General features: G+C 44.3%; 97 protein-coding genes and 4 tRNA genes (2 of these 101 only partly in view). 50 read left to right on the top strand and 51 right to left on the bottom strand.

Annotation, left to right across the window (positions count from 1 at the left end; translation table 11 throughout):
* Window positions 1-3564, bottom strand: partial view of a phosphoribosylformylglycinamidine synthase gene (gene purL, locus AAJP47_RS05385; RefSeq protein WP_346716874.1) — the 5' portion only. The gene continues 453 nt to the left of window position 1, outside the view; only the first 3564 of its 4017 coding nucleotides appear in the window; the start codon lies at window positions 3562-3564; its stop codon lies beyond the left edge, outside the window.
* Window positions 3565-3924: 360 nt separating this feature from the next.
* On the opposite strand from purL, the gene AAJP47_RS05380 reads away from it, so the two are divergent.
* Window positions 3925-4419, top strand: a complete 495-nt coding sequence (locus tag AAJP47_RS05380; protein ID WP_346716873.1) for a pyridoxamine 5'-phosphate oxidase family protein — start codon at window positions 3925-3927, stop codon at window positions 4417-4419.
* A 517-nt stretch (window positions 4420-4936) separates the two neighbouring features.
* Complete coding sequence (locus tag AAJP47_RS05375; RefSeq protein WP_346716872.1) at window positions 4937-5431, top strand: pyridoxamine 5'-phosphate oxidase family protein; 495 nt, start codon at window positions 4937-4939, stop codon at window positions 5429-5431.
* Between the two features lie 156 nt (window positions 5432-5587).
* On the opposite strand, the gene AAJP47_RS05370 is transcribed toward AAJP47_RS05375, so the two are convergent.
* The 4 genes from AAJP47_RS05370 to acs form a co-directional block, all read right to left on the bottom strand.
* On the bottom strand, window positions 5588-6334 hold the full coding sequence (locus AAJP47_RS05370) for a hypothetical protein (RefSeq protein WP_346716871.1): 747 nt from the start codon (window positions 6332-6334) through the stop codon (window positions 5588-5590).
* A 223-nt stretch (window positions 6335-6557) separates the two neighbouring features.
* Window positions 6558-7244, bottom strand: a complete 687-nt coding sequence (gene pgsA, locus AAJP47_RS05365) for a CDP-diacylglycerol--glycerol-3-phosphate 3-phosphatidyltransferase (RefSeq protein WP_346716870.1) — start codon at window positions 7242-7244, stop codon at window positions 6558-6560.
* Between the two features lie 505 nt (window positions 7245-7749).
* Window positions 7750-8940 (bottom strand): NAD(P)/FAD-dependent oxidoreductase, encoded by a 1191-nt coding sequence (locus AAJP47_RS05360; protein WP_346716869.1) that lies wholly within the window; start codon window positions 8938-8940, stop codon window positions 7750-7752.
* A gap of 388 nt (window positions 8941-9328) precedes the next feature.
* On the bottom strand, window positions 9329-11290 hold the full coding sequence (gene acs / locus AAJP47_RS05355; RefSeq protein ID WP_346716868.1) for an acetate--CoA ligase: 1962 nt from the start codon (window positions 11288-11290) through the stop codon (window positions 9329-9331).
* Window positions 11291-11764: 474 nt separating this feature from the next.
* Between acs and AAJP47_RS05350 the strand changes: the two genes are divergently transcribed.
* Together AAJP47_RS05350 and AAJP47_RS05345 are read left to right on the top strand one after the other, a co-directional pair.
* On the top strand, window positions 11765-13066 hold the full coding sequence (locus tag AAJP47_RS05350; RefSeq protein ID WP_346716867.1) for a BaiN/RdsA family NAD(P)/FAD-dependent oxidoreductase: 1302 nt from the start codon (window positions 11765-11767) through the stop codon (window positions 13064-13066).
* Between the two features lie 107 nt (window positions 13067-13173).
* Complete coding sequence (locus tag AAJP47_RS05345) at window positions 13174-14163, top strand: pirin family protein (protein WP_346716866.1); 990 nt, start codon at window positions 13174-13176, stop codon at window positions 14161-14163.
* 152 nt (window positions 14164-14315) lie between these two features.
* Here AAJP47_RS05345 and AAJP47_RS05340 read toward each other — a convergent pair whose 3' ends face one another.
* On the bottom strand, window positions 14316-15419 hold the full coding sequence (locus AAJP47_RS05340) for an alkene reductase (RefSeq protein ID WP_346716865.1): 1104 nt from the start codon (window positions 15417-15419) through the stop codon (window positions 14316-14318).
* 363 nt (window positions 15420-15782) lie between these two features.
* The gene (locus AAJP47_RS05335) at window positions 15783-16679 is read right to left on the bottom strand and encodes a DMT family transporter (RefSeq protein WP_346716864.1); all 897 of its coding nucleotides are present in this window, start codon (window positions 16677-16679) and stop codon (window positions 15783-15785) included.
* A 254-nt stretch (window positions 16680-16933) separates the two neighbouring features.
* Between AAJP47_RS05335 and lplA the strand changes: the two genes are divergently transcribed.
* The 8 genes from lplA (at window position 16934) to AAJP47_RS05295 (ending at window position 24034) form a co-directional block, all read left to right on the top strand.
* Window positions 16934-17938: a lipoate--protein ligase gene (gene lplA / locus AAJP47_RS05330; protein WP_346716863.1), complete on the top strand. Its 1005-nt coding sequence runs from the start codon at window positions 16934-16936 to the stop codon at window positions 17936-17938.
* Window positions 17939-18155: 217 nt separating this feature from the next.
* Window positions 18156-18701, top strand: coding sequence for a PAAR domain-containing protein (locus tag AAJP47_RS05325; RefSeq protein ID WP_346716862.1), 546 nt, complete (start codon window positions 18156-18158; stop codon window positions 18699-18701).
* Window positions 18698-19531 carry a hypothetical protein gene (locus AAJP47_RS05320; RefSeq protein ID WP_346716861.1) on the top strand — a complete coding sequence of 278 codons (834 nt, stop codon included), beginning with the start codon at window positions 18698-18700 and terminating at the stop codon, window positions 19529-19531. Before AAJP47_RS05325 ends, AAJP47_RS05320 begins: the two co-directional genes overlap by 4 nt.
* Before the next feature lie 4 nt (window positions 19532-19535).
* Entirely contained in the window at window positions 19536-19898 is a 363-nt protein-coding gene (locus AAJP47_RS05315; RefSeq protein WP_346716860.1) for a hypothetical protein, read from the top strand.
* Window positions 19899-20169: 271 nt separating this feature from the next.
* Entirely contained in the window at window positions 20170-20700 is a 531-nt protein-coding gene (locus AAJP47_RS05310) for a hypothetical protein (protein ID WP_346716859.1), read from the top strand.
* A 102-nt stretch (window positions 20701-20802) separates the two neighbouring features.
* Window positions 20803-21708 (top strand): tetratricopeptide repeat protein, encoded by a 906-nt coding sequence (locus AAJP47_RS05305; protein WP_346716858.1) that lies wholly within the window; start codon window positions 20803-20805, stop codon window positions 21706-21708.
* A gap of 165 nt (window positions 21709-21873) precedes the next feature.
* Window positions 21874-22290: a VOC family protein gene (locus tag AAJP47_RS05300; RefSeq protein WP_346716857.1), complete on the top strand. Its 417-nt coding sequence runs from the start codon at window positions 21874-21876 to the stop codon at window positions 22288-22290.
* A gap of 391 nt (window positions 22291-22681) precedes the next feature.
* A complete protein-coding gene (locus AAJP47_RS05295) occupies window positions 22682-24034 on the top strand; it encodes a hypothetical protein (protein WP_346716856.1) in 1353 nt (450 codons plus the stop codon).
* 83 nt (window positions 24035-24117) lie between these two features.
* On the opposite strand, the gene AAJP47_RS05290 is transcribed toward AAJP47_RS05295, so the two are convergent.
* From AAJP47_RS05290 to hemA, 3 genes are all read right to left on the bottom strand, one after another.
* Window positions 24118-26262, bottom strand: a complete 2145-nt coding sequence (locus AAJP47_RS05290; RefSeq protein ID WP_346716855.1) for an FAD-dependent oxidoreductase — start codon at window positions 26260-26262, stop codon at window positions 24118-24120.
* Between the two features lie 355 nt (window positions 26263-26617).
* A complete protein-coding gene (locus AAJP47_RS05285; RefSeq protein WP_346716854.1) occupies window positions 26618-27754 on the bottom strand; it encodes an aminotransferase class V-fold PLP-dependent enzyme in 1137 nt (378 codons plus the stop codon).
* Window positions 27755-28257: 503 nt separating this feature from the next.
* Window positions 28258-29652: a glutamyl-tRNA reductase gene (gene hemA / locus AAJP47_RS05280; protein WP_346716853.1), complete on the bottom strand. Its 1395-nt coding sequence runs from the start codon at window positions 29650-29652 to the stop codon at window positions 28258-28260.
* A 603-nt stretch (window positions 29653-30255) separates the two neighbouring features.
* Here hemA and AAJP47_RS05275 point away from each other — a divergent pair.
* The 10 genes from AAJP47_RS05275 to AAJP47_RS05230 all read left to right on the top strand — a co-directional run bounded on the left by AAJP47_RS05275 (window position 30256) and on the right by AAJP47_RS05230 (window position 39165).
* Window positions 30256-32196: a tetratricopeptide repeat protein gene (locus AAJP47_RS05275; RefSeq protein WP_497198688.1), complete on the top strand. Its 1941-nt coding sequence runs from the start codon at window positions 30256-30258 to the stop codon at window positions 32194-32196.
* 159 nt (window positions 32197-32355) lie between these two features.
* Window positions 32356-32982, top strand: a complete 627-nt coding sequence (lolB, locus tag AAJP47_RS05270) for a lipoprotein insertase outer membrane protein LolB (RefSeq protein WP_497198687.1) — start codon at window positions 32356-32358, stop codon at window positions 32980-32982.
* 61 nt (window positions 32983-33043) lie between these two features.
* Window positions 33044-34000 (top strand): 4-(cytidine 5'-diphospho)-2-C-methyl-D-erythritol kinase, encoded by a 957-nt coding sequence (ispE, locus tag AAJP47_RS05265; protein WP_346716851.1) that lies wholly within the window; start codon window positions 33044-33046, stop codon window positions 33998-34000.
* Window positions 34001-34180: 180 nt separating this feature from the next.
* Window positions 34181-34256, top strand: a tRNA-Gln gene (locus AAJP47_RS05260).
* 243 nt (window positions 34257-34499) lie between these two features.
* Window positions 34500-34575: transfer RNA gene (locus AAJP47_RS05255), tRNA-Gln, on the top strand.
* 110 nt (window positions 34576-34685) lie between these two features.
* Window positions 34686-35633: a ribose-phosphate pyrophosphokinase gene (locus AAJP47_RS05250; protein WP_346716850.1), complete on the top strand. Its 948-nt coding sequence runs from the start codon at window positions 34686-34688 to the stop codon at window positions 35631-35633.
* A 450-nt stretch (window positions 35634-36083) separates the two neighbouring features.
* A complete protein-coding gene (locus AAJP47_RS05245) occupies window positions 36084-36770 on the top strand; it encodes a 50S ribosomal protein L25/general stress protein Ctc (RefSeq protein WP_346716849.1) in 687 nt (228 codons plus the stop codon).
* 174 nt (window positions 36771-36944) lie between these two features.
* Window positions 36945-37526, top strand: a complete 582-nt coding sequence (gene pth / locus AAJP47_RS05240; RefSeq protein ID WP_346716848.1) for an aminoacyl-tRNA hydrolase — start codon at window positions 36945-36947, stop codon at window positions 37524-37526.
* 95 nt (window positions 37527-37621) lie between these two features.
* Window positions 37622-38002, top strand: a complete 381-nt coding sequence (panD, locus tag AAJP47_RS05235) for an aspartate 1-decarboxylase (RefSeq protein ID WP_346716847.1) — start codon at window positions 37622-37624, stop codon at window positions 38000-38002.
* Between the two features lie 182 nt (window positions 38003-38184).
* A complete protein-coding gene (locus tag AAJP47_RS05230) occupies window positions 38185-39165 on the top strand; it encodes a calcium/sodium antiporter (protein WP_346716846.1) in 981 nt (326 codons plus the stop codon).
* Between the two features lie 69 nt (window positions 39166-39234).
* On the opposite strand, the gene AAJP47_RS05225 is transcribed toward AAJP47_RS05230, so the two are convergent.
* From AAJP47_RS05225 to AAJP47_RS05215, 3 genes are all read right to left on the bottom strand, one after another.
* Entirely contained in the window at window positions 39235-39897 is a 663-nt protein-coding gene (locus AAJP47_RS05225; protein WP_346716845.1) for an RDD family protein, read from the bottom strand.
* 196 nt (window positions 39898-40093) lie between these two features.
* Window positions 40094-40170: transfer RNA gene (locus AAJP47_RS05220), tRNA-Arg, on the bottom strand.
* A gap of 184 nt (window positions 40171-40354) precedes the next feature.
* A tRNA-Ser gene (locus AAJP47_RS05215) sits at window positions 40355-40444 on the bottom strand.
* Window positions 40445-40848: 404 nt separating this feature from the next.
* On the opposite strand from AAJP47_RS05215, the gene AAJP47_RS05210 reads away from it, so the two are divergent.
* Window positions 40849-41643 carry a hydroxymethylpyrimidine/phosphomethylpyrimidine kinase gene (locus AAJP47_RS05210; RefSeq protein WP_346716844.1) on the top strand — a complete coding sequence of 265 codons (795 nt, stop codon included), beginning with the start codon at window positions 40849-40851 and terminating at the stop codon, window positions 41641-41643.
* Window positions 41644-41945: 302 nt separating this feature from the next.
* Here AAJP47_RS05210 and AAJP47_RS05205 read toward each other — a convergent pair whose 3' ends face one another.
* Together AAJP47_RS05205 and proC are read right to left on the bottom strand one after the other, a co-directional pair.
* Window positions 41946-42506, bottom strand: a complete 561-nt coding sequence (locus AAJP47_RS05205; RefSeq protein ID WP_346716843.1) for a YggT family protein — start codon at window positions 42504-42506, stop codon at window positions 41946-41948.
* Window positions 42507-42654: 148 nt separating this feature from the next.
* A complete protein-coding gene (proC, locus tag AAJP47_RS05200; protein ID WP_346716842.1) occupies window positions 42655-43488 on the bottom strand; it encodes a pyrroline-5-carboxylate reductase in 834 nt (277 codons plus the stop codon).
* 217 nt (window positions 43489-43705) lie between these two features.
* Here proC and AAJP47_RS05195 point away from each other — a divergent pair, with 217 nt between their 5' ends.
* Window positions 43706-44218, top strand: coding sequence for a GNAT family N-acetyltransferase (locus AAJP47_RS05195; protein WP_346716841.1), 513 nt, complete (start codon window positions 43706-43708; stop codon window positions 44216-44218).
* A gap of 158 nt (window positions 44219-44376) precedes the next feature.
* Here AAJP47_RS05195 and tilS read toward each other — a convergent pair whose 3' ends face one another.
* The 3 genes from tilS to ppx form a co-directional block, all read right to left on the bottom strand.
* Window positions 44377-45999 carry a tRNA lysidine(34) synthetase TilS gene (gene tilS, locus AAJP47_RS05190; protein WP_346716840.1) on the bottom strand — a complete coding sequence of 541 codons (1623 nt, stop codon included), beginning with the start codon at window positions 45997-45999 and terminating at the stop codon, window positions 44377-44379.
* Window positions 46000-46292: 293 nt separating this feature from the next.
* Complete coding sequence (locus AAJP47_RS05185) at window positions 46293-47096, bottom strand: acetyl-CoA carboxylase carboxyltransferase subunit alpha (RefSeq protein WP_346716839.1); 804 nt, start codon at window positions 47094-47096, stop codon at window positions 46293-46295.
* Window positions 47097-47338: 242 nt separating this feature from the next.
* The gene (ppx, locus tag AAJP47_RS05180; RefSeq protein WP_346716838.1) at window positions 47339-48865 is read right to left on the bottom strand and encodes an exopolyphosphatase; all 1527 of its coding nucleotides are present in this window, start codon (window positions 48863-48865) and stop codon (window positions 47339-47341) included.
* Between the two features lie 433 nt (window positions 48866-49298).
* Between ppx and AAJP47_RS05175 the strand changes: the two genes are divergently transcribed.
* Window positions 49299-49733, top strand: coding sequence for an Mpo1-like protein (locus AAJP47_RS05175; RefSeq protein ID WP_346716837.1), 435 nt, complete (start codon window positions 49299-49301; stop codon window positions 49731-49733).
* 89 nt (window positions 49734-49822) lie between these two features.
* On the opposite strand, the gene hemL is transcribed toward AAJP47_RS05175, so the two are convergent.
* Both hemL and AAJP47_RS05165 read right to left on the bottom strand, forming a co-directional pair.
* Window positions 49823-51124 (bottom strand): glutamate-1-semialdehyde 2,1-aminomutase, encoded by a 1302-nt coding sequence (gene hemL, locus AAJP47_RS05170; RefSeq protein ID WP_346716836.1) that lies wholly within the window; start codon window positions 51122-51124, stop codon window positions 49823-49825.
* A gap of 281 nt (window positions 51125-51405) precedes the next feature.
* Window positions 51406-51759, bottom strand: coding sequence for a zinc ribbon domain-containing protein YjdM (locus AAJP47_RS05165; protein ID WP_346716835.1), 354 nt, complete (start codon window positions 51757-51759; stop codon window positions 51406-51408).
* A gap of 361 nt (window positions 51760-52120) precedes the next feature.
* On the opposite strand from AAJP47_RS05165, the gene ygfZ reads away from it, so the two are divergent.
* Both ygfZ and AAJP47_RS05155 read left to right on the top strand, forming a co-directional pair.
* Entirely contained in the window at window positions 52121-52903 is a 783-nt protein-coding gene (ygfZ, locus tag AAJP47_RS05160; RefSeq protein ID WP_346716834.1) for a CAF17-like 4Fe-4S cluster assembly/insertion protein YgfZ, read from the top strand.
* A gap of 56 nt (window positions 52904-52959) precedes the next feature.
* Window positions 52960-54279 (top strand): D-amino acid dehydrogenase, encoded by a 1320-nt coding sequence (locus AAJP47_RS05155; protein ID WP_346716833.1) that lies wholly within the window; start codon window positions 52960-52962, stop codon window positions 54277-54279.
* A gap of 93 nt (window positions 54280-54372) precedes the next feature.
* On the opposite strand, the gene AAJP47_RS05150 is transcribed toward AAJP47_RS05155, so the two are convergent.
* Window positions 54373-56568 carry a molybdopterin oxidoreductase family protein gene (locus AAJP47_RS05150; protein ID WP_346716832.1) on the bottom strand — a complete coding sequence of 732 codons (2196 nt, stop codon included), beginning with the start codon at window positions 56566-56568 and terminating at the stop codon, window positions 54373-54375.
* A 773-nt stretch (window positions 56569-57341) separates the two neighbouring features.
* On the opposite strand from AAJP47_RS05150, the gene AAJP47_RS05145 reads away from it, so the two are divergent.
* Both AAJP47_RS05145 and AAJP47_RS05140 read left to right on the top strand, forming a co-directional pair.
* Window positions 57342-57545, top strand: coding sequence for a CsbD family protein (locus tag AAJP47_RS05145; RefSeq protein ID WP_346716831.1), 204 nt, complete (start codon window positions 57342-57344; stop codon window positions 57543-57545).
* Between the two features lie 682 nt (window positions 57546-58227).
* On the top strand, window positions 58228-58704 hold the full coding sequence (locus AAJP47_RS05140) for a hypothetical protein (RefSeq protein WP_346716830.1): 477 nt from the start codon (window positions 58228-58230) through the stop codon (window positions 58702-58704).
* A gap of 158 nt (window positions 58705-58862) precedes the next feature.
* Here the strand turns inward: AAJP47_RS05140 and AAJP47_RS05135 are convergent, their stop codons facing one another.
* Both AAJP47_RS05135 and AAJP47_RS05130 read right to left on the bottom strand, forming a co-directional pair.
* Window positions 58863-59174: a YqfO family protein gene (locus tag AAJP47_RS05135; RefSeq protein ID WP_346717106.1), complete on the bottom strand. Its 312-nt coding sequence runs from the start codon at window positions 59172-59174 to the stop codon at window positions 58863-58865.
* Window positions 59175-59225: 51 nt separating this feature from the next.
* Window positions 59226-59858 (bottom strand): DNA-3-methyladenine glycosylase, encoded by a 633-nt coding sequence (locus tag AAJP47_RS05130; RefSeq protein WP_346716829.1) that lies wholly within the window; start codon window positions 59856-59858, stop codon window positions 59226-59228.
* Window positions 59859-60209: 351 nt separating this feature from the next.
* Here AAJP47_RS05130 and AAJP47_RS05125 point away from each other — a divergent pair, with 351 nt between their 5' ends.
* Window positions 60210-60536: a MafI2 family immunity protein gene (locus AAJP47_RS05125; RefSeq protein ID WP_346716828.1), complete on the top strand. Its 327-nt coding sequence runs from the start codon at window positions 60210-60212 to the stop codon at window positions 60534-60536.
* A 194-nt stretch (window positions 60537-60730) separates the two neighbouring features.
* A complete protein-coding gene (locus AAJP47_RS05120) occupies window positions 60731-61228 on the top strand; it encodes a hypothetical protein (RefSeq protein ID WP_346716827.1) in 498 nt (165 codons plus the stop codon).
* A 219-nt stretch (window positions 61229-61447) separates the two neighbouring features.
* Here the strand turns inward: AAJP47_RS05120 and purC are convergent, their stop codons facing one another.
* The 5 genes from purC to AAJP47_RS05095 all read right to left on the bottom strand — a co-directional run bounded on the left by purC (window position 61448) and on the right by AAJP47_RS05095 (window position 67070).
* On the bottom strand, window positions 61448-62161 hold the full coding sequence (gene purC, locus AAJP47_RS05115) for a phosphoribosylaminoimidazolesuccinocarboxamide synthase (protein WP_346716826.1): 714 nt from the start codon (window positions 62159-62161) through the stop codon (window positions 61448-61450).
* A 131-nt stretch (window positions 62162-62292) separates the two neighbouring features.
* A complete protein-coding gene (locus AAJP47_RS05110; protein WP_346717105.1) occupies window positions 62293-62643 on the bottom strand; it encodes a hypothetical protein in 351 nt (116 codons plus the stop codon).
* 100 nt (window positions 62644-62743) lie between these two features.
* On the bottom strand, window positions 62744-63649 hold the full coding sequence (dapA, locus tag AAJP47_RS05105; RefSeq protein WP_346716825.1) for a 4-hydroxy-tetrahydrodipicolinate synthase: 906 nt from the start codon (window positions 63647-63649) through the stop codon (window positions 62744-62746).
* Window positions 63650-64145: 496 nt separating this feature from the next.
* Entirely contained in the window at window positions 64146-65348 is a 1203-nt protein-coding gene (locus AAJP47_RS05100) for a hypothetical protein (RefSeq protein ID WP_346716824.1), read from the bottom strand.
* 303 nt (window positions 65349-65651) lie between these two features.
* On the bottom strand, window positions 65652-67070 hold the full coding sequence (locus AAJP47_RS05095; protein WP_497198696.1) for a Do family serine endopeptidase: 1419 nt from the start codon (window positions 67068-67070) through the stop codon (window positions 65652-65654).
* Between the two features lie 771 nt (window positions 67071-67841).
* Between AAJP47_RS05095 and AAJP47_RS05090 the strand changes: the two genes are divergently transcribed.
* Entirely contained in the window at window positions 67842-70118 is a 2277-nt protein-coding gene (locus AAJP47_RS05090) for a cation:proton antiporter (RefSeq protein WP_346716822.1), read from the top strand.
* A 239-nt stretch (window positions 70119-70357) separates the two neighbouring features.
* Here the strand turns inward: AAJP47_RS05090 and tmk are convergent, their stop codons facing one another.
* Both tmk and mltG read right to left on the bottom strand, forming a co-directional pair.
* The gene (gene tmk / locus AAJP47_RS05085; RefSeq protein WP_497198686.1) at window positions 70358-71083 is read right to left on the bottom strand and encodes a dTMP kinase; all 726 of its coding nucleotides are present in this window, start codon (window positions 71081-71083) and stop codon (window positions 70358-70360) included.
* Window positions 71084-71176: 93 nt separating this feature from the next.
* Window positions 71177-72478 (bottom strand): endolytic transglycosylase MltG, encoded by a 1302-nt coding sequence (gene mltG / locus AAJP47_RS05080; RefSeq protein ID WP_346716821.1) that lies wholly within the window; start codon window positions 72476-72478, stop codon window positions 71177-71179.
* Between the two features lie 170 nt (window positions 72479-72648).
* Here mltG and AAJP47_RS05075 point away from each other — a divergent pair, with 170 nt between their 5' ends.
* Together AAJP47_RS05075 and AAJP47_RS05070 are read left to right on the top strand one after the other, a co-directional pair.
* Window positions 72649-73413 carry a DpnI domain-containing protein gene (locus AAJP47_RS05075; protein ID WP_346716820.1) on the top strand — a complete coding sequence of 255 codons (765 nt, stop codon included), beginning with the start codon at window positions 72649-72651 and terminating at the stop codon, window positions 73411-73413.
* 101 nt (window positions 73414-73514) lie between these two features.
* Entirely contained in the window at window positions 73515-73700 is a 186-nt protein-coding gene (locus AAJP47_RS05070) for a DpnD/PcfM family protein (protein WP_346716819.1), read from the top strand.
* 1 nt (window position 73701) lies between these two features.
* Here the strand turns inward: AAJP47_RS05070 and AAJP47_RS05065 are convergent, their stop codons facing one another.
* Both AAJP47_RS05065 and AAJP47_RS05060 read right to left on the bottom strand, forming a co-directional pair.
* Window positions 73702-74697 (bottom strand): aminotransferase class IV, encoded by a 996-nt coding sequence (locus AAJP47_RS05065; RefSeq protein WP_346716818.1) that lies wholly within the window; start codon window positions 74695-74697, stop codon window positions 73702-73704.
* A gap of 9 nt (window positions 74698-74706) precedes the next feature.
* Entirely contained in the window at window positions 74707-75384 is a 678-nt protein-coding gene (locus AAJP47_RS05060; protein ID WP_346716817.1) for a hypothetical protein, read from the bottom strand.
* Window positions 75385-75835: 451 nt separating this feature from the next.
* Between AAJP47_RS05060 and aroE the strand changes: the two genes are divergently transcribed.
* A complete protein-coding gene (aroE, locus tag AAJP47_RS05055) occupies window positions 75836-76705 on the top strand; it encodes a shikimate dehydrogenase (RefSeq protein WP_346716816.1) in 870 nt (289 codons plus the stop codon).
* 249 nt (window positions 76706-76954) lie between these two features.
* Here aroE and AAJP47_RS05050 read toward each other — a convergent pair whose 3' ends face one another.
* Window positions 76955-78082: an FUSC family protein gene (locus AAJP47_RS05050; RefSeq protein WP_346716815.1), complete on the bottom strand. Its 1128-nt coding sequence runs from the start codon at window positions 78080-78082 to the stop codon at window positions 76955-76957.
* A gap of 578 nt (window positions 78083-78660) precedes the next feature.
* On the opposite strand from AAJP47_RS05050, the gene AAJP47_RS05045 reads away from it, so the two are divergent.
* On the top strand, window positions 78661-80481 hold the full coding sequence (locus tag AAJP47_RS05045; RefSeq protein ID WP_346716814.1) for an acyl-CoA dehydrogenase C-terminal domain-containing protein: 1821 nt from the start codon (window positions 78661-78663) through the stop codon (window positions 80479-80481).
* 420 nt (window positions 80482-80901) lie between these two features.
* Window positions 80902-81372: a hypothetical protein gene (locus AAJP47_RS05040; RefSeq protein ID WP_346716813.1), complete on the top strand. Its 471-nt coding sequence runs from the start codon at window positions 80902-80904 to the stop codon at window positions 81370-81372.
* A 191-nt stretch (window positions 81373-81563) separates the two neighbouring features.
* Here AAJP47_RS05040 and AAJP47_RS05035 read toward each other — a convergent pair whose 3' ends face one another.
* Window positions 81564-81938: a 5-carboxymethyl-2-hydroxymuconate Delta-isomerase gene (locus AAJP47_RS05035; protein ID WP_346716812.1), complete on the bottom strand. Its 375-nt coding sequence runs from the start codon at window positions 81936-81938 to the stop codon at window positions 81564-81566.
* Window positions 81939-82030: 92 nt separating this feature from the next.
* A complete protein-coding gene (gene ybaK / locus AAJP47_RS05030) occupies window positions 82031-82501 on the bottom strand; it encodes a Cys-tRNA(Pro) deacylase (protein ID WP_346716811.1) in 471 nt (156 codons plus the stop codon).
* A 281-nt stretch (window positions 82502-82782) separates the two neighbouring features.
* Here ybaK and plsB point away from each other — a divergent pair, with 281 nt between their 5' ends.
* Both plsB and AAJP47_RS05020 read left to right on the top strand, forming a co-directional pair.
* Window positions 82783-85554 (top strand): glycerol-3-phosphate 1-O-acyltransferase PlsB, encoded by a 2772-nt coding sequence (plsB, locus tag AAJP47_RS05025; RefSeq protein WP_346716810.1) that lies wholly within the window; start codon window positions 82783-82785, stop codon window positions 85552-85554.
* A 175-nt stretch (window positions 85555-85729) separates the two neighbouring features.
* Window positions 85730-86248, top strand: a complete 519-nt coding sequence (locus tag AAJP47_RS05020; protein ID WP_346716809.1) for a GNAT family N-acetyltransferase — start codon at window positions 85730-85732, stop codon at window positions 86246-86248.
* A 158-nt stretch (window positions 86249-86406) separates the two neighbouring features.
* On the opposite strand, the gene AAJP47_RS05015 is transcribed toward AAJP47_RS05020, so the two are convergent.
* Window positions 86407-86859, bottom strand: coding sequence for a hypothetical protein (locus tag AAJP47_RS05015; RefSeq protein ID WP_346716808.1), 453 nt, complete (start codon window positions 86857-86859; stop codon window positions 86407-86409).
* Window positions 86860-86978: 119 nt separating this feature from the next.
* Window positions 86979-88640: an energy-dependent translational throttle protein EttA gene (gene ettA, locus AAJP47_RS05010; protein ID WP_346717103.1), complete on the bottom strand. Its 1662-nt coding sequence runs from the start codon at window positions 88638-88640 to the stop codon at window positions 86979-86981.
* A 489-nt stretch (window positions 88641-89129) separates the two neighbouring features.
* Here ettA and AAJP47_RS05005 point away from each other — a divergent pair, with 489 nt between their 5' ends.
* The 4 genes from AAJP47_RS05005 to AAJP47_RS04990 all read left to right on the top strand — a co-directional run bounded on the left by AAJP47_RS05005 (window position 89130) and on the right by AAJP47_RS04990 (window position 92931).
* On the top strand, window positions 89130-90314 hold the full coding sequence (locus AAJP47_RS05005; RefSeq protein WP_346716807.1) for a flavin reductase family protein: 1185 nt from the start codon (window positions 89130-89132) through the stop codon (window positions 90312-90314).
* A gap of 161 nt (window positions 90315-90475) precedes the next feature.
* Window positions 90476-91828 carry a fatty acid desaturase family protein gene (locus tag AAJP47_RS05000; RefSeq protein ID WP_346716806.1) on the top strand — a complete coding sequence of 451 codons (1353 nt, stop codon included), beginning with the start codon at window positions 90476-90478 and terminating at the stop codon, window positions 91826-91828.
* Window positions 91829-92147: 319 nt separating this feature from the next.
* Window positions 92148-92441, top strand: a complete 294-nt coding sequence (locus AAJP47_RS04995) for a GNAT family N-acetyltransferase (protein WP_346716805.1) — start codon at window positions 92148-92150, stop codon at window positions 92439-92441.
* Between the two features lie 196 nt (window positions 92442-92637).
* Window positions 92638-92931 (top strand): 4a-hydroxytetrahydrobiopterin dehydratase, encoded by a 294-nt coding sequence (locus tag AAJP47_RS04990; protein WP_346716804.1) that lies wholly within the window; start codon window positions 92638-92640, stop codon window positions 92929-92931.
* A 263-nt stretch (window positions 92932-93194) separates the two neighbouring features.
* Here the strand turns inward: AAJP47_RS04990 and AAJP47_RS04985 are convergent, their stop codons facing one another.
* Window positions 93195-93350, bottom strand: coding sequence for a DUF1328 domain-containing protein (locus AAJP47_RS04985; protein WP_021814049.1), 156 nt, complete (start codon window positions 93348-93350; stop codon window positions 93195-93197).
* A gap of 632 nt (window positions 93351-93982) precedes the next feature.
* Between AAJP47_RS04985 and AAJP47_RS04980 the strand changes: the two genes are divergently transcribed.
* From AAJP47_RS04980 to AAJP47_RS04970, 3 genes are all read left to right on the top strand, one after another.
* The gene (locus tag AAJP47_RS04980; protein ID WP_346716803.1) at window positions 93983-95266 is read left to right on the top strand and encodes a saccharopine dehydrogenase family protein; all 1284 of its coding nucleotides are present in this window, start codon (window positions 93983-93985) and stop codon (window positions 95264-95266) included.
* 512 nt (window positions 95267-95778) lie between these two features.
* The gene (locus tag AAJP47_RS04975; RefSeq protein ID WP_346716802.1) at window positions 95779-96606 is read left to right on the top strand and encodes a hypothetical protein; all 828 of its coding nucleotides are present in this window, start codon (window positions 95779-95781) and stop codon (window positions 96604-96606) included.
* A gap of 449 nt (window positions 96607-97055) precedes the next feature.
* On the top strand, window positions 97056-97496 hold the full coding sequence (locus AAJP47_RS04970) for a hypothetical protein (protein WP_346716801.1): 441 nt from the start codon (window positions 97056-97058) through the stop codon (window positions 97494-97496).
* Window positions 97497-97759: 263 nt separating this feature from the next.
* Here AAJP47_RS04970 and AAJP47_RS04965 read toward each other — a convergent pair whose 3' ends face one another.
* The gene (locus tag AAJP47_RS04965; RefSeq protein ID WP_346716800.1) at window positions 97760-100315 is read right to left on the bottom strand and encodes a Tex family protein; all 2556 of its coding nucleotides are present in this window, start codon (window positions 100313-100315) and stop codon (window positions 97760-97762) included.
* A gap of 382 nt (window positions 100316-100697) precedes the next feature.
* Between AAJP47_RS04965 and ompR the strand changes: the two genes are divergently transcribed.
* Window positions 100698-101456: an osmolarity response regulator transcription factor OmpR gene (gene ompR / locus AAJP47_RS04960; RefSeq protein ID WP_346716799.1), complete on the top strand. Its 759-nt coding sequence runs from the start codon at window positions 100698-100700 to the stop codon at window positions 101454-101456.
* A gap of 21 nt (window positions 101457-101477) precedes the next feature.
* Window positions 101478-102713, top strand: a complete 1236-nt coding sequence (locus AAJP47_RS04955; protein WP_346716798.1) for a CobW family GTP-binding protein — start codon at window positions 101478-101480, stop codon at window positions 102711-102713.
* Between the two features lie 267 nt (window positions 102714-102980).
* On the opposite strand, the gene AAJP47_RS04950 is transcribed toward AAJP47_RS04955, so the two are convergent.
* From AAJP47_RS04950 to ubiG, 4 genes are all read right to left on the bottom strand, one after another.
* The gene (locus tag AAJP47_RS04950; protein ID WP_346716797.1) at window positions 102981-103247 is read right to left on the bottom strand and encodes a DksA/TraR family C4-type zinc finger protein; all 267 of its coding nucleotides are present in this window, start codon (window positions 103245-103247) and stop codon (window positions 102981-102983) included.
* A gap of 149 nt (window positions 103248-103396) precedes the next feature.
* Entirely contained in the window at window positions 103397-104221 is an 825-nt protein-coding gene (locus AAJP47_RS04945; RefSeq protein ID WP_346716796.1) for a YciK family oxidoreductase, read from the bottom strand.
* 114 nt (window positions 104222-104335) lie between these two features.
* Window positions 104336-105046 carry an HAD family hydrolase gene (locus tag AAJP47_RS04940; RefSeq protein WP_346716795.1) on the bottom strand — a complete coding sequence of 237 codons (711 nt, stop codon included), beginning with the start codon at window positions 105044-105046 and terminating at the stop codon, window positions 104336-104338.
* Between the two features lie 61 nt (window positions 105047-105107).
* Complete coding sequence (ubiG, locus tag AAJP47_RS04935) at window positions 105108-105899, bottom strand: bifunctional 2-polyprenyl-6-hydroxyphenol methylase/3-demethylubiquinol 3-O-methyltransferase UbiG (protein ID WP_346717102.1); 792 nt, start codon at window positions 105897-105899, stop codon at window positions 105108-105110.
* Between the two features lie 528 nt (window positions 105900-106427).
* On the opposite strand from ubiG, the gene AAJP47_RS04930 reads away from it, so the two are divergent.
* Entirely contained in the window at window positions 106428-107048 is a 621-nt protein-coding gene (locus tag AAJP47_RS04930; RefSeq protein ID WP_346716794.1) for a thiol:disulfide interchange protein DsbA/DsbL, read from the top strand.
* 96 nt (window positions 107049-107144) lie between these two features.
* Here AAJP47_RS04930 and yjgA read toward each other — a convergent pair whose 3' ends face one another.
* From yjgA to mazG, 8 genes are all read right to left on the bottom strand, one after another.
* Window positions 107145-107657 (bottom strand): ribosome biogenesis factor YjgA, encoded by a 513-nt coding sequence (gene yjgA / locus AAJP47_RS04925; RefSeq protein WP_346716793.1) that lies wholly within the window; start codon window positions 107655-107657, stop codon window positions 107145-107147.
* 56 nt (window positions 107658-107713) lie between these two features.
* A complete protein-coding gene (rapZ, locus tag AAJP47_RS04920; protein WP_346716792.1) occupies window positions 107714-108682 on the bottom strand; it encodes an RNase adapter RapZ in 969 nt (322 codons plus the stop codon).
* A 42-nt stretch (window positions 108683-108724) separates the two neighbouring features.
* Complete coding sequence (panC, locus tag AAJP47_RS04915) at window positions 108725-109633, bottom strand: pantoate--beta-alanine ligase (RefSeq protein ID WP_346716791.1); 909 nt, start codon at window positions 109631-109633, stop codon at window positions 108725-108727.
* A 52-nt stretch (window positions 109634-109685) separates the two neighbouring features.
* Window positions 109686-110483 carry a 3-methyl-2-oxobutanoate hydroxymethyltransferase gene (gene panB / locus AAJP47_RS04910; protein ID WP_346716790.1) on the bottom strand — a complete coding sequence of 266 codons (798 nt, stop codon included), beginning with the start codon at window positions 110481-110483 and terminating at the stop codon, window positions 109686-109688.
* 114 nt (window positions 110484-110597) lie between these two features.
* Complete coding sequence (gene folK, locus AAJP47_RS04905; protein ID WP_346716789.1) at window positions 110598-111185, bottom strand: 2-amino-4-hydroxy-6-hydroxymethyldihydropteridine diphosphokinase; 588 nt, start codon at window positions 111183-111185, stop codon at window positions 110598-110600.
* Window positions 111186-111264: 79 nt separating this feature from the next.
* The gene (pcnB, locus tag AAJP47_RS04900; RefSeq protein ID WP_346716788.1) at window positions 111265-113574 is read right to left on the bottom strand and encodes a polynucleotide adenylyltransferase PcnB; all 2310 of its coding nucleotides are present in this window, start codon (window positions 113572-113574) and stop codon (window positions 111265-111267) included.
* Window positions 113575-113737: 163 nt separating this feature from the next.
* Window positions 113738-114112: a ComEA family DNA-binding protein gene (locus AAJP47_RS04895; RefSeq protein ID WP_497198685.1), complete on the bottom strand. Its 375-nt coding sequence runs from the start codon at window positions 114110-114112 to the stop codon at window positions 113738-113740.
* Complete coding sequence (gene mazG / locus AAJP47_RS04890; protein WP_346716786.1) at window positions 114096-114974, bottom strand: nucleoside triphosphate pyrophosphohydrolase; 879 nt, start codon at window positions 114972-114974, stop codon at window positions 114096-114098. Before mazG ends, AAJP47_RS04895 begins: the two co-directional genes overlap by 17 nt.
* A gap of 139 nt (window positions 114975-115113) precedes the next feature.
* Here mazG and AAJP47_RS04885 point away from each other — a divergent pair, with 139 nt between their 5' ends.
* A protein-coding gene (locus AAJP47_RS04885) for a phosphohexomutase domain-containing protein (protein ID WP_346716785.1) crosses the window boundary here: on the top strand, window positions 115114-115343 show its beginning. Its footprint extends 1258 nt past the window's final position; 230 of the gene's 1488 nt are visible here — the first part of the coding sequence; it begins with the start codon at window positions 115114-115116; the stop codon falls past the right edge of the window.

Here is a 115343-nt window from a genome sequence, read left to right as displayed (position 1 = left end):
GAGCTGCGCCATCATCTGACAACCGTTACAGACGCCAAGGCTAAAGGTGTCCGGACGGGCAAAGAAGCGTACAAACTGCATACGTAGCTCGTCATGGAACAAGATAGAGTTCGCCCAGCCAGAGCCTGCACCCAGTACGTCACCATAACTAAAGCCACCACAAGCGACCAGACCATCGAAGTCACGTAGATTGATGCGACCATTTAATAAGTCACTCATGTGGACGTCGACTGCTTCAAAGCCGGCTCGGGTGAAACCTGCTGCCATTTCCGTCTGACCGTTGACGCCTTGCTCACGCAAGATGGCGACTCTTGGTTGGCTGTTATTAGCATCAGCACGGCTGTTTACATAAGGCTCTTCGACTTTTTGATTGAGATCGTAGTTTGGCGCAGCGATAAGACCTTGATGGCTAGCATCGCTGATTAAGTCATACTCTTGCTGTACGCAGGCTGGGTTATCACGGCGGCGCGCGATCTGGTAGCTGACCTGAGTCCACGCTTGCTGTAACTCAGAACGCTTAAAGCGTAAGGTGTCATCGCCCATCATCGTTGGCGTTTGGATGAGTAGGCTGTCTTCTTCCGAGCTTTGACCGACGAGGCTGAGCATATCACTGACGTTAAACTCTTCTGCCAACTGCATGAGAGCGGCGACGTTTTCTGGCAATACTTGAATGACTGCACCCAGCTCTTCACTGAACAGCTGACCAAGTAAGTTATCATCGGTCAATGCCAGCTTGATGCCTTGACGACTGGTGAACTGCATCTCTGCGATGGTCGCAAGCAAACCACCATCACCGATATCATGATAGGCGCTGATGACGCCTTGCGCGTTACCTGCCTGCACAAAGTTAAAGAAGTCGACCAAGTCGCTTGGTTGTCCCAAATCTGGACAGTCGTTGCCGAGCTGGCTCAGCGTTTGCGCTAGGATTGAACCGCCTAGACGCAATTGACCTTTGGACAAGTCAATACGGTAAAACGCGCTGTCACCATTGATCAGCTCAGGCGTTAGCGTTTTTGCCACATCGACGACTGGGGCAAATGCCGTCACAACCAAGCTCATTGGCGAAACGACTGATTTGTCTTGATTTTTATTATCAGCATCTTCGTCAGTCCAGTTGGCGCGCATCGATAGCGAATCTTTACCAACAGGAATGGCGATACCCAATGCTGGGCACAGCTCTTCACCAATGGCGTGTACGGCATCGAAGAGTGCCGCATCTTCCGCATCATCACCGCACGCTGCCATCCAGTTCGCTGACATGGTGATATCAGACAATTGAGCGATACGAGCGCCCGCAATGTTAGTAATCGCTTCGCCCACTGCCAAACGCGCAGAGGCTTTTGGATTGATCAGTGCCACAGGCGTACGCTCACCGATACTCATCGCTTCACCGGTCATTGGCTGACCGTCAATAGCGATTAAGCCAGAGGCGGTCACCGCGCAATCTGACACAGGCACTTGATAACGACCCACATACTGATCGCGCACGACCATACCAGTGATAGAACGGTCACCAATACTAATCAAGAATGATTTGCTAGCCACGGTTGGGTGACGCAAGACATCGGTGATTGATTCTGCTAAGTTGACGCTATTCAGCTCCAATGCTGGCAATGATGTCTCTTGACGGCTAAAGCCTCGCTCCATCTTAGGCGTACCACCAAGCAATACTTGCATCGGCATATCAACGGGTTGCTCTGGTAGCAACTCATCATCGACGATAAGCTGGCGCACATCAGTCGCTGTCCCCAAAATAGCGTACGGGCAACGCTCACGCGCACAGATGGCATCGAACTGATCTTTGCTCTCTGGGCGAATTGCAAGGACATAACGCTCTTGCGCTTCATTTGACCAGATAGCCATTGGCGACATGCCCGCTTCTAGCGATGGAATCTTGCGTAAGTTTAAATGCGCGCCCATCTCATGATCGTTGACCAATTCTGGCATGGCATTTGATAAACCACCTGCGCCCACATCATGTAGTGAAACGATTGGGTTACCATCTTTACTGTTGTTGCTTGCGTCTACATCGTTGCCTGCAAGTGCCCAGCAGCGATCAATCACTTCTTGGCAACGACGCTCCATCTCAGCGTTATCACGCTGCACAGAAGCGAAGTCCAAACCTTCATCCAATGAGCCACTATCGACAGAAGACGCCGCACCGCCGCCCAAGCCAATTTGCATCGCAGGGCCGCCAAGGACGATCAATAAATCGCCTTGTTGAATGGTGTTCTTTTCGATGAGGTTGCGTTTGATATTACCGTAACCACCTGCCAGCATAATTGGCTTATGATAGCCGCGCATCTCGCTACCGTCTTTGGCCGCTGAGGTATCAAGCTGGAAGCTGCGGAAATAACCACACAGATTGGGACGACCAAACTCATTAGAGAAGTTGGCGCTACCTAGTGGGGCATCAAGCATAATCTCAAGGCTGGTTGCCATACGATCAGGCGTGCCATAGGCTTGCGTGCTTAGTTGACCGGACTGCTCCCACTTCTCAGACAGCTCTGGAATGTGTAGATGCGATACATGAAAGCCTGTCAAACCACCTTTTGGCTTACCGCCGCGACCCGTTGCGCCTTCATCACGAATCTCACCGCCCGCGCCTGTTGCCGCGCCTGCATAAGGGGCAATCGCGGTCGGGTGGTTGTGTGTTTCGACCTTCATCAAGATATCGATGTCTTCTTGATAGAAGCCATACGGATGAGTGGAGTTGGCATCCATAGCATCGGTTGGTACAGGATAAAAGCGCCAGCCTTCAGACCCTGCCATGACCGCTGCGTTGTCTTTATACGCAGACAAGATACCTTGTGGATTCGACTGATAGGTATTCTTAATCATCTGGAACAATGACTTTGGTTGTACCTCACCATCAATCGTCCATGAGGCGTTAAATATCTTATGACGGCAATGCTCTGAGTTGGCTTGCGCAAACATCATCAGCTCAACGTCCGTCGGATTGCGATCCAACTCATTGACATAGGCATTCATCAAATAATCGATGTCTTCAACAGATAATGCAAAGCCAAATTCGGTATTGGCTGACTCTAGCGCCGCGCGCCCTTCGCCAATCACATCAATACGGTTCAACGACTCAGGCGCATGATCGTCAAACAGTTTGTTCGTCTCGCTTAGGTCGTAAACCAAGCTTTGGGTCATGCGATCATACAATAACTGCTCAGCGGCAGTCGGTAGCTTGTTATCGTCTGCTTTACTGTCAAGCGTTAGCGTATAAACAATGACACGCTCAACGCGATTGATCTTGATTTCACAGTTATTAAAGATGTCGGTCGCTTTACTTGCCCACGGTGAGATCGTGCCAAAACGCGGGCTAACGATTGCTTGTAGTTGGTTGTTTTGCGGCGCTTCTAGCGTAGTGGCACTATCAACTGCCAGTAAATCGAGCGCTTTTTTGTGCTCATCGCCCGATAATTCTCGCGATAGCACATATACCTGCTGCGTGCTTATTTGGGTAACATTTAGTTCGGTCTTTTGCTGAAATTGACTGATGAGTTGCTGCGTCTGAAAATCGGTGAGAAACGGTTGTCCGGCGATGGTCATCATAAAGGCATAATCCGTAAGATCAAGGCATCTCTGCCATGCAAAGTAAATGGTCCGCATATTATAACAAGAAGCCTTATAAGAAGCAGGTCTAAACCGAGATAAATTGTCCACACAATCCATAAATTGAATGTCGGACGCCTTTTTTATCTATTTTTTCTAGCTCACTGCTTTTTTGCCGCGCGCATGACCATTTTTACTTAACCCTTCTATAGCTTACAAACACTAACATCACATTACGGGCACACCATATAACTCTAAGGGTCTCTATCGTTACTCTTTAGCTAGGCAATAATCAAAACAATTAACACGCTTTTAACCCTAATTTCACTAACTATAATTTTGAATCTATAAGGATTTACTATGAATAAGCAAGACCAACTCGACAAAATCCAAGACGTCATCAAAGATGTAAAATTCGCTATGATGAGCACCGTCAACAGCGAAGGTGATCTTCATGCTTGGCCGATGACGACCAGTGAAACCAGCATCGGTGGTAAAGAAATTTGGTTCATCGGTGATAAAACATCAGACGTGGTAAAAGACATTCAAAACAACCCAAAAGTGGGTCTGTCTTATGCGTCACAAGACGAAAAAAACTATGTGTCTGTTAGTGCCAATGCTGAGCTATCAACTGATAAAGATAAATTGGACGATCTATGGACGCCAGTTTATGATGCGTTCTTTGAACATGGTAAAGAAGATCCAAATGTACAATTAATCAAAGTTGTACCGCATGGCGTCGAATGTTGGTTAAGTGGTAGCTCAACTATTAATATGTTTAAGATGGCAGCCGCAGCGCTACAAGACGGCAAGACCGCTGAAGACATTGGCGAGCAGTTCTCAGTATCGCTATAAGATTTGATTGGCTTTTATAACCGCTTATTCTCTTTGTAATATAAAAAATTATAAAATAAACCACTATAAAAATTTATGAAGTGATAAGCCAAAAGATAATAAACTATAAAAGTCGTCTAATTATTTTAAGCGCCAATAAGCAGCAGTTTATTGGCGTTTTTTATGAAGTGTTATTTTGATTTCGGTATAAAAACGATACAGCGGGACGTATATGAATTTTTTGCAGTCCTTGCCTGCGAAGGCACAGCAAGCCAAAAAAATTTATATTAGTTTCGCGTCACAAAATAACGTATTTGCTTTATTTAGAATCGACTATGTTAGCCGTTAGTATGAAACAGCAGAACTGGATATGAGAACTGTCTGATACGGATGACAAAGACAGCATTACAAACCGTCACAGCCTATTACAGACAACCTCTATAGTTTGGTTACATGAATTCGCTATATTGAGAACTGAATTGACAGCTGTTTTGATCACATCAAAACCCCAAAATTTTAATAGTAAAGGATAACTATAATGAGTAAGCAAGCGCAAATGGACAAACTCCAAGCAATGGTCAATGACATCAAATACACGATGATGACCACGATTACGGACAAAAACCGTCTTCATTCTTGCCCGATGAACACCACTGAGACCAGCATTGGGGCCAAAGAGATTTGGTTCATCGGTCATAAACCTTCTGAAACGGTCGATAACATCAAGACAAATCCAGAAGTGAACTTGGCATACGCCAGTCAAGATGATAAGAGCTATTTGTCTATCGCGGGTAGAGCGGAGCTGGTAGAGGACAAAGACAAGCTTGATGAGCTATGGTCAGTTATGTATAACGCCTACTTTGAAAAAGGCAAAGAAGATCCAAGCGTGCAACTTATCAAAGTTGTCCCGCATGGCGCTGAATATTGGGCGAATGGCAATGCCATTGCAAGCGCTGTCAAAATGACCGCTGCTGCCGTGACTGATACAGCGATTGAAAAAAGTTTGGGCGATAATTTTTCAATAGAACTGTAATTCAATAGAGCTGTAATGTCTTAAACGTTTAAATACATTAAGCATTTAAATGTTAAAAGCAGACAACAAAAAACGCCAGTCGCTTTAAGCCACTGGCGTTTTTTATGGCTTGTATTCACGATCACCATTTATGGTAGTAAAGGGTGATATGAATGACTACTGTGGTGGCTTAGCATAGCCGTTATTGGTGTCGGCTGGATACGCTTGAGGCGGTTCAGATCTTGGCTCAGAAGGATCATAAAGCTCATAAATAGCCGACCCAATCACCCCTGTATTACTGATCGAACCATTGTCATTGTTGGCTGCATAAGCGTCATCTGGTTTGCTAAATATAAACGACGCTACAGCATTTTGGCTTTTGCGAAACCCTTCAATCACCAAATTTGAATTCGGATACAAAACATAGCCGTTATCATAGCGACTGGCAGCGCTGCCGTTAAGTACATTGATACCATCGACACTTGCGACAATCTCATATGTGTTGGCGCTATTATTATGATATACCAAACGGTAAGCCTGACCTGCTTGACCATGAACGTAATAATTGCCAGTATCACGATAAATTGACAACGTACCAGAATCATCCTCCATCGAAAATTCAGCTTTGCCAGCCAATAACGACATGCTATTTACTGCTCGTCCCTTATAAGCCTTGTCTACATAACGAATTTGTATTTGTTCGATAGGCTCACTACTGGTACGCCGCAAATCAACCGTAGTCATCTTTGAGTCAACATCATCGCCCCACTTGGTACCCAAACGTTCTGATTCACTAGCATCTTGAACGGCTTTCGCTTGAACATTCGGTGCAGACTCTCTTTGTGCACTTGGCGCAGGAGAGCAGCCTGTGAGTAGTGCTAATAGTAAAATGGTAGCGACCGACTTTCTTTTATGTAATGTCATACCTACTTCCCTATTTCAATGACGGTTCATCATACTGTATTATATTTTATAGAATTTTGTTTGCTATTTTTGAGAGTATATACGAACTGTTTGAATAATTAAAGTAAAGTAGAATGCTTGCCTTACTCCTTTATAGCAGACAACAAAAAACGCCAGAAGCAATGTGCGACTGACGTTTTTTATAAGATAGATATTTGTCTTTTAAGCTTACGACTGCATGGACTTAACCGCTTTGCTTCAGATACGGCCAAGCCGCTTTTAGATAGATCATCATCGACCATAGGGTCAAGATGACCGCTCCCACCATCAGCACGTAACCAATGGTTTCAAGCGATTGCCAATTAAGCAGCAGCACCGTAATCGCTACCATCTGGAATGTGGTTTTAAGCTTACCGACATAGGACACCGCAACGCTAGTGCTTTTGCCAAGCTCTGCCATCCATTCGCGCAGCGCTGATACAGCGATTTCACGTGAGATAATCACGATCGCAGCGATTGCCATGATAATATTGGGATGCCATTGTACTAAAATAATGAGCGCTACTGCCACCATCAGCTTATCAGCGACAGGATCTAAAAAGCGTCCAAAAGCGGAAACGACATTGAGCTTGCGAGCAAAATATCCATCGAGCCAATCCGTAATCGCAGCGATGACAAATACGCTTGTTAATAACAAATGGCGCAATAAGCTGTCGCTAAACTCGCTCATACCCACTCGTGCAATCGCGTTATCCGATATGGCAGGCAGGCCGATGCCCATGGCAGGCGGCCAGTAAGCAATCGCTACAAACAATGGAATCATCAAGATACGCGCAATCGTCAGATTGTTGGGCAAATTAAAAATACTTTTTTCACTTTGCACGGACAATGGCTCCTGCTCTGGGGTATGCAGCGGGTTACGCTCGGTCATGAAAAACCCAGTCTATGGTGGACGTAAGAATATTGGCTGCTAGCTTAGCACTTTTCACCCATGTCGTCATGCCATCTCTGTATCTTCCTTGATACTGAGCATGTCTTGCCATCCTTACCCTGTACTGATCTTTATAATTTGATAATTTTATGCACTAACAACAGCATAAAAACCTTCAAAATAAAGCAATTTACCACTAAATGATAAGAGAAACAAAACGTCAATGATGAGACGCTAATCACATCGATACAGCTGTACACTAGAAGTTGTAAGCAGATGTAAGAATTTCTTGATATATGGCATTTTGGCGTTATCTTAATGGTAAGAACAATAAGAGCTCAATCGCTTATTTGCTGCATTATCGCATGGTAAGTTTTCCTCAGCCCACAGTCTCCTCCTCTGTGGGCCTTTTTTTGTCTAAATTTATCCCCTAACCCTTTATTTATAAAATACGGTTTGAAAATTTAATGATTCAATAACCTAGTTTTTTAGACCAACGAACGGCTTATTCCATCACTTTAGTGATTGCCTCAACCGTCTCTTGCGCCATTTGAAAACAGCTCTCGATATTGCCCTGCCCGCACCAATCACCGCTGACAATCCAGCGATGCGATTGATCAACCAAAATGCCTATTGCCTCGTCCCTGCCTTTGTTTTGCGTATTTACCTTCGTTGCCGCATAACGCCAGCGATGACAGTCAATTTGGCTGGGCGCGCTGTCCGTGTTCCATTTTAACAATTGCTGCGCTGCTCTTGATAGCTCTGCTTTTACGGTTTCGATATCCTCATCGACATGCGCCTCTGACCAGTCGTTACGGGCGTGAATCGTGATACTTGGTAGAAGTGTGTCGTAAGCGGGTTTTTGATGCTCGATGAACAATCTGTCAAGCGGCGAGTCATTTACATACGCCACATCCCAGTTAAGTATTTTCTGACTGCGTAACGTCTCAGGCAATGGCTGTTCATTATCCCAGCCGAGCATCAAGGTATAACACGCCAGCATATTTGGTTTAAGAATGTCTGCTTGTCGTGCAAATCCACTGTCTGCCATCAGCTCTGCCGCTTGACCGTTCGGCGCGGTACAAATCACCCAATCAAACTGGCCAAGACTGTCGCCCGTCTCATCAAATAGTTCTGTTTTTTCATCGATTGGGTTTTGTACGTATTGAGCCAATGGTGCCACGCGCGTTTGGAATTGAATGCTCGTCCGCGTCAATTCATCAGCCAGCGCTCGTCCCCAACTCGTCATCTTTGGCGTACTGATATAACGCGGCTGCTCGTCACCCCATTGGTCTTTATACTGCACATGAGGCAATTGCGCTTCTTCAGCCGCTGGCGTTATAGTGACCACTGACGCATGCCACGGCTGTAGCAAACCCGTCTTGAGCCATGGACTGATGAACTGCTGGAAGCTTGGCGTCTTGGCCGTGAAGAACTGCGCGCCAAATGCCCATTGCCAGTTTTGCTGATTACTGCCAGCGGTCTGGCTATCGCTATGATAACGCGTGGCCAGTCGCCCAACACTGCGCGACTTTTCAAAAATAGTAATGTTCAGGTTGCCTGACTTTTTTTGATTCCGGTCTGTATTGAAGGCACGCTCAAGTAAGGTCGCGGTCAATAGTCCCGTGAGACCACCGCCGATGATAGCGATTTTTGGTGCTGCGTTGTCAGTGGCGTGCAAAGAATGGTTGGTCATAATGACAGTCGGCCTTATAGCATTGAATAAAATTGGGTTTATATAATCGAGCCACTATAAAATAAATACAGTACTACTAAGATATAGTCAAAATAATATAAAAACGCTACGGTACTGCTGATATCAATTTTTTGCAGCCTCTGTCTGCGTAGGCACAGCAAGCAAGAAAAATTAATATCAGCAGAGCCTGATGTATCGATATTGCTTTTCACTGACTATAGTATTCTGCTGAGTAAATAATATTGAACCCCTAAAATCTTTTGATAGCAATATCCCCTAGGTAAAAAGCCATGCTATCTTTCATAACATGGCTTTTCTGTGGTTTTTCTATGATTCTTTTATGGCTTTCTTTTTAAGCTATCTTTGATTTTTTACCCCTATTGATGGCTTATTTTTTACGGTCAGTTTTGACCGTTTCAATCAGCTCATCCACCACAGAGCTGTCTGCCAATGTGGACAAGTCGCCCAAACCTTCGTATTTTCCTGCTGCAAGATTACGCAGGATACGGCGCATGATTTTACCGGAACGGGTTTTTGGTAGCGCATTGACAATATAAATAGCATCCAGATTGGCAATCGGGCCAATTTCAGAGCGCACATGACGATTCAGCTCAGTTTTTAGAGATTCCGTTTCTTCTTCGCCAGATTTTAGAATGATAAAAGCACAAATTCCTGTACCACGGATTTCATGCGGCATACCGACGATTGCGGCTTCAGCCGTGGCAGGGTGAGCCACGACAGAGCTTTCAATCTCTGCGGTGCCCAATCGGTGGCCTGAAACGTTGAGAACATCGTCGACACGGCCTGTGATCCAGTAATGTCCTTCCTCATCTCGCTGCGCGCCGTCACCAGTAAAATAATAGCCCGGATACTGACTAAAATAGGTCTCTAAAAAACGCTCGTGGTCGTTATAAATCGTCCGCATTTGTCCCGGCCAACTACTGCTAATCGCCAAGTTTCCTTCAGCCGATCCTTCTAGTATGTCACCGTCACCGTCGACAATCTCGGGCTTGATACCATATAGAGGATTCATCGCCGCCCCCGGCTTGAGAGCGACCGCGCCTGGCAACGGAGCCATTAGGATACCACCCGTTTCTGTTTGCCACCACGTATCGACAATCGGGCAACGGCTGTCACCGACCACATGATAGTACCAGTCCCAAGCTTCTGGATTAATCGGCTCACCAACCGAGCCAAGCAGACGCAAGCTTGAGCGATCAGACTCACGTACGAAGGCGTCACCTTCTTTCATCATCGCTCGAATCGCTGTCGGGGCGGTGTATAAAACCGTCACATCATGTTTGTCGATGATATGACCAATGCGCGCCCATGTTGGATACTCTGGCACGCCCTCAAACATCAAGGTTGTTGTCCCATTGGCAAGCGGCGCGTAGGTGGAATAAGTATGACCTGTGATCCAGCCCACATCGGCGGTACACCAGTAGACGTCATCGTCTTTGATATCAAACACATCGCGGAAGGTCGACAAGGCGTAAGTGATATAGCCGCCCGTCGTGTGCACCACGCCTTTGGGCTTACCTGTCGAGCCTGAGGTGTATAATAAAAACAGCGGGTCTTCGGCGTTCATCACCTCAGGCTCGCAGCGTATTGACTCGCCATCTACCAAACTGTGATACCAAGCATCACGGCGGCCACTCATCGGTACAGAGTTGCCTGTACGATGGACAACGATAACGTTGGTCACACTGTCAGTGCCATCCATGTCTAAGGCGCGATCGACATTGGCTTTGAGCGGCGTACGCTTGCTGCCTCGCACGCCTTCATCGGCAGTAATAACGAGCTTTGACTGACTGTCTATTAGGCGGTTACCCAAGCTCTCAGCAGAGAAGCCACCAAATACTACGGAATGCACAGCGCCAATACGGGCACAAGCCAGCATAGCAATCATCGCCTCAGGTATCATCGGTAGATATAAGGTTACGCGATCACCCTTCTTCACCCCAAGCTTACGCATGGCATTACCCAATCGGCAAACCGCAGCGTGTAGTTCTTTAAATGAGATGATTTTATGTAGTGACGGATGGTCGCCTTCCCAAATGATGGCGGGCTTGTAAGGGTTGTTTTTAAGGTGACGATCGAGACAATTGACGGAGATGTTCAGCTCCCCGTCTTCGAACCATTTGATACGAAAATCGTCTAAGTTATAACTAACATCGCTGATCTTGGTGGGTTTTTTTATCCAATCAATCAGCTCAGCGCGCTGTCGCCAAAACTCTGCATTGGCCTTGGGCGATTCGATTGATTGCTGATAATCTTTGGTGTATTGTTCAGCTGAAGTGTTGGCAGCGGCGATGAATTTGGCGGCAATAGGGAATGATTTCTGTGTCATAGTGTTCATCCTTTTCAGTGATTATGCGTTGTATGACTAGTCGTTGATCACGACTGGCCATACAAGCCATAAGAGTCATCTTCCATAACGTTTAACGCCTTCTATAGCGTTTTACACTTAACATCAGTTTGCCAAATAAGCCAAAGGGTTGCAAGGCATCTACCACCAATCATAACAATTTCACCGTATATAGTAGGGTCATTGCATCATAGATTTTCTGTTATGTTGCGACCGTCATTGTGCAAAGTGACAGTTAAACCTTGTAACCTCATATAAAATATGGACAATGGCTTCTTTGAATTCTCGCTTCATACGACAAAATTACTCTGATTTTCGATGAAAGACGATTAGCTGTGCTAGTATTTTCTTATACTGAGGTAAGTTTTTTGCAACCTTTGTCACGCCCTAGTACCGATCTATCGTTACCATGCTATCGTTACCATCTTTTTACCTTTATCCTTTTATGAGACTACCATGAGCCATCAGCACAACGCCCACTCCTCTACTCACTATGATGTCATTATCGTCGGTGCTGGCGCATCAGGATTGTACTGTGCGCTGACTGCCGGTCGCCGTGGTCGCCGCGTACTGGTGCTAGACCACGCCAATAAAGCGGGCAAAAAAATCCTCATGTCAGGCGGCGGACGTTGTAATTTTACCAATTACTTCGTCGAGCCTGAGCATTTTATCGGTAGCAATCCGCATTTTTGTAAGTCCGCCCTCAGTCGTTATCCCAGTTGGGAGTTTATCGGTATGGTGGCGGCGCACCAGATTCCTTATCATGAGCGCGAGCACGGTCAGCTGTTTTGTGATGATTCTGCCCAAGACATTTTGACCATGCTATTAGATGAATGTGCAGCCGTCGGGGTGCAAGTACGACTAAATACGCAAATTGACAGCGTTCAAGCGCTTGAGAGTCTTCAAATAAGTGACAAAGAGGATAAAACCCGTTTTCAATTAATAACCAGTAAAAAGCTCAATAAAAAAGACATTACGACTGATGCTAAACCATCGCAAACACGCTATAGCTGCACCTCATTAGTGGTTGCAACGGGCGGCTTGTCTATCCCCACCATGGGCGCAAGTGGCTTGGGTTATGAGCTGGCTCAGCAATTTAGGCACACGCTGATCGCCACCGATGCAAGCTTGGTGCCTTTTACCTTTACCGATAAGACAGGCGAGCTGATTCGCTCGCTTGCGGGGATCAGTCTGCCCGTGATTGCCAGTAACGAGCGCATTGCTTTTAAGCTGCCTGTGTTATTTACCCATCGCGGACTCTCAGGCCCTGCCATACTTCAACTATCGAACTACTGGCAGACGGGTGAAACCATTTCGATCAATTTACTGCCAGATACCGATGTTACGGCCCTGCTACTTGCTCATAAAAAATCGCACCCAAAGCAGCTGATTCGTACCGTACTCACCGACAACACGGACGGCGCGCTACCCAAAAAGCTGCTGGCCGCCTTACAAGCGCATCTGTGGGATGATATCAAAGACACCGAACTTGCCAATATTAAGGATGAGCGGCTGGTCGAGCTGGGTGCTACGCTAAATGGTTGGCAACTAAAACCCTCTGGCACCGAAGGCTATCGTACCGCTGAAGTCACACGCGGCGGTGTCAAAACCGATGAGGTATCCTCAAAAACTATGCAAAGCAATTTGCAAGAAGGCTTGTACTTTATTGGTGAAGTACTCGATGTCACAGGCTGGCTTGGCGGTTATAATTTTCAATGGGCTTGGGCAAGTGGCTTCGTTTGCGGTGAGATTGTTTAATAAATACAGTAGAATGCTTACACCGCCCTTTTTATGAATGGCCATTTAGCTATTTATTGTTAATTATTCATCGTTAAGAATAACCCGTTTCGTTTATGAGGTAATCAATGCGTCCAATTAAACAGATTCATGGTGAAAAAGCACCGCACTGGGTTGGAGATGGTTTTTTTGTCAAAACCCTCATCAATCATGTGGAAGGCAATCCAAGCTTTAATTATAGCCATACCGATCCTTTCTTATTGTTCGATTATGGCGAGCCGACTACCTTTGCGCCCAATCCTGAATATAACTCGCAGCCACATGGCATCGGAAAGCATCCGCACAAGGGCTTTGATATCGTGACCATCGCCTACTCTGGTGAGATCACGCACGGAGACTCAATGGGCGGTCGCCATGACATTTTGGCAGGGGATGTGCAGTGGATGACCACGGGGCGCGGGGTCTTGCACGAAGAATTCCACTCAGAAGCATTTGGGCAGCGCGGCGGCGTGTTTAGCATGGTGCAAATGTGGGTCAACCTGCCAAGCGCTCATAAGCTGACCGAGCCTAAATATCAGGCCGTTAAACGAGCTGACCTGCCAGTCGTTGCGCTGCTAGACGACAACGATACTGACAATCAGACACCGATGGGCAAAGCGGTGATTATCGCTGGCGACTGGGATGGTATAACGGGCGCTGTCAGTACCTTTACGCCCATCAATGTCTGGGATATTGAACTGCATACCACTGGAGCGGCAACCCTACACATTCCTAATTCGCACAATACCTTGCTGTTGGTACAAGAAGGCGAAGTGGTGGTGAACGGTACAACCGTCAGCGCAGGCAACCTGATTCAATTTGACGCACCGATCCAAAGCAGCCAACCCAATCCCAATGAACCATCTTCTGAACAATCCCTCACCTCTACTGATACGATTGAGTTGCGCTATGCTGCCAAAACAGTTGATGATCAGCCGCTACCTCCAGTTAAGGTGCTGCTGTTTAGCGGTGAGCCGATTGGAGAACCGGTCGCTGGTTATGGACCATTTGTGATGAACACGCAAGAAGAGCTACGCCAAACGTTTCGTGACTATCAAACGGGACGTTTTGGTCAGTAATTTTTAAATGGTAAGTTACGGTCAATAGGATTGAGTAAACAGCTCGTGATGCGACATAAAAAAGCCCCCTGACTGTTTCCAATTGGGACAGTCAGGGGGCTTTTTAAGATCGGTGATTTATCAGCCTGCCATAAAGGCCAGCTAATAAACGGTTACGCTTGGTTCAAAAACGGATAATCCGTGTAGCCTTCGCTACCACCGCCATAAAACGACTCTGGATGCTGCTCGTTGAGCGGTGCACCTGTCTGGATACGCTCAGCCAAATCTGGATTGGCAATATAGTCACGACCAAACGCCACGGCATCAATGTAGCCAGCTTTGACGTTTTTCTCTGCTTTTTCGGCATCATAACCGCCCGCTGCGATAATCAAGTTATCAAACGCATCGCGCACTTTTTGACGGAACCCATCATTATAAGGCGTGCCACCTGCCCAATCTGGCTCTGACAGATGTAGATACATCAGCCCGTGCTTATTGATTTGCTCGACCATCCAAACATTGTCATCTTCTTCGTAACCGGCTTCAACATTGTTAAACGTTCCAAGCGGCGAGATACGAATACCGACGTGATCGGCATCCCATGCGTCAACGCAAGCTTCGATAACGTCAAGCGTTAAACGTGCGCGGTTTTCACGGCTACCGCCATACTCATCATCACGCTGGTTGGTTTGCTCAACCCAAAATTGATGCAACAGATAGCCGTGCGCTCCATGAATCTCAACGCCATCAAAGCCTGCTTCTTGCGCACACTTGGTTGCGTGTGCGAAATCAGCAATCACTTGCTTGATTTCTTCAAGAGTGGCTGGACGCGGCGGCGTGGCATCAACGCGAATGGACTGATTGTCACTGTCACGCAGCGAGGTACGAATGCCAACATCGACGTCAGAGGCAGAAATTGGCGCTTTGCCATCAGGCTGTACGCTCTTATGCGACACTAGGCCTGTATGCCACAACTGTACAACGATTTTACTGCCTTTGGCATGGACATCATCAACGATGGTTTTCCACGCGGCGATCTGATCTTGGGTATGGATACCCGGCGCACCTGCATAGCCTTTTGCCTGAAAAGAGATCTGCGTGGCTTCTGTAATGACCAGTCCAGCACCAGCGCGCTGTGAGTAGTACTCGCCAGCAATAGCAGTTGGTACATCACCTGGTTCGACCGAACGCAAGCGCGTCAATGGTGCCATGATGATGCGATTTTTTAGAGTTTGGGTGCCCATTTTAACGGGTTCAAATAAGTTGTCATGTGCCATAAGGTATCCTACTTTTTATCAATTATAAAAATTATTTATAGTTAAAAAACGTGTTAAAAATGCTTATAAAGGCATAGGCAAATATGCTTTTATTGGTTTTCTTTATAGGGGATAGATGGGGTTATTCAAGGAAGATTTACAAACAAGAATACCAATATCGCATGATATCGGTATTGATAATACTCATTATTCAAGTCCTCTTATCAGCGTCTTAAGCGAATGACTTTAATAAGATTGATAGACTGTGTCATTAGCTCACACAGACACTGTATACTCACGCTATATAGTCGAACAATTGTTATTAATTTAATTATTTTTAGTATTTGTTTAAGAACGCATTTTTAGCAGCGATAGTAGAAGCAGTTATAGCTTTAGCATCTTCTTAAGCGATAATTCTAAAGACAAATACGTACCAAACAGTATCACCATCGAACCGATGATCGCTGGCGTGTCCAACGCTTCGCCCAGCAATAAGTAACCTAAGATAATCGCAAAAATCGGAATGACTAAAGTGATACTGGTGGCACGCATTGGCCCGATACTTTTAATCAATTGATTCATAAAGATTAAAGCGATGGCGGTCGAAAACACACCGATACAGATAACCGAAACCCATGCATTGAGGCTGATACTCTTGCCATACGGAAACTGATAGAACGCAACGGGTAGCATAATGACACTGCCAATAATAAGTGAGCCTGCGGTAATCGCAACTGGTGAGACGTCATCCAAATAGTTTCTAGTGATGTTTGCCCCCACTGCATAACCCACGCACGCCAACAAGGCGTAACCCATCGACAATAATCCTGAGCCTGACGTCGCTGCCTGCTCACCAAATAAGTTTTCGCTCATCAAAATGATGACCCCGATCACCCCAATGACCAACCCCAGAATTTGCTTTTTTGACAGCTTATCTTTAAAAAACGTGCTGGCGATAAAACCGCTCATCATGGGTACAGACGCATTGAGTACTGCCAATACGCCAGCATTCACCGAGCGCGCCGACAAAGAAAATAGCACAAAAGGAATGGCAGCAGAAAACAGCCCAACCAGCGTCAGCATTTTCCAGTTGTCACGGATGCCTTCTCTGTTTTTCTTTTTTAATAGTACAAAAACCAACATGGTTAAGCCCGCCAATATCACTCGCAGACTGGCAAAAGCGAGTGAGCCAAACTCCGGCACCCCTACGCGATAAAAGATAAACGATAGCGACCACATAAAAGATAGGGTTAAGAAAATAATGAGGTCACGGTTAGTCATGGGATTATCCTATCGAGCGTTGGACGGCACTGGCACTTTTCTAAAAATGCTCGGTCGTAAAAGGTGGCATATGGTAAAAAAACCACGATGATAACTTTTTACGCGCTCAATGGGTATGATATTTTTGGTATTTATGGTGGATTTTGCCTCACCACCCCTAGCACACCCATTGAATTCCAACCATGTATCGGTAAGAATGGCTTTATCTAATCTATAAAACCTAAAACGTAACGACCTTCTAAAAAGGACAAATAATGAACCTGCGTATCTTAAAGTCTGCTGTGACCAACCCTTGGTTTAATCTCGCCACCGAAGACTGGATATTTCAAGCGCTTGATGCCAACTCGCACACGCTCTTTTTATGGCGCAATTCTGAGACCGTGGTTATCGGGCGCTCGCAAAACCCATGGGTGGAATGCAAAATCGATAAAATGGAAGCAGACGATGTGTTTTTGGCGCGTCGTCAGAGCGGCGGCGGTGCCGTGTTTCATGATTTGGGTAATACCAATTTTACTTTTTTATCGCCCAAAGACAGCTATAACCAAGAGGCGAATTTCACCATTATTATCAATGCACTAAAAAAGCTGGGCATAGATGCTGAGCTCTCAGGTCGTAATGACATGCAGGTGGGAGATAAAAAAATATCAGGCAATGCCTTTAAACATGCAGCCGATCGCAGCTTTCATCACGGCACTTTACTCGTCAATGCCAACATGCAAAAGCTGGGCGATTACCTCAATCCGCATCCGCTCAAACTCAAAGCCAAAGGCATAAAATCAGTACGCGCCCGCGTCGCTAACCTTATTGAGTTTAATAAAAATATCAATCATGAAGTCTTGTCCAATGCAATTATTGAAGCATTCTGTGACTATTATGGAGAAACTGCGCCCGTAGAAGAATTAGATGAAGCCAGCCTTGCCAAGCAGCCAACACTCAATAAATATTATGAGCAAATGGCGGACTGGGATTGGCGCTTTGGCAAAACGCCTGAGTTTAGTCATCATATTGAAACGCGTTTTGATTGGGGCATCATTGATTTGCACCTCGATGTAAAGCAGGCGCTCATTACCGATGTGGTCATTTTCTCTGATGCGCTAAATGTCGAATTGATTGATCTGTTAAAAGAGACGTTGATTGGCATTAAGTACAATAAAGAAGCTATCAAAGCAACGTTTCATGAACTCGGCCAAGGGCATCTTGAAGTGGCAGCGCAAGTTAACGATGTTGCCAACTGGTTGATTGGTGAGATGGAAGGTTAGATTTTTGCTTATTTTTATTTTCCATTGAAAATATCCATTTCTTCACATAACCACTACTGCATAAGGCTTTATGCTTGCTATGAACCCATTTCCCTCTATAGGTTGTAATTTTAGACAAACTTAAGTTTGATATTTAATATGTTAGCCCTCTATAATGTCCTGCAAACCATAGATTTTCGATAAACGTCTAAACGTTGAACATTTTAAAGGTAGCATTATGGCAGCCTATATCACAGTTGGCGCAAAAACCTCTCACGGTGGGACGGTCATTACTGGCTCACCGCACACCACTCATAACGGTATTCCTGTCGCTCGTAAGGGCGATCAAGTCATGTGCAAAAAATGCAAAAAGATGACCGTCATCGTGAGTGGTGACGCTTCTTTTGTGGTCGATGGTGCGCCCATTGCACGCGGCGGTGATGTGACGAGCTGCGGTGCGAAACTGATTGCCAATCAACAAGCGTTTGCGGAGTCGGGTTTTAGTGTCGGTAGTATTGCGCAGGCAGAAGCAATTAAAAAAGAAACTCTAGAACACGCTAGTAAAGTATTGAGTAGATATGATACCGCCTTTCATTTTGTAGATCATGAAGATGTTCCTTATGCTGGTTTTCACTATACTGCTGAAAATAAACAAAGCGGCCAAATTTATAAAGGCATTACAGATGAGAGTGGGTGGACGGAGCGCTTTTACTCCGATACTGATGACCAGATTGAGGTTAAGCTAGATTTAGAGTGGCAAAAAGATTTAGGAGCATTTGAATGAGCAATAGCACAAGCGGAAATATGAAGGACGGAGATACCTCCACTAAAATAAAACCAAGACCTTTTATATCAAGGCAGCATCCTTTAAATGATCCAGAAGACCCATTTACCGCAGTGAAAGTAAAAAAAGAGCTTGAAGACAGACTGGCTCTTAAAACATTTCCACATCAACGTGTGTCCTCTTTATGTGGACCAGCAACTCTTTTTTATTGCTTACTTATTGACTACCCAGATATATATCAGAAAGCAGTAGCAGAACTCTGGAGAGATGGTAAGACTACAATAAATCAATTAAATATTAGGCCTTTTGATGCTAGAAAAGCGAGAGATTTATTTAATTCTAATAACACTCAGGTAATGAAAGCTATTGACTGGATGACCTTAGCAGGTTTGCGTGATTCATGGAATTCTGCTCTATGTTACGACTCTCCTTTAAAACAGGTTGCTGGAATTACAACGCCAGGAGAGATAAAAGACTGGTTTCGACTTGCAGGATATAGAATAAAAGATACGTACTATATGCCTTCAGTTAACAACTTTATAGAGATTAACGGCTACGTTAAAAACCCAAAGTATCACGTAATCTCTTTATTGGACTCAAGTATTATTTCAACACAAGCAAAAGGCTATTTTGTGTATCCAAATCATTGGATTGTATGGACAGATGTGTTGTGTACTAGCAATAAGCCTATTACTGAGAATCTTACCTTTTCTGATAATGTTAGCTTTAAGCTATTTTCATGGGGAGATCCTGGTATGAGGACTCATGCTGATTTATCTTATACAAAATTTAGCGCATACATTACGACCACTATTATCATAGAGAAGTAATATAATGAATAAGTACTTAGCTCTCTTTATGGCAACATTGCTATTTGGTTGTGCTCCCAGTGTTGAGGTAACGCCTAATAAACTGCCCGACGCTTACCTGAATCAACCTTATGAGACAAATATAAATATAATAAATTCAGCAGTTGACGACATGACGTTCTATTCAACGTTTTCAGACGCTAGTTTTAAGATTACTCCTGAACTCAGGGAGAGCGGTCAAGACGACTATAATAATTTAACGATTAGTGGCCTACCTACTACTCTTAAGCCTATAACGGTTTACATATCAGGCAATACCTATGGAACTAACTTTCCTGGTAAAGATTTTGAAAAAGAGTACACCATTGAGGTGAAGGTTACAGAATAGATAATCTATATTCTCGATGAACTTACTGATAGCAAGATTCAACTATTCTTTTAAGGTGAATAATCAAAGTATTGCCAGAGACTCTATGTTCTGAGAAATTAAGACAACACTAGGATTATTCTATTTTGGTATTGATAGACAATGATATTTAATGAGTATGAGAATTAACTATTCTTTCGACGCTGGTAAAGACTCTACAAATATGGAAGAAGCAACGGACATGAAATATAACTCTGCAAGAAATATAATTAAGTATGTAGGAAAATAATCAGTGAAAATAAGAGGTAAAGAATATAAGTTATCTGATATTTCACTTATTGCTTTCGTTATTATTTTATTTATATGGACTGTAGACTTAGAACCAAATAAAAAGCTTGAAATATATCAACAAGAATTGATTGAGAAAGAAAGCTGGCTTATATCCGAACTTGATAATATTGCTAAGTTTATGAACTTCAAAGTAAGCGATTATAGTCATTCTAATAGGGATGTGTGGTACACGTCCAGATATGCAAGCCCCGAGTTTGACAAGAATAAACTGTTACATTTACATAGCTTTCTTCTCAAAGAAGGCTGGGTAGATATGACTGATAAAATTAAAAAAAACGATTATATAGCTAATACCTCAAGTAGATCTGATAAAACAGCCAAACGTGTCCGTATTCTATGTAAAGATAAAGCTACCATTTTTATGTATATGACCGACATACAAAATGATTATCTTATTGATTTATTTAAAGCACGTACTTTGGTGGAGCTTAAGTACGATTATAGTCTTCCTTGCTACGATTTAAATGAGTAAAAAAACAGTATTTTTATTGACGAAAAATTAAAATTTAAAACTGCTATGTTAAAAATTAAGCACAGAAATAGATAACACAATGGGTTATCAAAAGGAAATTTAATGTATAAAAGAAAAACTACTACTCTAACTCAGTCTTTACTATTAGCTACCCTATTATCAAATGTATTCATTGTTTCTGCTTGTTCAGCTGAATCATCAAACGCACCAGTACTATCAAATCAAAGCACTCCTGCTGAGACCTATGATCTTGGCCTTGCCTACTATGAAGGCAACTCAGTTCCTGAAGATGATAACAAAGCTTTTGAACTATTTGAAAAAACTGCCAATCAAGGCTATGCCCCTGCTAAACATTATCTAGGTATTATGTATTATGAAGGTTTAGGCGTAGATCAAAATTATCAAAAAGCATTTGAATGGGTTAAGCAAGCCGCTAACCAAGGAGATTCTGATGCTCAATTTGATTTAGGTGTCATGTATCACGAAGGTATTGCTGTTAAGCAAGATGATTTCAAAAAATTTGAATGGTTTCAAAAATCTGCTAACCAAGGAGATTCTGATGCTCAATATCGTATAGGCATCATGTATTATGAAGGTAGTGGTGTTGAGCAAAATTACCAAAAAGCAATGGAGTGGTATGTATTAGCTGCTGACAATGGATCTTTTGATGCTGAAAACAATATTGGCAATCTTTATGAAAACGGCTACGGCGTGACGCAAAGCTATACCAAAGCATTGGAATGGTACAAAAAAGCTGCCGCTCAAGATCTAGATTTAGCACAGCTTAATATCGGCGGTCTCTACGAGAATGGTTATGGTGTACCACAGGACTATGACAAAGCTTTTGAGTGGTATCAAAAGGCAGCTGACCAAGGTAATCAAGAAGCTAGCAATCGCATTGGCAGATTGGTTATGAATGGTAAAATTGATGATAAAGGCATCGTTATATACAGCACTCAAGAAACTGGTCTCACATTGGGTGATTTAGAGGACAGTTCAGAGAATTAAGAAGATACTAATAACGATAGAAACGAGATTTTAGTAGACACTACCTATTAGAATCTGAATCAGCTATGTAATAAAAAACATAAAAGAGACTGGGTGAGTGATAGCTATAAGCACTAAACTACTTCTCTAAGATTTTTTAGACAAAGTTAACCTAAAGGCGTGATTATGAAATACTTACATGCAATGATCAGAACGAATAAATTAGAAGAAACTTTAAGATTTTATTGTGACCTGATGGGCTTGAAGCTTCTTAGAAAAAAGGATTCTGAATCAGGTAGATTCAGTTTGTACTTTTTAGCGACCCATGAAGGTGCCCCAGAAATTGAACTCACTCATAACTGGGACGAGGAAACATATCCAAACGGCAGAAATTTCGGTCACTTTGCTTTTAAAGTTGATGATATCTATGCGCAATGTGAGATTTTTATGGCAGCGGGTATCAGTATATTGAGACCGCCTAGAGATGGACATATGGCTTTCGTTAAAGACCCTAATAATATCTCAATTGAGCTACTACAAGATGGTGAACATTTGGCACCCGCTGAGCCATGGATTTCGATGGAAAATATAGGTAGTTGGTAAATTTGTCCCAAGCGATAGAATATTTAGCGCGGATAGTACGATTGTCAAAATCGACATAATCATCAATATTGGCGGTGGTCTCGCCTTTTAGATAAGTAAGTTGAACGCCTCTAAAAATATATTCATTGCCTGTCACTACTAATCCCAGACTGATGACGATCAGTATCACCACGATTGGCAGTACAATCTATTTAAACAACGTTCTTAACACTACCATGTCAAAATCCTTTTTTTATGGCGTGAGTGAGGAGTGCGATTGAATATCACTGGTGGGTTTGACGTAGCATGTATACGTGGTTTTGAAAGGAGGTTTTTTAAAATTGTAGGCTGGGCCAAAATCCCAAATTACACGTGCTAAAATCATAGTTTTTATAGAAAAGGACTTCATCCCATGAGTGCCACTAATGAAGACATTAAAGACCTCAATATTATTTTTGAAGAAATAAAAAATTTAAGAGATATTTTTAATCGATCTCATGAACTATATAAAAAGGAATTTGATAGCGATATTGAACTTATGACCGCTGTCTTACAATCACCTCAAAATGCTGGAGAAACAATTGAAAATCAAGTTCAGTTCTTTCTTTCCTCTAAAGCTCAAAGAAAACTACATGCAATTGCTAAAAGACAGTGTCTATCGCTAGAAAATATAACAGTCAATGAATGTATTTATGAAGTTAGATATGCACTGTATTTACATTTGAAAAATAACAGAAGCTTTGATGATTCTGGCTGCAAGAAACTGATGTCAAAGGTACATAAAAATATAGATAAAAAAGTGCAAGACATAACATACTTCTTTCCCTTTAATGCACCTAGTCTCAACCCTGAAAAAGAAATACAGATAGGTGGTACGAAAATAATTCACAAAGATAGTATTTATGCGAAAGTCAAAGATGATAGCTACTATGATCTTTTTATAAAAAACAACAACCCTGATAGTTTCAATTGTCTTCTTAGTATTACAATACCAAAATGCTCAGATAAAATGAGTGTAAGTAGAGCGCAAAATGTTGCAGCACTTATCTATGGCATTATTAAAGTTTTTACTACTTCTTATAGGATGAAAGCTAGTCAAGTAAATTTAATGAATAATCCCACTAAAAACAATATCAATCATTATATTGCAAGTACTCACGGTGAATATTGGATTGGTGGCTCATATTCATTTGGTGAAGATTTACAAGATTTCTGGAACTTTTTTGAAGAAGACCTAGAAACAGATTTAGGGCTCATTATTAAAAAACTTATATTACGAGCAGCATCTCCTACTAATAAAGAGTGTTTGGCTGACCGTCTAATTGATGCCTTTTATTGGTTCGGTGATGCTTCTAGAGACAATAATAGTAGTGCTCAAGTTGTTAAGCTAGTAACAGCAATGGAGAGACTAGTCACTATGAAAAATGAAGAAGAAAACAAAGGTATAACAGAAAATTTTTGTCGTAGAGTCTCCTGTCTGATTGCCATATATCGTGGTGAAATTGACAAGCGCTATAATGAAGCTAAAAAGTTATATAAGTTACGATCAAATTTTGTTCACGGATCACAAAGCATTTACAAAACTTATGATACAGAATTAGGTTTTGACCCTTTTGAGCTTGCATATCCAGCTATACTTTCTGCATGTATAGGATTTTATAAGCTAGGCCTAGATCTGAACTCTTATGAAAAAAAGCTAAAAAATATGTATTCTGAAATATGTGAAGATGAGCAATATAAAATAAATAAAGTTATGAATTCATAATAACTAAACTAAAAAAAACAGCAGAAAATTACTTCCCTGCCATTTTTTATTTTAAGCTACTATTGTAAATCTTGACTTCAAATCTAAATACTCGCAGCAACCTCAGCCCCATCACGAATCGCGCGTTTGGCATCCAGCTCGGCAGCAAGTTTGGCACCGCCAATCAAATGATATTGCGCGTCTGGTGCATCGCCCACATTTGGCATCAGCTCAACCACGGACTCTTGACCCGCGCAGACAACGACGCTATCGACACGCAATAGTTGCGTTTGTCCTTGGTTGTTGGTGATCCAAATGCCTTCATTGGTTATTTTATTGTACTGAGCGCCTGACACTTGAATGACACCGTGTGATTTAACATGGGCGCGATGTACCCAGCCTGTGGTTTTGTTGAGACCACCACCCAAACGACCTTTGGTACGCTGCATGAGATACACTTGGCGAATAGGTTTGATACCTTCAGGTTTCATCAGACCACCATCGCTCTGATAGTCCGTATCTTCCGTCACGCCCCATTCTTCACGCCACTCGCTCACTGACTGAGGTTTTGGACGATAGCTTGGGTCTTTTAGCAATTCAGGGCCTAGCTCATCAAGTGGCTGACCATGACGCGCGGTGAGGTACTCACTGACATCAAAACCGATGCCGCCCGCACCAATGACGGCAACGGTATCACCAACTGACTTTTCACCAGAGAGCAATTCAGCATAGCTCATCACTTGTGGCAAATCTGCCCCTTCAAGCTTACCTGCGAGGCTTCTCGGTACGACGCCTGTTGCGACGATAACGTGATGGAATTTTGCTTTCTCCAGCATGGCTTTATCGACTTTGGTATTGAGTTTGACTTCAACGCCTAAGTGCTCAAGCTCATTGATATAGTAGCGAATCGTCTCAAAGAACTCTTCTTTGCCCGGAATCACTTTGGCATAGTTAAACTGGCCACCTAGGATGTCTTTGGCTTCAAACAAGGTGACGTTATGACCACGTAATGCGGCCACATGCGCCGCTGACATACCCGCCACTCCGCCACCGATGACCGCTACCTTTTTAGGTTTCTTGGCTTTTTTATAGACCAATTCGGTCTCATAACACGCTTGTGGATTGACCAAACAGGTTGAGCGTTTGTGCTCAAAGGTATGATCGAGACAGGCTTGGTTGCAGGCGATACAGGTATTGATGCGATCCGTTTGACCATTTTTGGCCTTGTTTACCCAGTTTGGATCGGCTAGGAACGGGCGCGCCATTTGAATGACATCTGCTTGACCATTGGCGAGAATCTCTTCAGCAGTTTCTGGCATGTTGATACGGTTGGCTGCCATCATGGGAATGCTGATGTGCTTTTTGATTTCAGCGCTAAAATCAACAAAGGTGGCACGCGGTACGCTGGTCACAATCGTTGGTACGCGCGCTTCATGCCAGCCGATACCGGTGTTCATGATGGTCACGCCCGCTGCTTCTAGTGCCTTAGCGACCGTGATGACCTCATCCATAACGTTGCCGTCTTTGACCAAATCAATCACCGATAGACGGAATAAGATAATAAAATCTGTCCCCACGGCCTCGCGTACAGCTTTGACCACATCGATAGCAAACTTCATACGACCATGAATATCACCACCGTAAACGTCTTTGCGTTTATTGACGTGGCGCGACAAAAACTGGTTAAGCAAATAGCCTTCAGAGCCCATGATCTCGACGCCGTCATAGCCTGCTTGCTTAGCCAAACGTGCTGAGCGCGCATAGTCTTTGACCGTTTGTTCAATATTTTTGATGCTCATCTTACGCGGTTTAAAGGGGGAGATTGGCGATTTAATCGGACTGGCGGATACCACAAAAGGATGATAACCGTAGCGACCACTGTGCAAGATTTGCATGATAATTTTGCTGTCATACTTATGCGCGGCACGCGTGACGCGCTGATGATTCATCACGTCCGCTTTGGTGTTCATAGTGCCGCCAGCAGGTAATAGCCAGCCTTCACGGTTAGGTGATATACCACCTGTAATCATCATGGCCACGCCGCCTTTGGCACGCTCTGCAAAATAAGCGGCAAGCTTACCGTAGTTATAAAAACGGTCTTCAAGTCCTGTGTGCATAGAGCCCATGACCAAACGGTTTTTTAGCATGGTAAAGCCCAAATCCAGTGGCTCAAACAGATGCGGATAGTGTTCATTGGTGCTAGCAGTGTCAATCGTATTGGCGCTATTGGCATTGAGGCTGGCGGTCATATCATTTTCCTTATGAAGCATTTATGAGACCAAACATATTATAGGTCATATTACTGTCATCGTAACACACCGCTCTTATTGTCAGCTATGTAGACAAACGACTGATGAGTGAACACTATAGTCGATGCCCTTCAAAAGTATTATAGCGCTACTAGGATGAATTTTATGCGGCCTCTGTCAGCAACGGCACAGCAAGTGAGGAAAATTGGTTCCAGTCTCACTCTATCCTTTCTTGTTTCCATTTTATTTAGGATCAACTATATAAGACAAAAAAATACTGAACCTAGCATCGCGCTATGATTCAGTATTTTTATCTAAAGACTTGTCACTCTAATAAATTGATGAGTGACTCAAGTTATTTAGCCAGCACAGTCTCAAGCGCTGATTCAAAGCGCGTAACCGCACCGTCAATGTCCGTCAACTTATCCAAACCAAACAGACCCAGACGGAACGTTTTAAAATTGTCAGGCTCGCCCACTTTTAACGGTACGCCAGCGGCGATTTGCATGCCGGCTTCAGCGAAAGCACCGCCTTTATGCATATCATCACGCTCGGTATAAGAAACCACCACACCTGGCGCTTCAAATCCTTCAGCCGCAACGCTTTTAACGCCTTTGTCCACCAAGAGCTTACGGATACGACGCCCCAATTCCCACTGAGCATCGCGCAGTTTATCAAAGCCAATCTCTTTGGCTTCTAATAAGGTGTCGCGGAATTGACGTAAGCCATCGGTTGGCATGGTGGCATGATACGCATGACCGCCATTTTCATAAGCGCGCATAATATTTAGCCATTGCTTTAAATCTAAGCTAAAGCTGTCCGACTCTGTACTGTCTACTTTTTTGACGGCTGCATCGCTGAGCATGACAAGTCCAGCACACGGCGTACTGCTCCAACCTTTTTGCGGAGCACTGATGAGAACGTCAATACCTAAATCTTGCATGTCTAGCCAGACACAGCCAGAGGCGATACAATCGATAACCAATAAGCCACCCACACTATGAACCGCTTCGCTCAACGCTTTGATATAGTCATTTGATAAGATGATACCTGATGACGTTTCGACATGCGGGGCAAATACCACCGCTGGTTTTTCTGCTTTTATTTTGGCAACGGCTGTGTCGATATCTACTGGCGCAAACGGCTTTGGCGACTCGCTATCATCCGCACGCTCAGCCGTTAGAACAGTAGACGATTTAGCGATTTTGCCTTTTTCTAGAATTTGTGTCCAGCGATAACTGAACCAACCATTACGGATAATAAGACAATCTTCCTCTTGAGCCAACTGACGCGCAACCGCTTCCATACCATAAGTACCGGACCCTGGTACGATCACGACAGCATCCGCCTTATATACGGATTTTAGCTCGCGAGATAAGTCCCTCATCACTTCTTGAAAGACTGTAGACATGTGGTTGAGGGCGCGGTCAGTATAGACCACTGAATATTCTAATAAGCCGTTTGGATCAATATCTTGACGTAATGCAGTCATAGGACACTCCTGTTTATGATGAAATCATTGAATGGTTCTCTGAAATTGGCAACCACTAAACCAGATATCGACTGTAAATATCATATCTAATTTAGTGGTCTTAGCAAGCTTAGCCAAATCCTGTTAGCAAGCTTTGCCGACCATTAGTGTAGTTAAACGATCAGTCTTATTAAATAACACGATAATGAAATACTACTATAGATTGCTCAAGATAATGTAAAAGAATGACAACGACGCGTTCACGTAATGACAGCAGGTGTAACCATTAAAATGATCTGTTAAATGTTTTTATAAACGAGGTATGGTCAGGCTAATAGAGCGATTTGATGGTTATAGTCAGTCATAAATGAAAAAGATACGCATATGCTCATGCGATACTGGCAACCATTTTCCTTGCTTGCTGTGCCGTTGCTGACAGAGGCGGCGCAAAATGTACGCCCGTATTGCTGTATCTCTTTTATAGTGGATCGACTATAAAACGATAAATAAACATCAGGCTATTGCTAACGACCACGATGGGCATCTTTTAGCCCTGTTACCACAAAGTCGAGCAAGTCGCTGTCACCTTCGCGCGCCGCTTTACGCATGAGTTTCGATGGGGCGTGCGTTAGTGACTGGGTCAGACGACGCGATAGCTCAGTGATGATGTCTTCGGGACGGGCACTTCCATCCTGCAACTTAGCAATGGATTCGTGCAACAGTTTGTCTACCTGATCATGCGTGCGCGCGCGATATTGCTGAATGTCTTTACCCACTTGGCGCACCTGAAAACGGCGATCCATCTCGACGACCAATTGACTGACCAGCAGCTCAGCATCGACTGCCGCTTGGCGGCGCTGCTCAATATTGCCAGCGATGACGTGCTGTAGATCATCAACAGAATACAAGTAGATATCATCGATGCGGCTGATATTGGAGTCAATATCGCGCGGCACTGCCAAATCAATCATCAACATGGGCTGATAACGACGACGCTTAAGCGCTTGCACCGTCATGGTTTTATCAATTAACAAATCCATACTGCCACTACAGCTGCTGACAATGTCAGCCTCTGCCAGCACTTGCGGCAATTCTTGTAGGGTTCTGACTTCCACACGGCGATTGGGATGACGCAGCTCGGCCGCCAGTGCTTCTGCTCGCTCAGGGTTACGGTTACAGATAATAACGCGTCCCACGCCAAGGCCAGCAATGTGGGTGGCGACCAATCGATTCATCTCACCTGCTGCGACAATCAATAAGGTGCGGCTTTCTAGATTATCGAATATTTGCGTGACCAATTTTGCCGCAGCAAAGCTCAAAGAGACGGCTTGTGCGCCAACCTTGGTTTCATTACGTACCCGTTTTGCCGCTGCAAAAACTTGATCAACGATCCAGCCTAGCTGATTACTCAGCGCTTTTTGATCTTGGGCAAGATGTACTGAGCGCTTGATTTGACCCAATATTTGCGGCTCACCCAATATCATAGAATCAAGACCTGCCGCAACTCTGAGCCAGTGCGTAAGTGCATGAGTATCGCGGTGTACATAAAGATACGGATCAATCTCATCAACGGATAGCTGTTTGAAATCGGCCAACCACGTTTTAATTTTAACGATGTGAGCGCTCATGTCAGCGGCAGATACGTTAGCACTACTACCAACGCTATCATTAACAGATGTCTGTGCAGTGGTTTGCATCACTTGGGGGCCTGACGGCGACTCTGACCCATATACTGTTGTCGTCTGCGGCACGATCGCATAAATCTCAGTGCGATTGCAGGTCGATACGATCACACTACCATCGGTAAAGGTCTCTAATTGTTTGAGAGCGACCGCCACATCGTCACCCACCAACGCCAAGCGCTCTCGTAGAGCGACTGGTGCAGTTTTGTGATTGACCCCAATGACCACTAATCTCATTATTGATAGACCATAAACATGACACTCACCTGCCATCCAATTTGTCTTATGATAGTTAAAAAACGCACAGCTAAAAGACCGTTTTGGACGACAGCGTTGGTAGGAAGATTGTAAAAATCGCTTATTATATCATTATTGCCAGCTTTAATTAACACTCACCCCATGACGGGGCATATTTGCTTGTATTTGGGCGCAGATAGTACAAATCAACTACCCATATGATTGATAAAACCAATGGCTAGGTTTTAGTACATAGTCACAAAAGTAGCGATAAACTGGTCGCTTAGTACCTCGTAACTTGCTATATTTTAAAGCCTCGCAATTGACTTTTGTGAATAGACAAAGTCAAAACCAATTCTCTGCAAAACAGAAGTCAAAAAACGACAAACGGGGCAGATTAAAAAGGCGATGAATAACACAATGCTTGCCACTGTCACACTATAATGGGCAGTAACATGGGTACTATTGTTTATCGTCTCACTCTACTCGTATAATGCTTGTCATAAAAGCTTGTTAAAGATCCTGTTGTCAAGATTGAGCGGGCATGATTAAAATACAATTGCTTTATCACAATAGATAAGCAATGGGCGAATACGGCTATCTATGATGTTTTTTGGGTCATTACTCCAACCACAGTTTCGAACACACTTCGTGCACAACGACCAATCTAGCATCCGTGCTTTATTGAATGTCGTTATCGAACGGCTGTGCCAACGTTATAAGCTAACCCTGTCGTTGGCCGTTTGTTTGTGCCTTATGACGCCAGCTCATGCCAGCCACATTGATGCGGCGTCAGAGCCGAATGTCCTTGAGATATCCATTCCTCTCAAAAAAGACCCTGTGATAAATAGCAGTGCCGCGCTTGATACCCCTACTTATGCAGAGACTCAACTCGTCGAAAACGTTGAAAATGTCGATGGTCTAGCGCCATCCAGTCTTTGGCAACCAGCACTTAATGAGCCAAGTTTGTACGCACTGCTGGATGCGGAATTTGCCGCAGATCGTGATGATGATCAACGCGCCCTAACTATCTACAAACAGCAATCCTTTAAAGAAGATGCAACCGCCGTTTTTGAAAGGGCGTTGAATTTGTCTTTGCGTAACGAGAGAGTCGAGGACTCCTTGCAGTTTGCCAAGTCATGGCAAGACCAAAACCCAGACCATGTGCCCGCTTGGTTTTATGTGGCGCATTTGGCGCTGCGCGCTCACGATTATATTTTGGCAGGTGAGACCTTAAATCGTATCTTGCGTTATGACCCGCGTGCCGATTTGAGCGAAATTCTCATCGGTATTTACCCCAATAATGACGAGGACAAACGCGAGTTACTCGCCGCCCTACAGCCACTTGATAGTGAACAAAACGCCTCATTGTCAGTGTTAAAAGCTGGCCTGCTTTACCAGTTCAATGAGCCTGAAATTGCCATTGTCCATATCAATCGCGCTTTGGAACATCAACCCGATTATGTGCCTTTTATCACGTTAAAAGCGGACATACTGCGTAAAATCGTCACCTCTGAAACGGTGGTTAATTATCTTAGCCAAGCACGAATGCGCAATCCCGATAGCAAGAGCCTATACCTATATGAGATTCGCTACCTGCTTGACTTAAAACAAAGTCAAGACGCGTGGCAATTGCTGCTCGACGCGCACAATCGTTTTAGTGACGATGCCGAAATTACCCTGCTCGCCGCCTTGGTCAGTTTGGATAATGAGAAGTATGGCAGTGCTGATCAGCTTTTAAACGATCTTGCCAAAACACCCGCTTATCTCGACCGCGCTTATTACTATCTTGGCATCAGTGCCGAGCGTCAGCAGCACTTTACTCAAGCCAAATACTATCTCAATAGTGTGATGCAAGAAGATTTGGTATTGGAGGCACGTCGAAAAGTTGTTGCCTTTGAACTGTTGGACAATGATGTCGATGCCGCGATGGCGACCTTAGAACAACTGCGTAAAGACTTTAGCGTGTTCGCGCCGGATACCTTTGTGTTACAAGCCGATATTTTATGGCAGCAAAATGAACCCGACGAAGCCTTACGTCTATTAACCCGAGCGGCACGTAAATACCCTGACAATGAAGCGTTACTGTTTGCTCGCGCGCAGCTGCTTGATGACAAAAAAGATTATATTGTCAAACGCACGTTGCTCAATCATCTACAAGCGCTTGATCCAAGCAACTTATCTTATCAGCTAAGTTATGCCCAGCTCTTGCTTGCTAATGAGCGTAGCTCTGAGCAAGGGCTGGCACTAGCCACGAATATCATTCAGATTCGTTACGATGACCCGCGTTACGATAATGAGCTGCATCTGCAAGCCCTCAACGTCCTAGCCAGTAATGCCTTGGCTAATGAAAACTACCAGCAAGTCATCGATTATCTACAAACGCCTTACGATGTATTGCCGACCCTACGCTCAGGCACGCTATTGCTACGCGCCTATCAAGGCTTGGGTGAGAATGAAAAAGTAGAGACGTTATTGACAGATTTACAGCAGCGCTTTTCATTTGGTCAGCGCAATATCAATGACAGCATACAATTGTATTAGTGACGGATGTTGTATGAGATAAAACGTGTTGAATGGGCTTAAGTACTAAGCACGATGATTACAAGGCACTTATAAGAAGCGAACAACCACGTATAAGCGAGTAACAAATAAGAATTAAGCTAATATCTTTGTCAATTTGTCCATTTTTGAGGAAACATCATGTCAGCAACTGCCTTTTATAAAACCAATAAGTTAGCTTTATTCTCTGCCTTGACAGCCGCGATGGTTATTACCTCTGGCTGTCAGTCATTAAAAACGGGCAACGCTACCAATCAGCCCACAGCGCTACAAGGTCAAGATACCGCGCAACCGCAAAAGCTTGAGAGCTTCAATATCACGGGTAAAATCGGCGTTACCACTCCTGCCAATGACACTACCGGCACACAAGGTGGTAGCGCGTTTTATGCATGGGGACAAGAGAATGATCGCTTTGCTATTGAATTGATTGGTGCCCTTGGTATCGGTAAAACCAACATAGAATATAATGGTCAAACCGCCACTTTGGTCAGTGAAAAGACGGGAACCTTAACTGCTGATGATCCTGAGACACTATTGCAAAAAGCCACTGGTTGGCAAGCCCCTATCTCGCAGCTGCCGTACTGGATCTCTGGTCGCCCAGCGCCTTCGGACAGCGCACCGCAACTTGATGACCAAAACCGTTTGGTCAGCTCGGTCAATGGCGAATGGCGTGCCAGCTTTACCTATAAAGGCTCAGACAAATTGCCAAATAAAATCAGCGCTGTACAAGCGCAAGGCAATAAAGTGGTTATGACCATTAACCATTAACCATTAACCATTAAACTATTATTAATGAATTGGCTTTTTGTGTTTATTAAGATCGTTGTTTATGAATAGTTCCCTAACCTCTGATGCTACTATCAGCCGCTTATCCCCAGCAAAAATCAATCTATTTTTGCATATCACTGGTCAGCGAGCTGATGGCTATCATAATCTGCAAACCGTTTTTCGTCTGCTCGATTGGGGCGATTATCTGCATTTTTCGGTGACTGATGATACCGTGATACAGACGGCTGATACTGAACCAGATGCTCGTAAGCTCTGTCATCAGCTAATGATGTTGGCAGGTGCAGAAACGATAACGGCTGATATAGAAGATAATTTAATCTTTAAAGCAGCACGCGCATTGCTCACATCTGCCATACAGTCAGAGACTCTACCTAAGCAGTTGACACAAGTAGTTATTACTTTAGATAAGCATTTGCCAATGGGCGCAGGACTAGGTGGCGGCTCGTCCAATGCCGCAACGACTTTATTGGCATTAAATGAGATTTGGCAACTTAACTTTACTCGTGATGAGCTTGTAAAAATCGGTGCAACGGTGGGCGCGGACGTGCCTATTTTTATTTTTGGACAAGATGCCATTGGGATGGGCATTGGTGAAGAGCTGACCGCCATTGATCTGCCCGAGCAGCAGTATCTCGTGTTGACGCCTAATGCGCACATCAATACGGCCAAGTTATTTGCGCATCCCAAACTACAGCGAGATATCACTCCTCTGTCGATTGATACCATTCAAAGTCAAACCAGTCATTACGCCCTAAATCTCACCGCCCCTTATCAAAATGTCTTTACATCCGTGGTAACGAGCCTTGCTCCTGCTGTTGCAGACGCTTTGAATTACTTGCAAGGGTTAGAGCAGCAAGCACTCGGTACAGCACGAATGACGGGTTCAGGTAGCGCGGTATTTTTGCCATTAGATGCGAGTGTCACAACTGATAAAAAGCGGTTGGCAAAGTGGGTTAAAGACGCGCCTTGTGCAGGGTATGTTGTGGGAAGTTTTTAGAACAGTATTTTGTAGAGCAGTATTTAAGCCATAGAAAGAGGCATATATTTTAGAAATTATCTACGCGATGCCCGTAGCTACCAAAATTATGTCTTCATCCACTGAATATGAATAAATCCCAGAAAAAAGCGCAAATGACTTGCAAAATCTGAAAATTTACTTATAATAGGTCGCCACAATAGGGGTATAGCCAAGTTGGTAAGGCATCAGGTTTTGATCCTGACATCCGTTGGTTCGAGTCCAGCTACCCCTGCCATTTTTTAGTACGAAGCGTTTGATATGGATATATTATAAGCGGCTTATAAACAGCCTCTTATCTTATTGTCATTGACAACGTTATCCCAGTTTCGGTATAGTTCGCAATGGACACCGCTAGGGAAAAGTTATGTTTTAAACGGTTTATTCGTTTTTTAGATAACTGACAGGTCATGACCCCATTCTAAGTGTGACGATTATTAAAAGTCACTATTAGTATCGGCGTTCATAGCCTAGACATTACAGGGGTATAGCCAAGTTGGTAAGGCATCAGGTTTTGATCCTGACATCCGTTGGTTCGAGTCCAGCTACCCCTGCCATTTTTTACTGTAATAGTAGTCTTCAACCCTTTTCACCACTCTTTTCTTAATTTGAGCAGTTTGACACTGCTTAGCGGTCGCTGCTTGAGTCAATCAATAGGACTTCTGTCATGCCTTATTTGGCGATTTTTACGGGCAATGCCCACCCAGAATTAGCAAAAACCGTAGCCGATCATCTTCACATACCTCTTGGTAAAGCTGACATCACGCGTTTTTCTGATGGCGAAATTGCCGTGGAAATCAAAGAACACGTACGCGGTAAAGACGTGTTTATCATGCAGCCTACTTGCGCACCAACCAACGACAATTTGATGGAAATCATGATGATGGCCGATGCTTTGCGTCGTTCTAGTGCTGGTCGTATCACAGCCGTCATGCCCTATTTTGGCTATGCCCGCCAAGATCGTCGCCCGCGTTCAGCTCGTGTGCCTATTTCTGCCAAAGTCGTCGCTGATATGCTTAACATCGTCAGTATCGATCGCGTCATGACCGTTGATTTGCATTCAGATCAGATTCAGGGCTTCTTTGATATTCCTGTAGACAACATCTACGGCACGCCAGTATTGCTAAACGACCTACAAAAACAAGATTATGACAACATCATGGTGGTTTCACCTGACGTTGGCGGCGTGGTTCGTGCTCGTGCAATGGCCAAGCAATTGGGTGATACTGATTTGGCAATCATCGATAAGCGCCGTGCCCGTGCTAATGAATCACAAGTGATGCACATCATCGGTGATGTTCGTGACCGTGATTGTGTGATTGTTGATGATATGGTTGATACCGCAGGCACGCTATGTAAAGCGGCTGAAGCTCTGAAAGAACATGGCGCGCGCCGCGTTCTAGCTTACATCACGCACCCTGTCCTATCGGGTAATGCACTAAAAAACATCAGCGAATCAGCACTAGACGAAGTCGTTGTTACCGATACGATTCCATTGTCGCCGGCCGCTCAAGCTTGTAGCAAAATTCGCCAAGTGAGCATTGCACCGATGCTGGCTGAAAGCTTACGCCGTATCAATAACGAAGAATCTATTAGTGCCATGTTTGATGCCTAGAGGTTCGCTGTCTAGTTTTCCACCATTATTGCCATAATTTTTGATAGCAATGACAGTACTGATAAATGCTTAGTAATAAAAATAGAGCGCCAAGTGTCTTCACTTGGCGCTTTTTTGCTTCCTAGTTCGTCTGCTTAGTTTGCCTTCAGTTTGAATAGTCATTTTGCGTAGGTCTTTATTATTATTAGAAAACCACGTATAATGCGCGCCTGTGCTGACCGTTTCTTGATTTTATCCGTCAGCACTATCAAAAGTGCTGATCAAGCTCACTCCTAACATCGGTCAATGACTATCATACCCATCGTTATGACGAGCAAATGGCTAAGTTTTGACATCGTGATTTTTATCAATAACGCCAAATCTTAGCTATCATCACGTATTAGTGGATTGGTCGCAAATCCACTTTTTTATGACCAGACACTTCATCATTCTTTTTATAGGATTATATCCATGAGCATTAATCATTTTGAACTAAACGCCGTTGATCGTTCTGCTGAACTACAAGGTAAAGGTGCGAGCCGCCGCCTACGTAAGCAGAATCTAGTTCCTGCTATCATCTATGGTGGTAACGAAGAACCAACAGCGATTTCTATCAAGCTAAACGAATTGGTAAAAGCCCTTGAATTCGAAGCGTTTTTCTCGCACATCTTGACGATCACTGTTGATGGTGAAGAGCATCAAGCTGTTATCAAAGACTTGCAGCGTCATCCGGCAAAAGGCTTCCCAATGCATGCTGATTTCCAGCGCGTTGTAAAAGGTCAAAAAATCCACATGAATGTTCCTGTGCATTTTGTTGGTCGTGAAGAAGCGCCAGGTACAGCAGCTGCTGGTGTACTATCTACCCTAGTATCTGATATCGAAGTTATTTGCTTGCCATCACAATTACCAGAATATCTAGAAGTAGATGTATCTGGTATGGAAATCGGTGACTTGTTCCGTCTGTCAGACATCAAATTGCCTGAAGGTGTTGTGATTCATGAGCTTGAGCTAGAAGACGGCCATGACCGCACTATCGTTAACATGCAGCCACCAACGGTTGAAGAAGTTGACGAAGAAGAAGCTGACGACGTTGATGCTGATGAAGTACCAGCGACTGAGCAAGCTGATAAAGCTGAAGAAAACAAAGACGAAGAATAATCACACTGCCATCTCGCTACTTATATAGTAGTATGTATGGTCATTGAATTATTCAGTCAAAAAACAGCAGGTGATTCAATTCTCCTGCTGTTTTTGTAAGTAAAGTTTGAAAACACATTATCAATTATTGTTTTGACTTTATCCTTATTTATCACATTCAAGCAGGGTGTTTTTATGGCCATAAAGCTTATTGTCGGTCTTGGTAATCCTGGTCAGCAGTATATGTTTACGCGTCATAATGCCGGATTTTGGTTTGTCCATCATTTGGCTCAGCAATTTAACATTACCCTCGCCCCTGACAAAAAGTTTCACGGGGTGACTGGACGTGGGCAAATTTATGGGTCTGATGTGCGTTTATTGATGCCGCTTACCTTTATGAATAAGTCTGGTCAGTCAGTCATACCTATGGTCAATTTTTATGGGATCGATAACAATGAGCTACTGATCGCTCATGATGAGCTGGATATTCCTGCTGGCAGTATCAAGCTCAAAACCAATGGCGGACATGGTGGCCACAATGGACTGCGTGATATCACGCCTCATATTGGCAATGATTTTCATCGTCTGCGTATTGGTATCGGACATCCCGGTCACAAGTCAAAAGTGAGCGGGCATGTTCTCTCGAAGGCGGCGCCCGATGAGCAGATTGCCATTGATAGTGCTTTAACGGCATCTTTTGAGGCGTTACCCTTGCTATTGGACGGTGATATTGAAAAAGCACGCTCGCAAATTAACGGTTTTAAATTGCCTGAATAAGCCCTTATGTAAAGGCAGTCGTTTTTTATTTTAGTAAGTTAATCCCTATTAACCTTTTGATTTAATTAATATCAGCTACGCTAAGGAAGTAACCTATGCTACTTAATATGCTTAAATGCAAATTGCACCGTGCTCGCGTCACTCACGCCGAACTGCACTATGAAGGTTCGTGCGGTATCGACGGTGATTTATTAGATTTGGCGGGACTACGCGAAAATGAGTCCATCGATATCTACAACGTCACCAATGGCAAGCGCTTTCGCACTTACGTTATCCGCGCTGAAGCAGGTTCTGGGATTATCTCACTGAATGGTGCCGCCGCTCATATGGCAGACTTAGGTGATATCGTCATTATCTGTGCTTATGCCCATTTCGATGAAGTCGAAGCATCGACGTATCAGCCAAAACTGGTCTATTGTAATGAAGACAATACGGTCAAAGACACGGCAAATATCATTCCGGTGCAAGTGGCTTAAACGAAAAAATCTGCGAGCATAATCAACTAAACCGTTGACATTATTATCATTATTTTAAAAAACCCTTTATACTATTGTAAAAGCTGGATCTACGCTTAGATTCAGCTTTTTTTATGCCATTAGATATGGCTGACTCATAACTTTTATGACCAATGTTTGACAACAGATAAGGAACAAGACACATGTGGCTGGCGGCGATTGCAATACTGATTGGATTGGCAATTTTGGTTTGGAGTGCCGATGTTTTTATTGACGGGGCGACCACACTGGCAAAAAAGTTTCGTGTGCCTAGCTTTTTGATCGGTGTGTTGATACTAGGTATAGGGACATCAGCGCCTGAGATGGTGGTGTCGGTACTGGCAGCGATAGAAGGCAGCCCTGAGCTGGCGCTAGGCAATGCTTATGGCTCTAATATTATCAATATTGCCTTAGTATTAGGCGCAACGGTGCTGATTAGCCCTATTATCATTCGTAAGGCCATCGTAAAGCGCGACCTGCCCCTGCTGGTCATGATTACAGCCATCGCTGCATGGCAGCTACGTGATGGCGCACTAAGCTTAGTCGATGGCATTATCCTATTGGTATTACTCGTCGCGGTATTGGGCATGCAAATCGTACTCAGTTTACGTGAAGGCTATCACGAGCATGAAGAAGATATGGTAGCAGAAGGGCATGACACAGATCATCCCGAACAAAGTGTCGCAAAAGGCCTTGCTGGCCTGTTTATCGGTATGCTGATGTTGATCGCAAGCTCGCGTGCCATTGTTTGGGGTGCCGTAGAGCTGGCTACGTTTTGGGGACTGAGTGAGCTTATCATTGGCCTTACGATTGTCGCTGTCGGCACGTCACTGCCTGAGCTGGTATCAAGCTTGTCAGCGGCACGCAAAGGCGAGCACGATATGGCGCTTGGTAATATTATCGGCTCTAATATCTTCAATACCTTGGGCGTCGTCGGTCTTGCCGCTCTAATCGCGCCAATCACGGTTAACCCCATTATTTTGTCGCGTGACGTACTAACCATGGGGTTAATCACGTTATTGCTTGTGGCTTTGTGCCTTTTTGCTTTTATGACCAAACGTCAATTCGGCCGTCTTTCTGGTAGCACGCTGGTACTCTTTTTTGTGGGTTATACCGGCTGGTTGATCCAAACCGTCAATATGTAAATAATCATTTTTGGATAGCAATGGCTGAATGCAAGGCGGTAAATTTAGATCGCCTGTGCATTCAAGTTATTACAGGTTTTTCTTACGATTTTTAAAGCCGCTCCATAACCCTTCATGCGCCACTTTTGGCATTTTTAGGGTAATGGTGTTGGATAGCATGTCCTGTACTGCAAGTCCGCGACGATTAAACAAGCAAAACATATAATTAAATATCAAACCCAAAAAAGCACTGGTCAAGAGTAACGCACGCGACCCACCGACCAGACTACCAATAATGCCAAACAGTAATGGCATCAAACAAGCCGCCAAAATCCGTTTAAAAGACTGTCCCCACGTGAGCAGATGACCTGAATTATTTACCGTTTTTAATCGCCAGGTTTGCATTCCTAACGTCTGCCCACCGCGGCGCCAAAAAATGCCATAAAAGCCCACCAGCGTCAGTACAAAAGAAGGCGTCATAATGGCGTTTTGGTACCAAGTTGGTAGCGACTGTGCTTGTGAGGATTGCGAGCCGGTCTCCATAGTCAGCAGCGTGCCCACCACGGTAAGCACGGCCCCTACCAAAAACAGCAACGCCAAAATCAACATGCCATCATAAATAATCGCCACGACACGTGTCATGGGCTTTGCTATCGTCGGTTCTTCGTCAGGTAGTTGCTGCGCAGGAGGTGTACGCTTAGGCGTTGACTTATTGGTCGCTTTTGAGGGGCGTTTGGATAAACTCTTTGACATGGTACAAGCTCGTAGCAAGCAGTGAATAGTGGCTCTATTGTACCGTAATTCGCGGTCTTATCGTACCTTATCCTATGCTGTCATCCAACCATCTGAGCACGTCATAAAACAAAAACGACAGACATAAAAAAATCGCCAAATTGTCATAAGACAGGCGATTAATTTAATATTTTAGCTTAAAAAGCTAATATGCAAATGGTGCGCTTGGAGAGATTCGAACTCCCGACCCCTTAGTTCGTAGCCAAGTGCTCTATCCAACTGAGCTACAAGCGCGTATTTTGCATCTTATCCACTGCGTTGTTAAAAACATTTGCAGCAAATTAGGTTGGTCATTATATAGATAATATCGCTTGTGTCAATACTTTTTTTAACTAAAACAAAATATTTTTTGCTTTTAAAGTTAAAGAATATTTAACGACAATATACGGCGCTACTACTCTAATAACAACTGAATAAATGGCGGTGAAGGAGGGATTCGAACCCTCGATACGCTTACACGTATGGTTCCTTAGCAGGGAACTGGTTTCAGCCACTCACCCACTTCACCTAACGAGTTAAGACATTTATAAAAAATCTATAAACATAGTATTGATGCTAACAATACGTCTTATGTCGTGGGCGAGTATTATAACAAAGCCGAAACGAATTGCAAGCCTTGTCTACGGTTTTAATAAAGGTTTTATGATAATTATTTATTCGTTCCCTTTTTTACGCTTATAAAAAATCAAAATACTGATAAAAATCAGACCTATGCTCCATTCAGCTCCTTCAAAAAAAGCTTTGCAAAATTTACCTCTATTAGCCCCGCACTCTTTTTAAAATGAATCAATGATAAAGTCAGAGTCATTGGGCGCTCAATTATTTAAGCACGTGGTCTGAGCGGCTATGGCTTTTTTAGTGAGGGCTAGCTATAGTATTCGTTACTAATTTTGAACCGTAAAGGGATGTGTTATGCGACCAGTGGTACTGTGTTTCTCAGGATTGGACCCATCAGGGGGTGCTGGACTACAGGCGGACATTGAAGCCATCGGCCAAGCAGGGGCGTACGCGACTGTTGCTTGTACGGCAATTACCATCCAAAGCTCGCAGCAAGTGCTCGGCTTTGAGGCATGTGCAGCAGATTTGGTAGAAGCACAAGCGACGACTGTGCTCGACGATTTGCCCGTAGCGGTTATCAAATCCGGTATGCTTGGCACCACGGATAACATTGCGATGTTGACCCGCTTGTTTGCTGAGGGCGTTATTACTGAGGGAACGCCTTTTGTCTTAGACCCTGTATTGGTGGCCAATAGTGGCGGCAGTTTGGGTGACGAGCAAACCTTGGTGACCGCTTTTCGAAAGCTTTTGCCGTATGCGACCCTGCTTACCCCAAACACCCATGAGCTTCGCGCGCTGAGCGGCGAGCAAGATTTGCACATCGGGGCGCAGACGTTATGTACTCAAGGGGCTGATGCGGTATTGGTTAAAACATCGCATGATTTTGATAGCGGTGATATCAACCAATACTTGTATACAGAAGGCAAGATGGTGCATCAGAGCACGTTGCCGCGTCTCACAGGAGAGTTCCATGGTTCAGGCTGCTCACTGGCAAGCTTTATCGCGGGACGATTGGCGATGGGAGACGCGCTGATCGATGCTATTAAAGCAGCCGATAGCTGGATTACCCAAACCTTGCAGGCAGCAGACGTACCCCACCCTGACGACGCTAGCGCCCAATTGATTCCCAATCGCTTTGTCCGCGTTTAATCTCTGTATGGTTCTATCCATAAAAACGATTGCAAACAAGCCATACTATCATTCGTTCAATATGAAAGAGATACAATGAACATGGTGCTCTGCTGATATGAATTTTACTCGCTTGCTGTGCGCTCTGCATTCAAAAGGCATCGAAAAATTCTTACCAGCATCGCTGTATTTTTTAAAGTGAATCAGCGATAAGGGTGATTGACTGAAACGATAAACATAAAAAAAAGCGCTTTATATGAATAGAGCGCTTTTTTTATGTTTATCGTTTGATAGGTTTTTATGAGCGATGGCTTTTCTTTTACCTAACCCAGCATCGGCATAAAGTTGGCAGTCAGACCACCAATGAATATCTCAAGTAAGTAAAAAGCAAGAAAAGCAACCATTGGTGACAAATCAAGCATGCCTAAGTTTGGCGTGATACGACGAAACGGTGCCAAAATAGGCTCAGCCAGTTGCATGATGATACCGATAATGGGATGCTGAGATTGAGTAAACACCACAATCCAGCTGACGATAATAGACCCTATCACCAAATAACGACACAGACGCAAAAAGTCTAAGATGAGACTGGTTGTACCCGTAAAAAACAAGGGGACAGGAGCAATGCCTTTATGCATAAGCGCCGCTTTACCTGAGATATCAATCAGGCGAATCAAAAACATCAATACAATGGCGGCAATACTGATGCGACCTTGGCCAACGGTTGGGAAAATACGGCCAAAAACATCGACAATATGAGTCGCTTTATAAGCAGGAGCAACCATCGGATTTCGGGCGTCCATGCCTGCAAACTGTAGCATAAAGCGGATGAACACCAACATCATGGCGAAGGTGGTGACCAAATCAAAGATTTGAAATAACATGTTGTTCATGAAGTGCTACTCAATGTGACATTATTAACAGGTTCTAGAATGACAAATGTCATTATCAGAGGCTTAGTATGGCAACTCAAGTGCCTCATTAATAAAAATGACGCACATGACAACATTATAAATTATAAGAATCGTGCAGTTACTGGCTCATCTCTTTGCTCAAGGCTCCACTACGATCATAGCACGCTTGCATGGCTTCACCGATTTGGCGACCGATGTCATTCGCTTGCATTGATTCAATCGCCGCTTGGGTCGTGCCATTGGGTGACGTGACTTTACGGCGCAGCTCAGCAGGGGCCTCATCACTATTCAATGCCATTTTTGCGGCGCCTATCATCGTTTGTAGTGCCAGTGCCGATGCCTGCTCTGTATCTAATCCTAAAGCGATGCCTTTATCGACCATCGATTCAATAAAGTAAAACATATAAGCAGGCGCCGAACCGGACACAGCGGTCACTGCATGCATGTGCGCTTCATTTTCAACCCACATCACCAGTCCTGACGCTTCCATCACAGCGGTTGCCAACTGCTTTTGTTCCGTAGAGATATCATCCGTACCATACAGACCAGTTGCGCCCATCTGAATCATAGCAGGTGTATTAGGCATCGCACGCACGATGTTGCTATAACCATTCAACATATCCGATAGCATCTGCGTTGATAGGCCTGCTGCGACCGAAATCACCAACTGAGTGTTTAACGCATCAGCAAAAGCGCCAATGACCGCTTTCATTACTTGCGGCTTTACTGCCAGCACGATGATGTCCGCATCAACCACAGCGGCGGTGGCATCAGCGGTTGGATCGACGGTATTTAGTCCTTTGGCAGCGAGTTGTTCACGTATATCACTACTAGGATCAGCCACAGTGATTAAACTTGGCTCAGTGCCACAGCTCACAAGCCCGCTAATTAAAGCTTGCGCCATGTTGCCGCCACCGATAAAGCTGATTTTTTTGTTATCTAATACGGACATACTTGTCTCCTACTCAAAAAATTCAAAGGCCATCAAACTAACATAATGCCAGATAAAATGACACTCAGTTTATCATACTGCTACTGTTACCGTTTGATAAATTGATCACATCCAGCGCCGCTATCAGTTTCGTTAACGAGTAAATAAATATCGACTTTTAATTAACTTACCTGTTAAATTAAAACAATCTTTGCATAACTAGAGCGTTGGAAGAAGTATGTTTTTTATTCGTAAAGCCACACAAAAAGACGCCTCAGATATTGCAAACGTTCACTTTTACAGTTGGCAAGACGCTTATCGAGACCTCTTGCCAGCGTCTTATATAAATAAAGAAAACCAGCTCACCAAAAAAATTGCTCTGTGGGAGCAGATACTGCCTCAGTCTACTGTCGATGTTTGGGTCGCACATGATGAAGGCAACAAAATAATAGGTTTCATAGGCTATTATTCTCATAACAATTTTTATGAAATCACTACTCTATATGTTTTGTCTGATTATCAAGGCCAAGGTGTGGGCACAAACCTTATAAAAAGGTCGTTAGAGACACTATCAAAATTCAATACGAATGCCAGTTTTTACTTATGGGTCTTACGTAATAATAGTTTAGCTATTCGCTTTTATAGAAAAAACGGCTTTGAGTACAGCGGGGAAAGTCGTGAAGAACAATACGAAGATACCAAAATAATAGATATTAAAATGATAAAAAATACCAATACTCTAGTAGAGTAAACATAGTTGAACCACTATAAAATAAATAAAGCGCTACTGAGATAAATTTTGCGCCGCCTCTGTCTGCGAAGGCACAGCAAGCAAGAAAAATTTGTTTCAGTGACGCGTGATAATAGGTGATCCTTTTTTATTTAGGACTGACTATAATACTGATTGATCTACTCAACTGTTTGTACGCTACTTTTCAAAGCATCATCTCTATCACTATCGAGTCTTTTTATATTTGGTGATAGATGACTTTCCACTATCCAATGATTAAATGGCGATAGCAATAGTATCGGTGTACTTACTGACTCATTTTCAGCGTTTTCGCTATTTGCAGCATCCCCTGAATCTATACTCACCACAACCAAACTTCCGCGTAACCAAAATGGAATGCCTAAAGTCTGAAATAATTTCTTGCCAGCTTGTGGACGAGTAGACAGTGACGTTTTGAGGCGCTGTTTACGGTCTAATGGTGTTACCTTTAAAAAGGTTTGGCGTGGTTCGTCTTTGTCTATCGTCAAAAGCGACGCCAACATTTGCGGTTTAATATGTAATTGCCAAATAAAGTCCTTACTCATACGTAAGGGCATTGGCACAACCTCCGCATCATTCGCTTTATTATCATTCGCTTTATTATCATTCGCTTTAGTAACATTTATTGTAGAAGCAAGCGCGGTAGGAGCAAGTAACAGCTGTGTTTGGTCAATTAGTGGTGCTTTGAACCATGCCAGCCATGCCGCGCTCAAACGATAAAGCTGCTGGCGGTAGCGGCAAATGGTATAAGCTCGCTGACGACCCTGCCAAAATAACGCCGTCTGATGGTCATGATCGCTGCGTTGACTGAGGCGTAATACATCGTCTATCAGCTGCTTAGCAGGTGGCAGCGGCTCATCTTGTACCAGCCAATGATGCAATAGCTGGCGTTGCCGATACTCAGGTAGAGCGACTAACGCGTCAATATTGAGTACTCGCTGTGCCGGTGGCAATTGTAAGCATTGAACAGCCACTTGCTGCATGTCTTGTGCGGCTTGGGCTCGTACCGTTGCTTCTGCATCGCTTAAGAGCTGCGCACTACGAGCCATATTACTGACCACATTTGGATTAAATTTTGCTAATGCAGGCATAATGTCACGTCGCAGTCCACTGCGCACATTGTCGCCTGCCTCATTGGTCGGATCATCGATGTACGGCAGCTTTAACTGCTTGGCATAGGCGCTAATGTTAGCACGCTGAATGGTGAGCCAAGGCCGCCACAATACGACACGATGCGCGGCCTGCTTTTGTACTCGCCAAGGCTGCATACCCGATAAACCATTGACACCCGCGCCTTGCATCAGCCGCATTAATACCGTTTCCGCTTGGTCATCAGCGTGATGCGCCAATAGCAATACATCATCTTGGTTCATATGTTTGCGCATCACGCCATAGCGCGCTTGACGGGCGGCCTGCTCGTCATGACCGTCCACTTGCGCGTGCAGAATATGACAGGGTATTTGCTGCCTCTGCGCCCACAGCGCGATATGCGTGGCCCAATGGTGACTGTCCACTTGTAAGCCGTGATCGACATGCAAAAGCTGCGGCAAAAACGGCAAACGGCCTTGATGATAGAGCTGTACACACATCGCCGCGAGCGCCAACGAATCACGACCCCCACTACAAGCCAGCCAAACACGGCGACCGTGTAACTGCTTGCCATAGGCAGATAGACTACTCAATAATGCGTCTGCCAATGTTTCATCAGTCGGCAAATCGGCAGTTGGTCTAATAGGGTGCGTAAGGATGGCACTGCTGGTCATAATCAGCCTTATGTATTTAATGCTTTTGTTATTTTACGATAAAATAAATACAGTGCTACTGACATAAATTTTGCGTCGCCTCTGTCTGCGAAGGCACAGCTAGCAAGAAAAATTCAGGTCAGTAGCACGTAATAATAGATGTGGCTTCTTTATGTAGAGCTCTATGTAGAAATAAACATATACGAATGAATAGACATAAAAAAACGCGCCATCAGATGACACGTTTTTATTTTAGCATTAAGACTCAGTTTCTAATAAGAAAAGCTTGAACTCGGAAACTTTACATTAACTTATTAGCAAGGCAACATCACTTCTGAATTAAAAGACTTTAGCTTCTCGTAGCGTAGCTCGCAACGCGATTGTGCATCCAAATCTTTAATCTCATCCAGTTGCTCAGCGATTAGCGCTTTTAATGCATTCATAACTGGCTGCGGCTGGATATGAGCGCCTTCGCCTTCTTCGATGACAGCATCAATCAATCCCATCTGATATAGATTGATTGCATTGAGTTTTAACGCTTCACTGGCATCTTGCGCTTTTTCAGCGGTCTTCCACAAAATAGAGGCACAGCCTTCAGGCGAGATGACCGAATAAATACTGTTTTGTAGCATATTTACTTTGTCACCGACCCCGATCGCCAGCGCGCCGCCTGAGCCACCTTCTCCAATAATGGTGACGATGACAGGCACTTTCAGACTTGAAAACACCGCGATGCTTTCTGCGATGGCCTGTGCTTGGCCGCGCTCTTCGGCCCCAATACCAGGATAGGCACCTTGAGTGTCCACAAAGGTCATCACCGGAATATCAAAGCGCTCGGCCATTTTGACCAAACGAATGACTTTGCGGTAGCCTTCAGGATTCGCCATTCCAAAATTATGAGCAATACGCTCACGCGTACTACGACCACGATGCTGACCGATGACCATCACAGGCTTGCCGTTAAAGCGCGCCAGCCCGCCAAGAATGGCTTTATCATCGGCATAAGCACGGTCACCGTGCAACTCATCAAATTCGGTAAATAGCTGATTAACATAGTCCATAAATAACGGACGCTTGGCATGTCGTGCAAGCTGCACACTATCCCAGACAGTGCTCATAGACGCTTCCCTTTAATAGTTATACTCAATAATGTCATGGTTATCATTTTTTAAATAACATCGTTTTTTAAATAACATCGATTTTCAAATGATTCGGTTTTCAGATGATGTTGACTTTCATAAATAAAAGTACAGTTGTAAACTCAATAGAAGCTATAGTAGCACATCTTATATGCCATGACATTATCGACAAAGCCGCTTTTGTTACGCAGCTTTTAAACGCATTTATCACCGCCTGATTTTTAAGCGCTGATCACGTTTAGCGTTACGCCCCATTTGGCGAACTGATCGACTTCAGTATGAAGATCGGGCAGTAAGAAAGCATAATGCTCACTACTGTCGGCCACGGTGATTTGCCAATGACTGTCACCCAAGATTTCTAGTTTTAATGCTGGCAACTCTTGATCGCTACGGCTGTGGTGCGCCAGTACAGAAAGACGTAGCAGCAAGCATAAATGCACGAGCTGATCGCCGCCAATACTACACGTCTGCTCTAACATATCCGGCTTGAGCTTGCGACGATGATTGAGCATCAGCTGCGCCATACGTTTTTGATCGACTTGCGAGAATCCTGGAATATCTGAGTATTCAAGCAAATAAGCGCTGTGCTTATGATAGCTGCTATGACTGATTGCCAGCCCTATCTCGTGCAAAAACGCTGCCCGTCTGAGCAAATCGCCATCTTCATTACTAAGTAGCAGTCTGGACTTTACTTGCTCGAACAAATTGCGACTGGTCTTGACCACTTGTTTGGCTTGTTTTTTATCACCCGAATAACGCTTAATTAAGGCCAATACACTGCGATCTCGCACATCTTCGCTGGCAAAACGGCCAAGCATGTCATACATGACGCCTTCGCGTAATGCGCCGTCTGAATAACTGATGGTATCAATACCCAATACTTGCATCACCGCCCGTAGCACGGCCACGCCCGCTGGAAATATCGCTTTACGATGCTCTTTAACGCCTTCTAGATTAATATCGTTTACATTGCCAGTTTTGATCAGTAGTTTTTCAAGGTTTTTGACGCCTTTATAAGTGATACATTCTTGCTCATCGGCCCAGCCTTTTGAGACGAGCACATTGCGCACCGCCTTAATCGTACCACTAGAGCCGACCACACTACTCCAGCCCGTTTTTTGATAACGACCATTGATCGCCAGCACCTCTTTGCGCGCCCCTGAAATAGCACTGTTGAAAGCCTCTTTGGTGATCAGACCATCAGCAAAATACTTTTGGGTAAAGGCGACACAGCCCATTTGCAAACTTTCCGTCAATAATGGATCGAACTCTTGACCAATAATGAATTCAGTCGAACCGCCGCCAATATCAATAACCAAGCGCTTGTCGCTACTGGCATTGGTGTGAGAGACACCTAAATAAATCAGTCGAGCCTCTTCGCGTCCAGCAATAATCTCAATAGGCTTTGGCAAAATCTTATTGGCTTGCGCGATGAAGTCATTGGCATTTTTGGCTTGTCGTAATGCGTTCGTCGCCACCACACGCAAGCGTTCAGGCGGCACTGAATCCAAGCGAGCAATAAAACGGCTCAAGCATTCAAGACCACGCTTCTCAGCCGCTGCACTCAAAATATTGTTTTCATCCAAGCCCGCGGCAAGCTGAACCTTTTCGGACATAGAGACGACTTTTCTTACCTCGCCATGATCAAGACGGGCAATGGCTAAATGAAAACTGTTCGAACCGATATCAATGGCTGCCATCAACTCATCATCGGTGAGTGTTGGATTTTTCAGGTGGTCAGTAGGCATAAGAGAGGTCGTTACCATGTCAGATAAATAGGAAAGATAGGAGTAAAAATTCGGCAATGGATAGGTAGAAAAACCACAGAAATGCAAAAAACAGACACACACCAAAATATCTGTGCAAGCCTGTGCAGTGGTCACCATTAAAGCATTAATGCCAAAAACTGGCAAGTGACTCAAGCGCCTAGCCGCAACCTAAACACACCATTAATAAAATCACAAACGTGTGCTCAATATCAGGTACTTGTATTCAGCATATTGCTTTGCTACATTAAAAGCCTTCTATTTTATAATAAATAACAGTGACTTACTGGTTTTTAACCCTATAACGCACTCATAAAAATCGTTATTATAACTATTAAAAGAGGTACATAAATAAAAGATGCACACAAACTTTTTCTGCTTTTAACATGACAAGCAATCAGCAAGGACGCTAGATATGAACGCCACCGACACACAGAACCCGACCAAAACGGCGAATGAGACAGCAGATACTCATTCTACCGCGAACCCCAACCCTATTAGAGACGTCACCAAAACCAATCCCGCAACCGAACAAAAATTTTATGATTTTTATTTGGATGAGCATCAAAACATGGCTTGTCGCCGCTTACACTTCGCTGGCAGTAGTTTTGGCTTATTGGGACTGGCAAAATCGATCAAAAACCGCTCGCCTGCCCCTTTGCTCAAAGGTATTGCTGCTGGCTATGCTTGCGCTTGGATCGGTCATTTTTTCTTTGAAAAAAATAAGCCTGCCTCTTTTAAATCGCCTATCAAAAGCTTTGCCAGCGATTTTCGTATGTATGGCGATGTGCTACGCGGCAATCTAAGTTTAAAAGACCGCAAATACGACAAAGCCAGAAAAACCCATTAAGTCCTTACCTTTATTCCAGACACCAAAAAGCCAGCACCGTAATAGATTGACTGGTGCTGGCTTTTTTTCACAGTCACAACGTTAAATGATTACTTATTTGCCATTTCTGCAAAAATCTCATCGGCGGCTTTAATCGACGCATCAATGTCTTGTTCGCTGTGTTTGATAGACATAAAACCTGCTTCATAAGCAGAGGGTGCCAGATAAATACCGCGATCGAGCATACCGTGGAAGAACGTATTAAACACATCCATGTCACACTCGGTGACTTCATCAAAGTTCTTTGGCGCATCGGTGTTAGCGTCTTTAACAAAGAACATCCCAAACATACCGCCCAATCTATTGGTGCGAAGGTTGATGCCATGCTTGTCAGCAGCGGCTTGAAAACCCTCGATCAGTTTGTCTACTTTTGCAGAAAGCTCATCATAAAAACCATCAACGGTTAAGTCTTCAAACATGGCGATACCAGCACGCATTGCCAGTGGATTGCCGGATAACGTACCCGCTTGGTAAACGCCGCCAAGGGGTGCAATGCACGACATGACTTCTTTTTTACCACCAAATGCCCCGACTGGTAGACCTGCGCCAATGATTTTACCAAAGCACGTCAAATCCGGTGTGATACCGAAATGGGCTTGTGCGCCGCCCAATCCAACCCGAAAACCTGTCATAACCTCATCAAAGATAAGCACTGCGTCATTGGCGGTGCATTCTGCGCGCAAGGTATCGTGAAACTCTTGCGTTGGAATAACCATGTTCATGTTGCCCGCGATAGGCTCCAAAATCACACAAGCAATCTCTTCGCCCCATTTGGCAAAACAATCTTTGATCGCTTGTGGATCATTATAAGGAATGGTGATGGTGTGCTTGGCAAAATCGGCGGGCACACCTTTTGACGTCGGCTCACCGATATCGAGCATGCCTGAGCCTGCTTTTACCAACAAACTGTCTGAATGCCCGTGATAACAACCTTCGAATTTGACAATTTTATCACGCTGAGTATAGCCACGTGCCAGACGAATCGCGCTCATGGTCGCCTCTGTACCGGAGCTGGTCATACGTACCATCTCAACGCTAGGCACGATCTCGCAAATCTTATCAGCAACGGTCGTTTCAAACGGCGTTGGCGTCCCAAAGCTCAAACCATCGTCAGCCGCCTTTTTAACGGCATCAATCACCTTTGGATGGGCATGACCCAAAATCATGGGCCCCCAAGAGCCGACATAATCGATGTACGCATTGTCTTCAGTGTCATAGATTTTGCTGCCATTGGCACGGTGCATAAAGATAGGTGTACCGCCAACGCCAGCAAAAGCGCGGACTGGTGAGTTAACGCCGCCTGGAATGTGTTTGCGAGCTTGCGCAAAGAGCTGTTCGTTTTTTGTGCTCATAGTTATTCTCTGATTGTGGGTCTTTGTTATTTTATATAGTTAGCCCTAAATAAAAAAAGACATACCCATTACCACGCGCTACTTAAACACATTTTTCTTGTTAGCTGTACTGTCGCAGACAAAAGCTAAGCAATATTTATCTCAGTAGCGCTGTACTTATTTTTAAAATGGATTAACTATATCGATACGTCTTATTTACTGGTGATAAAATCTTGGGCTTCAATACCATTGCAACTGAATGGTTTACGTTTGCTTTTTTCTATCAGTGAGGGTCATCTTCATTAGGCTTTTTTGACCACAGAGGATTTGAGTTTCATTGGGCCATAGCCATCAAGCTTACAATCGATATCGTGACCATCAGACGCGTCTGGCAACAAACGAATGCTTTTTGCTTTGGTGCCGACTTTGATGACGATTGAGGAGCCTTTGACTTTTAAATCTTTTATCACCGTTACCGCGTCACCGTCTTGTAACTCGTTGCCCACCGCGTCACGAATGACAGCATCTTGGTCTTCAGCTTGCGCCGCATCCGTTTCAGCCGCCGTCCACTCATGAGCGCACATAGGACATACCAGTAACGCACCGTCTTCATACGTATATTCAGCATCACATTTTGGGCAATTGGGTAAGCTCATCATAACCTCGGCAGCATCATAGTTAAGTTAGTTATACAGCCAACATTGTACCGTAACTCGCCATCTTTAACCAATGTGTAAGGTTGAAAACTGGCGGACCTCCCCAAGTTATGTCATAGCGATGACATTTTTTAAGACTGGGGGTTTTGTGGTACGCTTCTTAGCGGCACTCAGAGCTATTTTCACTGGTTTTTATCATGGAATTGAAGACGCATCGACCGTTTGAAATAAAATCGATACGTTAATAATCGCGTGCGATTGGAATGAATTTTTGCCACCTCTGCATTAGCAGCACGCAAAAACTTATATCAGTCGCATTGTATGTTTTTGATAAGTCATCTCCGTTATAAGGATAATAATAATGACACCTGCTTCGAATACACCAGCACTGCCGCAGTTCGCCCAATTAACCATCCAAGGTGAAGACGCCGAAAAATTCCTCCAAGGTCAGTTAACGTGCGATGTCACCAAGCTCGGACTCAGCTATCAAGCCGCTGCTATCTGCAACTTAAAAGGTCGGATTGAATTTGGTATTTGGATTAAAAAACAAGCCGAAAAACAATATGACGTGGTCATTAGCGCCGATTGTGCGGATGCCTTACAAGCGCATTTAAAAAAGTTTGGCGCCTTCTCCAAATTTGATACCAGTGAATCGATCACCATTTATCCTTGCGTGCTAGCAGATGAGCCGACTTTCAGTCATAAAGCGGATCATAATACGCCCGACGACACCAAGGCTTGGATGCAATGCAGTATCGCCACTGGTAATTACTGGATCGTCGCGGCGACCCAAGGCGAATTTCAGCCACAAGAACTACGTCTGCATCAGCGCGGCGGTATGGACTATGATAAAGGCTGCTATCTGGGTCAAGAAGTCATTGCCCGTATCTACTTTAAGTCAGCACCCAAAGCGTTTTTGCACTATGTAAAAGGCTCGGATGTAAAAAACGCAGATGTAAAAGACTCAGCTACAACGCCGACAGCAGGGGAGAAACTCGATAAAGCCCAAGTGGTCAATACGGTAGCGACGGCTGATGGCTTTGAGGCACTCGTGGTGGCTCGTCCAGAACATCTTGCCGAAAGTGAGCTGACGGTATTGGATCTACCACCAGCCTTGCAAGCCGACGTCGCTCGCGCAAAATAAAGCCCGATGATAAGCAACTTTCTTATGTATTTTACTAACACGCAGCAGAGCGGTCTATGACACATATTGCGGTACTCGGAGCAGGCGTGGTGGGCGTCACCACCGCCTGGTATCTACGTCAAGCGGGTTATGATGTGACCGTGATCGAGCGTGAGTCAGCCGCTGGTATGCAGACCTCCTTTGCCAACGGTGGTCAAATATCGGTCTCACATGCCACCCCTTGGGCCAATCCCGCCGCTCCAATGAAGGCGATTAAGTGGCTGTTTAAAGAGGACGCGCCGCTGCTGTATCGTTTGCGGGCGGATAAGGCGCAGCTCAAATGGGCCATGCAGTTTTTGCAAGAGTGCCGTGCTGACAGAGCCGATGCCAATCTGGTACAGATGGTACGCTTGGGGTTATATTCGCGCGATACGTTGCAGCAATTGCGTGCCGATATCGGTATCAATTATGAGCAGCAAACGCGCGGTATCATGCATTTTTATACCAATCAGGCGGAATTTGAGGCAGCAATTGCCCCCACGCAGCGTATGCAAGAGCTTGGCTGCGAGCGTCATGTGATTGATATCAACAACGCGGTCAGCTTAGAGCCCGCCCTTTATCCCATTGCCCATAAACTGACGGGCGCGACTTATACCAGCCGTGACGAATCAGGTAACGCCAACCTGTTCACCCAGCGTTTGGCGGAACGCTGCATCGAATCGGGCGTACGGTTTTTATATAATACCGAGATTTTGACCATCAATACGGACACGCAAGCCAGTCGTCCGCATGTACACAGTATCACCATTCGACCCAAGGGTGAAAACGCGCAAACCTTTAGCGCTGATAGCCACGTATTGGCGCTTGGCAGTTACAGTGTGGCGCTGATGAAGCCGCTTGATGTGCATCTGCCTATTTTTCCGGCAAAAGGCTATTCAGCCACCTATCAAGTCAATCCTCGCGCCCCGCACCATGCCCCTTTTATCAGTCTCATCGATGATGAATTTAAACTGGTCACCTCACGCCTAGGCGATAAACTACGAGTGGCTGGGACGGCGGAATTTAATGGCTACAATATGGATTTAAATCGCGTTCGCTGCGAAGCCATTACCCAGCGTGTCCAGCAATTGTTTCCCAAAGGCATTGTGGCAAGCTCCGTACAGTATTGGACTGGACTGCGTCCCATGACCCCGTCTAATGTCCCTTTAATCGGACGCGCTCATCTGGGTCAAGTCCGGCACGGCAGTCACAATGCAAGTGCCACTTTTGATAACTTGTGGCTCAATACGGGTCACGGCACGCTTGGCTGGACACATGCTTGCGGTTCAGCGAAAGCCATTAGCTTATTGATACAGGGCGAGACGCCACCAGTCGATTTTGATTTTGTGGGAATATAAACCTAAAAAAAGATAAACATAAAAAAAGGCACTGTTGTTAAGCACCTTTTTTATGAAATAGAAAAGTATAAAACTCGGCAGATTTAACCTATGTTATGCAGCGCTGCTGGCTTGTGTTTCAGATGCGTCCAAACCCGCTGTTTCTGACGTGATTGCCTCTAGCGTTACAGGGACGCCATTAACTGCAGCGTTGCCACTTAAGGTATCGATGAGCGTATCGTCCGTCAGATCATTGACACTCACGCCTGCATGCGCTTGTGCAATCTTTTGTTTGACGCCACTGCGGCCGTGACCCCAGCCATGCGGGATACTCACCACGCCTGGCATCAGCTCATCTGTCACTTCTGCTGCCACAACGACGCTACCCACGCGTGATGTGACTTTTACGTCTTGACCATCCTCAATACCGTAGGCTTGCGCCGTATCTGGATGCAGCATCAACGTACAGCGCGGTTTGCCTTTGACCAACCGATGGCTGTTGTGCAACCATGAATTGTTACTGCGTACATGACGACGCCCTATTAATAAGATCTGCTGGTCATCATAGTTTTGCATCATCTCGCGTACGCGATCCAAGTCCGCTTGATAAAAACCAACGTTAAGATGGATTTGTTTATCTGCATGCTTAATAGCCTCTGGCAACATACGATGTAATGGCCCTAAATCTATACCATGCGGGTTATCTTTCAATGCAGCCAAGGTTACTTCTCGATAAGGCCCATATTTAAGACCTTGCTCCAATAACACAGTGGGACCAAAGGAATGGATGAGTGAGCGTTCTTTTTGGATGGCTTCTGGCGCATCCTTGTCAAGACGATCAGCCAGACCTAGATAGATCTCCCAATCGTGCTTTTCGTTATCATTTTTGCTAAATAAGGCAGGCGAGTACTTGGCGACGTTGTGTACAGCAAAGCCGTTAAACGTAATGTCGTAATGATCGCGCTCGAGTGGCGATACAGGCGGCAAAATAATATTGGCATGGCGGCTGGTCTCTGTCACGAAGTAATCGAGCGACACCATAAACTCCAATTGCGACAAGGCTTCATCCAACTTTTCGCCATTGGGCGTACTCAGCACCGGATTACCAGCCACACTGACAAATGCTTTTAACTGACCCTCGCCTTCTACCAACATCTCTTCTGCCATGGCAACGACTGGATACTCACCATTAAAATCAGGAAGATGACTCACGCGGCTGTGGCGTTTTCCCAAGTAACCGGGACCTGAGGTGTTCACCACATCGACGGCAGGATTGGGGAACATAAGCCCGCCTTCTTCATCCAAGCGCCCTGTCACGATATTGATGACCATCGACAGATACTGACTGAGCAAGCCAAATTCCTGCACCGATATACCCATGCGACCATAACAGACCGAGCTTTCAGCTTCGCAGAACTCTTTAACAATGCGTTTGATTTCGACAGCGGTAATACCTGTAATATTGGCAACCGATTCAGGCGTGTATTCTTCAGAAAACGCAGCCATACGCTCAATCTCTGGTGCCAAAGCTGCCGCGCGGCTGTCCACCTTGGCATAGCCTTGCGCATAAATCTCATTGAGCATAGCCAGTAATAGCAATACGTCGGTCGCCGGACGAATAAAATGATGCTCGCTTGCAATGTCGGCGGTTTCTGTCCGCCTTGGATCAATCACCACCACTTTACCATCGCGTGCTTTGATGTCTTTTAGCTTTTGGCGCATGTTTGGTGCGGTCATGATACTGCCATTGGACGCCAGTGGGTTGCCTCCAATAATGAGCATATACTGGGTACGATTGACATCCGGCACAGGAATACGCAGCATGTGGCCGAATAAATGCAGACTGACGATGTGGTGTGGTAATTGATCGATTGAGGTGGCAGAAAAGCGACTGCGCGTTTTTATACTGTTTAATAGATGTCTGATGGTGAGCATGCCACCCATGTTATGAACATTTGGATTGCCAAGATAGACACCAACGGCATTTTGTCCGTGTTTTTGCTGTACCGCTTCGATACCAGCAGCCACTTTATCTAATGCTTCAGGCCAGCTGATTGCTTTCCAACCATTGGCTGTTCTTTCGATAGGCTGGCGCAGACGATCAGGATCCTCGTGCAAATCTTGTAAAGCGGTGGCTTTTGGGCAAATGTAACCTTGCGAAAACGGGTCGTCTTTATCCCCTTTAATCGATAAGACTTTGCCGTTCTCATGTTTGATGACGATACCGCACATCGCTTCACATAAGTTACAAGTTCGAAAATGGGTTTGTTCCTTAACCTCATCCTTGGTCTCAATTTGTTCACTGCTCATGATGGCACTCCCTGTGACTGTTTTTGACAATCGCTACGATTGCCACAGTATAAATTCCGTTTTACGATTCTATTCGCTGTAGTGGCACAAATGGCTGACCGCTTCTTGTTATCTTTATAGCTCCCTTATATTTGACAGCTTCCTTAAAAAACTGGCAAACAGGACATCAAGACGCTTACATAGCGTGTTTGGCAACATCCCAATATCCATTTATGAAACGATAAGACATGATTTCAACCATAACGCTATAGCTGAGTCTATCAGAAAATTTTTGCTAAAGATGATGCGCCGAAGTATAGAACGCGACTCTATCGTCATTTATGTAACCGTCCTTTCTACTGACTGACGTCTTTCTGAGCGGATTATTGTTTTTGGTGCATGTGAATATAGTGAGTTCGGTATAAAAACGATATAGCGGGACGGATATGAATTTTTTTCAGCCTCTGTCGGTATAGGCACAGCAAGCCAGAAAAATTTATATTAGAGCATATCCTCAATTCAATCGATGGTTATCTATCAAATTTGAAACGTACCACAGTCTAAACACAAAAAATCTTCATTGTTTATTACACAAATGTGCAGCTCATAACACAACCGCGTAGTTTCCTATAATGGAGTAACACTCTAAACATTGGCTATACAGACAAGGCAATGGTGAATGCTTATATTAGATATCAACAGCTGGTTTATAGCTGTCAATTAAAAGAAATAGTAAAGACAGACGGAACAATTGTCCTAACAATCAATTCGATAACAAAAGAAGGAATATAATAATGAACGAACATACGATGAAAGGCGAATGGAACCAAATGAAAGGCTCTGTTAAGCAAAAATGGGCAGAGTTAACTGATGACGATATGACCCATATCGACGGTAGCCGTGATAAATTGGTAGGCCGTGTACAAGAGCGTTATGGTCATGCTAAAGAAGATGCAGAGCGCGAAGTAGATGATTGGCGCCGCGAAAACAAATATTAATTAGTAATAAGCATAAACTATCGTAGATATAGCTAGTGATAAAACATAGCTGATGATAGGCAAGAATAAAAACCGTATGACAGCTCATGCGGTTTTTTTATGTTTTTATGATACGTACTGTTTTTTGGGTTGACCATAGGTTAAATGGTTCTAGCAGCTTGCTTTATGATTTCTCAATGTCCAGACACGATAAAACCGCATAACACTCTTGTTATGCGGTTTTATTGTTAACCATCCATGTTACCTATCACGACTGCTTCCCATACATCCTTGCATGATATTCAGTATATTGTGATACTGGGCATCCTGCCCTATTTACTACACTTAACAACATTCAATGTTGTTACTGGCAAAGGTCATGTGGCCTTACTTTACTTGCTAATATCATCCTGATGTAAGCAAGTAACTCATTATCCTTAATGCGGTCAACTCAATCCTTGAGTCACATTCCCTAATGCCGTGTAACTATAATGCCTTGTTAGTCACCCAATGTTAAGTCGCGTAGGCGTCATTTCTTGTAAGCATATGCTTACACGCATTTTACTATGAAAAAATTACAACTTATTAACGTATAAGACATATGCTATCAAGCTTCGATGCTTACTATAGAGAATGTAAGCAAACATTTCCAAATAGATGGTAGTACGTTTTATTATCTGATCACATTATAGGATTGCGGATTATGACCATTCCAAAGCTTTTCTCATTCAAAAGTGTCATCTCTGGTGGCCTTGTGGCAGCATTACTTGCCACGACAGTGGGTTGTACTGCTGTCAGTTCAGGTTATGACAATCAGCCCGTCTACCGTGGCAGTAACAGTAACGGCCATAGCAATGTCAACTATAACAAAGCCAGCCAACAACTACGTAAAGATCTACGCCGTCAAGGCTATCAGGTCATGGACATCAAATCTAACAACTACCGTGGTCAACGCGCACTCACTGCTCATGCTAGAAAAAATAATCAAAACTACGAGCTCATATATGCTTATCCGAGTCTCAGATTTATTGGCTCAAACAGAACCGCTTGGTCTAATAACGGCCACGATAATAAATACAAAGATAATCGTTCCCACAACAACAAGTATAAAAACAATGGCAACTACAAAAACAAGGGCAAGCATAGAAACAATCAGCACCCTAATAGATATGAACGCTAAGACCGCTTTGAGATGTCAGCCTTTGTAATCTATTCTTTATTGTCTTTATCCTGTTGAAGTGCTTGGTCAAGCGTATCGTTTTGATAGGTTTGACCTTTTTTATTGCTTGCGAGTACGGACGCTTGTTAAAAATAAGCACTCTTAGGACATGAAAACTTCTAAAAGTCTAAAACCTTTATCACATCATAAGCGGGCGTTTCATAGGGATGAGCCCCTTTTAATGCTGCAACAACAGCTTCAATGGCTTTTTCATCGACTACCATTTCAACTCGCCACTCATCCACTTTTTCAAGGCGATCATGCGCGCCAATATGTGGATTGCTACCTGACAATGGCATGAATTGTCCTACTCCCTGCACTTGCCAGCAACACTGCTCATAATCACCAATCGTGCCAGCACCTGCCGCAAACAAAGCGGACTTTACGGTTTCTAAAGCGTCATTGGGAATAAATACGGTCAATTTATACATCATCTTTACCTCAAAAAATAACGTTAAAATAAAAATGGCTACTCATAAAACTTATTTTTTGGACAGAGACGGATGATCGGTCCATATATAGCGTAGCAACCAATCTTTGGCATTACCCGCATAATCGATACCGATACGTGGTCGCAATGAGATGGGCGGGATACAACCGTCGTCCTCTACCCAAACGTCTGAGGCAGGACTGATGGGTTTGCCGTAGAGCTCACGATCGATGTGTAAGCGCTTCGTTAATTTGCCCGGACCTGCAAACTGCTTGGAATGCGTGAGCTGTTTGTCTGGCGTTTGTTGCTCCTCATCCAGCAGACGATCACTGTCTTCTGTCAAAAATCCGGCTCGTATCAACACCGACTCCGGCGATTCGGCAGCCGCTGTGATCATATTAAGTAGATGATGGATGCCATAGGTTAGATAGACATAAAACACGCCGCCCTCTTCATACATAATCTCAGTACGCGCCGTTCGTGTGCCTGCATGCGAGTGACAAGCTGGGTCTTCCTTACCAATATAAGCCTCGGTTTCTGAGATACGCATACGCAATATTTTGGATGTGCCGTCTGTATCTATGAGTTTTCTGCACAGCACCTTACCCACCAAATCAGCGGCGACCACACAAGTGGGACGAGTGAACCAAGTGGGTTCTAAAACGGTACTGGTAGATTTTGCCATTAAAGATGCCTTCTCTAATTTTTAATATAAATAAGTATTGATAAATTAGCATAAAAATCAGATAAGATATTTAGGACAAGATTTACGCTATGTTTGATTTTTTATGCAAGTTAAGCGACAAGCCTGTGCTTAAAAGGATGATATGGATAGTGTGTAGTAAACATCGATAGTTATTGTTGTAGAGGATTTTATCACTGAGCGTTATTGGTCGATGAGCAAAAATTGCAGTCTGTTTTGAGTGGTTCCATTGTAACGATCTATTTTGAGTGGTCTATCAATGGGGTTGAATAGTGAAATGACTGGTTCCGTTGGGGGTTACTTTAAACGAAATCAAATAGCTAGGAATGATAAGTGGACTTCTTTCATATTTCTTATTTACTATCGAAAGCATGTTTGGGCGAGCTAAACCAAAATTTTAGAAGAATTTATTTTTCTATCAACCATGAAAAAATAAAAATATATTTCATATTAGAAGAGAAAAATCAAGATGATGGTGAAAGTATAGAAGAAATTATGTCTGAGTTTTCAATGTTAATTGAAAATTTCTTGGAAGCCAGTGAATTAGAGGACAACTATATGATTAATAGCGAAACCATCTTCAACCCTGAAGATGCTTTTTTTCTTAAAAAACCTGAGTACTGTCAATTTTTTGAAGAGTTTTATAGAAGAAAGGAGTAATTGTAGTAAGCTAAAAAATAACTACAGATCAAAGTTATTGATAACAGCATGTAAATTAAATTAAGGGCACAAAGAAAGGACGATAAGTAACGTTATAAAACCTAAGCTCGACTCATATATAGCTCACCGATCATGATTTAATACTATTTTCAGGCTTGCAAAGCTTATTAATAAATATAAGGTTAATTAAATAAATGGCTCATTTGGATATATATGCTAAAGCAGAGATTGGTAAATCCTTGGCAGGGTTCACACTAGGTGAAAAATTGGAAAGCTTTCTTCATTTTATCGATAAGACAGTTGATGGAAATGTTAAAGAATGGACGGTTGATTTAGCCTTAGACAATACAGGCGTCTTACTTTTTGAGATACCAAATAATAACGGATATATAATATATTTTTTAAAACCTAAACTAGAGTTAGGCTTTACTGAAAAAGGAACTCTATGCCATATTAGCGCTGGCGCTGGTTATAAAGGTAATATTTTTGAAAGTAACATTAAAATTGGTAGCCGTATTGGAGATATAGATCATGCCTTAGTTCTGGACGATGCTGAAGATATACATTATCTTGCTGATAACGAAGGAAAGTTTATTGAAGGAATTTACTTTGTAGCTGATGGTTTAGAAGTTGAAGAAGATCCTGAGTCTATCATCGAAGAGGTTAGCGTTTATAATTACAACTTAATATAGTAACTATTCTGGTCTAGATACCATCTTATTCAAGTAACCTTGCATGGCCTAACAAGTACACTGTGAATTACACTACAATAGATAAATAATCAAAGCCTTTAGTACCATTAGCCCACAGCCAAAGATTCAAGTCCTCACTAGGGAACCATTATTAATATAATGCCATAAAAAAACTGAGCGCATGGCTCAGTTTTTTGTTTAACGCTTCAGATTGAACATTTAGCTAAGTGGCACACCAATACGATTAGCCACTTCTTCATAAGCTTCGATCACATCGCCCAATGACTGACGGAAACGATCCTTATCTAATTTTTTCTTGGTGGTCTTATCCCAGATACGGCAGCCATCTGGTGAGAACTCGTCACCTAGAACGATACGGTCATGGAATACGCCAAACTCTAATTTGAAATCGACCAGTATTAAATCGCCTGCATCAAACAAGGCTTTTAACACGTCATTCACTTGATGGGTCAGCTCTTTCATTCTAGCCAATTGTGCTTCGGTTGCCCAACCAAGTGATATAGAAAGTGAGTCATTAACCATCGGATCACCGAGTGCATCATCTTTATAAAACAACTCATAAGTCGGCGGCGTCAACGCTTGGCCTTCTTCTAAGCCCAAACGACGTACCAAGCTGCCAGCTGCAAAGTTACGAACCACGCACTCAACTGGAATCATATCCAAACGCTTGACCAACACTTCGTCTTCAGACAACTGTTTTTCGAAATGGGTTTCAATGCCAGCGTCAGCCAACTTTTGCATAATAAAGGCATTAAAGCGATTATTGACGACACCTTTACGTGCCAATTGTTCGATGCGCTTACCATCAAGCGCTGAGGTATCATCACGAAAGTGTAGAATCAAAAGATCATTGTCTTCTGTTTCATAGACAGATTTGGCTTTGCCTTTATAGAGCAGTTGTTGCTTTTGCATAAGGAGATTTCCTGTTCGTTCAAGCTTATGTGGTAAAAACGCGCAGCGACCGCTGAGTTTTATATTATCGTATGAATCATAGTTACATGAATGACAATAAAAAACCCGCGGTATGAAATAGAAAGATAGATTTAATTCGAAGGATTGCTGATCGTACGCTGAGGTTTAGGCAACTGATACTGACTACCTGACTCGTTCTGTAGCGTCAGCGTGTTTGCGCCAGCATTAGGCGTCGGATACAAAGGCACAAAAGGTGCCGTTTCTTGGTTGGCTGGTAGCTCTATTGGCGCAAGCTTTTTGCTCTGCTGATACTCTAAGCTGCCGTTGTCACGTTTGCCAAGTAAGTTCTTAGTCGCTTGGCAGCCGCTCAACACTAAAGTACTGCCTAAAATCACGGTCAGCATGGCAGGGAATAGTTTTGCAGTCGGTGATGATACTGTATTTGATGATATTGTCATCATGTTGTCTCTCTGAGTTAGCAATGATTGCTTATTTGGCAATTGACGTATCGTCTTACAAGATCTTAGCTATTTTGCTAAACCTATAGCTATTACCCACAGGTTTAGCCGTTAATTGCTCAATTTATAGTAAGTTGGCGCGCACCAAGGCGTCATCAATGGTCGCATGATGTTGTTCAGCCAGCCACACCAAAGGCAGGCGAATGCCTTTATCTATCATACCCATTTTGTACAGCGCATATTTTGCTGGAATAGGACTGGATTCGATAAACAAGTCGCGGTGTAAGTGCTTGACCACATCATGTACTTTATGAGCCGTCTCAAAATCACCACGCAAACCTGCGGCAAATGCCTCACTCATGGCTTTTGGGGCAACGTTGGCAGTCACTGAGATATTGCCTTTACCACCAAACTTCATGAGCTCAAGTGCGGTTCCATCATCGCCTGATAGTACAACGATTCTATCACCAACAGCCTTGATGAGCTGCTCACCGCGAACCGCAGAGCCAGTCGCATCTTTAATGGCAACGATATTTTCAATATCGGCCAAGCGTTCAACCGTTTCTTGGGCGATATCAACAACCGTACGACCCGGTACATTGTAGAGCATCTGAGGAATATTGACGGCTTTGGCGATGGCTTGATAATGCTGAAACAAGCCTTCTTGCGGCGGCTTATTATAATAAGGAGCAACCAATAGCGCGCAGTCTGCGCCCGCATCTGCTGCATCTTGCGTCAATTTGATCGCCTCAGCAGTATTATTAGCGCCTGTTCCTGCGATCACAGGTACGCGACTATTCACATGCTTGACAAAGTAGCGGATGACGTCGCTATGCTCTTGCATAGACAATGTCGCTGACTCGCCAGTGGTACCAACAGCCACAAGGCAATGGGTGCCTTGCTCAATCTGCCAATCTATGAGGTCCGCCAGACGTTTATAATCAACCGTGCCGTCAGGATGCATGGGCGTTACCAAAGCTACCATTGAGCCTTGTAGTCGGGTTTTGATCTCGTCGTATGCTGTGCTCATAACCGTGCCTTACTGTATTATCCTAGCTTTTGTCAAAGCTGTCACATGATAGGTCGTTTGCAAGTATTTACATTGGCAATTACTTGCTTGATATTAACGCTAAAGGTTTGTCTTATCTATTATGAAACGCTTATCGCCGCGTTTTTAAACACGCAATATCGCTCATTAAAACCTGTCTATTAAAAACACTATCAACCATACTTTTACCGATTGACCGATACTGCTCATAACATCACAAACTTATAATAATAAAAACGCCTGCTAGTGTAGCATATTTTGATTTGACCGCTATCAATCAATTGATGCTGAGTGCCACTGAGCACACTACGCATTATATTACTTTTTTATCAAAAATCATCGTCATAGGATTCGAGGCTATCGTAAATGATTTGAGCATTGTCATTTCACCGCTTGCGCATTGAACAATGAATGATCAATCAGCGCCTTACTTAATAAGCAATACCTTAATAAGCGTTAAGCAAACGCCTAAGCCCTATCAACGAATGGTCAACACATCGATAGTAGGACGATATAATCGAAAAGGCAAGCCACGTGTCCCAATACCACTGCTCACAAATATCTGCGCACTGCTGTATTGGTATAGACCGCGCTGCTTACTCATGCGGTTATTGTTCAACAAGGTTGAGCGCTTATTATGGCGCTGAATGTCTTTTTGTTTCTGTGCCAAGTGTATGTTTCTTTGGGTCGCTTTCGCCGCACCAGTAATCAATAAGGGACGCGGTTGTGACGTTTTTGGCAAATGGTTGATGCTATCAAATCGCGAGGCAAGAATAATAACGGGCTTCGTGGCATGAGCCATTTGTTCGCTCAGCACCGCTTTATTATCGATATGAAGCGGTTCCACTCCAGCGACCTGCTTGGGTGTGGCCTGCCAGCCGCAGAGCAATGCGACCATTTGACGGTCATTCACCCTTTGTTGACTGACAAGGTTTTGATCGTTCTTTTGAAGAATTGATGGTTTCGCCATTGACCGATCATTTGCCGTTGGGGCACATTTGAGCGGTAATGAGGTACACTGCTGCCCAATATAACTGATGTCAAGCACGTCAAAAGCGCTGGCCAACGTGTCCTCTAATAAAGGCTGGCCTTGCTTGGTGGTGTTGATCGACTGGTAGCGCAAATCTGAGGTACTCATCACGGTATAAACGGGCTTATTAATCCCTTTAAACAACATAAGTTGCCCAACCAAATCAGCACTTGGATAGTACAACCAATCGCCAGTAATAAGCACCGCATCTGCTGATAACGCATTGAGCGTAGTAACAAGCTTGCGGATATGACGCGGTTTGCCACTGTATAGACCAATGCGCAAATCAGCCAATACCGCTATCGTTAGCGGTGTTGATAGGTTTAAATCAACGGAATGCTGCTCTAAACGCAAGCGATTGGGCTGGACAATGACAGTATAAAAATACAATCCCATTGCCAATAATGCCGCAAGCACAACTGGCGTGGATGCTAGTATCGGTAACGCGTCTTGCCACCAGCTTAGACTCAATAGCAGCATCCAAACTGGCATGGTATAAGCCGCATAATACAGTATCAGCTTAACCCAAATACGCAAAAAACGTTTGGTAGGATTGGCATTGAACGTCTGTAGTCCTGACCACAGCACTATATACGCGAGCAGTGCTGCTGCTGTAAACGTAATTAGCGTATAAAAAACGTGGTCAGTCATAATTACCTGAAAGTTGAAGTTGGATAAGAATAAGCGCCTATCAAGTGGCTTATCCTATGTTAAAACGTATTGAGCAATAAATACATCACTCACCGAATACATCAATGACGATTTTGGATCATCTTTTGGATCATCTGAAGTCATCTGATAAAAAAATCAGCCATTATAGAGGTCAAGCTCTGCGATAGACAAGTATAATTATCAGCACGCTCATCAACACTCTTATCGACATGGGCAGCTTTGCGATCTCTAATGGTTCGATGACTAATGGTTTAGTGACTGCCCCAACCACCCTATCGGTATTTATTCTATACGTAAACCAATAATAGCAGGAATACCTTGGCGAATAACCTCAATAGTCACCACACCTTTTTCGGGTAGTGATGAGATGGCACTTGAAAAATCGTCCACGGTTCTAATGGGTTTTTGATGAAAATTGGTAATCACATCGCCTGCCAAAATTCCCGAACGCGCCGCTAGACCCGTCGGATCAACCATGGTCACTAAGATACCAGACTTCTTGTCTGTACTGACTTCTGCTTGTTCATCAGCGGTTAGGTTACGCAGACGTAGACCCAACTGTACTTCGTTATCATTCTGCTGATCACCGCCTTGAACATTGACGTCATCAGGCGCATTCGTCAGTTTGCCAGTCACTATCATCTGCTTACCAGCACGCTGAATCTGGGCACGGAACGAGTCACTGGGTTTTGCACGGTTGAGTAAGTTCAATAAATCTGAAGCGCGCATAATTTGCACGTTATTAAATTGCAAAATGATATCGCCCGATTTTAGCCCTGCTTTTTGCGCGGGTGAGTCTGGCGAAACACGAGTCAACAAAGCGCCTTGCGGACGCGCTAAGTTGTAAGCTTCGGCCAGATTGCGGTCGATGTCTTGTGGATAAATACCCAAATAAGCACGCGCCACCTCGCCATCGGTTTTTAATTGCTCATAGATATCCATAGCAGCATCGATTGGAATCGAGAACGACAGTCCCATATACCCGCCTGTACCACTAAAGATACGCGAGTTAATACCGATAACCTCGCCGCGTTGATTAAACAAAGGGCCGCCTGAGTTGCCAGGATTTAACGCCACATCCGTCTGTATAAAAGGCACGCTAATCTCACGTGAAAAACTGCGTGATTTGGCACTCACAATACCTGCAGATGCCGAATAATCAAAACCAAATGGTGAGCCAATCGCCAGCACCGGCTCCCCTACTTTTAACGCGTTTGAATCGCCAATGGGCAACGCTGGGAACTGGCTGCCTTTGACTTTTAGCACCGCCACATCTGAGCGCTCATCACTACCGATCAATGTAGCATCAAGCTCTGTTCTATCATTGAGCGTGACGGTAATTTTATCAGCGCCTTCTACCACGTGATGATTGGTCAGCATATAGCCGTCGGATGTCACAAAAAAGGCGGTTCCATAAGCATGCTCAATGGCTGGTGTGGCGGCTTGGTCGGGAATACGCAGACGGTCACCAAAGAACTGACGCAGCAGCTCAGCGGTCTGCGCCTTTGCAAGCTCAGCCTCGCTGATGGTTTTTGTGACGTTCACACGAGCGACGGCGGGCGTCACTTGCTGAACCAAGCCAGAAAAGTCAGCGGTTGTTACGGCCGCGTGCGCCGAGTTGGTGGTCGTGACTGTCACGCCAGCGACCATCGCTGTACTAATAGCGAGCGCAAGCGCACCGCGATGTAACCAGTGCGGCATACCAAATGTAGCGGGCGTCTTAAACGTATTGATAGGCATATCGTCCTCTATATGAGTGGTCAATTATTATTAGAAATTATGTAAAGTGTCATGTTGGGTCTGTATATTCGTTTACTGTTTCTATAGTCAATCCAATATAAAAAAGGCACAGCGAGAATGGGACTCATTTTTTGAAGCCTCTGTCTGCGTAGGCACAGCAAGCAAGAAAAATTGGTTCCAGTCTCGCGCTATCATGTCTTGTATCCATTTTATTTAGGATCAACTCTATGCTAGTGTCAGGCTTTTTAACTTGCAGCTTTATCGACATCTTACCCCCTATTTAACGCTAAATAATGCGGTTATATACTGTCATAGCGGTTAATAATAGGGCTTCGTTTCTGGCTATGATAGGTAAGAAATAAAATCATGGTATGATAGCAGGCCAAATAATATCTTAATAAAACAAACGTTAAATTTACTAACGGTAAGTTTATCAAATTGGCAATCATCACCCTTATTTTTCATCTTTTGCATTTCTAACGTGACTGTCTATATCTGGCTATGTCTGGAAATGCGTTTGTCTTTACTACTTTATAGTATATATATCATATTTAGCGCATGTTGTGATTCATGATGGCTATCATTATTGTTGTAGCTCAGCCTTTATAGAGACGTGCCACTATCGATCGTGGCGTCTATTTATCACCGTTATTTATCATAGTGCTTGTGATGGCTTTTTTAAAAAGCGATCAATAGATATAAAATATGACAAGATTATAAAAGGATCAACTTATGGATACCGCCCTATTACTATCCGGCGTGGTTGGGATTGGCATTGCCGCCCAATGGTTGGCTTGGTATTTGAAGCAACCGTCCATTTTATTTTTATTACTGATTGGCATTATTGTAGGACCTGTACTGGGCGTTTTTGACCCTGATTTGGTGCTTGGGGAGCTGATGTTTCCTTTCATCTCATTGGGTGTGGCCATTATTTTATTTGAAGGCTCGCTAACGTTAGAGTTCGATGAGATCAAGCAACACGGTACGGTTGTACAGATGCTGGTCTCGGTTGGCGTCCTGATTACCATTGCCATCGTTGCCCTATCGACGTATTTATTATTCGATGTCGATCCGCTGGTGGCGTTATTGTTTGGCGCGCTGGTGTGCGTCACAGGCCCGACCGTTATCATGCCGCTACTGCGTAGTGTGCGCCCTAATAAGACGATTTCCAATATCTTAAAATGGGAAGGCATCATTATTGACCCTATCGGCGCAATCGCGGTGGTATTGGTCTATGAATACATCATCTCAGGCGGTGAAGCCAGCAGTATCTTATTGTTTGCCAAAATCGTGGTATTAGCGACTGCACTCGGTATGGCAGGTGCTTGGCTACTGGCGTTTCTAATGCGCCGCCACATGATTCCTGAGTTTTTGCGCAACGTTTTTACCCTCGCTTTTGTGTTGGTATTGTTTTCGGTATCAAACCATTTAGAGCACGAATCTGGGCTGTTGACGGTCACGGTATTGGGGGTGGCTTTGGCAAACTGGCCAAAATTCCCGCGTGAGACCATTCTGGAGTTCAACGAGTCATTGACCATCCTGTTGATCTCGGTACTCTTTATCATTCTGGCAGCGCGCGTGGAGCTATCAAGCTTACTCAGCGTTGGGTTTGCAGGGCTTGTACTACTCGCTATCGTTATGTTTGTGGCGCGGCCATTATCGGTATGGGCCTCGTCAATCGGCTCCAATCTTAAAACCAGTGAAAAGTTCATGATCAGCTGGATTGGGCCACGCGGTATTGTCGCGGCTGCTATCTCGTCGCTGTTTGCGATTCGTTTGCAAGAGTACGATATTCAAGGGGTTGAATTACTGGTACCACTGGTGTTTATGGTCATCATCGGCACCGTCATGATTCAGGGTCTAGGCGCAAAAGTGGTGGGTAACTTGTTGGGCGTACGTGAGCCTGAAACCAATGGCATTCTGATCGTCGGTTCAAACCCAATCGCGCTTTTGATCGCCACCTCTTTAAAAGAGCAAGGCTTTGATGTCATTGTTGCACACAACAACTATACCAATATCGCCCGCGCGCGTATGAGTGGCCTACGCACCTACTTTGGTAATCCCATCTCTGACCATGCGGATCGTCATCTTGACCTTATCGGTATTGGCCGCTTATTTGCCATGAGTATGGACAAAGAGATGAACACCTTGTCTGAGATTCATTACCGTCATGAATTTGGCGAGCGTAAACTCTATCGTCTCAAATTCAGTGATGAAAAAGTGAAAAGTGAGCGTGATGACAAGCAGTCAAACTTCCATTCGCAGTGGCTATTTGGCAAAGATGTGACTTATACCAAGCTTGCCAGTATGCTATCGAAAAAAGCCCGTATTAAAATCACCAACATTACCGATAGCTATAGCTTTGAGCAGTATAAGGCGGACAATAAGCAATTTGTCCCGCTCTATACCATCGACAAAGAAGGCAAGTTGCATGTCATTACAGACAAGTTTGATGGCATCGTACCGCGTGATCGTAAGCTTATCTCCTTGGTAGTAGAGGATGAAGTACAGCCAAAGCCCGTCGATGTGACGCCCAAGCAAGAGCAAGCGCGCATGGCTGCCGATGCAAGCTTTGAGTCCAAATCAAAAGCCCCTGAAAAACGCAAAGAAAAAGAGCTGAGCGAAGAACGTGTTCAGGCGGGGACGCAGGAGTCTGTCACGGGTGCAGATAAGGACAGTGAGCAAACCGCCGCCAGTGCCTTATCGGTTAAGTCAAACAACGGCGCAGAGTCTTCATCGAAAACTGGCAATGAAAAAGCTGCTGAGCCAAAAGACACTCCTACTGATAACGTTAATAGAGGGGTAATGTCCGCCAACTCGACAGCCACCTCAAAAACCAAAGCCTCCAGTAGCAGCAACGGTAATGGCAATGCGCCTAAAAACAAAAAGGGTGCGCTTGATCCCAATCGTTTTCCTGACTCCGGTCAAGATAATACTGCCAATGCGGCGGTCGATATCAAAAAAAAGACTGAGCAAAAAGGATCAGAGGACAGCGCAGATAAATCATAAGCCCTCTGTATAAGATTGTCATAAACACAAAAGCCCCAACATCATGTTGGGGCTTTTTATTGTACGGCTATAAATGCTGATGCGGTTTATAACGGCTTCCACTAAACATTAATACCGTGCTTCTATAATCAATCCATTTTAAAAAGAATAGGGTTCTACTGAGGTGAATTTTTCGGAGCATTTATCATGTCCCCGAACAGCAAGCGAGGGAAATTTATACCCGTAAAAGAGTCAACTCATTATTTGACGGTCAAGGTATCCTGTACGGCTTGCCATATGCGTGCACCAACCTCATCCATAGTGCCAGAGGCATCGATACGTTGTATCCGCGTAGGATGTTCTATCGCAAGCGTACTAAAGCCTTGGTGTACCCAAGTAAAAAACTCGGTGGCCTGCTGCTCGAAGCGATCGGCGGCACTACGTTTATTAGCGCGCGCCATTCCTTCTAATACTGGCAAATCCAACCACAAGGTCAAATCTGGCAATTGCTGCACAAATTGACTGATAAGCCCATCAATCTTGGCACGCATTGCCGCATCGCCATGCGCACGGCCAAAGCCTTGATAAGCAATGGTTGAGTCGGTAAATCGGTCACATATCACCCAAATACCGCACTCTAGGGCTGGCAAAATCACCTGCTGCATATGATCGCAGCGCGCCGCAAATAGCAGCAATAGCTCCGTGTCGTCCGCAATATCAGTAGCAGGGTCGAGTAATATCTCGCGCAAACGCTCCGCAAACGGACTGCCGCCCGGCTCACGAGTTCGCAAATACTCGATACCGCTGGCGTGTAGACGCGCGCATAACTGCTCAATGGCGGTCGTTTTGCCCACGCCTTCGGTGCCTTCAAAACTGATAAAGCGACCTTGGTTCAAGGTTGTAGACGTTTGGGCATCGTTGATCTGCGATTGATTCGGTTGTAACTGATTGGATAATGAGGCGCGGGTTTGTAAAGGTGCTGACATGATATGACCTTGTGTCACTTATGCGCGTTGTCTGCTCTTTACAACACGCATTAAGTGATAGGTTGCTTGATAAGGGACGGCGTAAAAATTAACTTACTGCGCTGGCGGCGTTTGCGTTTTCTTTTGACGCATGACGCTTAGATATTCTTGTACTGCTTGATTGTGTGCCGCCAAGCTATTGGTGAATTTGTGCCCGCCTGTGCCTGTTGCCACAAAGTATAGAGCGTCGCTGTCTGCTGGATGCAGGGTCGCTTCTATAGAAGAGGCCGACGGCAGGGCGATTGGTGTTGGCGGCAGACCATCGATTTGGTAGGTATTATACGACGTTTTTTCATCGATGTCGCGGCGACGGATATTGCCCTCATAACGACTGCCCATACCATAAATAATGGTAGGATCCGTTTGCATCCGCATGCCTATGTTCATGCGATTATTAAACACGGCTGACACGAGTGGACGCTCTTCAGGCACACTGGTTTCTTTTTCGATGATGGAGGCCATGACTAGTGCTTCATAAGGACTGGTATAAGGCAAATCTGGCGCGCGGTTTTCCCAAGCTTCTGTCAAGGCTTGTTGCTGGCGTTTGTATAAATCCGTCAATACCTGCTTATCGCTGGTGCCTTCCCCATAATAGTAAGTGTCCGGCGCAAACCAGCCTTCCAGATTGTGATTAACAATGGGATCATTACTATTGACCACATCGTCAGGCAAGATACCCGCCAAATCAAGGGCTTGAGCGATACTGCCATTGTCGCTATCAGCAGTCAGCACTTCTTTTTTGATGCCCGGATTGTCACGTAGTGCTTGATACAAGTCTTTTGAGGTTTTGCCTTCAATGATCTGCACCTTGACCATGGCCGCTTTTGCGCCTTGTTCGAGCACCTGCAATGCTTCAGCGATGGTTGGGTTCTCTGGCAGTTGGTAAATACCTGCATGCAGCGGCGCGTTGACTTGCGACTTGATATAGAGCTTGGCCACGCTAGCAGAAAACAGCGGTATTTGTTGCTGCCACTGCGGCAGCAAGCCATAGTAGGTCTGACCTTTCTCGATGGTGACCATCTGCTGCGGCTGATCAATGCGCCCAAACAAGGTCTGATACACCATCACTAAGAAAAACGCCGCAATAAGCCCCAACACGAGCAATATTTGATAACCGCGCTGCATAAAGAACGACTGATTGTCTGTTTTATATTTACGGGGCTTGGTGTCGCCACTGATGAGCGAGACATCGGTCGCTGGTTTGTCTTTTACCTCACCCTCTACAGATAAATCACTCTCTACAGACTGTGAATCCGGCGGTATGGTATCAGCATGTCGATCCACCCTACCCTCTTGCGTATTCGATGGCGTATCATTAGGACGTTCAGGAGGCGTTTCAGGTGTGGACTTACTCATGGCAACTCGCAAGGCAGATGTTTGCTAGAATTTAGCACTGAACTGTGTGATTTTCAATGGTATTTACTTAGCTTATGGATTAACTTGCTATTGATGCTGTGCAGTTTACCTAAAAATACTGGCCTTATATTGGTATTTTTATACCTATCTATAAATAATGAAAACGTATTATGAATCTACATTTCAATCAAAGTCTTGCCAAAAACTACCACTCTCAAGCTCAAAGCATTCGAGTATTAAGTGAAGCATGGGTAAAAGAAAACAGCTATTGTCCTAATTGTAGCGAACAGCCCTTAACTGAATTTGCAAATGGCAAACCAGTGGCTGATTTTTATTGTGCGCATTGTCGCGAGCAGTATGAATTAAAAAGTAAAAAAGCAAAATTAAGCAACATTGTAAACGATGGTGCCTATAAGACCATGATTGAGCGCATCAATAGTGATGACAATCCCAGCTTTTTCTTTTTGACCTATTCAAAAGAGTGCCGCGTTAATAACTTTTTGATTATTCCCAAGCAGTTCTTTACACCAGACATTATTATTAAGCGTAAACCCTTATCAGCCACTGCCAAACGTGCAGGCTGGATCGGCTGCAAGATTGACTTACGCCACGTACCGGAATCAGGGAAAATCTTTTTAATCAAAAATCAGCAAGTCATAGCGCGCGACAATGTCACACAGCAGTTTCAAAAAACCTTATTTTTACGTGGGCAGTCGCTAGTCACGCGTGGCTGGACATTGGATATATTGCAATGTATTGACAGACTGGATGTGAATTTTTCTCTAAACCAAGCTTATGCTTTTGCAGATGAGTTGCAGCTTAAATATCCTGACAATAACCACATTCATGACAAAATACGCCAGCAGCTACAAGTTTTGCGTGACAAAGGTATTATTGAATTTGTAAGCCGTGGTCACTATCGAAAATTATGTTAGTCGCTTTTTTTATAACAAAAGACGATCATTTATATTAGCCCTTTTGCTACGATCACAGGCACGATCAGACACGATAACGCTAGCAAAAGTGAGAATGCTGAATGACGAACGGAACAAGTTTAACCACCTATCAAATAGAAATTGTCGAAACACTGAGCAATATCGTGGAGATTGTGGCGACGGATGAGCAAGACGCGCTATTAAAGGCGCAAGACATGTACAGAAATGAAGATGTTGTTTTGTACCCAGATGACTTTATCGATACCAAGTTTACTCTTTTTAAATAAACTAAAAATTTACAATATCCCCAGTCAGCAACGTCAAATGAGTCATCGGCATGATACCGCGCAAGGCATTGCAAAAGAACAATCGCTTAATCTTCGGCAAATCCTCATCTTGTAACGACCTGATTACGACTGGGTTTTCTGTGCGGGACAAGGCATCGATAATCACTTGCCGCATGACGCCAGCGACGCCCGATTGTGCCAGAGACGGTGTGTACCATTGACCGGTGGTTAAATAATTAGAATCCTTTTGGGTGGTATCAATGATGCTTTTCGACGCTGAGGACGGCAGGGCTGTTGCTTGCCTATCCGCTAATTGATAAAACACATTACTCATGGTGCCCTCAACCCAGCACCCACTCATGTCGCGCACCAGCCCTTCCCCAATCGCTAAAGCGCCATTGGCATACGCTGGGTCTGAGTCAACTAAACAAGTTTTAATCCGTTGCAGCTCAGCACTTGCCAGCACCGTATCGAGCCGATTGAGACTTTTGAGACCAGCAAGCGGCGACGGCAAGCAAGCAATCTGTGCTGACAAGCAAACAGCGGCACTAGCAGGCTGTATAGGAACCGAACGCCCACCTGCTAAGCGTAGCTGTTTGTCAGTACTGACGGTCATCACGGTGGGTTTTAGCCAAATATCGCAAGCACTGCCCGAAGTGCTTGGTGCATAGCCATAGCCGCGGACATCTTGTGCGGCGCGATTGACAATTAACTTGAGCATACCTTGCTGTAAGTGCGCGGCATGGCGCTGTAAAGTAGTTATAAGAGAGTGGCTGTCCAACGCAAGCTGCAAGGCTTTGGCATGGGATAGGAGACGCTGATGATGATAGTCAAGCCATAATATCTCACCAGCGATGACGCCCATGGTGGTAAAAAAACCATCCCCATAGACCAATCCACGATTGTCTAATGATAAGGAGCCATGAGAGGCCTCAACGCCATCATCTGTTGGCTGTAGACGCAACCAATGATTAGCCTCAGGTAACGACGCTTTCACTGGCACCGCTTAGCTATTATCTGCTTGTGGCGCGGTCTTATTGATGACCAGCATACAGCTATAAAACTCACATTTTGCCAGCTCTACCTTTTGCTCGCCGACGACTTTGTTTTTAGTCATTTGGCTGGTCAGCATATCCGCGACCATTTTGCCGCCCTCATCACCCATCAATTGACGCGCAAGTTTGTACGCTTTTTTGGCATGGTTTTGGCTCAGCTCTTTTTCTTTATCAGAGTCAGTAGGATTGGCATAGTACCAGCCAAGCTCAAGATATTTTTCGGAGTCAATAATATCCAAATAAGGCGCATCGGCCTTCATAAAGCGATATTTGGTCGCCGCATTACTGGCATAATCTAGGCTATTTTCATCTGTGCTGACCACTTTGCCAAATGTGGATTTGATACCCTCTAAATTATCAAGCTCAAGCGCTGTCACTTCATTGGCACTCCATGCCGATATATCGTATCTCACTGGAGTAGATTGTTGAGTCGTTGCGCCATCTAAGTCAGCATTGGCCGGCGTGCTACCCTTTACAGCGTCATTAGCGGTTGTCTGTTCGTTTGCGCTCTCATTAACGTCTTGTTCTGGATTTTGGGCATCACCTTGGCTACTATCACAGCCACTTAGCGACACACCAATGGCCATTATTGCACTGACCAGAAGGGTCTGTATGTTCTTATTCCGCATGGACAATTTACTCACACTTTTAGATTGGTCTCAAAATAGTATTAACGAGCGCCGAGGTGCCGCTGATAATGAACCATGTTTTTTATTAATAAGCTCAATGAGTCCTTAGCTTTTTATAACTGAACCATTGCTAGAGCAGACCCGTCTTATTTTCTCATTTTGTTTTTTCTCACTCTATAGTTTACCCAACTGCTTAACACTTGACTACCTTTTACGTTACGGATAACACTCCTAGAGAGTACAGATTTGTTAAAGACCTTATTGATTAAAACTGTGTTGTTATTCAAATGGTTATTGGCTCAGTCTTAGATTTGTCAAATATCATGGTATCCCTTATGATGAGTCAGCTTTTAGGATAAGCGAGCCATCGACACGCTTACCGCTGAAGCTGACTTTTTATTTATCATCAATCCCATCCAGTTTATTACCAATTAAGGCCAGCGGAGCATCTATGACGCAGCATTTCATTGTAATCGGCAATCCGATTGCTCACAGTAAATCTCCCAAGATTCATACGCTCTTTGCTGAGCAGGCGGGAATTGACATCAGCTATCACCGTCAGTACTGTCCTGATGATGAAGCCAGCTTTACCGCCGTCGTTGAAGCCTTTTTTTGTGGTGGCGGTATGGGTGCCAATGTCACTGTCCCGTTTAAACAAGTGGCTTATGATTGCTGTTTGTCGCGTGGTGGTCTATCAGAGCACGCCAATGTTGCCGGCGCCGTCAATACGCTGTTATTAGACAAATCACTATTAGATAAGGGTGTGCCAGTAACACAAGCACTTTATGGCGACAATACCGATGGTCAAGGCTTGGTCAATCACATGAGCAGCTTGGGATGGCCACTAGCAGGCGCACGCGTTGCATTGATTGGCGCAGGCGGGGCGGCTCGCGGAGTTATACTGCCATTGATTGAGGCTGGTGTTACAAGACTCACCCTTGCTAATCGTACCTTGAGCAAGGCGACAGCGTTGGTCACGGAGTTGAGTTCGGCCAGCGCCACGATTGACAAGCATCAGATTGAAACATGCCGCACAGCGGACTTGAGTGGGTCGTTTGATATGATTATCAATGCCACCTCTATTGGTCTGTCCGATGACAAATTGCCGCTTCATGACGACCTAAGCTGCCAACACGCTTATGATCTCATGTATGGACGAGCGCTTCCGTTTTTACAGCATTTTGCAGCTCGCGGCGCGCAGATATCGGATGGGTATGGCATGCTCATTGGACAAGCGGCGTTAAGTTTTGAGCGCTGGACGGGTCACTGTATTGATGTGGAAAAAGCCACTGCGATGTTAACTGAAAGCACTGAAAAGTAACGTATAAAAAAGGCATATATTCCCACCTTATACGCCTCTATCGTTAATCCTAAATAAAAAAGAATCACCTCTTATCACGCGCTACTGAAACAAATTTTTCTTGCTTGCTGTGCCTTTGCAGACAGTGACTTCGCAAACAGAGGCGACGTAAAATTTATCTCAGTAGCGCTGTCTTTATTTTATAGTGGATCAACTATACCTTTTCCGGCTTTTATAAGCTCAAGATTTTTAATTTAAGACAAAAGCAGCCTACTCAAAACGTGCCAGTAGCCAATTTTCCATACGTCGTATTGGTACGCGCAAATTGGTTGAGTGCATCACTACCGCACCTGCTAAGCCCACCAAGCACCCAATTGCCGTATCAAACAAACGCGCCTGAATGACGGTCTGGTACGCTTGCTGAGAGATAGGCAAACCGCTGCCGTATTCCGCAATAAAGATCGTCAACGGTGTAATAAATATCACCGCCAGCCCATAATGTCGATCCACTAACATCTCAATACAAATCATCATTATCAAGATGGTAAATGCCACGCCCCATATCGATAGGCCCAATGCCAACATCCAGCTTGCCAGCCCCAGACCCAAAACAGTGCCTAGCAAACGATGTATCTGTTTGATCCAAACCGTGCGCAGATGAATACCTTGAATAATAAGAAAGCAGCTGATGGCCGCCCAATAAGGGTTGGGCAAATCCAACACCAAGGTGATAAGCAACGCCAAACTGACAAAGCCCGCCACAATCACGCTCTCCCCTAGCGTATCTGGTTCATATTGATAAGTCGGCGTGGGTGTGGTGGGCCGCGTCGCCAATAAAAACAGCGAATACAGCAGTGCCATGACGACGGCAAAACCGCTACCGAGCATCACCAACCCCATGGCAGGCATGATGGCCTCTAATGGCAGTGGTATAAATAACGCGATCGCACCCGCCATCATAATAAACAAGCCGGCGGGCGGCGGTTGACGGTAATAACGACCAAAAATGACGATGCCAAACGCCATTACGGCAAACATCGGCAGCTTTAGAATAGGGACTTGTTGCACAATCAAACCTAAGGCAAAGCACAGAGACATGGCAAAGCCCCACGCCATCACAGTCACCATCCGATAAGGCAGCTTACCAGCCAGCGGCGTGTTTAAAACCACCATCGCGCCTAGAGAAGCTTTAATACCCGATGATAAATCACCGAAATACGCGCCTACAAAAACCGGAAAGCTAATGGTAATGGCGGCAATAAGCGGCATGTGCCAAGGTCGCTTACTGCGATTGACAGTCAGTAAATGAGACAGCTCGCCACTGGCTAAAATCTTTAGGCGAACAAGCAATGCCGTTAGCCAAAAGGTTGGTTTTGTCTCATGTGTGGGTTCACTCATAATTGCGGTTCCTTATGTGATAAACGCACTTGTTAGTCGTTTTTTATAAAAGATAATAAGAATAGAAGCGTAATGACTAGGACATGCCCTAATAGACTGTCCTAAAAATAGACTGTCCTATAAATAGACAGACCTCAAAAATAAAACTGGTTATTTATAACTTATTTTTTACTTTTTACATTAATGCTATGAATATTAGTTATTTATTATATATTTGTGCTCATAGAAGACTTATACTGATACAAATAGTATTACAGCCACTTCTCATTAATTAAGCCTTAATCTCTATCAAAATAAATCCTCTATTTTTAATAAATTCAAGTAATTACTATTGGTATTGTCTATCTTCGTCCCAAACAATTAAACAATCGTTTATATAAAATCGGCTTAATGATTAAGTGTAATAGCAACGTGTAATAGCAACGTGTAATAGCAAGGTTTAATAATTAAGCTAAGTGATTGAGTTAAGTGATTAAGTGAAATGACTAAGTTAAGTGAGCAAGTTAAATAACTCAGTTTAAGACTAAGCCGATTACCTGTCCGGCACCTATGATAACGAATAACTAAAGAGAGCGACTATGTTAACTTACAAAGCACCTTTACGTGATATCAAGTTTTTGATTAATGATGTTTTTGACTTTCAGACCCATTATAAAGATTTGGACAACGGTGAAAATGCAGATACTGAAACCGTTGATATGATCTTACAAGGCATGGCTGATTTTGCCGAAAATGTCCTTGCCCCTATCTATCAATCTGGTGATGAAGAAGGCTGCCATTTTGAAGATGGCGTGGTAACAACGCCTAAAGGCTTCAAAGAAGCGTACGATCAGTTTGTAGAAGGCGGCTGGCAAGGCATCTCCTACCCTGAAGAGTACGGCGGTATGAACCTGCCTATGTCCATCAACCTTATCAAAGGTGAGATGATCGGTACGGCTAACTGGCCGTGGGCGATGTACTCTGGTCTATCGACGGGTTGTATCAACACCTTATTGCAGTATGGTACAGACGAGCAAAAAGCGGCCTACTTGCCTAAATTGGTTGAAGGCACGTGGGCGGGTACGATGTGCTTAACTGAGCCACAGTGCGGTACTGACTTGGGCCAAGTGAAATCAAAAGCGATTCCGCAGGAAGATGGCACTTATAAAATCAGTGGTACCAAGATTTTCATCTCAAGCGGTGAGCACGATCTAACAGATAATATCATTCATATTGTCTTGGCACGTCTACCAAATGCACCAGAAGGCACACGCGGTATCTCGTTATTTATCGTACCAAAATTCACGCCAAATGCAGAAGGTGAATCTGGGGAGCGCAATGCCGTTGTCTGTGGTTCAATCGAACACAAAATGGGCATCAGCTCTTCATCTACCTGTGTATTGAACTTTGATGGTGCGACCGGTTATCTGATTGGCGAGCCGCACAAAGGCCTAAAAGCCATGTTTACCTTTATGAATACTGCTCGTATTGGTACTGGTATCCAAGGTCTGGCGCATACTGAATTGTCTTTCCAAAACGCACTACCGTATGCTAAAGAGCGTCGTTCTATGCGTACTTTGTCAGGTACTAAAGATCCTGAAAAAGTCGCAGATGCGATCATTCATCATGCTGATGTACGCCGTATGCTATTGACCCAAAAAGCCTTTGCCGAAGGTGGACGCTCAATGATTTATCATTCAGCGCGCTATGCGGACAAAATGGCTCAAGGCATCGCCAATGGTAATGATGAAGAGTTCGAAAAGTGGGATGACAAATTGGGCTTCTACACCCCTATTCTAAAAGGCTTCTTAACTGAGCTTGGTATTGAAGCGGCCAAACACGGTCAGCAAGTCTACGGTGGTCACGGCTATATCAAAGAATGGGGCATGGAGCTGATCGCTCGTGACGCCCGTATCGCAACCATGTACGAAGGTACGACTGGCGTACAAGCACTAGATTTACTTGGTCGTAAAGTTATCTTGCAGTCTAAAGGGAAAATCATTCGTGATTATACCTCAAGCATCATGAAATGGTGCGGTGAGTATGCCCTTGATAAAGACATGCGTAAATTTGTTTGGGCATTGACCAAACTGTGCGCTGAGTGGAATACCTTAACCGTACGCTTGATGCTAATGGCTCGTAAAGACCGTGAAATCATCTCAGCAGCATCAGATGACTTCTTAATGTACTCAGGTTATGTAATGATGGGCTATCACTGGGCACGTATGGCCGCCGTCGCTTACGAAAAGCTTGAAAATGGTGGCGCAGAAGCACCAGAATTCTACAAAGCAAAAATCCAAACCGCAGAATTCTACTTTGATAAGTTACTACCACGTACCTCAGGTCACGCGGAAGCCATGGTCGCACCAAGCGAAAGCATGACGTCAATGGAAATCGAAAACTTTGCTTTCCTAGACTAACAATGAATGACTAAGTAATTGAAAACAGTAACTGAAAACATGTATTAGTAATTAATAAAAAAGCGTCTAATTGTTAGGCGCTTTTTTTGTGTTTAACGGATGCTCAATTAAAAATCCCCGTACGCTTACGCCCTTATTCTTTTACGCACTGACCCTTTACGTAGTAACTAAAGACAAGTGCTCGGTATCAGCGCATCATGGTTTTATTATTTTTTAATGATGTTTTTACGACCTTTTTTAATCTGAATACAGTCGATCCACTTTAAAGAAAACGGGGTTCTACTGGGATAAATTTTGCGACGCCTCTGTCACGCTTCGAACAGCCAGCAAGGAAAATTTATACCAGTAGAACGTGATGGCCATAGGTACCACTTTTATGTTGGATGAACTATAGTCAGATCGCCATATCAGGAGTCAATCATGTTATCCATTAACCATCAAACAGTCTCGCTAGCATCAAAAGGCGTACGAGCGCTACTCCTCAGTGCGGCGCTTGTCGTCATTACTGCCAATAGCGCCCTTGCCAAAAATAGCGACCTTCCTATTCGCTTTGCCAAAGGTGCGATCAGTAGCACGACGACTGGCAAACTTAGTCCCAATGAAGATGAGCGCTGGTACCATTTTCAGGCAGAAGGCTCGCAATATGCTGTGATTAATATTTTGCCATTAGCAGGTACTGCTGAGACTGCCAATGCAGGCATTTTGCACATGCCGAACGGCACACAAGATGGCAGCAAAGGCGGTATCGTTTATCAAGGCTGCTTACCTGAAACAGGAGAATATCGTTTTCGCATCGCGCGCAATCTGATGGCAACCCGCGGCAAAATTGCCGGTTATCAAATAGAATCTGTCATATTACCTAAATACGCCAGCGAGTCGTTGTGTAAATAGTCATCGCGTTATAATCAGTTCGAAACGGAAGAAATACACCTTAAATAGTCTGTTGCTGAGATAAGTTTTCCTCACTTGCTGGGCGCTTCGCACTCCAGAGGCTTCGAAAAACTCAACTCAGCCGCACTGTATCGATTAAAGCGAATCAACTGTAGATATTGTAGATTAAGATATTAGACCGTACAAACGCTTTAGCTGCCCAATATTTTCTTATGATAAACCGCACTGATTTCCTCAACTTCCACACATATCTGTAAGTCGGCGCGGCCTGATTGTTTTGGGCTCAGTTCTGTTTCTAGCGTGGTCACCAACAATTCCGCTAGCTGATTACGAGTCGCCAAATCACGCCCAGCCATTATTTTTAGACTTGCATAAATGAAACCGTTGGTTTGTTCATCATCTTCAACGCCCACCAAAAATGTCTCAAGCGGTATGATCCGAGTCTTGATTTCCTCAGGTTTACCAAAATGACCGCTGTCCCATAGGACTTTATTCAACGATTTGAGTAGAGACTCTTCGTGCAAAATAGTCACGTTGGGCGTGGCTTGGAGGGTCAAATGCGGCATGGTTATATCCTTATAAAACAAGAGTAAAAGATGACAGACGATAAAGTAGCGATTATACCGCTGTCTTTATCAATAATGAATGAAAACGTTGTTTACTCATCCGTAATCGCGACAAAACGAGCCGCAAGCGTGCCAGCCAACTGGTCAGGGGGCAATTCAATCTCTAACCCGCGGCGACCACCACTTACGTACATAGTGGACTGATTCTGAGCCGAGTTATCGATGATCGTCGTCAGGCGCTTTTTTTGTCCCAATGGACTGACCCCGCCCAGTACATAGCCAGTACTACGCTCTACTTGTTTGCGATCAGCCATTTGCGTCTTTTTACAGCCGACAGCTTTAGCCATTTTTTTAAAATTTAATGTCTTATCGACAGGTAAAATCGCTACTGCCAGCGCGCCTGTCTCTGTCGCCACCACCAATGTCTTAAATACTTGGCCGACTTCAACCCCAAGCTTTTCAGCGGCTTCTAACCCAAAAGAGGCAGCCTGACTGTCGTGAGTGTATTCGTGTATTTGGTAATCAAGGCCACGTTTTTTGGCAAGATCAATGGCGGGCGTCATAATAGGTTACCTTTTTTAATGGATGTATTACGCTTTGTGTTTTCAGTCATATCTTATTGCCTTATTATCACGCCAAACCGTTTGCTTTTCAAATAATGGTGCCCGTTTGCTGATCGTTTGGACAGCTTGGATAACAGTCGCTTTGAACAGATTAAACAGCATTGCATCGTGAAATAATTGGCCTAAATGAATAATAGTAGTATATACAGACACGATATATCGCTTTGATGGCTTTTATGGCATTATAAGCGCAACCTATTTGACTACTTTTGATACTGATTATGATACCGAAGTTTTTGAAAAAACGGATTTTTACAGCGCCCGTCGCAACCGACAACCCTGCTACAGCGGACGTCAATCCAATCGCCTCGACTCCTTACGCCAATGCGCCGATTAACGAGTTGTATCGTAAGCTGTCGGGTCAATTGCTCGATGTCGCTGTCAAACCCAAACTATTAGGTGAGTTGCCTGAGTTTGATGCAGACGATCAGACCTTAAGGTTTTATGTGTTGCAAGACTATTCGCGCTCTAATAGTATTTTGATTGACTTGCAAACCAAAGAGCACGGTTTACCGCCTGCGTTGGTTGGTGTCAATGATGCCGCTCATAATATAAAAGAAAATGCCGCCATCATCTTTTTGAAGCATCCCCATGCCAAAGAAAATCAGTTGTCGCCGCGTCTGTCACGCTTGGTGTCTGCGGTATTGCAATATCCAGAGCTAAAAGTGCGCTTGGTGCCGGTATCTATCCTATGGGGACGGGCGCCAGAAAAAGAAGATTCACTGTTTAAGCTGTTGACCGCTGATAACTGGGAAGACCCAAGCATCACCAAACAGCTATTCAATATTGGCGTGATGGGCCGAGATACCTTTGTCCAGTTTCATCCGCCGCAAGATTTACGCGCTCTTATCAATGATACTCTCAAAGAGGACACAGAAGAGTCCGATATCGCTGACTCAGTAAGTGCTGATTTGGCAAGTAAGGTGTCAGACAACACGTCGAACCATACAGACAATAGCAGCAAGCGCACCGCCAATGAGATCACAAACTATGCGTTGGTAGCATCGGCTGATGGCAACCGTGAGCTGATCCGTTCACTACAGCAGCAGCTCACCGTTTATTTGGATAAGCAGCGCGCGAGTATGCTCGGCCCCGATTTATCAGACAGACGCAACTTAGTAGACAAGCTGGTTTACTCACCAGCCATCAAGCATGCGATAGAAGCGGAAGCTGAGAAGACTGGCACCAGCACTCGTGATGCCCGCTTATTAGCAAAAGGCTATGCCAATGAGATGGTCAATGACTATTCGCACTCAATCGTGCGCGGATTTTATAAGTTCTTAACTTGGTTATGGACGCAGTTGTATGATGGCGTAGAGGTTCATCACTTCGAGCGCGTACGTGAGCTTGCCGCCGACTACGAGCTGGTTTATGTGCCTTGTCACCGCAGTCATGTTGACTATCTATTATTGTCTTATGTTATCTATAAGCGCGGTCTTAGCATTCCTTATGTCGCCGCAGGTGATAACTTAGATGTGCCAGTGTTGGGGCCTTTACTGCGCGGCGCGGTGGCTTTCTTTATCCGTCGTAGCTTCCGCGGCAACGCGCTGTATACCGCGGTATTACGTGAATACATGCACACGCTTATCACTCGTAACACCCCGATTGAATACTTTATCGAAGGCGGTCGCTCACGTTCAGGGCGCTTATTACCGCCGAAAATGGGTATGCTGGCAATGACGGTACACAGTCAGTTGCGCCAGACCAATAAACCAGTGGTCTTTATTCCAACCTACATCGGTTATGAGCGCATTATGGAAGGCGGTACTTATGTGGGTGAGCTAAAAGGTAAACCCAAAGAGTCTGAATCCTTAATTGGTCTACTCAAGGTTGGACGTAAAATTGAGCGTATCTTTGGTAATGTGCATCTGAGCTTTGGTAAGCCTTTATACCTGAGCGAGTTTATGCAAAAGTTCGATGTACCTGCTAACAGTCTACCCACAGATCGCACTGACACCCCGCTGGATGAAAAAACCAGCGCGATGGTTGATAATATTGGCGTCAAAGTCATGCAGCACATTAATAAAGCAGCGGTGGTCACGCCTGTATCGCTACTATCATTGGTACTGCTATCGGCCCCCAAAGCAGCATTGGATGAAAACAGTTGCCGTGAGCAAATCGCACTTTATCAAGGGCTTGCTCAGCAGTTGGCGTATTCAGATGATACGGTCATCACCGACATGACCCCGCAGCAAATCATTGATTATGGTATCAAGCTCAAACTTATCGAGCGCACGCCGCATATTTTGGGCGATATTATTCAGATTGCAGGTAAGCAAGCGGCACTGCTTAGCTACTTCCGTAACAACATTTTGCACGTCTTTATTTTATTGTCGTTCTTAGCCGCTTTGGTCGCGCGTAATGGTCGCATGGAACGCAGTCGCCTCAATAGTATCACTGAGCAGTTATATCCGTTTTTACAAAGCGAGCTGTTTTTATACTACCCTGCGCATGGCTTAACCGATACCCTCAATAAAAAAGTCGATAGCCTACTCTCGCACGGATTGATTGTAGAGCTGGGCGATGGCAAACTCAGTGTCCCTGAGTCAAATAGCAAGTGCTATCAGCAGCTACAAGTGCTGGCGACCCCAGTTGGACAAAGTCTCGAGCGTTACTTTATGACGCTTGCTCTCCTTGCGCAACAAGGCTCAGGCAACTTGACCGAAAACGAGGTCGTTGATTTGTGTCATCTGCTCGGACAGCGTTTGTCTGTGCTCTATGCCGATGACATTCCTGATTTCTTTGATCGGGCTTTATTTACCAGCTTCCTCAGTGCGTTGATTCGACTTGATTATTTACAAAAGGATGAAGAAACTGGCGTCTTGACCTTTGATCATCGCATCAATGACATTGCGCATCATGCCAAGTATGTTCTCACGCCTGATATGATGCAGATATTGCATCAAGTGGCCAGCTTGGATGAAAGCGAGATCACTCACGCGATTACTGAAATCAGCAATAAAAAACAGCGTAAATTTGGGCGTAAGCGTTAGAGAGTGGCTTAGGGTCTGTTGAACATTATCGGATTAGACTTCTTGCAAAAGTCATAGACTAGGCTAGAAAATAACTAGACCTACGAATAGCTTGATGCTGATGTTAAAAGACTAAAAAGAGAAATATAGCAAAAGAGTAGAAAAAATTGGATTGCTTTAAATAAAAAGGATTTTTATGTTTTTTAGAGAGATAAATGATGATTTGTTCTTAGCTTTGGTACAGCCTAGCTTTGCTAAAGACTATTTACGAATAATTAAACCAAACCAAACGGATTTTTCAAGATTTCTACCGTGGGCGGCATCAGAACTTAACGAGGATTTTTTCTTGAAGTACGTCAATAAGTCGTTGCATAGTTATGCTGATGGCGTAGCACTACCCTGTTCTATTATCTACCACGATAAACTAGTCGGCAATATTGATTTTCATCAAATAGACTATTCTGTTAAGAAAGCAAATATTGGCTATTGGCTTGACCCTAAATATAGAGGTCGTGGTATCGTAGCTAACAGCGTGCAAGCATTTGTTAATATTGGTTTTAACGAGATGGATTTGACTAAGATTGAAATTTGGACGTCTATTGAAAATAAAGATAGCTGTGCTGTAGCTGAGAGAGCTGGCTTCACGCAAGAGAGTATTAGAACAAAAAATGCTAGCGAGCTATGTGATAAGGTAGGCTATGGATTATCTAAATAATAACGTAAGTATAATCAATCCTAAATAAAATGAGGTCAAATATTATCACGCGGGACTGGGATAAGTTTTCGTTGCTTGCTGTGCCTGCGCAGACAGAGGCTGCGAAAAATTTATATCAACCCTGCTGTATCTTTTTTATATTGACCTGCCTATATTTGCTAAAGCTGATAACTTGGTTTTTTCTGGGGTGGATAAGCATTAAGCTGGATCTTTTTTATAATCATCCCTATCAACTTAAAAAACATGATCAATATAGACATATAACCAACTGCAAATATTACACCTGTAGTCGGAGCTAAGGCTCTGCCTGTATCTGCTACAACTTTGTTAAAAGATACAGCTTGAGCTTCCGAGTATTCTTCACTAGTGAAGACATCATTACCGTCTAAGTCAAAGACATCAAGCTCAGCCTGTAAATACATATTAGTGAAATAAACGCTGAGCTGAATCAGTATCCAAATCATCAAAATACCCAGTAGATACAGTGCTAAAGCTGGAATATGGAGCTTTTGTCGCTGACGATAGTATGGTTTACGGTTCTTCCAGACTATTAGTATGGGCAAAATAAACATTAAAATTTGGCAACCATAAGCCAATACTTTCATTGTCATTATAATCATAACAAGCAATCCAAAAATTAATCAATAAAAAAAGGCATAACCTAGGTTATACCTTTCATTTGAACTTTCGGTAGGATATCAGTGGATTATCAATGAATCAAAATTAAACCCTAGCTGGTGATTTTTTTATACTTCATACGCTTAGGACTGGCATCATCACCCATGGTTTTCTTGCGATAGGCTTCAAACTCAGTGTAGTTACCATCAAACCATACTGGGCCTTCATCTTCGAACGCCAAGATATGCGTGGCAATACGGTCAAGGAACCAGCGATCATGCGAGACCACCATGACGGTACCTGGGAACACTTGAACGGCATCTTCTAGTGCACGTAAGGTTTCGATGTCCAAATCGTTTGATGGCTCATCGAGTAGCAATACGTTCGCACCTTGCTTTAGCGTCTTCGCCAGTTGCAAGCGGTTACGCTCACCACCTGATAATTGACCAACATGCTTTTGCTGATCTGAACCTTTAAAGTTAAAGCGACCAATGTAAGCACGACTTGGCGTTGTATAATCACCAACAGTAATGATATCAAGGCCGTCAGAGACTTCTTCCCAAACCGTTTTTTTGTCGTCTAAATTGTCACGTACCTGACCAACATAGGCAACTTTCACACTTTCACCCAAATCGACTGAGCCAGTATCGGGCGTGTCGCGTTCGGTAATCATGTTAAATAGCGTGGTTTTACCAGCACCATTTGGACCGATAATACCCACGATAGCACCCGCTGGCACGTTAAAACTTAGGTCTTTATAAAGCAGACGATCGCCGAATGATTTGGAGATATCGTTCACTTCAATGACTTTGTTACCTAAACGTGGACCAGGTGGAATATAAATCTCAGAAGTCTCATTACGTTTTTGGAACTCGGTTGAGTTCAACTCTTCAAAACGCTGGACACGAGATTTGGACTTTGCTTGTTGGCCTTTTTGGTTTTTACGGATCCACTCAAGCTCTTTTTTCAAGGCTTTGGCGAATGACTCTTCTTGCTTGTTTTGCTGCTCAAGACGCGTGTTCTTTTGCTCTAGCCATTCAGTATAGTTGCCTTCATACGGATAGCCATGGCCACGGTCAAGCTCCAAAATCCACTGAGCAACGTTGTCTAAGAAATAGCGATCATGGGTAATGGCCACAATGGTACCGCTGTAGTTCTGCAAGAACTGCTCAAGCCACGCGACAGATTCAGCGTCCAAATGGTTGGTCGGTTCGTCAAGTAGTAGCATATCAGGGCGCGACAATAACAAACGGCACAATGCCACACGGCGTTTTTCACCACCAGACAGCTTGCTGACATCGGCATCCCATGGTGGCAGACGTAAGGCATCAGCGGCTTTTTCTAGCTGATTGTTTAAGTTATGCGCGTCCCACGACTGAATGATGTCTTCCATCTTGCCTTGTTCTTCAGCAAGTTTGTCAAAATCAGCATCCGGCTCTGCGTATTCAGCATAGATAGCGTCTAGACGTGCGAGTGCATCTAATGCTTCGCGCATACCGTCTTCAACGTTACCACGGACATCTTTACTGTCATCAAGCTGCGGTTCCTGCGGCAAATAGCCCACTTTCGTACCAGCTTGAGCGCGTGCTTCCCCACTAAACTCAGTGTCAACGCCTGCCATTATACGTAGCAAGGTCGATTTACCAGAACCGTTGATACCCAAAACACCAATTTTGGCACCAGGGAAAAACGATAGGTTGATATTTTTGAGGATTTCACGCTTAGGGGGAACAAGTTTTGACACGTTGTTCATCGTGTAGATATATTGAGCCATTAACACTCCGATAGACTGCATAGAAGAGGCAAGCGAATCATACTTAGCCATAGTGCTAAGGGTGCTCCACCTCAAAATCAGGGTTACAAATTATAGGTCATTATCGCATTGTGGCGCATACCCTGCAAGCTGAGAGGTTGTTTTAGCACGTGTTTTGCGCCTTTTGTCGCAAAGCGCTGTCATTTCTATCGAGACGTTGCTATAAAAATAGAGATAAGCTAGCTCAAGTGCACGATGTGAGCCACTAGGATGTTGTAAGCGGCTTTCTCTACTGCACAAAAAAAATCATTAAACCTTTCGATAGTTTATCCAATAATCGTTAAGATATTAGAATCTCTTAATAAATCCCAACCATAATAAAGCTAGCTTAAAAAATTTTGCTTACTTTAACCCCATTCCATAAGACGCCCAAAAGCGTTTATACCACTGAAAATCTCATTCACCAACTTCGAAAATATCACTCACTAGCCCTAAAAAGGTAATGATTCTATGTCTACTGGCTATCGCCCTGAATGGGTACAAGGTGCGTTTGTTGATCTCATTGGGTCGCGTCTGAACCCCTTTTGGTCATTGACTGTACCTAAAATACGTCTGTTAGCACGGCATCGACTGAGCGATGACTTAATTGCGCTACAATTTGAGACCAATCGCGCTTTTAGACAACAAGCGCTCGATATACAGGGTGGGCAATATCTTAATTTAAGCGTTGTCATTGACGGGATTTTTTATCAGCGTCGTTACTCGTTAGTGGGTTTGCCACAGCAATCGCTCTGGTGGCAGGATGACAGCGCCAATATGAAAGCCAGCAAACATAAATTGCGTCATACTGTGACGATTGCTATTAAACCGCAAGGCAAGGTGTCAAATTATTTAATCAAACGTATGCCGCTTGGCAGCACCATTCATAGCAGTGTGCCAACAGGCTCTTTTACCTTGGCACAAGCAGCATTGGCACAAGCAGAATTGGTAAAAAAACCAGAGCACAATCCGTCAGCACCAGTACTGTTTATCGCTGGTGGCAGCGGCATCACGCCAATGCTGGGTCTTATCACAGAAGCACTGCAATATGGCTATCAAGTCACGCTATTGCACTATAACCGCACCCTCCTACTTGAAAGCCAATGGCAACAATTGGCGAGCGACTACCCAGACTTTACTTATCATTTGATTGATACTGCAGATTCCAGTACCTACTTAGCAGGCACGCGGCATTTAAGTAGCGATAGTTTATTGACACTCAACCTTCCGCTGGCAGAAACGATCATATTCGCTTGTGGTTCACATGCCTTGTTGACAGGTCTATATGCGGCGGCGGATCAGATAACCTTGCCAGATGGCAAATCGCTGCGTGACAACATCATCGTAGAAAGCTTTGGCAGCGCCTTTGTCGATTCAACCAATGAACAAAGCCATGATAAAGAGATGACACAGACCGTCTATTTACGAGCGCGGCAACGCCAGTTTAGTAGTGACACAACCCTATTGACTGGGGCAGAAAAAGCGGGCCTCCGCCTAACTTACGGCTGTCGTCAAGGTATCTGTCAGTTGTGCCGCTGCCAAAAAGTCAGTGGCGTGGTCAAAAACGTCCAAACAGGCAAACTTAGCAGCGATGGCAATGAGTTTATCCAGACTTGCATCAATGTGGCGATGACGGATGTGGTATTAGATGTGTAGCAGCACAATCAAAGGCTTGCGATTTATCACTATCTATCGATAAAAACCAGCCTGATTTTTTATTGACCTGCTTTTATGTTGTCTACCGTTTTTTAGGCGACTCACCAAATTGAACCAAACCCAGTACCAACGCGTTGGCTGGTTTTGGTTAAGGATTATTTATGCGTTTATTCCCAAGCACCAAGGCTCAATCAGCTCTAACCTATTCTGCGCCATCAAATGCGACGCAATTGGGCGAGCACGCAAACGTGCACTCTCCAACTGGACGCTATCCAATATTGACCGGAACGCCCTTAACAAAGGCCCAGACCGAAGCGCTCGGCCGAGAGCTTGATGACATTTACCAGCGTGTCATGGCGTCGCTAGGCGGTGATGAAGCACGCTATATACAGCGGATTTATGCCACAGTGGCTTATAGTGAGGTGGCGGGACGCGGATTACTTGCCTTAGCGGGACGACTGTCATCCAAACGCTTCCAAGGAAGTACTTGGTTACTGGGGACAGCTCTACTGAGCTTTAGCAAAATATTGAACAATATGGAGCTTGGCCACAACGTGATGCACGGTCAATATGACTGGATGCAGCATCCGCACCTCAACAGCCAAAAGTACGATTGGGACAATGTTTGTCCGGCGCCGCTTTGGCAACATTCACACAACTACTTGCATCATACCTTTACCAATATCCTTGGTCTGGATCATGACGTAGGTTATCACCTCATTCGCATTACCGAAGAGCAAACTTGGACGCCAAGTGATCGTTACAATCTGCTAAAAACTGCCGTACTGGCACTGGGTTTTGAATGGGCAGTCGCTTTTCATGATATTCAGATCAGTGTTCAAGAATATGCTGACTCCCCTGAACTACATCAAACGATGCAACAAAAAACGCGTGCACTGCTTGCCAAGATCGCCCGCCAATTGGTAAAAGACTACGCTGTTTTGCCAGCCGCAGCGGGCGTCACGCTCGGACGTCGTAGCGCCCTAACCACTCTGACTGGTAATGCTACTGCGAATGTTGCTCGCAATCTGTGGACTTGGGCGGTGATTTTTTGCGGACACTTCACTGAACAGGCGCACATTTATACGCATCTTGATGTCAATGAGAGTAAAGGCGATTGGTACGTACGCCAAATCCTTGGTTCTAGCAATATCGAGGGCAGCAAATGGTTCCACATTTTGACAGGTAACTTGTCGCATCAGATTGAACACCATATCTTTCCTGATATGCCCGCCAGTCGCTACGCTGATATTGCCCCGCAAGTACGGGCCATCTGTCGCAAGTATCATTTGGAATACAATACAGGTCGCTTCAGTACACAGTTCTCGCAAGTACTAAAACGCATTCATCATTTTAGTAAACCCACGACTGAAGAGCGGCGCGCTTATAAGCAATCGTTATCTGAAGCCAGCAAGGCTGCTGCCGATCGCACCGATTCCAACAAAGAGCCATCAAGCGGTTGGAGTCGCTTCCTTCCACCCATCCTTCGTCACACCTTATCGTATGCCAAGTAATGAGGTAAAAGATGAGATATAGTCAATCTACGTCAAAAGAGCACGGCTCCATTAAGATAATTTTTTCGGAGTCTTTGTCACGCTTGCGGACAGCCAATAAACGAATTGTTGCCAGTAGAACATTATGACTGTATTTAGCATTAAAATCTTAACAGTCACACTATCTACTTTTACGGTAAATCCATATATTGTTGAATCTTATTGAGCCATACTAGAAGCTAATATCTACTTATTTTCTGCTACGGTCTTTATTTTATAACAGTCTGAGAGTAAGAAGACTCTAAATAAAATCAATAATATTCCACTGAGGAGTGACACTATGAGCGACCAAACTTCTAAACAAGATTTAGAGATCACCCACAATCAAGCAGCAAACCGTTTTGAGACTTCTATTGACAATCAAACGGGTTATATCAGCTATCAAGAACGCGATGGCAAACTGGTTTACGATCATACTATCGTACCCCAAGCGTTAGGTGGGCGCGGTGTGGGATCAGCATTGGTTAAGCACGCGCTCGACTATGCCCGTGAACAGGACAAAAAGGTCGTATCGCAATGCTCGTTTGTCTCGTCATATATCAGTAAACACCCTGAGTACAAAGACTTGCTATAGTTTGAACCTGGTATAGTTTGATAGCAGTTATATCGCTCGTTATCGCCGTCACTCAGGCTGTTTTTTATAGTGACCTGACTATAGATGATTAGACAGAAAACAATAAGCACTCAAAACAACTGTCCCTTATTGCGTCATTATTGACATCTCACCTAATTTAATAAACCACTGCAACATAACAATAAAGGTTATTAATATGAGTAGTTTATCCGACAAACAAATTAATTTGCAGCTAGAAGATTTAGCTGGCTGGGAGCGTGATGGTAATAGTATCGTCAAAAGCTATCACTTTAATGACTTCATTGAAGCCATGAGTTTTATGAATCAAGCGGCTTTTCATGCAGAAGCGCTTGAGCATCATCCTGAATGGCACAACATTTATAATGTGGTGAAAGTACGTTTGACCACGCATGATACAGGTAGCATCTCAAGTTTGGATATTCGTCTGGCAAAACGAATGGAGCATATCATCCAGCCAAAACGCTTTTAGCTAAGTTCTTTAGCTAAGCCCTATAGTCGATTCTAAATAAGACAGATACGTTATTTTATGACGCGGAATTAATATAAATTTTTTTAGCTTGCTGTGTCTACGCAGGCAAAGGCTACAAAAAATCATACACGTGCCGTTGTATCGTTTTTATACTGAACTCACTATCATATAGTTATGTTTTTTAATATTTACTTATTTTACTTATACAAAAACAAAAAAAAGTCCTCAATTGAGGACTTTTTTTATACTTAAAATCTATGACGTTACATCTTGCGGCTTACAAATGCGACGATAAATAAGATTACCGCAACTGCTAGGAAGATATATGCCAAGTTAGCAGATAGGCCAGCGACGCCGCCAAAACCCAGTAAACTTGCCAACAATGCGATTACAGCAAAAATAATAGCCCAGCGAAACATAACATTCTCCTTAAATAATTGTTTAAAAACTAAATCAATAGGTAAATACCGTCAGATGAAACTAAGTAACTCTAAATTAAGTAACTTTAATTAGATAATTTCACCAGCATTTCCTCTTATCTCTCTAACTTTCCTTTAACTTACTTCTTGTTTTTTTAATACTTGCTATAACTGCTTACGGTTGTAGATTAGCAATGTTTGTCTTTAAAAAACGTTCAGTTTGGTAATGATAGCGATAAGTTATGTAATCTTTGTAGCAAATCTTATTATTATCGAGTTTTTGCCTGCTTTATAGTAGTTCTGTGTAGAGATAGTGAGTCACTAATGAATAGAGATTATTTTCACTCTATACTCTATTATAAATATTAAGAGAAAATGACGAACGCGCTTTATTGGTTACTTATTACAGAATAATGCTATTTAATAATGGCTATTCAAAGAAGATACGTCAAAAATCTGAATAGTAAATAGTAAATAGTAAATAGTAATAGACACAAACGCTAATAGTCAGCCTAAGCGAGTAACCCTATGGCTTAAAAAGATAACTTGGCTAAGTGTTTACTCATTGAGATGTTTACTAACTCAGTCATTTATCGATCTTTTATTTACCAAAATCTACAAGGATAAAGAATATGAATACAACGGATAATTCAAACAACAAACCAAACACCGATAACGAGAAGCGCCCCTATGCGGTTGTATTGTATGGTGCAACCAGCTTTGTTGGCAAAATTACCGCGCACTATTTGACAAAGTTTTTGTCAAATGCAAAAGATAAGCACGGAAACAACGTCACTTGGGCGATAGCAGGTCGTGATGAAGACAAGCTTAATAAGTTACAGTCTGATCTTGAGAGTCAAGTAGACATCATTATTGCCAATAGCAAAGATGCAGCAAGCTTAGATAAGATGACCAAACAAACCCAAGTTATCATCTCAACAGTGGGTCCTTATCTTAAATTTGGTGAGCCTTTGATTAAATCTTGCACCGAAAACGGCACAGACTATGTCGATCTAACAGGTGAAGCCATCTTTATCAAAGACATGATGGATAAGTACCAAGATACCGCCAAGCAAAGCGGCGCTCGTATCGTCAACTCATGTGGTTTTGACTCTATTCCATCGGATTTAGGTACTTATTTCACCCAAACCAAAGCCGAAGAAAAATTTGGTGAGGCTTGCGAAGTGGTACACATGCGCGTGAAAGCGGCAAAAGGTGGTCTCTCGGGTGGTACGATCGCTTCAATGGCGACTATTTTTGAAGAAGTCGGACAAGACAAATCACGCCGTAAGCAAGTGGCAAACCCTTATTTGCTCAATGATGATAAAAACGCACCGAACGTCCGCCAGACCAACATTAGCAAACCAGAATATGACAGCGAGCATAACCGCTGGTTGGCACCTTTTGTCATGGCCAGTATCAATACCCGCGTTGTTCATCGTACCAACCAACTGCTAGATTATGACTATGGTCGTGAGTTTAAATACGATGAAGCCATGTGGATGAAAGATGGGATGAAGGGTAAAGCGTCGAGCTATGCGATGAGTGCGGGCTTGTTTGGGTTTGCGACCGCTATGATGATCAAACCAAGCCGTGAGTTTTTGTCTAAACATGTGCTACCCAAATCAGGTTCGGGTCCTTCTAAAGACGAGCAAGAAAATGGTTATTTTGACATTCGCTTCTTTGGTCAAACCGCCAAAAAAGAAGCGCTGACCACCAAAGTAACAGGTGATAAAGATCCTGGTTATGGCAGTACCTCACAAATGCTGTCACAAGCTGCCCTATGTTTGGCGCAAGACGTCAGCAAAGAAGAAATCGGTGGTGGTTTTTGGACACCCGCTTCTGCGATGGGCGATAAGCTTATCACGCGTTTAGAAGCGCATGCTGGTCTTCATTTTGAGGTGGTAGAGAGCTAAGATAGTTAAAATAATCTTCTAATGTGTCGTTAAATTTCTACTGAGTTTTTAATAACCGCGTCTCAAATCTGAGGCGTGGTTTTTTATTGTTTAAAATTCTAGCTTACTGACAGCCAATGTTATTAAATAATAATAACGTCCTTTTTTGGTAAACAATCTTACCGATTTCTCCTTATTTAATACATTGTGATACATATTCCTAGCGTAATGTCACAGCCATATTGCAGCGAGTATCGTAGGATTGAATAAGTTCTGGCATCAAGCTTAACAAATGATATTTAGCTCTTTGTATTTTATCGATGACTCGATTTTTAAAATATATTGTATAAGACTGATTAATTTGCTTTTAAGAAATAGATGCTAAGAAGAGGTATGTAGTAATAAATATGCACTAACAAGTTAGATCTATTATAAAAATACTTTAAGAACCAACTGCGCTGTTTAATCTGCGCCGTTTTTACTTTTAAAACTATGTTATTCAACAATCCATGTACTATTAAGAGGAAACTATTATGAAATTAAATGTATTAACAGTCGCTATAATGACCACAGGTCTTGCTATGTATGCAAGCTCTGCTAATGCTGCCATGACAACTGACGGGCACGGCAACGTCGGCTATGACAGCTATGATGAGTGCGTGACCGCCGTCAAGAACGGCTCAGCCAAATTTTATACGCCTTACACTTACCAAAACCCAAAACGTCAAGCTGGCGAAGCTTCAGTCGAAAAGATGCGCTTATCAGAAGTGATGATTCCTCAAAACGTAGTGGACAGCAATAGTTTACGTACCAGTGATTACTCTGCTGGTGCTTGTGACTTGGGTGTTGGTCAATCAAATGGGCGTTACGGTGTTTCAGGTGCCTTAGTCGGTAAATACGTACCTATTGCCCCTGATATGCCAGTCAACGTTTATATGGATGCTGCTGGTAATCCTGTGCGCCTGACCATGCAACAGTGCGACAACCACTTCGGTAGCCGCTTCCCAACCCCTGTTATCAGTGAAGCCAAAGCACCAGAAGCGCAAGTTGCCATCAGCGAAGCACGTACCATGGAGCCTGTGATTGTGGAAACCAAGCGTGTCATTCGTCCTTCTAAGTACAGTGTTAAAGAGGTTATCGTCGCCCCATCAGATCAAGTGAAACGTGTGAATACCAATCAAGGCACAGCTGTTGCCGTAGAAGGGATGAACCGTACCGTAGTGGTTGGTGAGCAAGTCGATAACGATGTACTTGATAATACCGAAATCAACCAAACCTTCCCTATCACTCGTGTACCAGACAATAATACTCAGCAACGTGTCGTCGATCCCAATACTGGTGAATACGTTATTGTTGAATAAACTTTTTTTAAATAAGATATTGATGCTTGGTAGGTGATTGTTATTCGTTAAAGTCTCAAAATTGATCTTAAAAAAGTAATATAACTAAGTTTTTTGACATGACGATAACCATACAGTGATTGCACAAAATCACCTACCCACATTAATCTGTTAGATTATTAATCTATGAACTACTGAATCATTCATCACTTAGTTGCTATTCTCCTATCTAGAGTTTTTAATCGATTTAATTTAGCTTTTAAAACTCTTTTTCCAAACCGATCATGATAATCGTTTAATGGTTATCATGATTTTATTTTTTCTATTGCATCAATATTAGAAATAGTAAATATATATATTTAAGATACTGAATAATTTTATTTATATAAAAGAGAAGAATACCAACTAAGCGTCACGTTTAGAAATACATTGAACTGACATGATAAGATCATAAATTAAGGAATCCATTAATGAAAAAACGTATGTTACCTTTGTCACTAGTTATTGGCGCTACGCTTGCTATTCCAAGTTTGGCCATGGCTGCACCTGCTGATACTGCTCCAATGGATATGCAAACTGCACCCAATGAAGCCGCCACTACCATGAATAATAATGAGACAAGCGCAGACCAATCCAATCCGTTTGTAGTTAATGAAACCCAAACCATCTCAAGAGCCAGCATGAATAGCGTCAACAATAATGCGGCTGCTACCCAACGCGCAATGCCTACTGAATTACAGGCTCAACAACCAGAACAAAACATGCAAAACCCACAAGATGTAGAAGCGGCAAGAGACCTACAAGCACAAGCTGCGATGATGCAAGAAGGTTCCATGTCACAAGAAGAAGTAATGCCAGAAGATTCTATGTTGCAAGAAGATCCTATGCTAGAAGAAGACATGGCTGACTAACGTGTATTACGCAATTTAAGAGATGTTCTAGAATATATAAATACAAAAAAAGGCAGCCATTAGGCTGCCTTTTTTTGTATTTATGACCACTGATATTATACTTATAACCATTGATATATAGGCGATTTACTTCAAAAGCGAGTCAGAACGACTGGAATGAATTTTACGCAGCCTCTGTATGAGCAGCACGCAAGGGAAATTTATACCAGTCACCTATGTTTATTGATTTCTCGGTTTTATTTTGAACTGCCTATACATTCCTACTACTTTTTATTTTTAGTCACGCCCGCTTCTTTCAATAAGGCGCCAAGCGTGCCCATTTTACTAGGTGCTTCAGTGCTCTCAGATCTAGATGCTTTACCACGATTGTTGGTACTATTTTTGTCCTGACGACTGGCTTGAGGCTTATCTTGACGGCCGTCTTGACGTTGCGCACGCGGCTTGGTTTGGCGTTTGTCAGCAGCAGGACGATTGCTGCGTGGACGATTGGCATTGTCCTCATTACCGGTATTTGGCTCAGAAGATTTCGCCGCTGGACGGGCTGTTTTTTCGGTTTCAGGTTTCATACTAAAACCGATACGACCACGTTTTTCATCAATGGAGATCACGCGTACTGAGACGATATCGCCGGGCTTAACGCGGTTCATTGGGTCTGCGACAAAATCGTTTGCCATCTGTGAGATGTGTACCAAACCATCTTGGTGAACACCTACATCGACGAAACAACCAAAGGCGGTGACATTCGTTACCACGCCTTCTAACGTCATCCCTTCTGTCAAATCTTTGATACTATTAACATCATCACGGAAGTTGGCCGTCTTAAACTCAGGACGTGGATCACGGGCAGGTTTGGCAAGCTCATCTAAAATTGATTTTACGCTGATATTCTCATCGTTAGCGGCCAGCGACGTCGTATCGATTGTGTTTAGTACCCCTTCATTACCGATGATTTCTGGCAATGATTTGCCCGTTTGCGTCAATAAGCTATCGACCAAATCGTAGCTTTCTGGATGGACGCCTGTGGCATCTAACGGGTTACTGCCGCCGTGGACACGTAAGAATCCGGCCGCTTGTTCAAAAGTTTTCACACCCAAACGAGGGACGTTTTTTAGCGCCTCGCGACTGTCAAACGCACCGTGCTCTTTACGATAGCTGACGATTTGCTGCGCCACATTGCGGTTCAAACCAGCGATATGGGCCAAGATAGCAGGACTTGCGGTGTTCACATCAACACCAACGGCATTTACGCTGTCTTGAGTCACTTTGTCCAAGCTATCTGCCAATTGATTTTGGTTGACGTCGTGCTGATACTGACCCACGCCAATGGCTTTTGGATCGACTTTGACGAGCTCTGACAATGGATCTTGCAAACGACGAGCGATAGACACCGCGCCGCGCACTGAAACATCGAGATTGGCCAATTCATCACTGGCAAGCTCACTGGCTGAATAGACAGAGGCACCAGATTCGTTGACGATGACCACATTGGCTTTTAGTGCGTCATTGGCCGCCAAAATCTCTTTGATCATTGCATCGGTTTCACGACTGGCTGTGCCATTACCGATAGCTACCAAATCAACTTGATACGTACTTAGCAGCTCATCGATAACCGCTTTGGCTTCGTCTATTTTATTGTCAGGGGCAAATGGATAAACGGTGGCGACAACAGGCTTATCGTTGCTGTCTAACATCACATGGCCTTGCGCATCGACGATGGCCATTTTTACGCCATGGCGAATGCCAGGATCCACGCCCAAGATCACTTTACGACCCGCAGGTGCTGACATTAATAAGTGTTGTAAATTATTAGCGAAGACTTCGATCGCATCTGCTTCAGCGGTCAAACGCTTTTCTGTCAATAGACGATGCTCAATGTGCGGACGCCATTTGTCTTTCCACAAACTGCTGGCAGCTTCTGTTAAAAATTCACGACGCGCAGCAGGCGCTTTGGCATCTACCTCAAAATGCGAGACGATTTTTTCGATAAAAGGCGTATCTTCACCTTCTACCTTTAGCCCCAATACATTTTCTTGGCGACCACGTAGCATCGCTAGCAGGCGATGATTGGGCAAGCGCGCAAGGCTTTCACTATGCTCGAAGTAATCTTTGAACTTCTCACCAACTTCACGCTTTTCTTCGCTGGCAACGGTAGAAACAATGCTCGCCGTTTTGGCAAAACCATTACGTAAGTTGTCCAGCAGATCCAGCGCTTGCGTCCATTCATCAACGATGATGGCTTGTAGGCCCGCCAACTGCTTGTCGATATCACTGAAGTCGACCTCAATCTCATTGCCACTGTCGTCCGTCACACTTGCCTGAACCTGATAGTCCACCAAGGCATCGGTTGGTGTAATCTCTTGCGTGAGAATTGCTTGGGCAGCAACATCGAGACCGGCGGCACGAGCTTTGGCCGCTGGAGAACGGCGACGCGGACGGTAGGGCAAGTAGATGTCTTCAAGTTCAAGCTTGGACGTCGCATTGTCAATTCGCGTCTGTAGCTCATCGGTCAAATTGCCCTGCGTGCTCAGTAGCTCCGTAATTTTGAGGCGACGAGTGGCCATGTCGCGCTCATAATTGAGAGACTTCTCTAACGCTCGCAGCTGCGCATCGTCAAGATTCTGAGTCTTCTCTTTGCGGTAACGGGCAATAAAGGGAACAGTCGCGCCTTCATCGTAAAGTTTGACAAACGCATTGACTTGAGCAGTCTTAATGCCAAGCGCGCGAGCAAGCTTGTCGTGAATATTCGCGTGTGTGGTTGCATCCAAAACCTGTGCATTTGTCGAGGTTTGAGATGGCGTTAAGGTATCAGTGCTACTCATATACGTATCAATCGTTGAGAAATGTAGTTTTGCATTATAGCAAAAGCTGCATGAATAAAAATCCTTTTTATCTTTTCGTTATTTATCGTGTGTTTTGGCGCAAAAATCGTCTGGTATCATCAATCTTGTCGCCTTGTTAAACAAACGCATACAGCATTTTTCTTGATGAGTGATGCAATTGTGACTGCAATCTTATACACTAAAGTGTCAATAGCACAAAAAATACCAAGTGCGACCCGATTGAACAAATGTAGTTATTTTTATAGGATTTTCAATAATCAACGGATTGACCATCAAATAATCACCCTATTTTATGAACAATCATATTTTACTAAGCGTTAACCGTTTCTGCTAATAATAATTTTTATAAGAGGATGCCCGTATGACTGATAATAACAGCCATGATACTTTGACTCAGCGTATCTTAGTGGTCGATGATGATGCGCGTTTGCGCTCTTTGCTGCAACGTTTTCTAGAAGACGATGGGTTTGTCGTCCGTACCGCCCATGACGGTAGCCAAATGGACAAGCTTATGCAGCGTGAGCTTTTCTCGCTTGTGGTACTAGATTTGATGTTACCGGGCGAAGATGGCATCAATATTTGTAAGCGTCTGCGCGAAAATAACGGCGACATCCCAATCATTATGCTGACCGCGAAAGGTGGCGATGCAGATCGCATTGCAGGACTAGAAGCGGGTGCGGACGATTATCTGCCCAAACCTTTTAACCCAAAAGAGCTGTTGGCTCGTATTAAAGCCGTACTACGTCGTCAAAACCGCGAGTTGCCTGGCGCGCCAAGTCACCAACTTGAAGTGGTTGAGTTTGGTCCTTGGACCTTGGACTTATCAACTCGTACACTCAAACGTGACGGTAATGTCGTGACTTTAACCACAGGTGAGTTTTCGGTGCTAAAAGCGTTGGTTCAGCATCCACGTGAGCCGTTGACACGCGATAAGCTTATGAACCTTGCCCGTGGTCGCGAATGGGGTGCCATGGAGCGCTCTATCGATGTCCAAGTATCCCGTCTGCGCCGTTTGATTGAAGACAATCCGTCTCAAGCGCGTTATATTCAAACCGTATGGGGCGTAGGTTATGTATTCGTACCTGACGAAGCCGATATTGAAGACGTGAAAAGTGAATAACTTGTCGCCACTCTTACTGACATGACTAATCCTGCTACAAAAAAGACCACTGTTTTTCAAAACATACCCTGCACCTTGGTGACAGGGTTTTTGGGTGCGGGTAAAACCACGGTTATCAATCAGTTATTGGCGACTAAACCTGCTGATGAACGCTGGGCGTTACTGATTAATGAATTTGGACGTATCGGTATCGATGGCTCACTTTTAGCAAGCGCTCAAGACGAGACGATTGATAAAAATAGTATTGCTATTCGGGAAGTGAATGGCGGCTGTATATGTTGTACCAGCCAGCTGCCACTACAGATTGCTATCAGTCGCCTACTGAGCGATCATCATCCGCAGCGCCTGCTTATTGAACCCACCGGACTGGCGCATCCGCGTGAGCTGATACGTCAGCTAAGCGAGCCGCATTGGCAGACCGCTTTAAAGATGCAGGCCGTGATAACGGTGCTGAACGGTGTGCAGTGGCAGCAAGAAAAGTATCGTACCCATGATGGTTTTCAAGCGCATGTTCGCGATGCTGATGTCTTAGTGATTAATCGTTATGCTCAATTTACCGATAGCGATAAGCTTGCCTTACAAGATTGGATAGCTGGGCTCAACCCGCAAGTCAGCATCATTTGGTCAGCGCCAACTCAGACCACATTGGACGATGCTAAGTTATCAAATACTTACTTGTCTGAGCTAACTGTGCCACTGACCAAACTCAGTCATATTATTGCAAAGCAGCGTAAGGTTACTATTGCCCTTCCTCAACAATCTATTGTGAATTTGCGACCTCTAAATACCGCTTTATCCTCTTCCTCATTATCAAATGCCTCATCGCCAGACCCTTCACAAATCAATGATGACGTTCCGGCCGATACAGAACTTGATCAACCTTATCGTTATCATGAGACACAGCAAGATATGTTTTTGGCAGGTTGGCGTCTACCCGCAGCGTATGTACTAAAAGCCAATGAGTTGCAAGAGTGGCTATTACAACTGCCGAGCTGGCAACGTATTAAAGGCATTGTGCATACGACTGATGGCTGGCTACAAATCAACTTTACGCCTGACAGCTTAACCACAAGTACCGTTAGCGCTCAAGTCGATAGTCGGTTAGAGATTATCTTGCAGTTGGAGAAGGCCAATGATAGTCAAGACAAGGTGCTGGGTAGCGATCAAGCAAACGTAGCAGACAATCCTACACTATCATCAACTATAGATTGGGAAGCATACGACCGTGAATTAATGGCACTGGTATTATGTAGTTAATCCAATATAAAAAAGGCACAGTGAGAATAGGACTCGTTTTTTGCTGCCTCTGTCTGCAACGACACAGCAAGCAACAAAAACTTATACCAGTAGTGCCTGACTATTGATAGGTCAATTTGACCATTTACCGACTATATAGTAATCATACGTCAGTATAGAGATTCAAAAACAGACAGCACAAAAAAGCGAACCCTACTCGATAGCAGGGTTCGCTTTTTTTAATTTAACTCGATTAGCTTAGTTAAGTGACCTAGTTAAATAGATCAGTTAACGCAATTGGCTGTCTTTACTACCACGGCGATTAAATAATTCAGCGGCTCTCGCCTCTTGCTCAAGCTCAGTTTGGCAACTCACACAATGCTGAATACCGGGCACAGCCAGCCGCCTCGCTTCTGGAATGGGATTGCCACATTCATCGCAAAACTCAGCACTAACGCCCGTTGGTAGTGAACGCCGAGCGCGCTCTAGCGCATCATTGACAGTTGCATCCATTTGTTCGTGCTCAGCACCATCTCTTGACCAGCCACCTGCCATAATTTTATCCTATTTGTTATTATTAATTATACATAATTTCTTTAATAACAAATAGATGGGGCTTTTATCGCTAATTGCAAGCGGCTGACGGATATTGAATTTTTTATAAAAGCGACGCTAGCATTGGTCTAGGCTTCATTAACGTTTTGCTAATCCTTGGGCTGTAGCTCAATCACTTGTCCGCGTACCCCAATACTCTCATCACTCATCAAACAGACATAGCCTGCCATGATGTCTTCAGGCGTTTTGAGGCTCATAGGGTTCTCTCCTGGATACGCATGAGCACGCATGTTGGTACGCGTACCGCCCGGATTGACACAGTTGAAGCGCAGGTTTGTGGTGTTTTGCGTCTCTTGGGTAAAGATATCGCTCATGCCCTCTACTGCCTGCTTCGACAGCGCATAAGCACCCCAGAACGCGCGCGGAGTAGTACCAACGGTGCTAGACGTAAAGACGATGGAACCATGATCTGCGTCTTTTAGTAACGGTAGTAACGCTTGGGTCAGCATAAAGGTTGCCGTAAAGTTGACCTTCATCACATCGGCGAACATATCAACATCATACATCTCAAGCGGTGTCAGTTGCCCCAGCATCCCCGCATTGTGCAAAATGCCATCCAGCTGACCGACTTCTTTATTGATTAGTCCTTCTAGCTGCTGCATCTCAGCATAAGTGGCACCTTCTAGATTCATTGGCAGCATGGCCGGCTGTTTACCACCGAAGCTCTCAATTTCATCGTAAACGTATTCAAGTTTACTGCTGGTACGACCCAACAGCAAAACAGTGGCGCCATAACGGGCATAAGTCAATGCGGCCACGCGGCCAATACCGTCGCCTGCCCCTGTCACCAATATGGTCTTACCGTCCAAGCAGTTATCAGGAGGCACAAAACTGCGAATGTCATCATGAGTCAACGTAGTTGTCGGAGTTTGGGCGGCTTGTGGGTCCGCCAATTGGTCAATGTTTGTGCTCATGGTATCACTCACTATTTAGTGTTTAATAGTTAGGGGTTAATAGTTGCAGGACTACTTGTTTATAAGGGTATTGGCTTCATCGTACAGAGATTTATATAAGGGTTTATACACGGTTTATACGTAGTCAAAGCGGCCAGAAGACAGTAGCAACTCATTCAATTGCTGGGGAGTCTCGACAATATAATCAGCGCCCCACGCTTTTAGATTTTTTTGATCTTCAGCAGGAATGTAGCCGTACGCCGCCAAAATCGTTGGCATACCTGCCGCTTTTCCAGCTTCTATGTCTCGTACGTGATCGCCCACGTACAACACACAGCCAGCCGCCCCGCGAGGAATACTCAGCTTCTCGAGCGCCATATACATAGGCTCTGGATCAGGTTTTGAGCGCGATACATCATCAGGACAGATCAAAACAGCGCAGCGCTCGTCTAACGCCATTTTATTTAACAACTGCTCTGCCAAATAACGCGGCTTATTGGTCACAATACCCCAAGGTACGCCTTGTTTTTCAAGTGTGGTCAACACTTCTTCCAATTCAGCAAATACGCAGCTGTCGATACATATATCCGCCTCGTAGTCATCTAAAAACTGCTGGCGAAAATTCAGCAAGGCCTCTTCGCTGACATCGATTTGCTCATTGTATCGTAGCATCAATTTTACCATGGCCGAGGCACCGGCAGAAACCTGCTCACGAATCTCTGCTTCAGGCGGCGCTTGCCAAGTATTCTCGCGACTCATTTTACCAATGATACGGACAAAGTCGGCAGCCGTGTCGATGAGTGTCCCATCAAGGTCAAATAAAACCGCTTTTATAAATTGGGCCATAAAGAATGCTCTTAAATTGATGACTGACTTAGTGAGAATAAAGAAAACAAACGCGCGTGGTTTAAACGATCGGTTTTTTTACCGCTATCATATAATTGACATCGACATTTTGGGCGAGCCAGTAGCGCTTGGTCAACGGATTGTAGTGTAAACCAATGATATCTTGCCGCGTAAATCCAGTATCAACTGCCATTTTGTCGAGTTCAGCGGGTGTAATAAACTTGGCATAATCATGAGTGCCGCGATCCAGCAAACGTAAGACATACTCTGCCCCAACGATGGCAAACAAATAGGATTTGGGGTTACGATTGATCGTTGATAACACACAAACACCGCCCGGTGCCAATAATGCAAAGCAAGCACGAACAATTGAGCTTGGGTCTGGCACATGCTCAAGCATCTCCATACAAGTCACTACATCGAACTGACCGGCGTGGGTTTTTGCCAACTCTTCTACTGGAATATGCTGGTAGCGTAAGGTATTTTCTAAACCGCTTTGCTCTGCATGTAGCGCCGCGGCTTTTAGATTTTCGGTGCCCAGATCGATCCCTGTGACATCGGCACCACGTTGCGCCATGGATTCAGACAATATACCGCCGCCACAACCAACATCCAGCACTTTTTTGCCCGCAAGTCCTGTATCCGCTGTTTTATGCACACCTTGAGCAGTACTATCTTTCGCCGCAAGGGCAGATTGATAGCTGCGTTTGACGTTCTCCTCTATCCAATTTAAACGCAGAGGATTGATTTCGTGCAAGGTTGCAAAGGCGCCCGTGTTGCTCCACCATTCGCTGGCCAATTTGTTGAATTTCTCAACTTCACCAGCATCCACATTGATGGTGGTCGCTGCCATATCATCAGTACGATGGTTTTCTTGCTCATTCAAAGAAGGGGTCGCTTGGCCCATAATGGTTTTCCTTTATTGTCATTATCGTTATTAACGTATACAGTGCAAAATTATGGGTTTAATATTAGCATGAGAGCAGCAACTTTGTCGTGAGTACATCGTCACCGATTGTGAGTGGCATTGGTAACCACCTACCTGTGCCCCTTTTGCTATAGCTATCTTCAATTCTCATGAAATGTGGTATAGATCTTGCTGGCTTGATATAGATAATGTCGTGTATTGGTTTTATTGAGTTTCAACTATCTACCTATTTAAGCAATGTACCTTGTTTAAGCAATGTACCTTAAATAATAACTGACAGCTTTACAACTGTTCGTTAAGATTCGGATTCACAAGTACACACGTTTTACGTTATCATAGCCGATGTACTGTTATAGATCAGTTTTACGTGTCGCTATATTGTTTATGAAACTCAAGCCAATGATATATAAGCACGCTAACCACCCCTAAGCCTCCACACCTCAAGGATAAAGTATGAAACGTGTCATCACACTGACTGGTCTGGCCATGGCCATCGGACTTGCTACTATGGGCGCACAAGCTGCCGACTACGTCGCTGGAAAAGACTATCGCGTGATAGACAATCCAGAAAAAATCAGCGGTGATGCGATCATAGTTCGTGAGTTTTTTTGGTATGGTTGCCCGCATTGCTATAAACTTGACCCGCATATGGAAAAATGGGCAAAGACCAAAGACAAAGATGTGGCATTCTTTAAAACACCAGCCGCGCTTAATCCCGTTTGGGAAGCCAATGCTCGTGGTTTTTATGCCGCTCAGCTTTTGGGATTTGAAAATAAAACTCATAAACCTCTATTTGATGCGATCCATAAAGACGGTAAAAAACTGTTTGACCAAGCCTCATTGAGCAAATGGTATGGCTCAAAAGGCGTTGATGAAAAGAAATTCAACAGCCTTTATAATTCATTTGCAGTGGGCACAAAAATTGGTCGTTCACAAGCCGGTGCTAAGCGTTATCAGCTCTCTGGCGTACCAGCAGTCGTGGTACAGGGCAAGTATGTAGTGACAGGCGAAGATGCCACGGTACCTAAAGTCGTTGAATTTTTGGTAGACAAGGTTCGCGCTGAGAAGAAATAATGTAGTCTTTGTTTTTAATAGACGCGCTACTGATCATGCATGCATAAAAAAGCCAATCTTTGAAGGATTGGCTTTTTTTATACAATCTTTTTATGATTACTTCTTTAACTGTGACAAGATAGCCACTTCACGAATATAACTTGCCAAATCCGCTTTTGACTCTCTCATCAGCTCGTCATCCTGCGTGTGCTTGGCATACTCAATCCATAGTAGCAGTTGATACATGCTGTTATGCTCAGAAGCCTTATACTGTTTTACAAACTGTTTTAGCGTTCCTTCATCATTGATGTTTAAACGCTCGTGCCAGCTTTCTATTTTAGAAATTTGCTCTTTAGGAAACACCGCATCAAACAAGGCTTTCACCAATTCATGACGATTTTCTTCACTAATGAGCTTACCGACACGCTTGGTCTGGCGATTACGAGCATTGGCACTGGTAATGTCTGCCAATGCCATCAACTCTGCCATAAAATAATCACTGGCTGGTAAGTTTTTGAGCTGTTTTTTCGACAAGCTGGCAAGCGGTATCGACAACTGTTGCAAGCGCTCATGGGCTTTTTTGAGTTCGGTACGCGAGACGCGCATGTCCTGTTCTGACCAGTCAATCATAAACACTTTCCAAAATAATGAATAATAAAATTAGTAATATTTGAGGTATAGCACCACTACCAACGATTCTTTTCACGGTGCTTTGCCAGTACCTTTATGCCTTTTGGCATAGTATCGGCAAGACGGCGTTGTAAATTGTCAGTAATGAACACGGAGCGATGTTTACCGCCCGTGCAGCCAATGGCAACCGTTACTGTATGGCGGTTATTGTGTAAAAACTCGGGCAACCAACGCGTCAAAAAGCGACTGAGATCATCGATCATCTCAGCGACATCTGGACAGTCTACAAAAAAAGCAGCGACCTCAGCATCAAGTCCTGTCGATGTACGCAGCTCAGGGTTCCAATGGGGATTGGGTAGTATTCTGACATCAAATACAAAGTCGGCATCAATCGGACTGCCATATTTAAACCCAAAAGACAGCAAGTTAATCACAATCTGATTGTCCACACCGATGTAGTCACGCAGACTGTCTTTTAGCTGATGAATATTTAAGTTGCTGGTATCAATTTTGATATCAGCATGGCTGGCAACGGGCTTTAATAGCTCACCCTCTTTTTTGATCGCCGCTGGTAAATTAAAAGCAATATGTTTTGCATTGTCACTATTATCAATGTCCAGCGACATCAAAGGATGGACACGGCGAGTGGCATTAAAGCGAGCAACCAACGCCATTTCTTGCGCGGTCACATACACCACCTTTACCACCTGATCGCCATATGTGTTTTTTAGTGATTCGTACATTTCTGCAAAATTGGACAAATCGGCACGCGGCGTTCGAATGTCAACACCAAGCGCAATGCGGCGAATGCCACTTTCATTAACCAGTTTATGGGTGGCATTGGCAAGCAATGACAACGGCAGATTATCAATGGAATAATAGCCGAGATCTTCTAAGATATTTAATACTGAGGTTTTACCCGAGCCTGAAAGACCTGACACAACTAAAATACTGAGCTTATCAGCGGCGGATTTACGTGCTACCTGTTTGGTATCATCGTTACTACTGTCCTGATTTACATCCATGATTCACCCATTTTAGTCCATTGCATTTTGCAAGCTACTATATTATAACGGCTGATTCACCGTCACTCGTTGGTTGTCCAACAAACGTGCACGTCCCAGCCAAGCCGCGACTAGAATGATTAAATCTTTGCGTTCAACATTAAAACTGTCTGTAGTATGGCGTGGAGCATCCAAACTCTCGGTTTTGATTTCTAAATAATCAATCACAAAACCGACTTCCGTAATTCGATTATGCGCTTTAGCCAGTAAGGCTTTAGACTCTTGCACGCTTAGCGTATGGTTTTCTAGTTCATGTGCCAAACGTTGTAGCTCTTGGTGCAATATAGGAGCGATTTGACGCTCAGTCTCACTTAAATACTGATTACGAGAGGATAAGGCCAGTCCATCATCAGCACGAACAATAGGTGCTCCTACAATCTCAATAGGATAGCTCAAATCGCGTACCAACTGCTTGATAATAGCCAGCTGTTGATAGTCCTTTTGCCCAAAAATAGCCATATCCGGTTGCACAATATTAAATAACTTAGCAACGACAATACCCACACCATCGAAGTGCCCAGGACGCGTTTGACCACACAATTGATCCGTAATAGCCCCTGCCAGCACAGTGGTCGGCGGTGGCAAGACTGGGTACATCTCATCGATACTAGGCGCGAAAACATAATCAGCATCGACCGTGGCTAGCTTTGCAATATCCTCATCCAGCGTACGAGGATAGCTATCAAAGTCTTCGCCCACACCAAATTGCGTAGGATTGACAAATATACTGACCACCACAACCTCTGCCCGCTGTTTGGCAATTCTCACCAATTCAAGATGCCCTGCATGCAGATTGCCCATGGTTGGCACTAAAGCAATACGCTGTGAGCGACTTTGCCCGTCATTTTGCAAACCACGATAAGGCTGTAATGCGTCACGCAATGTCGATATACGATGATGAACAATAGGCATGGTTGGGTGGTCTTCTGTTATCAAATCTTGGATAAACTAACGAGTAGATACATTAACTGAATTGATGCGACTCAGCTGGAAACGTGCCTTCACGCACTGACTGCTGGTAAAGGCCAAATGCGCCTTCGATACTGCGTGCGCTGTTACGCTCATCAGTCAAAAAATCATGGACAAAACGAGGGGCACGGCCGTGAATCATCCCTAGCATGTCATGCATGACCAGCACTTGACCGTCAGTATCGGCCCCTGCACCAATCCCAATGACTGGTACGGTCACCGCTTCCGTTATTTGCTTAGCAAGTTCAGCTGGGACGCACTCTAATACCAATAAGGCCGCACCAGCAGCAACCACTGCTTTTGCATCAGCAAGCACTTTTGCGGCTGCATCACCGCGTCCTTGGACTTTATAACCACCAAAAACATTGACCGATTGCGGGGTCAAACCGAGATGCACGCAAGTGGGCGTTCCTGCCTGCGCCAGTTTTGTGACAAGATCACACAGCTCACTACCGCCTTCAATTTTGATTACATGTGCGCCCGCCTGCATCAATTGCCGACTGTTAGCGACGGCTTCTGGTAGCGTCACATAACTCATAAAGGGCAAGTCAGCCAAAATTAGTGCCTGCTTATTGCTACGAGCGATGTTGGCGGTGTGATAAACCATATCTGCCACAGTGACAGGCAATGTCGAGTCATGGCCTTGTACGACCATACCCAAGCTGTCGCCGATTAAAATAGTATCAATCTGTGCCGCTTCCATCATTCTTGCAAACATCGCGTCATAGCACGTCAAGCAAGTAAACTTGGTGCCATCTTTCTTAAATTTATTTAAAGTAGATAATGTTGTCATATGATCCTCAATCGACATTCAATGCCTTTAATTATCAATCAACCACGCCTGTTTTAAAATTTTAAATGAATAACGCTTGTCACTTGCTTATGCTTACTCAATCAGTCGCGCTTTTTAGGTACTCGATAAGCGCGTTAAACCTGTCCAGTCACTACTTTGTGGACAGTCAGTGATTGAAACGCCTGCAATTGTTAGATTGGGCGCCAACTCTCGCAGAGGTATCAAGACAAAATTACGTTCAAAAAGTCCAGCATGCGGAATGGTCAGCTGCGTCTCTGTCATCTGTAAGTCGCCATATAATAAAATATCGACGTCCAGACTGCGCTCACCCCAACGACGGAGGCGGGCACGCTTAGCACTCTGTTCTAACTGTTGGCAAAAGGCGAGCAATTCAAACGCTGTCAGTCTTGTCTCAAAACCCGCAACTGCGTTAACAAAGTCAGGTTGGTCTTGTGGCCCCATGGGAGATGAGGCATAAAACGAGGAGATGCTAACATTACATATGTCATTATGACCTTGCAACCCAGCCAGCGCTTGCTGCAAATGCTCTACTGGCGACCCCAAATCATTCGCCAAATTGCTACCCAAGCCCACATAACACGTGTGCCACGCCCCTTTATCTTGACGATCGTTGGTTGTAGGATGGTAGGTAGCATCTGCTTGTCCGCTACGACCATTGGCAAGGCTTTCAAAACTGGTCATGGTTGTCACTGTACTCTAAAATCTACGGTCAATTTCTGCTATCGCTCTTAAGCCGCAACCTGCTTAAACACAATGAACATTAAGCGTTGTTGGTATTGGGTTGGCGACGACGACGTTTCGATGGCACTGGACCTTTATTGTCAGTCATTTTACTAACGCTAGTCTGACTATCAGCCCCTTGACTCGCTTTAGCCTGTTTATCTTTAGCCTGTTTATTTTGCGTAGGCGCGGATTCTGTTTCTATAGGGCTAGCTTCTGTAGATTTGCTTTCCGTAACCGACTTTTGAGCCGGCTTTCTAGATCGTCTGGTTTTGGTTTCCGTTTTATCGCCAAACTCAGCCGCTGGTTTTGGGGCTTTTCTCGCATACTGCTCAGACGCGTTCTTATCATTAGCACTTTGTTGATTCACTGGCGCTTGGGTGTCGATACCATTAGCGCTGTGGTTACTGTCGTTACTGTCGTTACTATAGTCACCATGGGCACTGTCAACACTGGGCTGACGACGGCGACGCTTATGCGGAACCGGCTCGTTATTCATGCTGACCAGTGCAGGTGTGCTTGCGACCGAACGGCTGACATGGGTGGTGGTTTTGACTGGTGATGCCTTACCCTCAGCCTGTTTTGTACTAGATGGCTGCACTTCTTCTTTCGTTGCAACCTTCTTAGCAGCGGCTGTCTTCTTCACAGTCGCTTTGACAGGTTTGGAGCTTTCATCATTCGCCAGTTGTCTTTTTAATGGCGGCACAACTTTTTCGTGCTCTATCACAAACAATGGCGCAGGCTTGGTATTGTGATGCTTACTTGCGGTTTGATTGTCATTATTAGCCAAAGACAACTGCTGTAATTGAGCAAGCTCACTGCTGTCTTGTTTGGCTTGCGTAGCATCGTAACCTTGGTTTTTATGGCTAGCCGATTGCTTATCAGAGCTTGAGAGCTGGCTAGCAGCACGGCGTCGACGTGATGGAACGTTTGCTGAATTATTTACCATTGTCTGATCGTTCATACCTTTTTCAGTGCTACCATTGGCTTTACTTTGCTTACCATGTTGTTGATTGGCATTTTGTTGATTGCCAGTTGAATCATCAACGGCATTTGCCTCAACCTTTTGACGATTGCGTCCGCGACCGCGCGGGCCTTGCCCTTGCTTATAAGCGCCGCGTCGAATATTTTCATCGAACGCATCAATGGCTTGCTGCTGCTCTTGCTCTGACAACGTTTGATACGTCTGCCACCAGTCGCCCATCTCATTGGTGGACTCTGATAAGGGATGTTCGGCATCACCGCATTGCTCACGCAATAATAAAAAGTCAAAGCCTGCGCGGAAGCGTGGATGCTCAGAGAGCTGGATGATTTGCTTGCTGCGCGGAGCGGCAAGTTTTGGCTGTAATATCCAAATATCACGGATAAACTGTTCGGCAAATTTAGGGATTGCCGTTTTGATACGCTGACGATCAATGACTTTACCCGCCGCATGCATTTGCGCTTCAGCAAATGGCATATTACGCTTTTTGGCTTTGGCCAATTGATGCAGATAATTTTCCCACAAGAGAGCAGCGTAGAAAAACGCTGGATTGATGCTTTTGCCAGCAGCAATGCGTTTGTCTGTATTGATTGCCACTTGATTCACTAACGCACTTGGCTCAGACGGCGGATAAATAACCAAGCTATCAATGGCGCCTGACTCGAACAATAACGGCAATAATGGCACCAAATAGCCGCCCGTAAACATTTTTTGCGTTTCATCATACAGACGATGCGGTGATATTTGCTCAAGCAATGCCCAATTACCCTCATGGAACTGCGCGGCCAAGGCGTCATCAAACTCAAAGCCCAGTTTGGCTTTGAAACGTAAGGCACGTAGTAAGCGTACCGGATCTTCTTCAATACGAACGGGGGCATCGCCCAATAGACGAATAATTCTATTATCGATGTCTTCAAGTGCGCCGCAAAAATCATGGACCACGCCTTTGAGTGGCTGATAATAGAGCGCATTAATAGAAAAATCACGGCGAGAAAAATCTTGCTTAATATCACCCCACACATTATCGCGCAGAATCATGCCGTCCCGATTGGTATTGGCATCACTGGTTGGTGGCCCACGAAACGTTGCCACTTCAATCAATTCGCGCCCAGAATAGACATGCGCCAATTGAAAGCGGCGACCAATAATGCGGCAGCGCTTGCCAAAGACGTCTTTGATCTCATGCGGCTTGGCATCAGTCACGGCATCAAAGTCTTTCGGACGCAGACCCAATAAAGTATCACGCACACCGCCACCGACGATATAGGCATCAAACCCAGCTCGCGTCAATGTGGCAATCACTTCTGTAATGGAATTGGGTAATTCAGATTTGTTCAGTTCTAACTGCTTGGCGGCACGCTCGGCCATGCATCTACTCCTCGCCGGTATTCTTTACTCACCCCTAACGAACACAGCGTTTGTCAGGCGGATGTAACCGCTAGTTTAACAAATTTTGTCGGTGCTGGGTGTGTTATGACATTTACTTACATGCTATTTTATCAATATTGGGGTTAATTTATACAAAATAGGGCTATCTGTCCTGTACGCGCAAACGCGCTCGGTTTTTCTCAAGCGTTTTTGCACCAATGCCTTTGACGTTTTTTAGCTCATCAACCGTTTTAAAACCGCCAAACATATCGCGGTATAAGATAATTGCGCGCGCTTTGCTGCTGCCAATCCCATTTAGCGACACTAACTCACTTTCGCTGGCACGATTGATGTTCACGATTGTCTCATCACGTGCTTTTATGACTGATTTTTCTTTTGCTAACAGATACTCATAAGCGCGTTGCGGATCATCAAAACAAGGCGCCGCATTAGCCCCATTCATTAGCAAAACTGCCACTAGACAGCTAGCAGCGCTCTTTATTATATTTATAATGTATCTATTACTGGGAACGTTCATGTCGTTTCGCCGCTTCCCACAGTGCATCCATCTCGGTTATGTCACTGTCTTCTAAGCGCTTACCGATACTTGCCAGCTGCTCTTCGATGTAACCAAAGCGCGACTTAAACTTATGCACGCAGGTTAACGTTGCAGCCTCTGCATCAAGGTTTAGTTTTCGAGCGACATTGACTAGGGCAAACATACAGTCGCCAAGCTCTTTTTCTATCTCTTTAATATTGGCTTTAATGTCTGCTTTTGATTTATCTATCAGCTCAGCCTTTAATTCACTAACTTCTTCATCCAACTTATCAAAAGCGCCACTGATACCGTCCCAGTCAAAACCAAGCTTGGACGCCTGCTTTTGTACATCCTGCGCCTGCATTAGAGCACTGCCCGCTTTGACTTCATCTAAACGGCGCGGCGGTTTACCACGTGACACACGCTCTTGTTTTTCCTCTGCCTTAATCTCATCCCAGCGCGCTTTGACTGCCACATCATCTTTGAGCGTTTCGGCTTCAAAGACGTGCGGATGACGCCGAACCAGCTTCTCTTGTAAGGTAGTAATGACATCAGCAAGATCAAAACGGCCTTGCTCTGCATAGATCTGACAATGAAAAACCACTTGTAGTAACACATCACCAAGCTCACCTTTGATGTCCTCGTCGTCATCGCTTTGTACGGCCTCGCCCAACTCGTAAGCCTCTTCAATCGCATAAGGGATTAGGCTGTGATTGGTTTGCTTTTTGTCCCACGGACAGTCGGCTCGCAGTCTTGCCATGAGTGCTAACAGATCGTCAAGTTGCCCACTGGCGTCTGGTGTTCCTTGTACTGGTGTTGGCACTGTGACATGTTTGTTTGGCGTAGTCGTAAAAGTAGTCATAAAGGATGCTCTTATATTTTTAACGTTTTTTTAGGTTGTTAATTTTAGTGTTAGTGTATCATTGAACGCTGACTGACTTATAATTGTGCCTCTTACTTCTTCATTCTACCACTGCTCACGCACAAGGAATTTTATCACTATGTCCACTTCTGCGCCCATTCGCTATCAACCAGCGACTGAATTCAGTCCCATTACGATCAATTCATTCAAAGCTTATGATATTCGCGGTGAGCTTGGCGTCAATCTTGATGAAGATATCGCTTATCGTATTGGACGTGCCTTTGCGCAGATTTTATTGCAGCGTTATCACACAACAACCGAAACGCAAAGCAGCGATATGGCAAATCTACAAGCTGCTATCGTGATCGG

Source organism: Psychrobacter halotolerans, assembly GCF_039680845.1.
Classification (GTDB): Bacteria; Pseudomonadota; Gammaproteobacteria; order Pseudomonadales; family Moraxellaceae; genus Psychrobacter.
This window is presented reverse-complemented; position numbering and strand designations above follow the sequence as displayed.

Excerpts from the sequence above, each read along its gene's own strand:
- AAJP47_RS05380 (WP_346716873.1), top strand. The coding sequence starts at position 3,925 with ATGAATAAGCAAGACCAACTCGACAAAATCCAAGACGTCATCAAAGAT.
- AAJP47_RS05375 (WP_346716872.1), top strand. The coding sequence starts at position 4,937 with ATGAGTAAGCAAGCGCAAATGGACAAACTCCAAGCAATGGTCAATGAC.
- AAJP47_RS05370 (WP_346716871.1), bottom strand. The coding sequence starts at position 6,334 with ATGACATTACATAAAAGAAAGTCGGTCGCTACCATTTTACTATTAGCA.
- pgsA (WP_346716870.1), bottom strand. The coding sequence starts at position 7,244 with ATGACCGAGCGTAACCCGCTGCATACCCCAGAGCAGGAGCCATTGTCC.
- AAJP47_RS05360 (WP_346716869.1), bottom strand. The coding sequence starts at position 8,940 with ATGACCAACCATTCTTTGCACGCCACTGACAACGCAGCACCAAAAATC.
- acs (WP_346716868.1), bottom strand. The coding sequence starts at position 11,290 with ATGACACAGAAATCATTCCCTATTGCCGCCAAATTCATCGCCGCTGCC.
- AAJP47_RS05350 (WP_346716867.1), top strand. The coding sequence starts at position 11,765 with ATGAGCCATCAGCACAACGCCCACTCCTCTACTCACTATGATGTCATT.
- AAJP47_RS05345 (WP_346716866.1), top strand. The coding sequence starts at position 13,174 with ATGCGTCCAATTAAACAGATTCATGGTGAAAAAGCACCGCACTGGGTT.
- AAJP47_RS05340 (WP_346716865.1), bottom strand. The coding sequence starts at position 15,419 with ATGGCACATGACAACTTATTTGAACCCGTTAAAATGGGCACCCAAACT.
- AAJP47_RS05335 (WP_346716864.1), bottom strand. The coding sequence starts at position 16,679 with ATGACTAACCGTGACCTCATTATTTTCTTAACCCTATCTTTTATGTGG.
- lplA (WP_346716863.1), top strand. The coding sequence starts at position 16,934 with ATGAACCTGCGTATCTTAAAGTCTGCTGTGACCAACCCTTGGTTTAAT.
- AAJP47_RS05325 (WP_346716862.1), top strand. The coding sequence starts at position 18,156 with ATGGCAGCCTATATCACAGTTGGCGCAAAAACCTCTCACGGTGGGACG.
- AAJP47_RS05320 (WP_346716861.1), top strand. The coding sequence starts at position 18,698 with ATGAGCAATAGCACAAGCGGAAATATGAAGGACGGAGATACCTCCACT.
- AAJP47_RS05315 (WP_346716860.1), top strand. The coding sequence starts at position 19,536 with ATGAATAAGTACTTAGCTCTCTTTATGGCAACATTGCTATTTGGTTGT.
- AAJP47_RS05305 (WP_346716858.1), top strand. The coding sequence starts at position 20,803 with ATGTATAAAAGAAAAACTACTACTCTAACTCAGTCTTTACTATTAGCT.
- AAJP47_RS05300 (WP_346716857.1), top strand. The coding sequence starts at position 21,874 with ATGAAATACTTACATGCAATGATCAGAACGAATAAATTAGAAGAAACT.
- AAJP47_RS05295 (WP_346716856.1), top strand. The coding sequence starts at position 22,682 with ATGAGTGCCACTAATGAAGACATTAAAGACCTCAATATTATTTTTGAA.
- AAJP47_RS05290 (WP_346716855.1), bottom strand. The coding sequence starts at position 26,262 with ATGACCGCCAGCCTCAATGCCAATAGCGCCAATACGATTGACACTGCT.
- AAJP47_RS05285 (WP_346716854.1), bottom strand. The coding sequence starts at position 27,754 with ATGACTGCATTACGTCAAGATATTGATCCAAACGGCTTATTAGAATAT.
- hemA (WP_346716853.1), bottom strand. The coding sequence starts at position 29,652 with ATGAGATTAGTGGTCATTGGGGTCAATCACAAAACTGCACCAGTCGCT.
- AAJP47_RS05275 (WP_497198688.1), top strand. The coding sequence starts at position 30,256 with ATGATGTTTTTTGGGTCATTACTCCAACCACAGTTTCGAACACACTTC.
- lolB (WP_497198687.1), top strand. The coding sequence starts at position 32,356 with ATGTCAGCAACTGCCTTTTATAAAACCAATAAGTTAGCTTTATTCTCT.
- ispE (WP_346716851.1), top strand. The coding sequence starts at position 33,044 with ATGAATAGTTCCCTAACCTCTGATGCTACTATCAGCCGCTTATCCCCA.
- AAJP47_RS05250 (WP_346716850.1), top strand. The coding sequence starts at position 34,686 with ATGCCTTATTTGGCGATTTTTACGGGCAATGCCCACCCAGAATTAGCA.
- AAJP47_RS05245 (WP_346716849.1), top strand. The coding sequence starts at position 36,084 with ATGAGCATTAATCATTTTGAACTAAACGCCGTTGATCGTTCTGCTGAA.
- pth (WP_346716848.1), top strand. The coding sequence starts at position 36,945 with ATGGCCATAAAGCTTATTGTCGGTCTTGGTAATCCTGGTCAGCAGTAT.
- panD (WP_346716847.1), top strand. The coding sequence starts at position 37,622 with ATGCTACTTAATATGCTTAAATGCAAATTGCACCGTGCTCGCGTCACT.
- AAJP47_RS05230 (WP_346716846.1), top strand. The coding sequence starts at position 38,185 with ATGTGGCTGGCGGCGATTGCAATACTGATTGGATTGGCAATTTTGGTT.
- AAJP47_RS05225 (WP_346716845.1), bottom strand. The coding sequence starts at position 39,897 with ATGTCAAAGAGTTTATCCAAACGCCCCTCAAAAGCGACCAATAAGTCA.
- AAJP47_RS05210 (WP_346716844.1), top strand. The coding sequence starts at position 40,849 with ATGCGACCAGTGGTACTGTGTTTCTCAGGATTGGACCCATCAGGGGGT.
- AAJP47_RS05205 (WP_346716843.1), bottom strand. The coding sequence starts at position 42,506 with ATGTTATTTCAAATCTTTGATTTGGTCACCACCTTCGCCATGATGTTG.
- proC (WP_346716842.1), bottom strand. The coding sequence starts at position 43,488 with ATGTCCGTATTAGATAACAAAAAAATCAGCTTTATCGGTGGCGGCAAC.
- AAJP47_RS05195 (WP_346716841.1), top strand. The coding sequence starts at position 43,706 with ATGTTTTTTATTCGTAAAGCCACACAAAAAGACGCCTCAGATATTGCA.
- tilS (WP_346716840.1), bottom strand. The coding sequence starts at position 45,999 with ATGACCAGCAGTGCCATCCTTACGCACCCTATTAGACCAACTGCCGAT.
- AAJP47_RS05185 (WP_346716839.1), bottom strand. The coding sequence starts at position 47,096 with ATGAGCACTGTCTGGGATAGTGTGCAGCTTGCACGACATGCCAAGCGT.
- ppx (WP_346716838.1), bottom strand. The coding sequence starts at position 48,865 with ATGCCTACTGACCACCTGAAAAATCCAACACTCACCGATGATGAGTTG.
- AAJP47_RS05175 (WP_346716837.1), top strand. The coding sequence starts at position 49,299 with ATGAACGCCACCGACACACAGAACCCGACCAAAACGGCGAATGAGACA.
- hemL (WP_346716836.1), bottom strand. The coding sequence starts at position 51,124 with ATGAGCACAAAAAACGAACAGCTCTTTGCGCAAGCTCGCAAACACATT.
- AAJP47_RS05165 (WP_346716835.1), bottom strand. The coding sequence starts at position 51,759 with ATGAGCTTACCCAATTGCCCAAAATGTGATGCTGAATATACGTATGAA.
- ygfZ (WP_346716834.1), top strand. The coding sequence starts at position 52,121 with ATGACACCTGCTTCGAATACACCAGCACTGCCGCAGTTCGCCCAATTA.
- AAJP47_RS05155 (WP_346716833.1), top strand. The coding sequence starts at position 52,960 with ATGACACATATTGCGGTACTCGGAGCAGGCGTGGTGGGCGTCACCACC.
- AAJP47_RS05150 (WP_346716832.1), bottom strand. The coding sequence starts at position 56,568 with ATGAGCAGTGAACAAATTGAGACCAAGGATGAGGTTAAGGAACAAACC.
- AAJP47_RS05145 (WP_346716831.1), top strand. The coding sequence starts at position 57,342 with ATGAACGAACATACGATGAAAGGCGAATGGAACCAAATGAAAGGCTCT.
- AAJP47_RS05140 (WP_346716830.1), top strand. The coding sequence starts at position 58,228 with ATGACCATTCCAAAGCTTTTCTCATTCAAAAGTGTCATCTCTGGTGGC.
- AAJP47_RS05135 (WP_346717106.1), bottom strand. The coding sequence starts at position 59,174 with ATGTATAAATTGACCGTATTTATTCCCAATGACGCTTTAGAAACCGTA.
- AAJP47_RS05130 (WP_346716829.1), bottom strand. The coding sequence starts at position 59,858 with ATGGCAAAATCTACCAGTACCGTTTTAGAACCCACTTGGTTCACTCGT.
- AAJP47_RS05120 (WP_346716827.1), top strand. The coding sequence starts at position 60,731 with ATGGCTCATTTGGATATATATGCTAAAGCAGAGATTGGTAAATCCTTG.
- purC (WP_346716826.1), bottom strand. The coding sequence starts at position 62,161 with ATGCAAAAGCAACAACTGCTCTATAAAGGCAAAGCCAAATCTGTCTAT.
- dapA (WP_346716825.1), bottom strand. The coding sequence starts at position 63,649 with ATGAGCACAGCATACGACGAGATCAAAACCCGACTACAAGGCTCAATG.
- AAJP47_RS05100 (WP_346716824.1), bottom strand. The coding sequence starts at position 65,348 with ATGACTGACCACGTTTTTTATACGCTAATTACGTTTACAGCAGCAGCA.
- AAJP47_RS05095 (WP_497198696.1), bottom strand. The coding sequence starts at position 67,070 with ATGCCGCACTGGTTACATCGCGGTGCGCTTGCGCTCGCTATTAGTACA.
- AAJP47_RS05090 (WP_346716822.1), top strand. The coding sequence starts at position 67,842 with ATGGATACCGCCCTATTACTATCCGGCGTGGTTGGGATTGGCATTGCC.
- tmk (WP_497198686.1), bottom strand. The coding sequence starts at position 71,083 with ATGTCAGCACCTTTACAAACCCGCGCCTCATTATCCAATCAGTTACAA.
- mltG (WP_346716821.1), bottom strand. The coding sequence starts at position 72,478 with ATGAGTAAGTCCACACCTGAAACGCCTCCTGAACGTCCTAATGATACG.
- AAJP47_RS05075 (WP_346716820.1), top strand. The coding sequence starts at position 72,649 with ATGAATCTACATTTCAATCAAAGTCTTGCCAAAAACTACCACTCTCAA.
- AAJP47_RS05070 (WP_346716819.1), top strand. The coding sequence starts at position 73,515 with ATGACGAACGGAACAAGTTTAACCACCTATCAAATAGAAATTGTCGAA.
- AAJP47_RS05060 (WP_346716817.1), bottom strand. The coding sequence starts at position 75,384 with ATGCGGAATAAGAACATACAGACCCTTCTGGTCAGTGCAATAATGGCC.
- aroE (WP_346716816.1), top strand. The coding sequence starts at position 75,836 with ATGACGCAGCATTTCATTGTAATCGGCAATCCGATTGCTCACAGTAAA.
- AAJP47_RS05050 (WP_346716815.1), bottom strand. The coding sequence starts at position 78,082 with ATGAGTGAACCCACACATGAGACAAAACCAACCTTTTGGCTAACGGCA.
- AAJP47_RS05045 (WP_346716814.1), top strand. The coding sequence starts at position 78,661 with ATGTTAACTTACAAAGCACCTTTACGTGATATCAAGTTTTTGATTAAT.
- AAJP47_RS05040 (WP_346716813.1), top strand. The coding sequence starts at position 80,902 with ATGTTATCCATTAACCATCAAACAGTCTCGCTAGCATCAAAAGGCGTA.
- AAJP47_RS05035 (WP_346716812.1), bottom strand. The coding sequence starts at position 81,938 with ATGCCGCATTTGACCCTCCAAGCCACGCCCAACGTGACTATTTTGCAC.
- ybaK (WP_346716811.1), bottom strand. The coding sequence starts at position 82,501 with ATGACGCCCGCCATTGATCTTGCCAAAAAACGTGGCCTTGATTACCAA.
- plsB (WP_346716810.1), top strand. The coding sequence starts at position 82,783 with ATGATACCGAAGTTTTTGAAAAAACGGATTTTTACAGCGCCCGTCGCA.
- AAJP47_RS05020 (WP_346716809.1), top strand. The coding sequence starts at position 85,730 with ATGTTTTTTAGAGAGATAAATGATGATTTGTTCTTAGCTTTGGTACAG.
- AAJP47_RS05015 (WP_346716808.1), bottom strand. The coding sequence starts at position 86,859 with ATGACAATGAAAGTATTGGCTTATGGTTGCCAAATTTTAATGTTTATT.
- ettA (WP_346717103.1), bottom strand. The coding sequence starts at position 88,640 with ATGGCTCAATATATCTACACGATGAACAACGTGTCAAAACTTGTTCCC.
- AAJP47_RS05005 (WP_346716807.1), top strand. The coding sequence starts at position 89,130 with ATGTCTACTGGCTATCGCCCTGAATGGGTACAAGGTGCGTTTGTTGAT.
- AAJP47_RS05000 (WP_346716806.1), top strand. The coding sequence starts at position 90,476 with ATGCGTTTATTCCCAAGCACCAAGGCTCAATCAGCTCTAACCTATTCT.
- AAJP47_RS04995 (WP_346716805.1), top strand. The coding sequence starts at position 92,148 with ATGAGCGACCAAACTTCTAAACAAGATTTAGAGATCACCCACAATCAA.
- AAJP47_RS04990 (WP_346716804.1), top strand. The coding sequence starts at position 92,638 with ATGAGTAGTTTATCCGACAAACAAATTAATTTGCAGCTAGAAGATTTA.
- AAJP47_RS04985 (WP_021814049.1), bottom strand. The coding sequence starts at position 93,350 with ATGTTTCGCTGGGCTATTATTTTTGCTGTAATCGCATTGTTGGCAAGT.
- AAJP47_RS04980 (WP_346716803.1), top strand. The coding sequence starts at position 93,983 with ATGAATACAACGGATAATTCAAACAACAAACCAAACACCGATAACGAG.
- AAJP47_RS04975 (WP_346716802.1), top strand. The coding sequence starts at position 95,779 with ATGAAATTAAATGTATTAACAGTCGCTATAATGACCACAGGTCTTGCT.
- AAJP47_RS04970 (WP_346716801.1), top strand. The coding sequence starts at position 97,056 with ATGAAAAAACGTATGTTACCTTTGTCACTAGTTATTGGCGCTACGCTT.
- AAJP47_RS04965 (WP_346716800.1), bottom strand. The coding sequence starts at position 100,315 with ATGAGTAGCACTGATACCTTAACGCCATCTCAAACCTCGACAAATGCA.
- ompR (WP_346716799.1), top strand. The coding sequence starts at position 100,698 with ATGACTGATAATAACAGCCATGATACTTTGACTCAGCGTATCTTAGTG.
- AAJP47_RS04955 (WP_346716798.1), top strand. The coding sequence starts at position 101,478 with ATGACTAATCCTGCTACAAAAAAGACCACTGTTTTTCAAAACATACCC.
- AAJP47_RS04950 (WP_346716797.1), bottom strand. The coding sequence starts at position 103,247 with ATGGCAGGTGGCTGGTCAAGAGATGGTGCTGAGCACGAACAAATGGAT.
- AAJP47_RS04945 (WP_346716796.1), bottom strand. The coding sequence starts at position 104,221 with ATGAGCACAAACATTGACCAATTGGCGGACCCACAAGCCGCCCAAACT.
- AAJP47_RS04940 (WP_346716795.1), bottom strand. The coding sequence starts at position 105,046 with ATGGCCCAATTTATAAAAGCGGTTTTATTTGACCTTGATGGGACACTC.
- ubiG (WP_346717102.1), bottom strand. The coding sequence starts at position 105,899 with ATGGCAGCGACCACCATCAATGTGGATGCTGGTGAAGTTGAGAAATTC.
- AAJP47_RS04930 (WP_346716794.1), top strand. The coding sequence starts at position 106,428 with ATGAAACGTGTCATCACACTGACTGGTCTGGCCATGGCCATCGGACTT.
- yjgA (WP_346716793.1), bottom strand. The coding sequence starts at position 107,657 with ATGATTGACTGGTCAGAACAGGACATGCGCGTCTCGCGTACCGAACTC.
- rapZ (WP_346716792.1), bottom strand. The coding sequence starts at position 108,682 with ATGGATGTAAATCAGGACAGTAGTAACGATGATACCAAACAGGTAGCA.
- panC (WP_346716791.1), bottom strand. The coding sequence starts at position 109,633 with ATGCCTATTGTTCATCATCGTATATCGACATTGCGTGACGCATTACAG.
- panB (WP_346716790.1), bottom strand. The coding sequence starts at position 110,483 with ATGACAACATTATCTACTTTAAATAAATTTAAGAAAGATGGCACCAAG.
- folK (WP_346716789.1), bottom strand. The coding sequence starts at position 111,185 with ATGACCAGTTTTGAAAGCCTTGCCAATGGTCGTAGCGGACAAGCAGAT.
- pcnB (WP_346716788.1), bottom strand. The coding sequence starts at position 113,574 with ATGGCCGAGCGTGCCGCCAAGCAGTTAGAACTGAACAAATCTGAATTA.
- AAJP47_RS04895 (WP_497198685.1), bottom strand. The coding sequence starts at position 114,112 with ATGAACGTTCCCAGTAATAGATACATTATAAATATAATAAAGAGCGCT.
- mazG (WP_346716786.1), bottom strand. The coding sequence starts at position 114,974 with ATGACTACTTTTACGACTACGCCAAACAAACATGTCACAGTGCCAACA.